Source organism: Kineococcus aurantiacus (genome assembly GCF_013409345.1).
GTDB classification, from domain to species: Bacteria; Actinomycetota; Actinomycetes; order Actinomycetales; family Kineococcaceae; genus Kineococcus; species Kineococcus aurantiacus.
The window spans coordinates 1-115,343 of the sequence record NZ_JACCBB010000002.1 but is presented as its reverse complement, the minus strand read 5'-3'; the positions used below and the strand labels follow the sequence as shown (position 1 = coordinate 115,343).

At 69.1% G+C, this 115,343-nt stretch carries 81 protein-coding genes and 13 pseudogenes; 57 read left to right on the top strand and 37 right to left on the bottom strand.

Going from position 1 to position 115,343, the window contains the following annotated elements:
• Positions 1 to 17 precede the first annotated feature (17 nt).
• Positions 18 to 818 (top strand): TetR/AcrR family transcriptional regulator, encoded by an 801-nt coding sequence (locus tag BJ968_RS23485; protein WP_179757357.1) that lies wholly within the window; start codon positions 18 to 20, stop codon positions 816 to 818.
• Positions 819 to 922: 104 nt separating this feature from the next.
• On the opposite strand, the gene BJ968_RS23480 is transcribed toward BJ968_RS23485, so the two are convergent.
• Both BJ968_RS23480 and BJ968_RS23475 read right to left on the bottom strand, forming a co-directional pair.
• Complete coding sequence (locus BJ968_RS23480; protein WP_218886601.1) at positions 923 to 2,425, bottom strand: APC family permease; 1,503 nt, start codon at positions 2,423 to 2,425, stop codon at positions 923 to 925.
• An 869-nt stretch (positions 2,426 to 3,294) separates the two neighbouring features.
• Entirely contained in the window at positions 3,295 to 4,014 is a 720-nt protein-coding gene (locus BJ968_RS23475) for a TetR/AcrR family transcriptional regulator (RefSeq protein WP_179757355.1), read from the bottom strand.
• 400 nt (positions 4,015 to 4,414) lie between these two features.
• Between BJ968_RS23475 and BJ968_RS23470 the strand changes: the two genes are divergently transcribed.
• Genes BJ968_RS23470 through BJ968_RS27220 form a run of 3 tightly spaced genes read left to right on the top strand, consistent with a single transcriptional unit; the run spans position 4,415 to position 5,653 of the window.
• Entirely contained in the window at positions 4,415 to 4,819 is a 405-nt protein-coding gene (locus tag BJ968_RS23470; RefSeq protein ID WP_179757353.1) for an FAD-binding protein, read from the top strand.
• A gap of 11 nt (positions 4,820 to 4,830) precedes the next feature.
• Positions 4,831 to 5,211, top strand: a complete 381-nt coding sequence (locus BJ968_RS23465; RefSeq protein ID WP_179757352.1) for a hypothetical protein — start codon at positions 4,831 to 4,833, stop codon at positions 5,209 to 5,211.
• 40 nt (positions 5,212 to 5,251) lie between these two features.
• The gene (locus BJ968_RS27220; protein ID WP_425491601.1) at positions 5,252 to 5,653 is read left to right on the top strand and encodes a D-arabinono-1,4-lactone oxidase; all 402 of its coding nucleotides are present in this window, start codon (positions 5,252 to 5,254) and stop codon (positions 5,651 to 5,653) included.
• 786 nt (positions 5,654 to 6,439) lie between these two features.
• On the opposite strand, the gene BJ968_RS23455 is transcribed toward BJ968_RS27220, so the two are convergent.
• Complete coding sequence (locus BJ968_RS23455; RefSeq protein WP_179757348.1) at positions 6,440 to 6,823, bottom strand: MFS transporter; 384 nt, start codon at positions 6,821 to 6,823, stop codon at positions 6,440 to 6,442.
• 1,825 nt (positions 6,824 to 8,648) lie between these two features.
• Here BJ968_RS23455 and BJ968_RS23450 point away from each other — a divergent pair.
• The 8 genes and pseudogenes from BJ968_RS23450 (at position 8,649) to BJ968_RS23415 (ending at position 14,947) form a co-directional block, all read left to right on the top strand.
• Entirely contained in the window at positions 8,649 to 9,794 is a 1,146-nt protein-coding gene (locus BJ968_RS23450; RefSeq protein ID WP_179757346.1) for a flavin monoamine oxidase family protein, read from the top strand.
• 20 nt (positions 9,795 to 9,814) lie between these two features.
• Complete coding sequence (locus tag BJ968_RS26125) at positions 9,815 to 10,033, top strand: FAD-dependent oxidoreductase (RefSeq protein WP_179757344.1); 219 nt, start codon at positions 9,815 to 9,817, stop codon at positions 10,031 to 10,033.
• Between the two features lie 249 nt (positions 10,034 to 10,282).
• The gene (locus BJ968_RS23440) at positions 10,283 to 10,459 is read left to right on the top strand and encodes a RidA family protein (RefSeq protein WP_179757342.1); all 177 of its coding nucleotides are present in this window, start codon (positions 10,283 to 10,285) and stop codon (positions 10,457 to 10,459) included.
• Positions 10,460 to 10,860: 401 nt separating this feature from the next.
• A pseudogene (locus tag BJ968_RS23435) lies at positions 10,861 to 11,159 on the top strand (transposase); the annotation flags it as partial.
• A gap of 64 nt (positions 11,160 to 11,223) precedes the next feature.
• Positions 11,224 to 12,067 (top strand): annotated as a pseudogene (locus BJ968_RS23430) (IS5 family transposase).
• A gap of 381 nt (positions 12,068 to 12,448) precedes the next feature.
• Positions 12,449 to 13,663, top strand: coding sequence for an FAD-binding protein (locus tag BJ968_RS23425; protein ID WP_179757338.1), 1,215 nt, complete (start codon positions 12,449 to 12,451; stop codon positions 13,661 to 13,663).
• Entirely contained in the window at positions 13,579 to 14,055 is a 477-nt protein-coding gene (locus tag BJ968_RS26120; RefSeq protein ID WP_281373424.1) for an RraA family protein, read from the top strand. Before BJ968_RS23425 ends, BJ968_RS26120 begins: the two co-directional genes overlap by 85 nt.
• A 415-nt stretch (positions 14,056 to 14,470) precedes the next feature.
• Positions 14,471 to 14,947 (top strand): LysR substrate-binding domain-containing protein, encoded by a 477-nt coding sequence (locus BJ968_RS23415; protein WP_179757334.1) that lies wholly within the window; start codon positions 14,471 to 14,473, stop codon positions 14,945 to 14,947.
• 520 nt (positions 14,948 to 15,467) lie between these two features.
• Here BJ968_RS23415 and BJ968_RS23410 read toward each other — a convergent pair.
• From BJ968_RS23410 to BJ968_RS23400, 3 genes are all read right to left on the bottom strand, one after another.
• The gene (locus BJ968_RS23410; RefSeq protein WP_179757331.1) at positions 15,468 to 15,689 is read right to left on the bottom strand and encodes a hypothetical protein; all 222 of its coding nucleotides are present in this window, start codon (positions 15,687 to 15,689) and stop codon (positions 15,468 to 15,470) included.
• Between the two features lie 213 nt (positions 15,690 to 15,902).
• A complete protein-coding gene (locus BJ968_RS23405) occupies positions 15,903 to 17,681 on the bottom strand; it encodes a flavin-containing monooxygenase (protein ID WP_179757330.1) in 1,779 nt (592 codons plus the stop codon).
• 293 nt (positions 17,682 to 17,974) lie between these two features.
• A complete protein-coding gene (locus BJ968_RS23400; protein ID WP_179757328.1) occupies positions 17,975 to 18,724 on the bottom strand; it encodes a glucose 1-dehydrogenase in 750 nt (249 codons plus the stop codon).
• Positions 18,725 to 18,735: 11 nt separating this feature from the next.
• Here BJ968_RS23400 and BJ968_RS25365 point away from each other — a divergent pair, with 11 nt between their 5' ends.
• The 5 genes from BJ968_RS25365 to BJ968_RS23375 all read left to right on the top strand — a co-directional run bounded on the left by BJ968_RS25365 (position 18,736) and on the right by BJ968_RS23375 (position 25,104).
• Complete coding sequence (locus BJ968_RS25365) at positions 18,736 to 19,425, top strand: SDR family NAD(P)-dependent oxidoreductase (protein WP_281373423.1); 690 nt, start codon at positions 18,736 to 18,738, stop codon at positions 19,423 to 19,425.
• Positions 19,426 to 19,483: 58 nt separating this feature from the next.
• Complete coding sequence (locus BJ968_RS26115; RefSeq protein ID WP_425491599.1) at positions 19,484 to 19,678, top strand: SDR family oxidoreductase; 195 nt, start codon at positions 19,484 to 19,486, stop codon at positions 19,676 to 19,678.
• Between the two features lie 278 nt (positions 19,679 to 19,956).
• Complete coding sequence (locus BJ968_RS23385; protein ID WP_179757323.1) at positions 19,957 to 21,501, top strand: aldehyde dehydrogenase family protein; 1,545 nt, start codon at positions 19,957 to 19,959, stop codon at positions 21,499 to 21,501.
• A gap of 31 nt (positions 21,502 to 21,532) precedes the next feature.
• Complete coding sequence (locus tag BJ968_RS23380) at positions 21,533 to 23,377, top strand: sigma-54-dependent Fis family transcriptional regulator (protein WP_179757321.1); 1,845 nt, start codon at positions 21,533 to 21,535, stop codon at positions 23,375 to 23,377.
• A gap of 290 nt (positions 23,378 to 23,667) precedes the next feature.
• Complete coding sequence (locus BJ968_RS23375; RefSeq protein ID WP_179757319.1) at positions 23,668 to 25,104, top strand: amino acid permease; 1,437 nt, start codon at positions 23,668 to 23,670, stop codon at positions 25,102 to 25,104.
• A gap of 236 nt (positions 25,105 to 25,340) precedes the next feature.
• On the opposite strand, the gene mftF is transcribed toward BJ968_RS23375, so the two are convergent.
• From mftF to mftA, 6 genes are read right to left on the bottom strand one after another with little or no spacing between them, the layout of a single operon-like run.
• Positions 25,341 to 26,762, bottom strand: coding sequence for a mycofactocin biosynthesis glycosyltransferase MftF (gene mftF, locus BJ968_RS23370; RefSeq protein WP_179757317.1), 1,422 nt, complete (start codon positions 26,760 to 26,762; stop codon positions 25,341 to 25,343).
• Positions 26,759 to 27,451: a mycofactocin biosynthesis peptidyl-dipeptidase MftE gene (gene mftE / locus BJ968_RS23365; protein WP_343078294.1), complete on the bottom strand. Its 693-nt coding sequence runs from the start codon at positions 27,449 to 27,451 to the stop codon at positions 26,759 to 26,761. The genes mftF and mftE overlap by 4 nt, the downstream gene beginning before the upstream one ends.
• An 18-nt stretch (positions 27,452 to 27,469) precedes the next feature.
• Positions 27,470 to 28,720, bottom strand: coding sequence for a pre-mycofactocin synthase MftD (gene mftD / locus BJ968_RS23360; RefSeq protein ID WP_179757433.1), 1,251 nt, complete (start codon positions 28,718 to 28,720; stop codon positions 27,470 to 27,472).
• Positions 28,717 to 30,000 carry a mycofactocin radical SAM maturase gene (mftC, locus tag BJ968_RS23355; protein ID WP_179757314.1) on the bottom strand — a complete coding sequence of 428 codons (1,284 nt, stop codon included), beginning with the start codon at positions 29,998 to 30,000 and terminating at the stop codon, positions 28,717 to 28,719. Before mftC ends, mftD begins: the two co-directional genes overlap by 4 nt.
• Positions 29,997 to 30,281, bottom strand: a complete 285-nt coding sequence (mftB, locus tag BJ968_RS23350; protein ID WP_179757312.1) for a mycofactocin biosynthesis chaperone MftB — start codon at positions 30,279 to 30,281, stop codon at positions 29,997 to 29,999. The genes mftC and mftB overlap by 4 nt, the downstream gene beginning before the upstream one ends.
• Before the next feature lie 56 nt (positions 30,282 to 30,337).
• The gene (gene mftA, locus BJ968_RS27130) at positions 30,338 to 30,463 is read right to left on the bottom strand and encodes a mycofactocin precursor MftA (RefSeq protein WP_179757431.1); all 126 of its coding nucleotides are present in this window, start codon (positions 30,461 to 30,463) and stop codon (positions 30,338 to 30,340) included.
• Between the two features lie 122 nt (positions 30,464 to 30,585).
• Here mftA and mftR point away from each other — a divergent pair, with 122 nt between their 5' ends.
• The 9 genes and pseudogenes from mftR (at position 30,586) to BJ968_RS27215 (ending at position 41,221) form a co-directional block, all read left to right on the top strand.
• Positions 30,586 to 31,224: a mycofactocin system transcriptional regulator gene (gene mftR / locus BJ968_RS23340; protein ID WP_179757310.1), complete on the top strand. Its 639-nt coding sequence runs from the start codon at positions 30,586 to 30,588 to the stop codon at positions 31,222 to 31,224.
• Positions 31,225 to 31,233: 9 nt separating this feature from the next.
• Positions 31,234 to 31,818, top strand: coding sequence for an O-methyltransferase (locus BJ968_RS23335; protein WP_179757308.1), 585 nt, complete (start codon positions 31,234 to 31,236; stop codon positions 31,816 to 31,818).
• Positions 31,748 to 33,409 (top strand): GMC family oxidoreductase N-terminal domain-containing protein, encoded by a 1,662-nt coding sequence (locus BJ968_RS23330; protein ID WP_179757307.1) that lies wholly within the window; start codon positions 31,748 to 31,750, stop codon positions 33,407 to 33,409. The genes BJ968_RS23335 and BJ968_RS23330 overlap by 71 nt, the downstream gene beginning before the upstream one ends.
• 436 nt (positions 33,410 to 33,845) lie before the next feature.
• On the top strand, positions 33,846 to 35,036 hold the full coding sequence (locus tag BJ968_RS23325; protein WP_179757305.1) for an NDMA-dependent alcohol dehydrogenase: 1,191 nt from the start codon (positions 33,846 to 33,848) through the stop codon (positions 35,034 to 35,036).
• 91 nt (positions 35,037 to 35,127) lie between these two features.
• Positions 35,128 to 36,138, top strand: coding sequence for an ABC transporter permease (locus BJ968_RS23320; protein WP_179757303.1), 1,011 nt, complete (start codon positions 35,128 to 35,130; stop codon positions 36,136 to 36,138).
• Between the two features lie 47 nt (positions 36,139 to 36,185).
• Positions 36,186 to 37,418 (top strand): substrate-binding domain-containing protein, encoded by a 1,233-nt coding sequence (locus tag BJ968_RS23315; protein WP_179757301.1) that lies wholly within the window; start codon positions 36,186 to 36,188, stop codon positions 37,416 to 37,418.
• A gap of 86 nt (positions 37,419 to 37,504) precedes the next feature.
• Positions 37,505 to 40,108: an ATP-binding cassette domain-containing protein gene (locus BJ968_RS23310; RefSeq protein WP_179757299.1), complete on the top strand. Its 2,604-nt coding sequence runs from the start codon at positions 37,505 to 37,507 to the stop codon at positions 40,106 to 40,108.
• A gap of 294 nt (positions 40,109 to 40,402) precedes the next feature.
• Positions 40,403 to 40,519: pseudogene (locus tag BJ968_RS27125) on the top strand (dehydrogenase); the annotation flags it as partial.
• A 22-nt stretch (positions 40,520 to 40,541) separates the two neighbouring features.
• A pseudogene (locus BJ968_RS27215) lies at positions 40,542 to 41,221 on the top strand (Rossmann-fold NAD(P)-binding domain-containing protein).
• A gap of 1,154 nt (positions 41,222 to 42,375) precedes the next feature.
• On the opposite strand, the gene BJ968_RS23290 reads toward BJ968_RS27215, so the two are convergent.
• From BJ968_RS23290 to BJ968_RS23870, 3 genes are all read right to left on the bottom strand, one after another.
• Entirely contained in the window at positions 42,376 to 43,881 is a 1,506-nt protein-coding gene (locus tag BJ968_RS23290) for an APC family permease (protein WP_179757294.1), read from the bottom strand.
• A 633-nt stretch (positions 43,882 to 44,514) separates the two neighbouring features.
• Entirely contained in the window at positions 44,515 to 44,820 is a 306-nt protein-coding gene (locus BJ968_RS23875) for a hypothetical protein (RefSeq protein ID WP_218886597.1), read from the bottom strand.
• Between the two features lie 24 nt (positions 44,821 to 44,844).
• On the bottom strand, positions 44,845 to 45,066 hold the full coding sequence (locus tag BJ968_RS23870; RefSeq protein ID WP_246316464.1) for a hypothetical protein: 222 nt from the start codon (positions 45,064 to 45,066) through the stop codon (positions 44,845 to 44,847).
• A gap of 24 nt (positions 45,067 to 45,090) precedes the next feature.
• Between BJ968_RS23870 and BJ968_RS23280 the strand changes: the two genes are divergently transcribed.
• The gene (locus BJ968_RS23280) at positions 45,091 to 45,879 is read left to right on the top strand and encodes a TetR/AcrR family transcriptional regulator (RefSeq protein ID WP_218886595.1); all 789 of its coding nucleotides are present in this window, start codon (positions 45,091 to 45,093) and stop codon (positions 45,877 to 45,879) included.
• 489 nt (positions 45,880 to 46,368) lie between these two features.
• Here the strand turns inward: BJ968_RS23280 and BJ968_RS23865 are convergent, their stop codons facing one another.
• From BJ968_RS23865 to BJ968_RS23250, 6 genes and pseudogenes are all read right to left on the bottom strand, one after another.
• Positions 46,369 to 47,070, bottom strand: coding sequence for an amino acid permease (locus tag BJ968_RS23865; RefSeq protein ID WP_218886594.1), 702 nt, complete (start codon positions 47,068 to 47,070; stop codon positions 46,369 to 46,371).
• 327 nt (positions 47,071 to 47,397) lie between these two features.
• Entirely contained in the window at positions 47,398 to 50,058 is a 2,661-nt protein-coding gene (locus tag BJ968_RS23270) for an MGH1-like glycoside hydrolase domain-containing protein (protein ID WP_179757292.1), read from the bottom strand.
• A 100-nt stretch (positions 50,059 to 50,158) separates the two neighbouring features.
• Positions 50,159 to 51,364, bottom strand: coding sequence for an MFS transporter (locus BJ968_RS27115; protein WP_179757290.1), 1,206 nt, complete (start codon positions 51,362 to 51,364; stop codon positions 50,159 to 50,161).
• A gap of 609 nt (positions 51,365 to 51,973) precedes the next feature.
• A pseudogene (locus BJ968_RS23260) lies at positions 51,974 to 52,590 on the bottom strand (transposase); the annotation flags it as partial.
• Positions 52,591 to 52,679: 89 nt separating this feature from the next.
• Complete coding sequence (locus BJ968_RS23255) at positions 52,680 to 52,928, bottom strand: hypothetical protein (RefSeq protein ID WP_179757288.1); 249 nt, start codon at positions 52,926 to 52,928, stop codon at positions 52,680 to 52,682.
• 737 nt (positions 52,929 to 53,665) lie between these two features.
• Positions 53,666 to 54,724, bottom strand: coding sequence for a LacI family DNA-binding transcriptional regulator (locus tag BJ968_RS23250; protein WP_179757286.1), 1,059 nt, complete (start codon positions 54,722 to 54,724; stop codon positions 53,666 to 53,668).
• Between the two features lie 232 nt (positions 54,725 to 54,956).
• On the opposite strand from BJ968_RS23250, the gene BJ968_RS23245 reads away from it, so the two are divergent.
• The 5 genes from BJ968_RS23245 to BJ968_RS23225 all read left to right on the top strand — a co-directional run bounded on the left by BJ968_RS23245 (position 54,957) and on the right by BJ968_RS23225 (position 62,732).
• A complete protein-coding gene (locus BJ968_RS23245; RefSeq protein ID WP_179757284.1) occupies positions 54,957 to 57,086 on the top strand; it encodes a beta-galactosidase in 2,130 nt (709 codons plus the stop codon).
• Positions 57,087 to 57,331: 245 nt separating this feature from the next.
• Positions 57,332 to 58,681, top strand: a complete 1,350-nt coding sequence (locus tag BJ968_RS23240) for an ABC transporter substrate-binding protein (protein ID WP_179757282.1) — start codon at positions 57,332 to 57,334, stop codon at positions 58,679 to 58,681.
• A 178-nt stretch (positions 58,682 to 58,859) separates the two neighbouring features.
• Positions 58,860 to 59,819, top strand: a complete 960-nt coding sequence (locus BJ968_RS23235) for a carbohydrate ABC transporter permease (protein ID WP_179757280.1) — start codon at positions 58,860 to 58,862, stop codon at positions 59,817 to 59,819.
• Between the two features lie 17 nt (positions 59,820 to 59,836).
• On the top strand, positions 59,837 to 60,763 hold the full coding sequence (locus BJ968_RS23230) for a carbohydrate ABC transporter permease (protein WP_179757278.1): 927 nt from the start codon (positions 59,837 to 59,839) through the stop codon (positions 60,761 to 60,763).
• 139 nt (positions 60,764 to 60,902) lie between these two features.
• The gene (locus BJ968_RS23225) at positions 60,903 to 62,732 is read left to right on the top strand and encodes an RICIN domain-containing protein (RefSeq protein WP_179757276.1); all 1,830 of its coding nucleotides are present in this window, start codon (positions 60,903 to 60,905) and stop codon (positions 62,730 to 62,732) included.
• A 1,207-nt stretch (positions 62,733 to 63,939) separates the two neighbouring features.
• On the opposite strand, the gene BJ968_RS23220 is transcribed toward BJ968_RS23225, so the two are convergent.
• Positions 63,940 to 64,929, bottom strand: coding sequence for a sugar-binding transcriptional regulator (locus BJ968_RS23220; protein WP_179757275.1), 990 nt, complete (start codon positions 64,927 to 64,929; stop codon positions 63,940 to 63,942).
• Positions 64,930 to 65,204: 275 nt separating this feature from the next.
• Here BJ968_RS23220 and BJ968_RS23215 point away from each other — a divergent pair, with 275 nt between their 5' ends.
• From BJ968_RS23215 to BJ968_RS23150, 14 genes are all read left to right on the top strand, one after another.
• Positions 65,205 to 66,137 (top strand): class II fructose-bisphosphate aldolase, encoded by a 933-nt coding sequence (locus tag BJ968_RS23215; RefSeq protein WP_179757273.1) that lies wholly within the window; start codon positions 65,205 to 65,207, stop codon positions 66,135 to 66,137.
• Positions 66,134 to 68,284, top strand: coding sequence for an alpha-ketoacid dehydrogenase subunit alpha/beta (locus tag BJ968_RS23210; RefSeq protein ID WP_179757271.1), 2,151 nt, complete (start codon positions 66,134 to 66,136; stop codon positions 68,282 to 68,284). Before BJ968_RS23215 ends, BJ968_RS23210 begins: the two co-directional genes overlap by 4 nt.
• Positions 68,285 to 68,319: 35 nt before the next feature.
• Positions 68,320 to 68,577: a biotin/lipoyl-containing protein gene (locus BJ968_RS23205; protein ID WP_179757269.1), complete on the top strand. Its 258-nt coding sequence runs from the start codon at positions 68,320 to 68,322 to the stop codon at positions 68,575 to 68,577.
• A gap of 235 nt (positions 68,578 to 68,812) precedes the next feature.
• A complete protein-coding gene (locus BJ968_RS23200) occupies positions 68,813 to 70,378 on the top strand; it encodes an FGGY-family carbohydrate kinase (RefSeq protein WP_179757267.1) in 1,566 nt (521 codons plus the stop codon).
• 47 nt (positions 70,379 to 70,425) lie between these two features.
• Entirely contained in the window at positions 70,426 to 71,793 is a 1,368-nt protein-coding gene (locus BJ968_RS23195; protein ID WP_179757265.1) for a sugar ABC transporter substrate-binding protein, read from the top strand.
• The gene (locus BJ968_RS23190; protein ID WP_179757263.1) at positions 71,793 to 73,301 is read left to right on the top strand and encodes a sugar ABC transporter ATP-binding protein; all 1,509 of its coding nucleotides are present in this window, start codon (positions 71,793 to 71,795) and stop codon (positions 73,299 to 73,301) included. The genes BJ968_RS23195 and BJ968_RS23190 overlap by 1 nt, the downstream gene beginning before the upstream one ends.
• Before the next feature lie 29 nt (positions 73,302 to 73,330).
• Positions 73,331 to 74,344, top strand: a complete 1,014-nt coding sequence (locus BJ968_RS23185) for an ABC transporter permease subunit (RefSeq protein WP_179757261.1) — start codon at positions 73,331 to 73,333, stop codon at positions 74,342 to 74,344.
• A 61-nt stretch (positions 74,345 to 74,405) separates the two neighbouring features.
• Positions 74,406 to 75,833: a dihydrolipoyl dehydrogenase gene (gene lpdA / locus BJ968_RS23180; protein ID WP_179757259.1), complete on the top strand. Its 1,428-nt coding sequence runs from the start codon at positions 74,406 to 74,408 to the stop codon at positions 75,831 to 75,833.
• A gap of 35 nt (positions 75,834 to 75,868) precedes the next feature.
• The gene (lipA, locus tag BJ968_RS23175) at positions 75,869 to 76,885 is read left to right on the top strand and encodes a lipoyl synthase (RefSeq protein WP_179757257.1); all 1,017 of its coding nucleotides are present in this window, start codon (positions 75,869 to 75,871) and stop codon (positions 76,883 to 76,885) included.
• A gap of 48 nt (positions 76,886 to 76,933) precedes the next feature.
• Positions 76,934 to 77,683 carry a 2-oxo acid dehydrogenase subunit E2 gene (locus tag BJ968_RS23170; RefSeq protein WP_179757255.1) on the top strand — a complete coding sequence of 250 codons (750 nt, stop codon included), beginning with the start codon at positions 76,934 to 76,936 and terminating at the stop codon, positions 77,681 to 77,683.
• Between the two features lie 138 nt (positions 77,684 to 77,821).
• Positions 77,822 to 78,568, top strand: coding sequence for an SDR family oxidoreductase (locus tag BJ968_RS23165; protein WP_343078298.1), 747 nt, complete (start codon positions 77,822 to 77,824; stop codon positions 78,566 to 78,568).
• Between the two features lie 1,606 nt (positions 78,569 to 80,174).
• Positions 80,175 to 81,902 (top strand): methyl-accepting chemotaxis protein, encoded by a 1,728-nt coding sequence (locus tag BJ968_RS23160; RefSeq protein ID WP_179757251.1) that lies wholly within the window; start codon positions 80,175 to 80,177, stop codon positions 81,900 to 81,902.
• Between the two features lie 37 nt (positions 81,903 to 81,939).
• The gene (locus BJ968_RS23155) at positions 81,940 to 82,923 is read left to right on the top strand and encodes a substrate-binding domain-containing protein (RefSeq protein WP_179757249.1); all 984 of its coding nucleotides are present in this window, start codon (positions 81,940 to 81,942) and stop codon (positions 82,921 to 82,923) included.
• A 171-nt stretch (positions 82,924 to 83,094) separates the two neighbouring features.
• A complete protein-coding gene (locus BJ968_RS23150) occupies positions 83,095 to 83,520 on the top strand; it encodes an HD-GYP domain-containing protein (RefSeq protein WP_179757247.1) in 426 nt (141 codons plus the stop codon).
• A 1,242-nt stretch (positions 83,521 to 84,762) separates the two neighbouring features.
• On the opposite strand, the gene BJ968_RS23145 is transcribed toward BJ968_RS23150, so the two are convergent.
• The 7 genes from BJ968_RS23145 to BJ968_RS23115 all read right to left on the bottom strand — a co-directional run bounded on the left by BJ968_RS23145 (position 84,763) and on the right by BJ968_RS23115 (position 96,250).
• Positions 84,763 to 86,373, bottom strand: a complete 1,611-nt coding sequence (locus tag BJ968_RS23145; protein ID WP_179757245.1) for a GGDEF domain-containing protein — start codon at positions 86,371 to 86,373, stop codon at positions 84,763 to 84,765.
• Positions 86,373 to 88,655: a COG1361 family protein gene (locus BJ968_RS23140; protein WP_179757243.1), complete on the bottom strand. Its 2,283-nt coding sequence runs from the start codon at positions 88,653 to 88,655 to the stop codon at positions 86,373 to 86,375. The genes BJ968_RS23145 and BJ968_RS23140 overlap by 1 nt, the downstream gene beginning before the upstream one ends.
• 1,223 nt (positions 88,656 to 89,878) lie before the next feature.
• On the bottom strand, positions 89,879 to 91,876 hold the full coding sequence (locus tag BJ968_RS23135; RefSeq protein ID WP_179757241.1) for a glycoside hydrolase family 127 protein: 1,998 nt from the start codon (positions 91,874 to 91,876) through the stop codon (positions 89,879 to 89,881).
• 1 nt (position 91,877) lies between these two features.
• Positions 91,878 to 92,702 carry a carbohydrate ABC transporter permease gene (locus tag BJ968_RS23130; RefSeq protein ID WP_179757239.1) on the bottom strand — a complete coding sequence of 275 codons (825 nt, stop codon included), beginning with the start codon at positions 92,700 to 92,702 and terminating at the stop codon, positions 91,878 to 91,880.
• The gene (locus BJ968_RS23125) at positions 92,702 to 93,673 is read right to left on the bottom strand and encodes a carbohydrate ABC transporter permease (RefSeq protein WP_179757237.1); all 972 of its coding nucleotides are present in this window, start codon (positions 93,671 to 93,673) and stop codon (positions 92,702 to 92,704) included. Before BJ968_RS23125 ends, BJ968_RS23130 begins: the two co-directional genes overlap by 1 nt.
• A gap of 67 nt (positions 93,674 to 93,740) precedes the next feature.
• Positions 93,741 to 94,994 (bottom strand): extracellular solute-binding protein, encoded by a 1,254-nt coding sequence (locus tag BJ968_RS23120; RefSeq protein ID WP_179757235.1) that lies wholly within the window; start codon positions 94,992 to 94,994, stop codon positions 93,741 to 93,743.
• A 245-nt stretch (positions 94,995 to 95,239) separates the two neighbouring features.
• Positions 95,240 to 96,250: a LacI family DNA-binding transcriptional regulator gene (locus BJ968_RS23115; RefSeq protein ID WP_179757233.1), complete on the bottom strand. Its 1,011-nt coding sequence runs from the start codon at positions 96,248 to 96,250 to the stop codon at positions 95,240 to 95,242.
• 346 nt (positions 96,251 to 96,596) lie between these two features.
• Here BJ968_RS23115 and BJ968_RS23110 point away from each other — a divergent pair, with 346 nt between their 5' ends.
• A complete protein-coding gene (locus BJ968_RS23110; RefSeq protein ID WP_218886592.1) occupies positions 96,597 to 98,309 on the top strand; it encodes a carbohydrate-binding protein in 1,713 nt (570 codons plus the stop codon).
• Between the two features lie 160 nt (positions 98,310 to 98,469).
• Here the strand turns inward: BJ968_RS23110 and BJ968_RS27110 are convergent.
• Together BJ968_RS27110 and BJ968_RS26110 are read right to left on the bottom strand one after the other, a co-directional pair.
• Positions 98,470 to 98,672, bottom strand: a pseudogene (locus tag BJ968_RS27110) (IS5/IS1182 family transposase); the annotation flags it as partial.
• A 262-nt stretch (positions 98,673 to 98,934) separates the two neighbouring features.
• The gene (locus BJ968_RS26110; protein ID WP_179754510.1) at positions 98,935 to 100,497 is read right to left on the bottom strand and encodes a GAF domain-containing protein; all 1,563 of its coding nucleotides are present in this window, start codon (positions 100,495 to 100,497) and stop codon (positions 98,935 to 98,937) included.
• A gap of 220 nt (positions 100,498 to 100,717) precedes the next feature.
• Here BJ968_RS26110 and BJ968_RS23100 point away from each other — a divergent pair, with 220 nt between their 5' ends.
• Positions 100,718 to 101,293 (top strand): MarR family transcriptional regulator, encoded by a 576-nt coding sequence (locus BJ968_RS23100; RefSeq protein WP_179754512.1) that lies wholly within the window; start codon positions 100,718 to 100,720, stop codon positions 101,291 to 101,293.
• A 45-nt stretch (positions 101,294 to 101,338) separates the two neighbouring features.
• Here the strand turns inward: BJ968_RS23100 and BJ968_RS23095 are convergent, their stop codons facing one another.
• Positions 101,339 to 102,181, bottom strand: a complete 843-nt coding sequence (locus tag BJ968_RS23095; protein ID WP_179754514.1) for an SDR family NAD(P)-dependent oxidoreductase — start codon at positions 102,179 to 102,181, stop codon at positions 101,339 to 101,341.
• Between the two features lie 151 nt (positions 102,182 to 102,332).
• On the opposite strand from BJ968_RS23095, the gene BJ968_RS23090 reads away from it, so the two are divergent.
• Positions 102,333 to 103,220, top strand: a complete 888-nt coding sequence (locus BJ968_RS23090; RefSeq protein WP_179754516.1) for an MmyB family transcriptional regulator — start codon at positions 102,333 to 102,335, stop codon at positions 103,218 to 103,220.
• 39 nt (positions 103,221 to 103,259) lie between these two features.
• Here the strand turns inward: BJ968_RS23090 and BJ968_RS23085 are convergent, their stop codons facing one another.
• The 4 genes and pseudogenes from BJ968_RS23085 to BJ968_RS23070 all read right to left on the bottom strand — a co-directional run bounded on the left by BJ968_RS23085 (position 103,260) and on the right by BJ968_RS23070 (position 106,777).
• Positions 103,260 to 103,430 (bottom strand): DUF4236 domain-containing protein, encoded by a 171-nt coding sequence (locus BJ968_RS23085; RefSeq protein WP_179754518.1) that lies wholly within the window; start codon positions 103,428 to 103,430, stop codon positions 103,260 to 103,262.
• 141 nt (positions 103,431 to 103,571) lie between these two features.
• Positions 103,572 to 104,465 carry a carbohydrate ABC transporter permease gene (locus BJ968_RS23080; protein ID WP_179754520.1) on the bottom strand — a complete coding sequence of 298 codons (894 nt, stop codon included), beginning with the start codon at positions 104,463 to 104,465 and terminating at the stop codon, positions 103,572 to 103,574.
• Positions 104,466 to 104,469: 4 nt separating this feature from the next.
• Positions 104,470 to 105,351, bottom strand: a pseudogene (locus BJ968_RS27105) (carbohydrate ABC transporter permease).
• Positions 105,352 to 105,412: 61 nt separating this feature from the next.
• Positions 105,413 to 106,777: pseudogene (locus tag BJ968_RS23070) on the bottom strand (extracellular solute-binding protein).
• Positions 106,778 to 107,567: 790 nt separating this feature from the next.
• Here BJ968_RS23070 and BJ968_RS27210 point away from each other — a divergent pair.
• From BJ968_RS27210 to BJ968_RS27100, 3 genes and pseudogenes are all read left to right on the top strand, one after another.
• Positions 107,568 to 107,708: pseudogene (locus tag BJ968_RS27210) on the top strand (ROK family protein); the annotation flags it as partial.
• A 207-nt stretch (positions 107,709 to 107,915) separates the two neighbouring features.
• Entirely contained in the window at positions 107,916 to 108,272 is a 357-nt protein-coding gene (locus tag BJ968_RS25330) for an ROK family protein (RefSeq protein ID WP_343078291.1), read from the top strand.
• An 84-nt stretch (positions 108,273 to 108,356) separates the two neighbouring features.
• Positions 108,357 to 109,824: pseudogene (locus BJ968_RS27100) on the top strand (NCS2 family permease).
• 39 nt (positions 109,825 to 109,863) lie between these two features.
• On the opposite strand, the pseudogene BJ968_RS27205 reads toward BJ968_RS27100, so the two are convergent.
• Positions 109,864 to 110,897: pseudogene (locus tag BJ968_RS27205) on the bottom strand (alcohol dehydrogenase catalytic domain-containing protein).
• A 304-nt stretch (positions 110,898 to 111,201) separates the two neighbouring features.
• Here BJ968_RS27205 and BJ968_RS23050 point away from each other — a divergent pair.
• The 5 genes and pseudogenes from BJ968_RS23050 to BJ968_RS23035 form a co-directional block, all read left to right on the top strand.
• Entirely contained in the window at positions 111,202 to 112,098 is an 897-nt protein-coding gene (locus tag BJ968_RS23050) for an extracellular solute-binding protein (protein WP_218886589.1), read from the top strand.
• Positions 112,095 to 112,532: a hypothetical protein gene (locus BJ968_RS23860; RefSeq protein ID WP_218886588.1), complete on the top strand. Its 438-nt coding sequence runs from the start codon at positions 112,095 to 112,097 to the stop codon at positions 112,530 to 112,532. Before BJ968_RS23050 ends, BJ968_RS23860 begins: the two co-directional genes overlap by 4 nt.
• A gap of 18 nt (positions 112,533 to 112,550) precedes the next feature.
• Positions 112,551 to 113,479 (top strand): annotated as a pseudogene (locus tag BJ968_RS27090) (carbohydrate ABC transporter permease).
• 83 nt (positions 113,480 to 113,562) lie between these two features.
• A pseudogene (locus BJ968_RS23040) lies at positions 113,563 to 114,367 on the top strand (carbohydrate ABC transporter permease).
• Between the two features lie 25 nt (positions 114,368 to 114,392).
• Positions 114,393 to 115,343: family 78 glycoside hydrolase catalytic domain (locus BJ968_RS23035; RefSeq protein ID WP_179757228.1), on the top strand; the 951-nt coding region annotated here is incomplete at its 3' end.

The following is a 115,343-nucleotide window of genomic DNA, read 5'->3' as shown; positions in this document are numbered from 1 at the left end:
GGCGGAGGAGGTCGATGGTGACGCAGGTGCATGCCGAGAACGGGCGGGCCGGTCCCGCCGCTGCTGCCCCGGGCGCAACCTGGGTGCCCGACCCGTCGAGCGCCCCGGCCGTGATCGACCTGAGGGCGTCCCTCCCGGGTGGACCCGGTGCTGGATCCACGCTGAGCACTGCGGTGCAGGAAGCCTGTCAGCGCTGGGACGCGCACACCAGCAGGACCGACTGGACGGACCTGTCGCCGATGAAGCTGGCGATCTTGGAGACGTTCCTAGGACTGGCGGCTCGGCACGGATGGTCCTCGGTGACCATGCGGATGCTCGGGCAGGCGATGTCGGTCAAGGCGCCTAGCCTCTACGCGCACTTCCCCGGAGGCCGACGCGAAGTGGTCATCCAGTCTCTGAGCTGGTCCGCCCACCGCTTCGCCCGAGCGGTCTTGTCCTCCCTGGCCGGCGCCACCACGGCCGATGACGCCTGGGAGACGCTCGTGCGCATCCACCTGCGCCGCCAGCTCGCCCTCCCTGAAAGCGATCTGTGGGACCTCATCGTGGCAACCGACGCGCAGGTGGGTGGGCTGCCCGATGCCGCCCGGGCCACGGCACAGGGGCACGTCGCCTGCTACGAGGACCTGCTCACGGCCGTCGTGGTCCAGCTCGGCGTCCCTGACCCCAGCTCTCTCGTCCGGCTCGTCCTGACGCTGCTGGAAGGCGCGGGGCGTTGGAACGACTGGTCCGGTGCGCCTGAGGACCTGAAGCACTTGGAGGACCGGGCGGTGGCCGTCTGCGGCTGGGTGCTGGCACAGGCGCGTTCGAACGGGCACTGACACCGCTAGGGAGACCACCGCCAGCCGCAGGGCGCCGCTCGATGAGGGGCGGCTCCTCCGGACAGTGTCCAGGAGGGGCTGCCTCCTCAGCTGCCGTGTTCAGCTCACTGGTCGACGAGTTCGGCTTCGATCGGGTCGCTGTCGGCGTGCCGGCCCAGGCGGGCGTACAGGTCCGGACGCTTGACGCGGTAGTACAGCGCCACGGCACAGCCCAGGGCCACGAAGGCCAGCAGTACCAGCAGCATCCACAGGTTCTCGCCCGGAGCCCCGCCCACCAGCAGGTCGAAGCGTGCGATGGCGAAGACGACGACCGCTGCCAGCCCGAGGAAGGCCAGGATCGGAGCCACCAGGACGTTCCAGCGCGACTCGCCGGCCGGACGGCCCCGACGGGCGAAGTAGGCCACGACCGCGAGGCTCACCATCGCCATGAGGATGAGCACCCCGGCCGTGCCGATCCCGCTGCCAGTGCCTTGCAGGAAGCCGGGGTCGCTGGAGGCGAGCGCGAAGGGCGAGACCATGAGCAAGACGATGATCGCGGCGACCAGCGAGGCTCGGTGGGGGGACTTGTGCCGGGTGTGCACCGCGGCCAACGCGTGGGGGAGGGCACGGTCCGCACCGAGGTTGAACAGGTAGCGCGCCGAAACGTTGTGCACCGACAGCACCGAAGCCAGCGCAGAGGTCGTCACCAGCAGGATAGCCACCTGTGAGACGGCCGGTGCGACGTACAGCGACAGCGCGTCGTGGAACATGTCACCGGGCGCGCTGTTCGCGCTGTCCTGAGCGGCCGCCGGTCCATAGGCGATGATCAACGAGTAGGCCGAGACCGCGTAGAGGACCCCGATGAGGGCCACCGAGATGTAGGTCGCGCGCGGGATGGTCCTGTTTGGGGTGCGGACCTCGTCCCGGAACAGTGCTGTCGCCTCGAACCCAATGAAGTTGCCGAAGGCGAAGAGCAGCGCCATGCCCGTCCCGCCGTTGATGAACGCCGACGGGGACAGGGGTGCCGCCGACAGGCCTTCGGCCCCGCCCTTGACGAGCGTAAAGACGTTGAAGATCACCACCACCACGATCTCGAACACCATGACGACGCCAAGGACCTTCGCCGACAGCTCGACGTTGAAGTGCCCGAGCACGGTGACGATCACCCAGGTGACCAGAGCCCACACCCACCAGGGAGCCGATGGACCATGCAGCATGCTCACCATGGACCCCAGTGATGTCCCGGCGAAGGCGTAGATGCCAGCGGTGATGGCCAGGTAGGACACGGTGGCGAGGTAGGCGCTGCCGACGCCGAACACGCGGCCGAAGCCGAGGGAGATGTACGTGTAGAACGCGCCGGGTCGGGGGATGTGACGCGTCATGGTCGTGTAGCCGACCGCGAAGATGAGCAGGACCGCTGTAGCCACGACCCAGGCCAGGGGAGCGGCCTGCCCGACGAAGCCGATGGCGAAGGAGACGTAGCCGGCCACCGTGACGAGCGGAGCTGAGAAGGCCAGGACGCTGAGGACCAAGGAGGTCGTGCCCATGTTGCCGCACAGCCGACTGGACTCGGTGGCTGCGGTACCGCTGGTGATCTCGGTGACTGGCCGGGCTGAGGTGTTGCTCATGCTTCCTCCTTGCGGCGGACGAGCATCGTTGGTCTCGCGCCGCGGTCGTCGTGTGGTGCGTCGGCCCGGCCGCTCCCGGCTCTGGGAGCGGTGCTTCCGGTTGAAACCTAACGCTAGTTAGACTGGAGCGGGACGAGGTTACCGCGTTGTTACGTTGAGGAAAACTCCCAAGCGCGGCCGATGCCCCATCCGCAGGAGTCGTAGGCGGACCCCAGAGAAGCCGCACAGTACGAGCGGTTGCGGATCGCCGTACCGGTATTCGTCGAACAGGACAGGACCGCGTCCGCCGATTGGTGGAAAAGACAGCAGGAGGCACGGCGGGCCGCTGGCCACACCGCCCGCGCCCACCCCACCAGACTCCTCACAGGCATGGCGCGTGGTACCCGACGAGTCGGTCTCCACGACAAGGCGATCGAGAGGCCCGACACGGGCACGAGCAGCATCGCTCCCGCGCTCCACCGTGGACGAATCGGCCGATGGTTCGGCGCGTGCAGAAGGCACCGCAGGCTACGCCCGAAGACCCCTTTGAGGCACACCGGTGTCGGACGCCGCAGCACACAGGGGCGACGGCACCCACGTCGACCGCAGTAGTGGCGACCTCACGACGGTGATCGCGGCGTGGACGCCCACACCCGGCCCGTCGTGACACTGGTCGCGGTCGCTGACAGGCGACGACCGGTGATCTCAGCGGCTTGACGTCTCAGACCTCGGTACGCCGAACGCCGGGCATTCCGCCGACTCGCGACGGACCACGCCGCGGCCAGCGCCGGTGAGCTCAGGTCCTCACGCTGCGAGCGGTGGCAAGGACCGATCCGGTAGTGGCGGTACGCGGGCGCTGATCCAGGCTGACCGGGTGCCGGGAGCGCTGATCAGTGCGCAGAGGTGATGCCGCGCTGTCGCGACACGACGGGACCTGGGACAAGGACGTCCGTGGTGATCGCCTGTTCCAGCAACCCACCGGCCAGCTGCACAGCTCGCTCGGCCAGAGCCGGCAGGTGGCTTTCGTCTCCGTCCCAGCCGTTCCAACGGGTCGCCCCCTCCAGCAGCGTCACGACGATGCCCACGAGTGGGCGCGGATGCCGAACGCCCATCTCACGAGCAGCGGCTTCCAAGATGCTCTCGTGCAGCTCCATGAGCTGGTTCGCCTCCGCCCGACCCTGAGGGGGCAGGGTGCCTGCCATCCGGTCGGTGGCAACCAGCAGGTCCCACAAGTTGCTCTCCGGCAGCTGCAGCTGCCGCACCAGGTGCACGCGAACGATGGCGTCCCAGTGCTCCCGGGGTGTCACAGCGCTCGCGACGCCCTCGAGGAGGGCTGAGCCGAACTCGTGGAAGTTCCAGCGCAGAGAGGCCACGACGATCTCATCACGGCCCTGAGGGAAGTGAGCGTAGATGCTCGGAGCCTGGATCCCGACGGCCCGGCCGAGCATGCGCATGGTGACCGATGACACGCCGTGCTCGGCCGCTAGACGCAGGAACGCCTTGAGGATGTTGCGTCGCGCCGGCGTCTTCCCGGGATCGCCCATCCCGGCCAGGTGTCGGGCGAGCCTGTCGCGCGCCTCCAGCGTCGTCTGCGTTGCCGTGCCAGCCATGGTGCATGGTCTCCGCTGTCGTCACCGGCCGTGCCCCTCGCAGGCCGTCGCTGTCGCGGGCCTTGCCAGACCTGCGACTCGGACATGCTAGGCGCTGATGAGTCGCTGGGCGCCGACAGGCGAGCCTTCCGTCGTGTCACGAGTGCTTTACGCAGGCACCTGCCAGGGGTGGAGCAGCACGCAGGACCGTCGATGGGCGCTTCGAGCTCCGGCGGAGGTCGCGCCCACCCAGCCCTGTGCGCGGGGGTCGACGCCCTGCCGTTGACCGCCAGTCGTCCTGGTCCCGACCTGACCACGGACTGCTCGACGATGGTGCTCGTAGACCAACGTGTCTCAAGGGAGCACAAGTGCGGCTGCGCACCGATTGCTCTACTCGTCGCCGGTGACTGAGGAGCACCGCATGTCGGTGACGACCAAGAGCCCGACCTGGACGAACTGGGCAGGCACGAAGAACTGCCAGCCCGAGGTGATCGTGCACGCTACGTCCGTGGACCAGGTCAGCGAGGTCGTCGCCGACGCGACCCGGAGAGGGGTCACGGTCGGACCGGTCGGCAGTGGGCACTCCTCCGCGCCCCTGGTGCCCGTGAACGACGTCCTGTTGGACGTCTCGGGCCTTAGTGGGATCAGCGCGATCGATGTGGAAGCCCGCCGGGTGACGGTGAGGGCCGGAACCACGATCGCAGCGTTGGGTGAGCCTTTGTGGAACGCCGGCCTGGCGTTGAGCAAGCAGGGGGCGATCGACTCGCCAACCATTGCCGGCGCCATCAGCACCTCCACCCACGGCTCGGGACTGGCTCTTCCGTGATGTCGGGGAGAGTGGTCGGCGCGACCGTCGTCACCGCCTCCGGTGAAGCCGAAGGTATCGACTCCGATGGTCCGCGCCTTGCCGTACTGCGAGCCTCCGTGGGCTTGCTGGGAGTGATCGTCAGCATCGATCTGCGCGTCGAGCCGATCTTCAAGCTCGCCGAGACGTTGGCGTTCTGGCCTTTCGCCGAGGTGTTGGAGCGGCGGGACGAGGAGACTCACGCGCACCGCCACGTCGGTTTCGTCCGCATGCCCGTGTACTACATGTCCGCCGTCGTGCACCCGGCACCCGGCACCCGGCACCCGAGGGCATGGTCGATCCGACCCTGGTTCACACCTACGACGTCGTCGAGGTGGACGCACCTGACAGTGAGCTTTCTGCCGCCCGGGTGAACAGGCCCCACCGCATCTACCCCGACCACTACGAACCAGCATGGGAAGAGGTGGAACCATACGTCCCCTACGACACGTCGCTCGACACCATCGCCGTGAACCGGATACTGCCCGGACGGTTTCCAGATGTCTACCCGGTCGAAGTCCGGACGATCGCATGGACGACGCGTGGCCCTCGCCCACGGCTGGGGTCGCATCCGTCTCGATCAATCTTTGCCGCACCTGGGGCCCCGACAACGGTCCCTCCTTCCGCGCTGTCGAGGGGGCGCTCGACCCTTTCCCCGTCCGTCCGCACTGGGGCAGACAGCCCTACCTGCGGACCCCCGATTTCCATCGCAGCGTGTACCCACCGTGGAATGGTTTCATCCAGCTTCGCCACCAGCTGGTTACCACGGGTACCTTCATAAACACGTCGTTGCGCAGGTTATCGAGTGAGCGCTGACTTCCGGTCCGCTTGAGCACCGAATTCGTTCGCCGCTTCACCTCCGTGCTGGATCGGCCTTGCCCTGGAGCAACAGTGATGGGGTGCGTCCGTCGACGCTCACCGTGCTTCAGCCGCCAGGACTCCACGGTTCAATGTCACCCTCCCCGCGACAGGTGTGCGTCTTCTCGACGCCGGAGCACGATGGAGCCGCAGACCGGCCACTGCATCTGATTGGATGTCTCCTGCTGATCGATCTACGAGGATTCCTCGTTGCTCGGACTGGGACGGGGGAGATGACTCCTCGCGCCAGCATGACGGCTGCTGGAGTCGGCTGCTGTGCGAAGGCCCGATCCAGGCGAACTCCACAAGGCATCAATTTGGCAGGTCGGTCGGCGCCAGGAGAGTGGTACCAGCCCGCGCCGGCGGTTCGATCGATGTGCTCAGGTGGCAGGTACGGTGATCGGTGGCCTTCCGCAGACGGCCCGCACTTCCGACGGAGTGCTGCTCGTCACTGTGGTAAGAACCGTCTTCACCCGAGGTGGCTCCCACCTCGGTGGCCGTCCTCGCCCCAGCGGTACGCGCGGGAGCGCGCCTGGTCGCAGGGGAAGGCGGTCCAGGCATCGCCGGTGGGGGTGTGGTCCTCCTGGACATGCCCACTGCCGGCCGGAGACGTAGGGCCCCCACAGGCGCCAGGGACCGTCGGCCCCGGGGGACTCGGCCATCCGCGCGTGCTCGGCGCTTCGGTGCCTGCGGCGCTCTCGAGACGGGTTAACGTCGAGCTCCTCTGCGTGCGCGGGTGGTAGGTCATGAAGCTTTCGACGACTGAGCAACCGTCGCAGCCGGATCGAGTTGGCGGCGTGGCTGGACGACGTGGGCCAGGAACAAACTGAGGGCCACCGCGATCATCGGGACGAGCACCGCTTGGGCGAGTCCCCCGTGTTTGCCGAGAGCGCCCAGCAGGGGAGGTTCCACCAGGAAGGCGACACAGCCCAGCGCCGATAAAGAGACCCGGGCGGCGGGGTCCGGCCCCGAGTCCCCTGCAGCGGACAGGGTGATCGGGAAGGCCAACGAGGCGCCCAGGCCCCACAGCACGACGGCCGGGATCAACACTCCCACTCCCCGCCCGAACGCGACGAGACCGATGCCTGCTACCGCGCAGGCGGCGCTGCCCCGCAGGACGACGACCACTGCCGTAGTGGGGGATCACCCAGCCGCCGGTGAAGCGCCCAATCGCCATGAACAGGGCGAAGACCGCGAACACGAAGGAGCCCTTGCATGACGACAGGCGGTGCAGGTCCACCATGAGCAGCGGTAGCCAGTCGTTGACCGTCCCTCGGTCCCTGCCATGACGAGGACGAGCAGACCGAGGACCAGGAGTCGGCGGTCGCGCAGCAGCGGCGGCCCGGAGTGTGTTACCGACCCCAAGACGGCGTCCGTCGGCCTCCCTCCACCGACACGAGCCGACCTCGACCGACACCAGCCAGGCGGTCGCGGTGACCACGCCCACCACGACCACCGCGACAAGAGCGAGGTGGGTGAGGACGGCCGGCGCCCGGCGATCGCTCCCATGCCCGAAGTGGATCCGAGGAGGGTTCCTAAGCTGAAGAAGCCATGCAGCGCCGGCAGGACGGACCGACCGAGCCTCGCTTCCAGCAGTGCACCCTCCACGTACAGGGCGACCTCGGTCAGCCCCATCGCGGCACCGAAGAGCAGGAGCGATGCTGCGGTCGCGGTGGTCGCGAGCGCAGCGACGGTACCGATGAGGGGAAGGCTGACAGCCATGACGGCACCGCCCACCAGGACGACGCGGTGGTTGTCGAACCGCCCGATCCAGGCGCTGGACGTCAGCACCCCGAGTGTCGAGCCCATCGAACGTCCGCCCAGCACCAGACCCATCTCACCGGTCGAAGCGCTCAGCAGGTCGCGGATCGCGGGAGTCCGGGCCACCCACGAGGAGATCGACAAGCCCGGGAGCACGACGAGCAAGGACAGTGCCCATCGCTGCCGTCGGTATTCAGGTGGGCACCATCGTCCTCCGGTGCTCGGTTCTAACAGTCGTTAGGCTACACGAGCGGTGACGAGTTCTGTCGATCGAGTGATCAGTCACGTCAAAGGTGGCTGGTCGAGGGTTGCCCGGGTCGTCATCACTGATGTCCGCACGTTTCCGCGGGGTCTTGACCGCACGGTCTTGACCATGGGAGATGGGGACGATCGCTGCTCCTGTTCTGGTCGTCTTGCACTCGGAGCGCGACCGCATGACGTGGCTGGCCGTGATTGTCAGGCCGCTACGGGGAAGAGCTCGTTCTTTGGCGGCTGCGACGGGGTGAGTTAGGTCGCACTGAGGTTTTGCTGCACGTAGCGGACATCGGGATCCTTGGCGCCCTCGGTCGGATCGACGGTCGCCGGGTTCTTGACCGACTTATCGGCTACCACGTACGTACTCGGCTCAAGGTGTCGGATAGCTGCATGTTCCACATGCTGCTGGCGAGCGATCGCATCGCCTCGAGCTTCCGACCTCCATGCGGGGGAATGTGAAGGCGCGGGTCACCGCGGAGGACGACCTGTCCATGAGAACATCGCAGCACCCTGCGCTGCCAGGAACCTTCCGTCAGGCGACGTCGCGGATCTCGACCGTCTTGCCAGGGATCGGATCATGGAGCCGCTGGGACGGTGGCCCAGTGGGTCTGGAGACGATCGTCGAAGCTGCATGCTTGATCGCCACGTGGGTCTCGAGGTTGCTGTTGCCAGGCTCGGTGGAACTGCTCTCATGCCCAGCCTGTGCACGGGTTCACCGCGCTGTGGCTGCTGCAAGGTCGGCTGGCCCTCGCGCCGAAGTGGCGTGCGTCGCGCCCACGAAGCAGGTGGACACGCCGGTGAGGAGTTTTCGGCTTCCTGATGTTCGTTAGCTTGCTGTTACCGCACTGAGACATGTCAGAAACAGACCCTAACTAGCGTTAGTCCAGCGGCGAATGATGCTGCTCCTCGAGCATCGACCGGAAGAGGATGAGACTGCATGAACTCGACTAACCCATCGACCCCCGACGTTCTCGTCGTCGGCGCCGGCCTGTCCGGTCTCGCAGCCGCTTACACGCTGATCCAGCAGGGGCTCCAGGTCACTGTGCTGGAGGCCAAAGACCGCGTCGGTGGCCGGACGCACACCGACCAGACGTTCGAGGGTGGTCCAGTCGACTTCGGCGGGATGTTCATCGGCGCGACGCACCACCGCTCTCGTGCGCTGGGGGAGGCGCTGGGCCTGCACGCAGTGAGCGCCCGGCCTGGCGGTCGCATGCTCTTCCGCGTCGACGGCAGTCTCACGCACGCCCCGGACGGGGGCTACCCGGCGTCGCTGGCCGGATCAGAGGGCTTCGACGCCAAGCTGGCCAAAGCCTACGGGCTGATCGACGACCTCGCCAAGACCGTCGGGCCGGTCGGCCCCTGGGACTCGCCTGAGCACCGGACGCTGGACGCCCAGTCGGCTGGAGCCTGGCTCGCCGCCCGGGTCGAAGACCCCGTCGTCCTGCACATCGTCGTGGTGGACCTGAGCGCCTACTTCGGCGCCGACCCCGCCGAGGTTTCGGCGCTGTTCATGGCCCAGTTCGTCGCCAAGTGCGAAGGAATCCGGGCGCTGCAGGTCTCCGCACAGGACGCGCTGTGGCTGGGGGGAGCCCAGCAGATCTCCGAACGGATCGCGGAGCTCGACGGCATCACGGTCGTCACCGACGCGCAGGCGACCGCCGTCAAGTGGACCGGCACCGAGACGGTCGTGCACGCCACCACGGGGACCTACCGTGCGCCCGCGCTGATCATCGCCGCCCCGCCCGCAGCGGCCAACGCCCTGCGTTTCACGCCGGCGCTGCCCCCGGCACGTCGCCAGCTGCAGTCCCGTGCGCCGATGGGCCGCGAGGTCAAGCTCCAACTGCGCTACGCGGCCCCGTTCTGGCGCGAGCAAGACTTGTCCGGCGAGGTGTTCGATGCCGATCTGGGCTGCCTCGCTTACGATGCGACCCGCCCCGGTGACGAGAACGCCACGATGGTGGGCTTCATCGGCGGATACCTCTACGACACCTGGGCGGTGAAGTCGCACGAGGACCGCCGGGCGGCCTTCGTCAACCTGCTGGTCCAGGCCTTCGGTCCCGAGGCGGCGGCTCCGTTGGCCTAGTCGAGACCGACTGGCCGGTCGTGGACCACACCATGGGCGCCCCCGTCACCTACCTGCCTCCGGGCGTGCTAAGTGCCGTCGGCGAAGCCCTGTCGGCCTCCGTCGGCCCGATCCACTTCGCCGGGACCGAAGCGGCCGCGGCGTGGACCGGATACATGGAAGGTGCCGTCCAGGCCGGTGAAGCCGCCGCCGCGGCAGTCCTCGAGACCTACTCGTCCAGCTCAACCTCCACCCTCTGAACGGGGCACTTCCGATGACCGACAACGCCAGGGAAAACTTCATGTACCTGGCCCCCGCAGGATCCGAGGAGGACTCGCCACCTTTGGACTCGCTCCAGGGCTTCGGGTCGGAGACCTCATCTTCGCGTCTGGCCAGCTGGGGATCGAGGCCGACGGCACCATCCCGGCCGACGGGGCTCGCCAGGCCGAACTCGTGCTGGAAGCGCTCAAGAGCATCCTGGACGAGGCTGGCGCCACCATCGTGACGTCGTGCAGCTCCAGACGTTCCACAAGGGCGGCATGGCCGAGACCGATCCACGGTTCCTGCCGGTCAAGTCCAAGCACTTCACCGCGCCCTACCGCGCACGGGCGGGGTTCAGGGTCGCTAGCCTCGGCGGCGAAGGCGCTCTCATCGAGATTGGCGCCATCGCGCACGTTCGTTCCTGAGATCGCTAGGGCGATGACGTCGTCGCTGCCGCACCGGACCACCGCGTCAATGACGACGCGAGAGGGCGGTGGACCTCAGTGTCCGACGGGACAGTGCGGTCCGTCCTGCATCGCAGGTGAGAGGACACATGTCACAGTGATGCGTCGTACGCGTCCTTCTCTTGCGTAAGGTCGGGTGGAGTTCACAGGGCCGGGCGCGCTTGAACACGATGACGTGGACCCTGGGTCTGCTGCACGATCAGGTGACAGCTGCGTCACGCGGCCGGACTGGCCGACGCGGGCACGATGGCCTCGTACTCGAGGGGGGTCAACCGGTCTGATAGCTGATTCCACCATGACTTGCGGGACGGCTGTGGTCATCACAGCCTTGATGACATGACCGACGAGGTGGTGCCGCAGAGATCGCGGGGCTGGTGCCGGACGGGCTGTGGCGGCGGGTGCAGCCGTTGCTGCCGCAGCGTCCACCGCGCCCTTTCGCCGCCCCGGCCGCCTGCCGCGCAACGACCGCGCCGCGTCAGCCGGCATCGCCCATGTCCGGACCATCGGCTGCACCTGGGGCCAGGTGCCGACTGAGCAGTTCGGCTGCTCCGGCGTGACGTGCTGGCGGCGACTACGGGACTGGACCGAAGCCGACGTCTGGCCGCAGCTGCACCAGGTCCTGCTCGAGGAGCTGCGCGTCGCCGGGAAGCTGGACCTGGAGGCTGCCTTACAGCTCATTCCACTATGAGTTGCGAGCCCGCTGAGGCTGTTACAGCCTCGCCGGTATGACCGATGAGGTGGTGCCGCAGCGAGTCGCGGAGCCGGTGCCCGACGGGCTGTGGCAGCGGGTGCAGCCCTTGCTGCCATCGCGCCCTCCGCGCCGCTTCCACCACCCCGGCCGCCTGCCCCGCGATGACCGCGCCGCGCTGGCCGGGATCGTGCACGTCCTGATCACCGGCTGCACCTGGGGCCAGGTACCGACCGAACAGTTCGGCTGTTCCGGCGTCACGTGCTGGCGGCGACTGCGGGCCTGGACCGAAGCCGGCGTGTGGCCTCAGCGGCACCAGGTCTTGCTCGATGAACTGCGCGCCGCCGGCAAGCTGGACCTGGACACCGCAGTCGTGGACGGCTCGCACGTGCGGGCCCTCAAAGGGGGGCTCGCATCGGCCCCTCACCGGTAGACCGGGCCCGCAACGGCTCCAAGCACCACCTGCTCACCGATGCCGGTGGTGTTCCGCTGGTCGTGACCCTCACCGGCGGCAACCGCCACGACGTGACACCGTTGCTGCCTCTGGTCGACGCCTTCCCCATCGTGCGCGGTACCCGCGGCCGGGCCCGCCTGCGCCCGCGGTACCTGTTCGCCGACCGTGACATCAGCAGGGCTACGACTACGACGTCTACCGCCGCGCCCTGCGCGCACGTGGCATCGTTCCGCGCATCGCCCGCCGCGGCGCCGTCCACGGCTTCGGACTCGGGCGCACCCGCTGGGTCGTGGGGCACAGCTTCGCCTGGCTGCACCAGTTCAAGCGGCTGCGCATCCGCTCCGAAGTCCGCGCTGATCCGCACCTGGGCCTGCTGCAGCTGACCTGTGCACTGATCTGCTACCGCAAACTCACGACGCCTTACTGAAAAGAGTTGGTAGCGGACGGGCGTCTCGCCTACGCGGGTCGTTGAGCGAGGCGAGCGCAGGCCGAATGCAGCAGGTTTGCTCCGGCTGAACGGTTTCATCAGAGGGTGGCGTGAAGGGTCACAGGGTTCTGTGGTTCCGCATCCGCCATCCGGCGAACTCTTGGAGCCTCAGGTCATCGAAACGGCGCCCGAGGCGTGCCATTGAGCAAACGCTTCGTACCCGGTGCTCCTGCGAGCTCAGTCGAGAACGACGCTGCCGACCCGGCAATGGAGTGTCCCAACTTGGCACGGATCACCAAGCGCAGGAGGTGCTGTGGTGAGCGCTGGGACGTACCCGCGGCTGACAGGGCGTGAGCCGTCGACAACGGAAGGCGGTATGAGTTGTCCAGCAGCCCCGCGGTCTGGGAGAACTGGGCCGGCACGGAAAGCTGTCGTCCTGAGGCGGTCCTGCGAGCGCAGTCCGTCGAGCACGTCAGTGAGATCGTCGCTGACGCCACCCGACGAGGTGTGACGGTTCGCCCGGTCGGCAGCGGTCACTCCTTCGCCCCGCTCGTGCCGACCGATGGCATCGTGCTCGACATCTCAGCGCTCAGCGGAATCACGTCCATTGATCCCGCGCTCCATCAAGCGACGATCGGCGCCGGGACGACCATCGCGGCCTTGGGTGAGCCCCTTTGGGACGCTGGGCTGACGCTGCGCAACCAAGGTGCGATCGACGCTCAGACCATCGCGGGAGCGATGAGTACATCCACGCATGGCTCGGGGCTCGCTCTTCCTATGCTGTCGGCTGGGATCGTCGGAGCCGACGTCGTCCTCGCCTCCGGTGAGGTGGAACGGTTCGAGGCGAACGACCCGCGGTTGCCAGCTCTGCGTGCAGCGGTCGGGACTCTCGGCGTGATCGTCAGCCTTGACCTCCAGTTGGAGCCGATCTTCAAGATTGCTGAGCGCCTGGAGTTTTGGCCCTTCGCCGAGGTCCTCGAACGGTGGGAGGAGGAGACGCGAGCTCACCGTCACTTCAGCTTCGTGCGCGGCCCGATGTACGACATGTCCGCGGTCCTGCCGCCGGTGCCCGAGGGGACGGACGATCCGACACTGGTCCGCATCTACGACGCAGTCGACCTCGACGCGGTGGACAGCGACGGTCCCGGTCAGCGCATCAATCGCCCGTACCGCATCTACCCCGACCAGTACGAGCCGGCGTGGGAGGAGATCGAGCCGTACATTCCCTTCGAGCGGTCACGGGAGGCCTTCGCGGTCAGTCTCGAACTGTTGGAGAAGTTCCCCGATGTTTTCCCCCTCGAGGTGCGGACGATCGCGGGCGACGATGCCTGGCTATCCCCGACGCAGGGACAAGAGTCGATCACGGTGAACCTGTGTCGCACGTGGGGCCCGGACAACCGGCCCTTCTTCCACGCCGCGGACGAGGCATTGGCGCCCTTCCCTGCCCGGCCCCACTGGGGCAAGCAGCCTTACCTTCGGGACAGGGAATTCTTCCGCACCCTTTATCCCCGATGGGACGACTTCGTGCGGTTGCGGCGTCGCTTGGACCCGACCGGAACCTTCCTGAACGCACCGCTGCGCCCGCTCTTGGAGTGATTGGGCAGCGGGGTCGCGAAGGCGGCGTGGGTCGAGGCCGGGAGCTCGACCTCTTCGGCGATCGAGGCCCGCGGGGTTCCGGACGCCGGCACGCTGGGCGACCTCCTGGACCTGGCCTGCAGCAGCGCGAGGCCGCGGGCGCCATGACCGACAGGGCCGTGCGCGACTCCGATGTGCTCGCGGGCCCATACATGCCGGCGCACGCCCAGGCCGTCCACGGAGCCACGTTCGGCTACCGGCACGTGCACTACGAGGTGGACCGCCCGGTCAGCTGCGCCGGGGTCCTCGTCGTGCCCGGCGACGTCGTCGTCGGTGACGGCGGCGGCTGCGTCGTGGTTTCGGCCGCCCTGGCCGAGGAGGTCGCCCCGGACGCCCTGGCAGCAGGACGATGAGGAGACGTGGGCGGTGCAGCGCGTGGGCCAGGGGAGGGCACCCTCGGGGTCTTCCCGCTGTCGGCGGCGCGCCGGCCGGAGCACGAGCAGTGGGTCGCCCGGAGGTGGCCCGCCCCGATGGAGGGTCGCCCGTGACCCGGGCGGCGTCGGCGGCGGAGGGCGCCGCCCGCCGGACCGCCGGGATCGAAACCTTCTCCCACCGCAGCCCGCTCCCTCGGCGGCCCGGCGGGGACCCTTAGTGGTGTCCACCGTGGTCGTGGGGTGCGACGCGGGGACGACGACCGTCCCCGTCGACCCTCAAGCGCAAGCACAACGTCTTCGCGCACTGCGCCGCCATCTTGGTCGGGGCCGGGTGGGGTGACGTCGTGCCGATGACGTTCTACGTTCCCGACGTCGCGCTGCGGGCGGTTGGTTCGTGGGCCAGATCGACGTCGGCATCCCCCGGGAGCGTCCCGAGCTGCCGGAGCCGTTGACCAGCACGGTCGTCCGCCGCGAGCATGTGCTCATCGCGTTGCCCCGCCAGCACCCCGCCGCCCGGCTCTCGGTCATCCCCCGCGCGGCTCTGGCGGGTACCCTCTTCGCTGTGCCGTCCTGCGGCGAGGTGCACGACGCCCGAGCGGAGGTTTCGGTCGTCGCGCGGGCGGGAGAGCTGGGCGCCCCGCGGGTGAGGGGCCATGCGGTACTACCTGGCCTCCCTGGCGCTTGTGGGGCCGGGATCGCTGTGGCCCTCGTGCCCGAGTGCGTCTCGGGGCTGTCCATGCCGGGGGTCACGTACGCCCGGCTGCGGGGCCTCCGGCTGCGCAGCGCCCTCCTGGTCGTGCACCGCACCGGGGAGACGGCTCCGGCGGTGCGGCGCGTGCTCGAGGGGGTGGGTCGCGACGTCTTCCAGTGATCCGGGCTCACCTCCCAGCGATGAGCACCAGGGCGACCAGGGCCCAGAAGAACCCCAACACCGGCAGGCGACTCGTCCTCTCACGCAGCACCAGGAGGGCGAGCACTACCGTGGCGGCGGGCTACAGGGAGACGACGACTCCGTTCAGGCTGAGCGGCCCGACCGGGCCGTGTGCAGGAACAGCACGTTGCCGGCCACGCCCGCCATACCTGTGGTGGCGAGCAGAACCCAGGACGACGACGGCGCCCGAGCACGCAGCAGCTTCCCGCCCAGGGCCACGATCACCGCGATCGAGCACACGCGGGCGACCGCGAGGGGGCGACGCCGCTGGAGGCGTCCGCCCGGGAGACGAGGACGAAGAACAGCCCGAAGGACGCGCGGGCGACCAGCGCCCGGCCAGTGGCGCCATCGTGGACCAGCTGGTGCACCGAGGGGAGCCGGCCGTGCTCGGCGCTGACCAGGATGATCGCAACGAGAGCCGCGCCAACACCGAGCCAGCCCGGGAACGTCAGGCCGTCCCTCAGCACCAGCCCACCGACGACGGGACCAGCGCGGACGTCAGGGTCGTCACCGGCGCCACCGTGGACATGGAGTCCTGGGCCAGGCCCCGGTAGAACAGCACCAGTCCCAGCGCGTTCGTCACTCCCACCAGGACCCCCCACATGAGGGCCCCGGTCCCGAAGCGGGCCGACGACATGACCACCAGGACACCCAGCGGCAGCACGCCGATCGCCTGGGACACGGCGACCACGCGGCCGGCGGGGGTGCGACGGGCCGCCAGGCCCCCAGGAAGTCGGCGACGCCGAAGACGAGTGCGCCGCTGGCGGCCAGGGCGACGGACAACACGAGATGTACTCCAATGGTTGACTTGCGGGAGCGGCCTGGGTGGTGCCCGTGAGGCCGCTGCCCGGCCCACGACGTCCCGTCCGTCGTCGACCGGGCTGCGGGTCGCCGCTCAAAGTTCGCCGGCCTCCGCAGCGGCGATCTGCAGGGCGAGCAGCTTGGAGTAGAAGCGCCCGCTGTCGATCCCCAGAGAGATCATGAACCACAGGCCCTCGATGCCGGACCGGCGGAACAGACGGCCGTACTCCCGGTCCGGGCCGACGGCGGCGAACTCCCCGAGCTGGTCGGCGATCTCCTCGCCCAAGACCTCGCGCGCTGCGGTGCCCGGACCGCGGTAGCCCACCGCCATGACCACCAGGTCGGCCGGCACGGTGCTGCCGTCGTCCAGCACCACGCCGTCCCGGTCGAGGCCGGTGACGCTGCCGTGGCGGAGTCCGATGGTGCCGTCGGCGATCAGTTCGGAGGCCCCGGCGTTGTAGTAGTAGCCGGTCGTGTTGTGCCCGAAGATCAGCCCGAGGACCCCCTGGCCGTCGGGACCATCGCTGAGCTCGAAGCCTGCGGCCGCCAGCCGTTCCAAGAGCTCCTTGTCCATCGCCTTCGCCGCGGCGACCTGACCGGGGCCGAAGCGCGGCAGGTCGCCGAACGGGATGGTCGCGTTGACCAGGTCCGCTTCGTCGGCGGTGTAGGTGCCCGCCACGTGGTTGGCGTGCATGACGGCGTGGAAGGACGACGTGTTCATGACGTACGTGGGGGAGCGCTGGATCATCGTGACGTCCACGCCGTGCTCGGCGAGGTCCTGGGACAGGTCGTGACCGCTGACGCCCGCACCCACCACCACGGCGCGCTTGCCGATCCACGGCTGGTGACCGCGGTAGTCCACCGCGTGCATCACGGTGCCCAGGAACTCGTCGGCGCCCGGCAGGTCGGGCATCGCTGGTTCACCGTTCATGCCGGTGGCGAAGACCAGGTGCTTGACGTTCAGGGACCGCCGCGACCCGTCGGGGCGCACGACGTCCAGCAACCAGCGGCCCTGGGCCTGGTCGTGGTGGACGTTGCTGGCGGTCGTGCCGGTCCACACCGGCAGGTCCAGCAGCGTGGCGTAGCACTCCAGGAAGTCCGCCAGCTTGTCCTTGGGGGTGAAGCGCGTCCAGGTGGGGGGGAACGGGATGTAGGGCAGCTGGTCGGAGACGATCGGGGTGTGCAGGGCCAGGGTGCTGTACCGCTTGCGCCAGTTGTCGCCGACCCGCTGGTTGCGTTCGACGATGAGCGACCTGATGCCCAGCGAGCGCAGTCGCGCCGCGAGCATCAGGCCGTTGTGCCCAGCGCCGAGGACGACGACGGTGGGGTCCTCCCGGGTGAACTCGTGGTCGAGCTGCTCGGCCCACCCGACGCGGTCGAGGATGGGGCCGTGGGTCCGGCCGTCGGGGCGCCGCTCTCCGACACGCTCCGGGTGGCTGTCGAGGGAGGACAGCGACAGCGCCAGCGAGGAGGCCGTCCAGGCACCGTCGGGCCCCTCTACCAGCCGGACGTAGCCCTCGCCGGCGCCCCGGCCGGTCGTGAACTTCAGGAAGGCGCCGAGCGTCCGGCGGCCGTTCTCCTGGCCGGGGAACAGCCTGTTGACGGGGCGCGGCGTCAGCGAGTCCACGGCGCTGGTGTCGTCGGTGAGGAAGAAGCCGCTCAGTTCCTCACGGCCCACCGCGTTGCGGAAGTCCCACTCGGTGACTAGCAGGTCGCGCGCCGTCGCGTCGTCCTGGAAGAGGTCGGCGATGGCGCCACCGTCGCGGGAGGACACGGCCTCCTTGAGCGCCTGCAGCCAGTGTGTCAGGACGTCGAGGTCGTCCCAGCGGGGTGCAGAACTCGTAGGGCTAATCTGGGTGGCGGTGTCGGTCATGACGTTCCTCCTGGTCGGGACGGCGGGAACTCCAGGTGCGTCAGCGGGGGGAGGCGGTCGGCACCTTCGCTGGAGCCCGTTCTTGGTTCGGTGCAGAGTGTGCCTGCATCCTGGGGTAGACCGTTCCACTTCGGGACGGTCGCGGCGGGGGTCAAGGTCAGCGCATCAGCGGAGCACCACGACGGTGGGGCAACCCGTCGCGCGCCGGGACGGGGACGACGACCACCCGGTCCGCGGAACCGGGCGGACCCCCTACCGGGCACGCGGTCACGGCCCGCTCACCGCGGCGGGTCTCACTGGGCCGTGTACCCACCGTCGATGAGCAGGTCCGCCCCGGTGACGTAGCTGGCCTCGTCCGAGGCCAGGTAGAGGACCCCGTAGCTCACCTCGAGCGGCTGGGCGGCGCGCTTCATGGGCGTGGCCTCGCTGAACTCGCGGTTGGACTCGGCCCCCTCCTGCTCGGCCATGTGCGTCATGACCAGACCGGGGGAAACGGAGTTCACCCGAACGCCGCGGTCGGCGTACTCCATGGCCGCCGCACGGGTCATCATCTTCACTGCCCCCTTGGAGGCCTGGTAGGAGAAACCACCGGGGTTGCCGACCGTCCCGTTGATGGAACAAGTGTTGACGATGGCACCGCCGCCGGTGCGTTCGATGACCGGCGCGGCGAACTTGATACCGAGGAAGACGCCCTGCTGGTTGATGGCCGTCATCTTCTGCCAGCCCTCCAGCAGCTCGTCGGCGACCGACTTCATGGTGCCAACGATCCCGGCGTTGTTGATCAGGACGTCGATCCGGCCCCAGCGGTGTTCTGCTTCCGCGACGACCGCCGCCCAGCCCTCCTCGGAGGAGACGTTCAGGCTCGTGTAGTGCACGTCGTGGCCGGCGGCCCGCAGCGCCGCGGCGACCTGCTCACCCTGCTCGTCGAGGACGTCAGTGAGCAGGACCTTCGCGCCTTCCTGGGCGAACAGGCGGGCATGTGACTCCCCCTGCCCCCTCGCAGCACCCGTGATGATGGTGACCTTGTCCTGAACGCGGCCCACTGCAGCTCCTGATGTCGACGGGAACGACGCCGGGGCACGGCGCCGATCCCGCGACGGTAGGCGGTCCGGGACTGCGGGTCTGTGTCAGATCCGGACAGTCGGGCGCTTCCACGTCGGGAAGCATCACGCCGGCGACGAGGGGCAGACGACGAGGGTCAGACGAGGACCGGACAGAGCCCGGGCAAGGGCCAGGACGAGGAGTGGGACGTGCGCGCACGACTCGAGGGCAAGGTCGCGATCGTCACGGGAGCGGGGCCGGACAGGGGGCGGCGACCGTCCGCGCACTGCTGCGGAATGTGGCGCAGGTCATGGCGGCAGACATTGACGCCGCAAGCCTGCAGCGGTTGCAGGCCGAGGACGCCCGCGCCGCCACGTTCGTCTGCGACGTCAGCCGGCGATCCCAGGTCGAGGCGCTGGTCGCCGCTGCCGAACAGCAGTTCGGCGGTCTGCACGCCATGCTCAACTGCGCCGGCTATCTGCGCGCGGCGTCGCTGCTGGAGGCCAGCGAGGAAATGCTCGACCGGATCGTCGACATCAACCTCAAGGGCGTCTTCTACGGGTGTCAGGCGGCGGTCCCGGCCTTGCGGCGCAGCGGGGGAGGCGCGATCGTCAACTGGAGCTCGGTGAACTCCGTGGTCGCCGAGCCGAACACCTCGGCCTACTCGGCCACCAAGGGTGCCGTCCTGATGATCACCAAGTAGGTCGCCGTCGAGTACGCCGGGAACAGCATCCGCGCCAACTGCCTGTGCCCGGGGGGGAGTGAAGACCCCGATGGTGTCGGGGTTCTTCGACGAGGCGTTTCTCACCGACGCCGAGGCACAGCGGAAGTATCAGCCGTCGGGCCTGATCGAGGCCGAGGAGGTGGCCGAGGTGGCCGTCTTCCTCGTCTCGGACGAGTCGCGCAAGATGACCGGCTCAGCGGTGATGGTCGACGGCGGGTACACCGCGCTGTGACGGCGGTCTGTACCGGAGCGGCGTTCTCTTCCGGCCCGCCGGGACCGGTCCGGCGCTGACACGGTCGTCGTGAGCACCGGGCACCACCTCGGCTCCCGCCGCTGCGCCACCTGGCCCCCGGCGCCACCCCCCGGGTCCGCCCGCCGCAGCACCACCGACCGCTTGTCCCGGGATGGGACAGTCCGCGGCGGCGTCTGTTCCTAGCGTTGCGCCCAGGCTCCTGGTCGCGCTGGTCGCGCCAGGGCAGCAGGCACCGACGAGCATCAGGAGGACCCCGCATGTCCACGACCATCGAGGCTCACACCCAGGAGGCGTTCGCGGCTGCGGTCGCGCAGCAGCGCGCCGCCGAGCACCCGACCGTCCCCCACGTCGTCGACGGCGAGGAGTTGTTCACCGGGGCTCTCCTGCGCCGGGAGGACCCCAGCCACCCCGGACTGACCGTCAGCGCCTGCCACGACGCGCCGGCCGAGCTGGTCACCCGGGCCATCGCCGCCAGCCGGCGGGCGCAGCGCGAGTGGCGCCGCGTCCCGCTGGCCGAGCGCGTCGAGCGCGTCCGGCGTGCCATCCCCTTCGTCGAGGCCCGCCTCGATGAGTGGGCGGTGCGCGTGGCCCTGGAGACCGGCAAGCCCCACGCGGGTGCCAGGGGCGAGGGCGCGGAGGTCCTGGAGATCCTGCGCTTTTACACGCGGTACGCCGCCGCGCCGAAGTCTTTCGAGGACGTCCGCGAGACCGACCCCTCGGGGGCGGCCAACGACTCGGTGCTCAAGCCCTACGGCGTCTTCGGTGTGATCACCCCCTTCAACTACCCGATCGTGCAGGCGGCCGGTCCCACCGTGGGCGCTCTGCTCGCGGGCAACGGCGTGGTGATCAAGACCTCTCATCACGGGCCCTGGTCCGGCCACGCGGTGCACGAGTTGTGCCAGGCGATGGACCTGCCCACCGGCTTGGTCAACGTCGTCCACGGCGCGGACGAGCCGGGCCGTGCGTTGGCGGCCTCCGACGTGGACGGGATCAGCTTCACCGGCTCGGTCGCGGTGGGGCAGTCCATCGTCCGCGCTTTCGCGGCCAGCGCCTACTACCGCCCGGTCATCGCCGAGATGGGCGGTAAGAACCCCGTCGTGGTCACCGACACCGCTGACCTGGAACTGGCCGCGGACGGCATCGTCTTCTCCGCCTTCGACCTCAGCGGGCAGAAGTGCAGCGCGCTCTCGCGGGTCCTGGTGACCCCCGGCGCCCGTGACCGCCTGGTGGACCTCGTTGAGGACCGGGTCCGCGAGCTGAAGGCGTCCGACCCGATCGACGCCGACGCCTTCAGCGGCCCGGTGATCTCCACCGAGTCCATCACGCGCTACGAGCGCGTCCTAGCGGCGGCGCGCGCCCAGGACTTCCGGATCACCACCGGCACGGTGGCGGACGGCGACGGCTACTTCGTGCCTGCCACGGTGGTCTCCGGGGTCCCCGCCGACCATGACCTGGCCACCGTCGAGCACTTCCTGCCGCTGCTGACCATCAGCGAGGTCGCCACCTTCGAAGAAGGTCTGCGCGTCGCGAACGCCACCGACATGGGCCTGACCGCAGGGGTCTACACCGGCGAGCTGGAGGAGGCCCGCCGGTTCCTGGACGAGATCGAAGCCGGCTGCGTCGACGTGAACGTCCCCGGTCACGCCACCACGGGGTGGTGGCCCGGTCCGCAGACCTTCGGCGGCTGGAAGGGAAGCGGCACCACGGGCAAGCAGACGCTGGGAAAGTGGTACTTCCAGCAGTTCGCGCGTCAGCAGGCTCGCAAGGTCTCCGCTGACCTCGCGGACCTGCTCACGTACTGACGGACCGGGGTCCAGCATGTAGGAGGCGGCGATGACTTCTTCGGTGTCCGAGGGGACGACCAGTGGGGGCGGCGGCATCGTGGTCCCGGGCGCGGGTGAGCTGTCCAACAGCACGGTCCACGCCCTGCGCGAGCGGTTCCTCAGCGACCCGCGAGGCACTGACCTCAGTGGCCTGCGCCCCGTCATCGCCCGGTCCTGGCTGCGCAGCCTGGCCTGCAACGTCAACGCCGCCGGCTCCCTCCTGCAGCTCTTCGCCCCGCACGCCGACGAACAACTGCTGCTGGCCGCCGAACCGGTGCTCAGCGAGCTCGAGCGCTTGTGCTCGGACGCCGGCGGTTCGGTCGTCCTGACCGACGCCGAAGGCACCGTCGCGGTCTTCCGCGGCGACGCCGCCGAGCTGCGGCGCGCCGAGCGGCTCTTCCCGACGGTCGGGGGCCGCATGGGGGAGGACCTGGTCGGCACCAACTCCGACGGAACCGCGCTGGAAGAGGGTGAGGCCGTTCAGGTCTGGGGCCCGGAGCACTTCAACGAGGCGCTGCAGACGAGCTACTGCACGTCCGTCCCGGTCCGCGACCCCGTCCGGCGTTCGATCCGCGGCGTGCTGGGGGTGATGCTGCCCGAGCACGTCGCCCGGTCCGCCAACGCCAAGTCCATGCTGCTTCTGGTCACCGGCGCCGCCGCGGAGATCACCCGCCGCCTCGCCGAGCGGCTCTCGGCCCGTGAGCAGGCACTCATGGCCGAGTACATGCGTGAGGTGCGCAAACGCGGAGCCGACGCCGTGGTGGCGATGGACGACCGCATGACCATCGCCAGCCGGACCGCGCTCAGCGTGTTCGACCAGAGCGACTTCGCCGTGCTGGCGGCCCTGGCCCGAGAGGCCGAGACCACCCAGAACCCCCTTCAACGCAGCGTGACCGTCAGCGCCGGTCGCGAGGTCACCCTGCAGGTCAGGCCGATGAACTTCGGGGACCTGGGGGCCTCGGCGGCGGCTGTGGTACGCGTGCAGTGGCCCAGCGCCGCCGCAACCGTCCCGCTCAGCGCCAAGCGCACGACGCGCTCGACCCCCTTCGAGGACTTCGTGGGCACCACCCGCGGCTTGCGCCGGGCGCTGGACGCCGCGGCGACCGCCGCCAGCAGGCGCATGCCGGCCTACGTGGTCGGGGAGCAGGGAACCGGCAAGCTGCGGCTGGCCGAGGGCGTCGCCAGGCTGCTTGCCGAGCAGGTCGAGGTCGTCGACCTGCGGGCCACTCGACAGCAGCTACCGTCGGTCGACGACCTGGACCGCACGCTCGAGCGGGGCGCAGCGGTCGTGCTGCACCGCGTGGACCGGTGCAGCCCGGAGTACCGCGACGAGCTGGTCGCCCTGCTCAGCTTGCTGGAGCAGCCGCAGATCCTCGTCACTTCCAACGCGGTCACGGACCACGTCCTGCCCATCGTCTCGGCGCTGCGCGGCATCGAGATCACGCTGCCTCCCCTGCGGGAACGCCGCGAGGACATCACGGCGCTCGCCGAGCACTTCCTGCGCGAGCGCGGCACGTCGGTGACCCGCCTGTCGGCCAAGCTGCGTAGCGCGCTGGTCGCCGCCGACTGGCCCGGGAACGTCCACCAGCTGCGGGAGGTGGTCGCCTCGATGTCGCTGGACCGTCCGGGTGAGGAGGCCCGGCTCGCGGACCTGTCCGACGTCCACCTGCGGTCGTTGGCGACATCACCTCTGACGCGGCTGGAGGAGGCGGAGCTGCAGCAGATCAGGCTGGCACTGGCCGAGGCCAACGGCAACCGTCTGCGTGCCGCACGGCTGCTGGGCATCGGACGTTCCACCTTGTACCGCAAGATCGAGTCCTACGAGGGGCGCGGGTTCGACCTGGAGCTGGGGTGAGCGGCACCACGACGTCCCTCGCGCCGCGACCACCGTTCAAGTGGTGAGGTCATCAGCCGTATCGAGACGACCGTTTCCCTGCTCCACTTTGGCACAGTCCAGCCCGTGCGTGAGGCCGGAAGTTGTGGCTCTGAACGGCGCGGCACTCACCACCACCCACCGGGCACCACGTCACACGGCAGAGCAGGCGCGTGCCGTCGCGTCCGCACCACCCGCGGTACTCGGTTCCCGGCTCACGAAGGGAAGTACGATCGATGTCTGCTGAAGAGGTCCGCCAGCCCGATCGTGTGGTGCCCCCAGCCGCGGCGACGGAACTCCCTGACACCACCTACCAGCTGCGCGGTCGGATGGGCACCGGCGGATTGCTGTTCACCGTCCTGGCCTTCACCGCCCCCCTCGGAGTCGTCTACGGCTTCGTCTCCGTCAACATCTCCTTCGGCATCGCCGTGCCGGCGGCCTTCATCCTCGTGGCCGTCCTGGTCGGTCTCTTCGCCCTCGGCTTCACCGCGATGACCCGGGCCGTCCCCCGGCCCGGCGCGTTCTACACCTACATCCGCGAGGGTCTGGGACGTCCCCTAGGACTCGGCGGCTCGTTCCTCGCGCTGGTCACCTACGGGTTCAACATCACTTCGGCGCTGGTCGTCGGCGGCATCGCCGTCAACAACCTCATCGGCGCCTTCACCGACGGTCTCAGTGCACCCTGGTGGCTGTGGAGCTTGGTCCTGCTCGTCGTCGCCGGTGGCCTGAGCTACTTCAACGTCGAGCTGTCCGCGAAGGTGCTCTCAGTGATCCTCGTCATCGAGGTGCTGCTGGTGACGATCTTCGACGTGCGCCTCATCGCCTCCGGCGGCGTCGAGGGCCAGTCCGTCGCGGCCTGGAACCCCGCTCACCTCCTCACCCCCTCCCTCGGGGTGTTGCTGCTGTTCAGCATCGGCGTCTTCAACGGTTTCGAGGCCACCGCGATCTACCGCGACGAGGTGCGCCGGCCAGAGGTCACCATCCCCCGCGCGACCTACCTCGCCATCGGTTTCCTCGGAGTGTTCTACGCGCTGTCGGCCTACGCCCTCATCCTCTCCGCCGGGGCGTCGCGCGCCGTGGAGGTCGCCGGGAAGGATCCCACCGCGATGATGCCCGACGCCCTGCTGACCTACTTCGGCATGTTCGCCAACCAGCTCATCTCCATCCTCCTGGTCACCAGCTTCTTCGCCTCCACGCTGTCCCTGCAGAACATCCTGTCGCGCTACACCCACTCCCTGGCGGTGGACGGGATCTTCCCGCGGGCCATCGCCGCCGTGCACTCCCGTCACGGCTCTCCGCATCGGGCCGCCATGGCCCTGTTCGGTGTCCTGCTCACCGTGCTGATCGTGCTGATCGTTTTCGGCGGGGACGCCAACGTCCTGTACGCCGCGGCCGGGGGCGTCGCGTTCTACGGAATGCTCCTGCTGCTGTTCCTGACCGGCATCGCCGTCATCACCTACTTCCGGCGCAACCGCGACGGCTCCGTGTGGCGCACGCTGATCGCGCCCGTGGTCGCCCTGGTCGGCATCGGCTTCGCCCTGTTGACGGCCACCTTCAACATGGACCTGCTCGTGGTCGGCTCACCACTGCTGCTGTTGGTCCTCCTGCTCATCCCCTACGCCTCCCTGGTGGTCGGGGTCCTCCACGCCCTCGTCCTGCGGCGTCGGCGTCCTGACACCTACGCTCGCATCGGCCGCGCCCTCGAGTGAGGCGTGCACCGAGCGCCCCGGGCGACAGGCACCGGCGTCTACCCACCCCTCCAGGAGAGGGGCACCCGCACCGGCATGGTCGGTCCGGGGTGACACCGTGGCCCCATCCGCTTCCCGGTCCCGAAGTGGGCGGCAGTTCGCTACAGCCCCCGCTCCCCGTCGTGACCTCCCCGGATTCACTACCGTTCTGCTGCCGGCACCCGAGCGCACGCTCGGTCCGGGGGCGTGGCATCGAATCATCCGCGTCGGCGCGGGCGGACCACGGCGAGGCAGGACAGCTGCCGCTCGCGTAGAGCCCCCACCCACAACCCCGCGCCGTAGGCGAGGTCGTCGAGTCGGCGTCCCAGGAGGGTGCGCAGGAGGGGCTCACGGGGATGAGCATGCCGGGCGCTGACGACGTCGACCACGACCGCCGTCGTCACTGCCCGCCGCACGGTGCGGCTGACCAGCGCAAGCGGCCACACGACCGGCCACCAGGCGCGCAGCAGGAGCGACGACGCCTGGTGAACGCCCCCCAGCGCGGCACCCGCGGACAGAGTGAGGGCCAGTCGGTGGCGGCCCTCGCTGCGGGGCAGGCGCCGGGCGCTCCGCACGGCCGTTAGGGCGATCGCACCGAGGACGACCGGGACCCCCCAGCGCCGGCGGAGCAGGACGGCGACCGCGACGGCGGCGGTCGGGCCGGTCAGCACCGCGGGCGCGATGAGCGGTCCGTGACGCCGGCCCAGATCGGCCCCCCCGCTGCCGTAGGAGAACTTCGTCGCGAACCACTCCCGGAAGGTGTCCCGGCTGTCGTGCCGGACGACGTACCGGGGGACGTAGCGCACGACGCCCCCGGCCGCAGCCAGCCTCCAGACCAGGTCCACGTCCTCCCCGACGCGCAACTCGGGGGCGAACCCCGGAGCCAGGGACGCCGTCCGTGCCACGAGGCACGCGCTCGGCAGGTAGGAGAGGCGGGCACCGGGCCGGACTCGGCCCGCGGCCGGGCCCATGTCCAGGGATGAGGCGATCTCGTCGTACCGGTGGAACCACCGCACGCGGCCGGCCCGGGGCGCAGGCACGACGCGGGGACCGACGAGGTCCAGCGCGGGGTCGGCGAACTCGCGACCCAGTCGCCGCAGCACCTCCGCAGGTGCGCGGACGTCGGAGTCCACGAACGCCACGAGCGGTGTGCGGACCTGCCGCAGCCCGGCGTTGCGGGCTGCGGCCGGTCCGTGGTTCTCCGGCAGGGCGATGAGTCCAGCCCCGTGGCGGTGGACGACGGCTGCCACGGCGGCGGGATCGTGTGACCCGTCGTCCACGACGACGACGCGCAGCGGTGCCAGCGCCGACAGGCACCGGTCGAGGGGAGTGGTCCGGTCGCGCACGGGCACGACCACCGTCAGGTCGCGTGCCGTCGCCGTCGTCGCCGGGCCGTCGTCGAAGCGGGGGTCAGCCAGGTCGAGGGCGAGGAGCCTGTCGGCGACCGCCGCCGACGTGTCGTCCTGCACGGGGACCGCCCAGCCCCGCAGGACCTGCGCAGCGGCGTCGCTGAGCTGGACGGCGGTCAGGGGGGACCCCCCGGCGAGCACCCGACCACCGTCGAGGGCCTTGACGTCGCGGGTGAGGACGACACGGGACCCGTGCGGCAGCCCGCCCCGGGCCGTCCCCGCACCCGTCACGGCGGACCCAGTCGCCGGACGCCGTTGGCGACGGTGGCGACCATGTCCACCACCAGCGCCTCCCCGGCGTCCGCGTCGGCCCCGGAAGGGTCGCCCAGGACGCCGTTCGCGGTGACGGCCCGCAGGCCTTGCTCCCGCAAGGCGGGCAGCAGCATGTGGAGGGGGGCGCAGTTGCCCGGGCGGGCGCGCTCGGACCGGACGTCCTGCGGCCGCAGCCGGAGCATGACGGAGGTTTCGGCCCACCCGGCGTGCGGGTCGGCGTCGGCCGACGCGCAGGGGAACCAGGCGACGGTCTGACCCTCGGCGCGCAGGACCTCCACTGCGCCGGTGACCGCGTCGAGGTTTCCCCCGTGCCCGTTGACGAAGACGACCGCGGCCGCCCAGGTCCGTAGGGAGCGCCCGAGTTCGACGAGTACGGACGTCAGGACGGGGGTCCCGATGGACATGGTCCCCGGGAACGCCTGGTGCTCGCCGCTGGAACCGTACGGGATGGCGGGTGCGACAACCACGTGGGCGGTCGACAGGGCTCGCGCGGCTCGGTCGGCGACCTCGGCTGCCACGGCGGTGTCGGTGTCGAGTGGCAAGTGAGGACCGTGCTGCTCGAAGGAGCCGACCGGGACGAGGACGGTCGCCCAGGCGGGGACGGACTCCCAGGTGTGGGACTTCAACGCCGATCGGTCCGCCGTCACCGCGCGCTCACCGCCCCATCACCGCGTCATGGGTGTCGCGAGCCCGCTGGTGTGCAGCGGGGGAACCCCCAGGGCCCGGTGGAAACCCTCCGGGACGAGGAGGTCGTCCTCGCTCAGGTCGGCCACGGACATCACGCCCAGGCCCATCAAGGCTGAGTCGATGCCGCTGCGCAGGATGTCCAGGACGTTCTCGACTCCGGTCTGCCCGTTCGCGGCTAGGCCCCACAGGTAGGCCCGCCCGATCATCACCGCCCGTGCGCCCAGGGCGACGGCCTTGACGACATCGGACCCACGGCGCACCCCGCCGTCGAGGACGATCTCCACCTGGTTCCCCACCGCGGTCGCGACGGGTTTGAGCACCCGCAGCGCGGCGGGGGTGCCGTCGAGGTTGTTCCCGCCGTGGTTGGACACGGAGATGGCCTGCACGCCCGCGTCGACGGCGCGCAGGGCGTCGTCGACGCGGCAGACGCCCTTCAGCATGAACGGCGCGCCGCCGCTCAGCTCGGACCACGTGTCGCGCATCCACCGCACGTCCTCCCACGAGGCGGGGGCCGTCTGCATCCACTCGTAGTAGGCGCCGAAGAACGTCGGCGCGGACCGTCCCGGCGCGGTGAGGTTCGGCGCGGTGAGGTCGGGGATCACACCCCTGCGCCCGAAGCTCCACAACCACCGCGGTCTGACGACGACGTGGGGGGCGAGCCGGACCGCCGCCTTGAGGTCCAGCCGCTCAGGGATCTCCGGGCTGCCCCAGTCCCGACCGGAGGAGAACGACCAGTCCAGGGTGGCGATGAGCCCCTTGCTGCCGGCGTCGTGGGCCCGCTGCATCCGCTGCACCATGACGTCGCGCTCGCCCGTCCAGTACATCTGGAAGAACGTCGGAGCGCCGGTGGCGGTGACCTCCTCCACTGACTTGCTCGCGAAGTTGCTCAGGCCCATCACGGTGCCGCGCGCGGCGGCGGCGCGGGCGACGGCCACCTCACCGTCGGGGTGCACGGCTTGGACGCCGGTGGGGCTGATGACGACCGGCAGGGACAGTGGCTGGCCCATCAGGACCGTGCTGAGGTCTCGGGTGCGCGACTGTCCCGCCACGTGGGGAGCGAAGCCGACATCGGCGAACGCCGCCTGGTTGTCCGCGATCGTCTGTCCTCGTTCGGAACCGGCGACCAGCGCGGAGTACACCGGCGCAGGGAGCCGCTTCTGCGCGCGCCGTTGGGCGACGGCGACCGATTCGAACCAGGGGTTCCGCTTCCAGGGGTTCTCGATCCTCAACACGGGCGACCGCCTGGACTGAACCCGGCCAGGGGGTTCTGCGCGCAGGCGCTGACGGGACGCCCGGCGGCCGGGATCAGCAGGTTCGCGGCCGCGGGCCTGGTCCCCAGCGTGAGCATCACCGGCTGGTTGCGGATTGGGGTGCGCCGGGAGTGGTCTTGACCGGTGCTCGGCCGCTGGATGTCGCCGTGCCGGGAAAGTTCCTCACGGGCCTGCTCACCGAAACCCCGCACGCACTCCGGGTCCGGGCCGTCCAGAGGAAGCCCGGTGAAGAACTTCGCCGCCATGCAGCCGCCGCGGCAGCTGTCGAAGAAGGTGCAGCGCGAGCAGGCACCACTGGTCTGCGGGGACCGCAGATCGGCGAACAGTGGCGAGTCGCGCCACACCGTGGCGAAGCCACCGTCGTCCAGGACGTTGCCGGCCAGGAACTCGTCGTGGATGGCGAAGGGGCAGGCGTAGACGTCGCCGACGGGGTCGATGAGGCAGACGACACGACCGGCACCGCAGAGGTTGAGCCCGGGCAGGCTTTCACCGAAGGCCGCCAGGTGGAAGAACGAGTCACCGGTCAGGACCCTCTCGCCGTGTTGCAGGAGCCAGTCGTACAGCTCGCGCTGCTGGTGGGGGAGCAGGTGGAGTTCGTCCCAGACGTCGGCGCCGCGCCCGGACGGCCGGAGCCGGGTGAGTCGCAGCGTCGCCCCGTACTCGTCGGCGATGGCCTGGAACTCGTCGAGTTGCCCGATGTTCTGCCGGGTGCAGACGACGCTGATCTTGGCGTCTTGGAAACCGGCATCCCGCAGGTTCGTCAGGGCCTGGAGCGCCGTGTCGTAGGAACCCGGCCCGCGGACGTAGTCGTTGACTTCGGCCGTCGCGCCGTCGAGCGAGATCTGGACGTCGACGTAGTCGGTGCCGGCGAGGTACTGGGCGCGCTCGGGGGTCAGGCGGACTCCGTTGGTGGAGAACTTCACTCCCACGTCGTGCGCGACGGCGTACTCCAGCAGGTGCCAGAAGTCGGGGCGGATGGTGGGTTCGCCGCCACCGATGTTCACGTAGAACACCTGCATGCGCTGGAGTTCGTCGATCACCGCCTCGGCCTGTGCGGTCGTGAGTTCGCGCGGATCACGCCGCCCGGAGGACGACAGGCAGTGGGCGCACGACAGGTTGCAGGCGTAGGTGAGTTCCCACGTCAGGCAGATCGGGGCGTTCAACCCAAGTTCGAACTGCCGCACGAGGGACGCACTCGAGGGCTGGGTCTTTGCGGGTGCTGCTGCGAGGACGGTCACGGCTCGGATCCTCCGTCCTTGGCTCGCGGGCAGATGGTCCCATTGCGAGCCAACTGGTTCAGGGCGGTCATGTACTGCTGTCGCTGGTCCGGCCGGATGCCGGCGGCGTCGAACGCTGCCGCGACGGAATCGCGATCGGCGAGTTCCCGGACCACCGACAGCAGTTCGGGACGCTTGAGGAACGAGAGCCGGCGCGAGGTGAAGTCGTAGACCAGTGCGCCGAAAGGCTCCGGCCGGAGGGCGACCGACGGGGACAGTCGCCACGCCTGCTGGAGAGCCACGGCACCTGGGGCGGTGGGGAAGACGCCGTCGGGGTGCACCGGGGTGCCTCCGTCGTTCAGTAGACGCCGCACATGCCGTCGATGGAGACCTCCTCGACGAGGACCTCGGACAGGAGCACCTCCTGCGACGAGAATGATGGATCGGACGCGTCGACGGGCGTGGGGGAGGGTGCGGGATCGATCACGATGAGCCTCCAGTCGAGGTCGTTCTCGGAAGTGGCACGACTGTAATGGCAGTGACTGCAGAAAGCTAGAGGTTGCAACGGACTGGTTGGATGTCGCTGCCGTGTAGTTCAATGCAGGCGTGTCGCCGACGCACCGACGCGCCCGAACGGCCACGACGGGCCGTCCCGAGGCCACCACCCACGCGGCGATCGAGGCTGCGGCCTTCGCCCTGTTCGACGAGCGCGGCTTCGAGGAGACGACCATGACCGCCATCGCCGCGGCGGTGGGCGTCGCCCCGCGGACCCTCTTTCGGTACTACCCCTCCAAGAACGACATCCCCTGGGGACAGTTCGAGGAGACGCTGGCCGCGTTCCGGGCGGTCCTGGCCGCCACCCCTGCCACGACCTCCCTGGTGGACGGGATTCACGCGGCCGTGCTGAGCTACAACGCGTTCCCCGACGAGACGATGGCCTCGCACCGTCGGCGCATGGGACTCATCCTGGGCACCCCGGCGCTGCAGGCCCACTCGGTGCTGAAGTACCGCGCGTGGCGGGAGGTCATCAGCCAGCACGTGGCCCGGTGCTGCGGCGGGCGGCCCGCCGACCTCTTCCCGCAGACCGTCGGTCACGTCTCCCTCGCATTGGCGCTCACCGCCTACGAGGCCTGGTTGTCCGATGAGCGGGCCTCGCTGGCCGACCTGATCGACGAAGCCCTGCGCGGGCTGCGCGTCTACGTGTCGGCCGACCGTGGCGCGCGGGACGTGCGCCTCCGCCCCTAGGGTCGCGGCATGGTCGACAACTACTTCTCCCGCCTGCAGATCCCCGACGAACACCGGTCGGTGGCGACCAACCACGAGCAAGGTTCCTACCTGTACGAGCTGGCGCGCCTGACTGCGGCCGCGAAGACGCTCGAGGTCGGGCTCGGTTTCGGCAGTTCGGCGGTCTACATCATGGCGGCGACGCGCTTGCCGCACGTAGTCGTCGACCCGTGGGCGCGCAGCTACCGGTACGCCGGGTTGCAGAACATCGCGGCCGAGGGGTTCGCCGGTCTCGTGGACCACCGCGAGCGGGCGTCGCAGATCGAACTCGCCGAGCTCGTGCGCCAGCAGTGCACGTTTGACCTGATCTACGTGGACGGCGGTCACAAGTTCGACGAGACCCTCGTGGACGTCTACTTCTGTGCCCAGCTGTTGGCCGTGGGGGGGCACATGGTGATTGACGACCTCTGGATGCCGGGGGTGCGACGGGTTCGGGACTTCATCCTGGCCAACCGGGAGGACCTCACGCAGATGCCCTGCCCGGTTGAGGACTTCCTGCACCTGCGGCGCACCGGTTACGACACTCGCGAGTGGAACCACTTCGTCCCCTTCTGAGCAGGCCCCTTCTAAACCGACCACGGGAGAAATGATGCGCAGTGCCGACGTGGTGGTGGTCGGGGGCGGAACCGCGGGGTGCGTGGTCGCCGTCCGGCTCAGCTCGGACCCGTCGATGTCCGTGACGCTGCTCGAGGAAGGGGCGGCGGCATACGGCACGGACCGCGTGCACGCCGACGTCCTGGACGCCGGACGGGTCCGTGCGGTCTCGCCGGGACACGTGGCCAGCACGACCCGTGCGACCCACCTGGCGCCTGGTCGGCCGTGGGGGATCGTCCGCGGTTCCGGGCTCGGTGGATCGTCGTCGGTGAACGGCGCCTACTTCGTCCGCGCCCGAGTGGAGGACTTCGATCGGTGGTCGGCCGCGGGCGGGCCGGCCTGGAGACATGAGAACGTCCTCCCCCTCTTGCGGGCCCTCGAGGACGACCTCGACTTCCCGGACTCCGACCAGCACGGGAACGGCGGTCCGATCCCTGTCCGGCGCCCGGCCTTGGAGCACCCGGCGGTACAGGCCCTCGCCGCCGCCTCGTCGTCCCTGGGCATCGCCGAGGAGCTGGACAAGAACGATGCCCGGTCCACCGCCGGCTTTGGTGCGGTGCCGCGGAACGCGGTCAGCGGGATCCGGCTCAGCACGGCCATGACGTACCTGGCCCCTGCGATGGGGCGGCCGAACCTGACGGTCCGGGGTGGCGTCACCGTCTTGGGGGTTCGCGTCCAAAGGGGAACCGTCCGCGGGGTCGACCTGCTGGTTGGCGGGAAGCGGAAGTTCCTGGCCGCCGGTCACGTCGTGCTCAGCGCCGGTGCGGTGGACACCGCGGTCCTCCTGCAGCGCTCGGGGATCGGGGCTGCCCGCCACCTGGAACGGGTGGGCATCGAGGTCCAGGCCGACCTGCCGGGGGTCGGTGTCCTGGCCAACCACCCGCAGGTGGTGGTCGACTGGTTGCCGCGCGGCCCCCTGCCGGTTCCTGCCGACCACTGGTTCGCCGCGGCGGTGAACCTGGACGGTTTCGTGGAGGACGTCAGCGTCGAGGTCCTCCAGTCGCTGCTGCCGATGCATGTCTTGACCTCGAACTCCGCACCGCGCGCGGCAGATCCCCTACCGCTGCTCGTGTCCACCCAGGGACAGGGCAGGACAGGCTCGGTTGCCGTCTGCGGCGGGGATCCGGGCGGTCCGGCGATCGTGCACCACGGCTACCTGGCCGACCCCGTCGAACGGCGCGCGCTGCGAGAGGGGGTGCGTCTGGCCTGTCAGCTCGTCGCGTTCCCGGCGTGGTCTGGGCGCGGCGGGCCGGGGGCCGGGGTGGTCGGACTCCCGCTGTCCGTGCTGGTGGACGACCGGGCGCTCGACCGGTGGGTCCGCGAGCGCCTCGGGACGGCGATGCACCCCACGTCCACCGCGGCCATGGGGCCGGCCGGATCCCGGGGCTCGGTCGTGAACGGCTGGGGTGCGGTCCACGGGATCAGCGGGTTGACGGTCGCCGACACCTCGATCCTGCCGACGGCCCCCCGGCGCGGGCCGGCAGCGACCGCCGTGCTGATCGGAGAACTGGTGGCGCGGGGGTTGGCCGGACGTCTCAGTTCTCCCAATTGAGCCGTCATGTCTTGTGATTTTCCCCAAAGAGGCCGCACCCGGTAAGCATCGGAAGATGTCGGTGGCGGCACCGATCGCTCGGAGAAGATAACCGATCTGGAGCTACACCGTTGCGGTGCAACAGCTTCGGCGTCCAACGCTGTGGCGCCGATGGTTTCGGAAGAACCCCTTGTCGGCAACGATCCTCTGCACTACGGTTCATTCACCGGCTTTCGCTGCGTGGCTTCTCCGACGGGGAGAGGCGTCACCGCGAAGCGGCCCCGGGGTCCTGTAGGACCGCCCACGCCGGGAACCCCGAGCTCTAAGCCGCGCGTCCGGCCCGTGCCCACTGGCGCGCATCACCGGTACCCCGGCGCCCCGGCGTCTCGGCGTCTCGGCGGCGGAGCTGACCCAGAACACGCCTTCCACTCGCGACCTCTCGAGGAGCTGAAGCTCGATGAAGACGACAGGAGCCATCTGTTGGGAACCTGGCAAGGGCAAGGGGTGGAGCGTCGAGGAGATCGAGATCGACGAACCCCGGCATGACGAGGTCCTCGTCAAGCTCGCCGCCTCGGGTCTTTGCCACTCCGACGACCACATCGACGCCGGCCACTACCCGGACGACCTCAAACCTGTCGTCGGGGGGCACGAGGGCGCGGGCATCGTCCTCAAGGTGGGGTCGAGCGTCTCCACGCTCGTGCCGGGTGACCACGTGGTCCTGACCTTCGTCCCCTCCTGCGGGCGGTGCGAGTCGTGCGTGTCAGGACGATCCCGCCTCTGCGACCTCGGCGCGATCACCTTCGACGGCGTCGAGATCTCCGACGGCACGCAACGGATCCACGCCCGCGGACAGGGTCTGGGCACGATGTGCCTCCTGGGCACCTTCAGCCCCTACGTCGTCGTGCACGAAGCGTCGGCCGTGAAGATCCGGGATGACGTCCCGCTCGACAAGGCGGCCCTGGTGGGGTGCGGGGTGACCACTGGCTGGCACTCGGCCGTGACGGCGGGACAGGTGGGCGCGGGGGAGACGGTCGTCGTCGTCGGGCTCGGCGGCGTCGGGATGAACTCAGTCCAAGGGGCACGGATGGCCGGGGCCCGCCGGGTCGTCGCGGTGGACCTGGTGCCCTGGAAGGTCGAGCTCGCGCGGCGGTTCGGGGCCACGCACACCGCCACCAGCATCCAGGAGGCCGAGACGGTCGTCCGCGACCTGACGTGGGGGAAGATGGCGGAGAAGGTGATCTTGACCGTCGGGGTCCTGCACGGGGACCTGCTCGAACCGGCGATGAAGCTGCTGGGCAAGGGCGGTTCGCTCATCGAGACCGCGGTGGCCGACATCCACCAGACCGAGGTCACGCTGGACCTGTTTTCTCTGAACGTCTACGAGAAGAAGATCATCGGGACGCTCTACGGGTCGGCCAACGCGCGGACCGCCATCCCGCAGTTGCTCGACTACTACATGAGCGGTGAGCTCAAGCTCGACGAGCTCGTCACCAGGACCTACAGCCTGGAGCAGATCAACGAGGCATATCAAGACATGCGGGACGGCAAGCTGATCCGCGGGGTCGTCGTGTACGACCTGGACGCTCCCGACCCCGAGGGCACATGGACGGCGCAGGACCAGGTCCCCCAACTCGCCAGCCGCACCTGAGCTCTCACGGCTGCACCGTCCGACACCCAGCCCACCAGGCTCCTCCCCGCCGTGCGTCCTCGCCGGGGAGGGAACCGGAACAGGAGAGCCGATGCGAGGAGGCCTTCGCCTCACCCCCGTCCGCGGTCTGCTGCTCGCGACCGTCGTGCTCGCCGGGATCGCCCTGTGGGTGTCGTCCGGCAACCTGCTCAAGGGGTCGACTCTGTCGACCCTCACTCCGCTCCTAGCCGTCGCGGTCCTGCTGGCGGCCGGTCAGGGGCTGGTCATCGGCACCGGGGGAATCGACCTGAGCACCCCGTACGTCATGACCCTCGTGGGGACGACGATGGTGTACGTCGGCGCGAACGACGGCTCCAAGGTTCCCCAGGCCGTCCTCGTCTCCCTCGCGGCCTGCGCCCTGATCGGCCTGGCCAACGGTGTCCTCGTCGAGGCGTTCGGCCTCAACCCGCTGGTCGCCACCCTCTCGGTCGGACTGATCGTGGCCGGCCTGACCCGGCTGTACCGCGGACCCGTCGATCGCCACACCAGCGTTCCTGACCTGCTGCAGTCCGGAGCCCGCCTGAACGCTGCGGGGTTCAGCGCCCTGCTCCTCGTCGCGGTGGTCATGGTGGCCGTCCTGACGTTCGTCACGTTCCGCACGGTCGCGGGACGTCGTCTCGTGGCCAGCTCCGCCGCTCCCCGCACCGCGTACCTCATCGGCATCCGAGCCCGGACGTTCCGCGTCGCGGCTTACACCGCCGCCGCGGTGCTCTACGGGATCGGGGCCGTCTCGCTGTCTGGGCTGCTCGGCTCCCCGGACCTCACCTTCGGCAACTCCTTCCAGTTGCCGCCGATCGTCGCGGTGGTGCTGGCTGGGGCCGCCCTCACCGGTGGCCGGGTGAACTTCCCGGCCATCGCCCTCGGCGCCGTCTTCGTCACGCTCCTGGACTACGTGCTGCGAGTGGCCGGTTACTCGACCGGTGTGTCGCTCTTCGCGCAGGGGTGTGTGCTGGCCGGTGGTCTTTCGGCGATCCACCTCTTCCGGCGCCGTTCCGCGGTGCGCTCCGCCGGCGTTCGTGCCGGTTCGACCGCCCCCCGTGGACCGGGGACCCCCCAGACATGAGAAGGAATGGGCACATGGTCAGATCAGCTCGTCCGTGGAGTTCCTGCGTGGCCGTGGTGGCAGGGCTGCTCACCGCCACCCTGGCACTGAGCGCGTGCGGCGGTGGAGCGGACACGTCGTCGGAGAACTCGACCGCCGCGACCGCCGACAAGCCGCTGCGCAGCGACGACGCGGCCGCGATCCAGGCGCTGTTCACGCAGGCGACCCTGGCCGACGTGAATATCGGCACCGTCGACAAGAGCATCCAGGACGCGTTCGCGGTGGCCGCCGCGCAGCTCCCGGCGGACAAGCAGAAGCTCGCCTTGGAGTGCTGGGAGAAGAACACCTGCACCGTGCCCGGTGGAGGCGACGTGATCGTCGGGATCGCCGACGGGTTCGCCGGGAACACCTGGCGGCAGTATTCCAAGATGGAGGCGATCCTGCAGGCGCTCGCCTACCCCAACATCGGCAAGATCATGTATGTCGACGCCAAGTCGAACCTCGCGACAATGCAGTCCAACGTCCGGAGCCTGGTGGCGCAAGGCGCGAAGGTGATCGTGTCCTACAACGACTTCGGCGACGCGATGAAGCCGACCTACGCCGCGGCACAGCGTTCCGGCGCGAAGGTCGCCCTTTACACCACCCCGGTGGGCAGTGCGACGAAGCAGGACGTGGCGGCCCAGGTGCTGCCCGACAACTGCCAGCTCGGCAAGGATCAGGCCGACGCCACGGCGGCAGCGATCGGCGGCAGCGGTCAGGTCGCCTACTTCAACGGTACCCCGGGTAACCCGGCTGGGGTGATCTGGAACAAGTGCGCGACCGACCAGTTCAAGGCCAAGTACCCGGGCATCACTGTCGCCCGGTCCCTGGACACGAACTGGACGCCGGACGGGTACTACAAGGCCGCCTCCGCGGTCATCGCCAGCGGCGCCCCGGTGAAGGCGATCCTCACGGACTACGCTGAACCGATGGTGCAGGTGTTCAAGGCTTACCAGCAGGCCGGGGTGAAGCCGCCGGCGTTCATCACCTCGACGTGCAACAACGGCCTGAACAAGGCGTGGTCGCAGGCGCAGGGCACGCCGGAGGCGTTCGACCTGTACTACACGAACGGCACGAACTGGACGGCGCGCGTGGCCCTCACCGCGGCGATGGAGGACCTCGCCGGGGCCGAGCTCCCCGAGAAGATCGTCTTCCCTCAGCCGTTCGTCAAGGCCAGCGCCACCAGCTGGGTGCAGGACCGCGGCGAGGACTACGTCGAGAGCACGTTGATTCCGGCCGACCTGCTGAACCAGATGAACTGACGTGACCGGGCCGGCCGGCGCGCCGGCCGCCCCACCGTCGCCCCTTCGTCGACCGTGAGCCTGGCCGAAGACCTCGTAGGAGCAGCATGAGCGCGAACCGCACCACCGAACCGTCGGAGACGACCGTGTCACGCCAGGACGGTCCCGCGCTGCGGGTGACCGGTCTGCGCAAGGAGTACGGGCCGGTCGTCGCCCTCGCCGACGCCCGCCTCGCCCTCACCGGCGGTGAGATCCACGCCCTGGTGGGTGAGAACGGCTCGGGGAAGTCCACCCTGGTGAACCTCGTGTCGGGGACCGTCGCCCCCACCGCCGGATCGGTCGAGATCGCCGGGCAGGTGCTGCTGCGCAATACGCCCGCCGCGGCGGCGCGGCTCGGGGTGATGACGGTCTTCCAGGACGGGTCCATGCTCCCCGAACTCACGGTGGGGCAGAACCTGTACATCGGGACCCGGGCGGACCAGCGACCGCGCTACCACCAGGTGGACGCCTGGGCGCAGGAACTGCTGGAGACGAGCGGAATCACCGGGGTGTCGAGCCGCACCGCGACCCGGGAAATCCCGCCCGGCGACCGCCAGCTGATCGAGATCGCCCGCGCCGTGCACGCCCGGCCGCCGCTGCTGATCCTGGACGAGGCGACTTCGGCCCTGGACGCCTCGGGCGTCGACCGCGTCATGGACATGATCGTCCGCAGCGCGGCGGCGGGTTCTGCGGTCCTGTTCGTGACCCACCGGCTGGGTGAGGTGTTCCGGGTCGCCCACAACATCTCCGTCCTGCGGGACGGGGAGTGGCAGAGCACGGTCCCGGCGTCGTCGTTGAGCACCGGCGACCTGGTCGACCTCATGGCGGGGACCTCGGTGGGGCTGGACTTCCCCGTCCGCCCGGGGGTGCCCGCCGACGCCCCTGTCGTCCTCACCGGTCGTGGGCTCTCGCAGGGCAACCTCAAGGACGTCTCCCTCGACGTCCGGGCCGGGGAGGTCCTCGGACTGGCCGGTGCCGACGGCAACGGGCAGGGGCTGCTGCTGCGGGCGCTGGGGGCCAACGCCGGGGCGGGAGGCGTGCTGACCGTCGGGGACACCGAGCTGCGCTCACCGGTGGCCGCCAAGGCCAAGGGGGTCGTGTACCTGTCCGGGGACCGCAAGAGGGAGTCACTGTTCCCTACGCTGAGCGTACTGGAGAACCTCACCGCCGGGGTGCTGGGCCGGCTCCGGGAGAACGGTCTGGTGCATCCCCGACGGGAGCGCGAGCACGCGCGGGAGCAGATCCAAGCCTTCGGCATCCGGGTGGGGAGCCCGGCGCAGCCGGTGAGCTTCCTCTCCGGCGGCAACCAGCAGAAGGTGGCGATCAGCCGGGCCCTGTCCGACGCGCCCCGGGTCCTGCTGGTGGATGAGCCCACGCAGGGGGTGGACGTACGTTCCCGGATGGACATCTACCGGACGCTGCGCGCGGCGGCCGACGCCGGTTCGGCCGTCGTCGTGGTCTCCTCCGACGCCGCCGAGCTGGCTGGCATCTGCGACCGGATCGCCGTCATGTCCCGTGGCCGGATCATCACCGAGCTCGACGGCCCGACGGCGACGGAGGACTCGATCGTCTCCGCCTTCGCGGTCGAGAGCGAGGTGGTCGACCCCGCCTCGTCGGCAGCGGTATCGGCCGCGACCAGCGGAGGAAGCGTGCGCCGGGTGCTCCGCGCCCACGAGGACCTATTCCGGCTGGGGGTGCTCGCGGTCGTGCTCGTCGCCCTGTTCAGCTACGCCCAGGGGGTCAACCCGTCGTTCAGCTCCGCGGCCAGCATCTACAACATCGGCCTGCTGGCGCTGCCCCTCACGGTGGCCGCGGTGGCTCAGTTCTGGGTCCTCCTGGTCGGCGGCATCGATATCGCCGTCGGCGCCACCATGGGCTTGAGCCTCGTCGCGCTGTCCTTCACCGCCACCTCCGGCGGAGGTGCCATGCTCGCGGTCGTCGCGGTCGTCACAGTCGTGGTGTGCGGCCTCCTGGTCGGTGCCCTCAACGCCCTGCTCGTCGAAGGCGCCAAGATCGTCGCCGTAGTCGCGACGATCGCGACCATGGGCATCGCCGGCGGTCTGGCCCTCGTGCTGCGCCCGACCGCGGCCGGGCTGCTGAGCCCCGACCTGCTCACGTGGCTCACCCACCAGACCGGGGCGTTGCCGACCCTCACACTCGTCCTCGTCCCGCTGCTCCTGGTGGGGGACTGGTGCATCTGGCGCAGCGGCCCCGGGGTCCGGCTGCGGGCCGCGGGGCTGCAACCGAACTACGCCCTACGACTGGGCATCCCCGTCCGCCGGCTGCGCGTGGCCTCCTACCTGGCCTGCGGCGTCACCGCGGGCCTCGCAGGGCTGGTCCTGGCCGGCTCCGTCGGCACCGGTGAGGCCACGGCCGGCAACGACTTCACGCTGCTGTCGATGGCGGCCCCGGTACTGGGCGGCGCGAGCCTGCTCGGCGGGCGGGGATGCCTCTTTGGGTGCCTCCTGGGCGGGCTCCTGCTGGCGCTGTCCAACACGATCGTACCGATGCTCGGCATCTCTGACGCGTGGAGCTTCATGATCGTCGGGATCCTCACGGTGGTCGCGCTGCTGGCCTACTCGCGCGGTGGGGAGAACACCTCCGGGGTGCGCTCGCTGGTGATCCGGGTGCTCCGGCGGCCGGGCCCTGCAGGCGTCCCGTCGGGGGCGTGACCGGCATCGACCAGCGAACGTGTCCCCAGCGCGCCCCACCCACCTGTGCTCAGCGCCGACCGGCTCGCGGAAACAGGCGAGAAACACTGCCGAAACAGTGTTGTGCGACTCACGGCCACCAACGCCGAGTGGGCGCTGGAGCAGTTGTGAGCGCTCAACACCCGGTGCAGAGCGAACAGCGGTGATCGGTGCAGTCGTGATGCGCAGGAACGGTGGTACCCCCACTTTCGCGGTCGAAAGAGTTCTCGACCCGGTGCCGGAGCCCGATGACCTGCTCGTGGAGTCCGAACTCGCGGGATCTACGGATCAGACCTCGAGCTCTTCGCGGGGCACGTCGAGAAGGGAACGGGTTCTTGGTACCCGGTCGTCCCCGGCCACGAGTGGGTGGGCCGGGTCGTGGGGCGCGGCTGAGCCGTGTCCAAGATCGAGGTGGGTGAGCGCGTCATCGATCACGGCCCCCTGCCGGGGGACTTCTGGCTCGGGTTCACCTCGGACGGAGTGTTGGCCGAGCGCTTCACGATGCCCGCCGCCGCGTGCCTGGTGGTTGTCGAAGACGTCGACGCGGAACGAGCTGCGCTCATCGAACCGACCGCCTGCGTCGTCCAGGGCATCCGCCGGGCGGGCGGGGGTGGACGCAGGCCACGACGACCGCGGTCTGGACGTCGACGCTGTTGGTCGGCACCTGGACGTCACCGGGAGCGTTGTGGGCGCACCTGGCAGTGACGAGCTGAAACCGGATACGCTGCTGGAGCTCGGCGTCGACCTTCTGGCGCCCGCCGCCCTCGAAACGGCGATTCACTTCGGGAATGCGCACCGCGTCCAGGCCCGGGAGGTGGTCGAAGGTGCGAACGGGCCAACGTCCACAGCCGCCGACGAGATCCTGAACGATCGGGGGCGCTCGTGGTTCCAGACATCCTGGCGAACGCCGGCGGGGTGATCGTGTCGTACTTCGAGTGGGCGCAGTCGAACCAGACGTGCTGGTGGAACGCTGAGGCGGGCGAGTCTCGGCTGGAGACCCGGATGCTCTCCGCGTGGCACCGGGTCCTCCACTTCCCTCCGTGCACGACCCCACCCTCCGTGAGGCGGCGACGACCCTGGCCGTCGGGCGGGTAGCCGAGGCGCACCGGCTTCAGGGGTTCCACCCCTGACGTGCTCGACCGCACCTGATGAGGTGCTCGGTCTCCCCCATGGACCGGGTGTCCTCGCCGGGTACGGGTCAGGATGTGCGCAGAGGTGCTTCGTCCTCCTGAGGTGTCGCGCTGTCCTCAGGAGCGTCCCGCCGCTGGCGCCGCTCGGCCTCGGCCCATCGCAGACCCGTCTGGCAACGTGTGGTCCACGTGATCGATGTCACCACGTCCATGGTACCCATCCCCTCGTCGCTGAAGTCCGTGCCCGTTCCGCGCCGCGTGCGCGGGACCCGGGCGCTCGTCCTGACGTGAGCTGGAGGACCAGAGTAACCTAACGAGCGTTAGAAAGGCTAGAGGTTGCTCGCAGGGATCCACCCCGTCTCGAACGCACCGGGGGTGCAGTGGCGGGCAGCGTGGGACCTCCGACCGACCAGAGGTCGATGGCGTGACTCGGTACCGACATCCAGAGGTCCAGGCCGCGCTGGATCGAGCACACCGCGCAGGCTGACTGGCCCGGGCTGTCTGCGACAGAGCAGGTGATCTTGGAGACCTTCCTCCAACCGGCCGGCCGGCAGGGCCTGGGATCGGTCTCGATGCGGAAGCTGGGGTCTGTTCTGTCCGCGCAGGAGCCGAGCCTGTACGCGCACTTCCCGGGTAGTCGCACCGACCTCGTCACCCAATCGCTCGCCTGGCACGCGCACCGTTTCGCCCAGGACCTGCTCCCTGAGTTGAACTCCGTTGAGTCTGCGGAGGGGAGGTGGGACGGGGTGGTCCGGACCCACTTCCGACGCCAGCTCGCACTTCCGGGGAGCGACCTGTAGGACCTCATCATCCAGACCCACGAGCAGCTGGGGGTCCTGCCCCTGCAGCGCGCGCATACGCCCAGCGACACACCGCTTGCTACGAGGGGCTCTTTGCGGCGGTGGACGCAGCAGTGGGTATGTGACGTCCGGGTGAGCTGGCGAAGCTGGTGATGATCCTCCTGGGCGGAGCAGGCCGTTGGAACGACTGGTCCGAAGCGCCTGAGGGCCTGACCCGGCTCGAGGACCGTGCTGTGACGCTGTGCCGGTGGTTGCGGGGGACAGCACAACGGGGAGAGGGACCCCTGCTCCCATTCCCCGAGCGCTCGTGATGGTGCGGTCACTCCTTGACGAGGGGGGCTTCTTCCTCGGCGGTGGTGCCGTCCTGACGACCCAGGCGGGCGTACCACTCCGGCCGGGCGGAGCGGTAGTAGAGGGCGACCCCGCAGCCGGCGGCGACGAAGGCCAGCAGGACGCCGAGCATCCAGAAGTACTCACCGGGGGCCCCACCCACGAGCAGGTCAAACCGGACGACGGCGAAGATGACGACCGCCGCGAGCCCGACGAAGGACAGGATCGGGGCGATGGACACGTTCCAGCGGGACTCACCAGCAGGGCGTCCGGTCCGGGCGAACCACTTGACGACAGCCAGACTCACCAGAGCCATGAGGATGAGGACACCAGCGGTACCGACGCCACTGCCCGTGCCTTGGAGGAAACCGGGGTTGTCAGAGAACACCGCGAACGGGGCGACCATTACCAGAGTGATGATCGCGGTGGCCAGCGAGGCACGGTACGGGGACTTGTGGCGCGGATGCACCGCCGCCAAGGTGTGCGGTAGGGCGTGGTCGGCACCCAGGTTGAACAGGTACCGGGCCGAGACGTTGTGCACCGAGAGCACCGAAGCCAGGGCGGACGTCGTGACGAGCAGGACAGCGACCTGGGAGACCGCAGGAGCCACGAAGGTGGACAGGGCGTCGTGGAACATGTCGCCGGGGGCGCTGGTCGATGTGCCCTGGGCCTTGTCCGGACCGTAGGCGAGGATCAGCGAGTAGGCCGACACCGCGTAGAAGAGTCCGATGAGCAGCACGGAGATGTAGGTCGCGCGCGGGATGGTCCGGTCGGGATCCTTGACCTCGTCCCGGAAGAGCGCCGTAGCCTCGAAGCCGATGAAGTTGCCGAAGGCGAAGAGCAGAGCCATGCCGGTGCCGCCGTTGATGAACGCTGACGGGTCGATGGGGGCTGCAGACAGTCCTTCGGCCCCTCCCTTGGCCAGGGTGAACACGTTGAAGACGCCCACCACGATGATCTCGAGGACCATCACGATGCCGAGGACCTTCGCCGACAGCTCCACGTTGAAGTGGCCCAGCCCGGTGACGATCACCCAAACGACTAGGGCCCAGACCCACCACGGGGCGGACGGTCCGTGCAGGATGCCGACCAGGGCGCCCAGGGACGTGCCGGCGAACGCGTAGATGCCGGCGGTGATGGCCAGGTAGGAGATGGTGGCGAGATAGGCGCTGCCGACTCCGAAGACCCGACCGAACCCGAGCGAGATGTAGGTGTAGAACGCGCCTGGGCGGGGGATGTGCCTCGTCATCGTCGTGTATCCGACGGCGAAGATCAGCAGGACGACCGTCGCGACCAGCCACGCGATCGGTGCGGCCTTGCCGACGAACCCGATGGCGAAGGAGATGTAACCGGCGACGGTGACTAGGGGAGCGGAGAAGGCCAGCACGCTGAGAACCAACGAGGTCGTCCCCATGTTCCCCGATAGCCGCGAGCCGTCCTGGGGCGGCGTCCGGTGGTGTACGGCACTGCCGGGTTCAGCTGAGGTGTTGCTCATGGTTCCTCCTAGCGGCGGGTGAACGTCATCGATCACGCGTCGCGGTCGTCGGTGGGCTGCGTCGATCACCGGTCGCCACCCGCATCGGTGGGCAGCGCTTCCGGCCGAACCTAACGCTAGTTAGACTGAAGCGGCAGGAGGTTACTGATTTGTTACGCGTGTGAAAACTCCGCCAAGGAGGAGACTGGTCTCCTCGCGTGAGGGTGTAGGTGAGTATGCGTTGCGAGACAACGGTTGAGGTTGGAAGCGCTCGTTGACCCCGCCTTTTCCGGACTCTGTGCCGTCCAGCAGGGTTAGTCGATCGAGACAAACGGGGAGGTGTCTTTTGGTGAAGGCGACAGGCGATGGTGACGCCGTGAATGGCGAGGGCGGCCGCTCGGTACGGACAGCACTTCCCGCCGCCGAAGGCACCGGGGGCGCCCGCCGCTGGCCTCCTGCCCAACGTCCACGTCACGGTCGAGCCGCGATCGGTGAGCGCCAGGCTGCCGGGGCTGCCTGCAGTGTCGGAGCGTGTAGGGCCCGAGCACCCAGGTGGGCGCCGTCGTGCTCGTGGCCTCACCCGACCGTGCACGAGCAGGTCGACGGGCGTCGCCGGCCGCCAGGTCGACGTCCTGTCCCGGTCGAACCGCGGTGTCAGGCGGAAGGCACCGGTGGGCGACGAGCGATCGCCACGGGCAGGAGGGCGTCATCGGCTACGGCTTCCTCCAGCAGGAGACCGGCGAGGTGCACGGCACGGTTGGCGAGGCCTGGCAGTTGCTCATCGTCCCCCGTCCACCCGTTCCACCGGGTGGCACCTTCGAGGAGGGTCACCACGATGCTCACCGGCGGCTGCGCTGAGCGCACGCCCATCTCGAGCGCGGCCGCGACGAGGATTCTCTCGTGCAGCTCCATCAGCTGGTCGGCCTCCGCCCGCCCCTGCGGTGGCAGGGTGCCGGCCATGCGGTCGGTCGCGACCAGGAGGTCTCACAGGCTGCTCTCCGGGAGCTGGAGCTGCCGGCCAAGGTGGACACGGACGATGGCGTCCCAGTGCTCGCGCGGGGTCACCGCGTCGGTGACCGCTTCGAGCAGAGCCGTACCGAACTCATGGAAGCTCCAGCGCAGCGACTCGACGACGATCTCGTCCCGACCCTGCGGGAAGTGGGCACAGATGCTAGGAGCCTGCACGTTGACCGCACGTCCGAGCATGCGCATCATGACTGAGGAGACACCGTGCTCAGCAGCCAGGCGCAAGAAGGCCCGCAAGATCCGTCACCGCGACTCCGTCTGCCGGGTCGCATCCACCTGGGCGAGGTGCTGCGCCAGTCGATCACGCGCCTCAAACGTCGTCGAAGCCTTCGTGGAGCACGATGCTCGACGGCGGTCGGCGCAGGCTCGTCGAGCCGCCCGCTTTTGGACCGGTGTCCGGTGACGGCGTCACCTGACCCGACTGCAGAGACGATGACGGCACAGGGACACCGGAAGGAAACCATCGCGGACCGCCAGCGCCGGGTCTTGGACGACGTCCTGCAGCAGATCGGACGGTCGGGCGCAGAGGGGGTGACCCACCGCTCGATCACACGGTCAACAGGGATTCCTCTGGGCTCGCTGACCTACTACTTCAACAGTCGCGACGCGATGCTGCTGGCTGCGTTCGAGCGGTGGGGTGTCCTTGCCGTACGCCGCCTGGAAGAGGCCCTGTCGAGCCGGGCGGGGCAGGAGCTGGCGACGGTGCTGGGCGACTACGTCGAGCAGGAGCTGCGGGTCGTCCCCCCAGCCGTCGTCGTGCGGGCTGAGCTGTTCGCCGCCGCCCTGCGTGACGAACGGTTTCGCCGGGTGGCGGAATCCTTCACCTTCGGTGTGCTCGCAGCATTGCGGACCCGGCTGGGGGCGGAGGAGGCCCTACTGTGCCGTTCCGTCCTCGACGGGGTGCTGCTGCACCGGAGCGTGGACGTCGAAGCGGTGCGTGAAGTGGTCCGTGCCGTCGTGGGGGACCTGGAGCGCAGCGATACGCCCCGGTGACCTTGACGTCACGGAATGTGACCAGGCGCCACCGGTGAAGAGTCGTCCTGAGTAGTTCGTGATCGCCAGGTAGGTCACGACGGCCAGGCCGAGCGCGGACAGCAGCGGCGCCACGAGCGTCCCTGCGACCGACTCCGACGGGTCCGGGTGGCGGGGAGTAGGCAAGTGCGGCCATACTGGTAGCAAGAAGCAACAGCAGGACCACCAAGGTACCTACACCGCTGGCTCGGGCGCACAACAGGGCTGGGGACGTCCCCAGCAGCGCGAGGACCACGATCAGGGCGGCCCACAGCCCGCCGACCTGCGCCGCTGAGACGCGCGGTGGTCCATGCCACGGGTGGACCCGACTTGGGGACCGGGGCAGGACACGGTCCCGAGGGAGTAGAGGTAGCGTCCAGACACGTTCTGGACGGGGAGCATGGACGCCAGGATCGGCGTCATGAGCAGACGCATGACGACATCCACGACGGTTTTCCCGACGAGGTGCGGTCAACGCCGTGTTGAAGAGACCGGACGCGTCCCGCGTCGCTGCACCCCGGACCTCGCCCGCACCGGAGAAGGCAACGAGGCCCACGCCGCGACGGCGGAGGAGAGGCCGATCCCTCCAACGGCGACGGCCGTCGCCCGAGGGGTCGTACGTCGGGGATCTTCGACCTCCTCCCGGTAGATCACCGTAGCCTCGAAACCGAAGAAGCTGCCTATCACGAACAGCAGGGCGAGTCCGATGTTCGCGTCGCTGACCCACGGCAGGGTCAGGTCGCCTCCTCTGCGACCGGCGCCGTACCCCGTGACGAGCGACACGACGCCGAAGACGACCACCACGACGACCTCAAACACCATCACCGCGCTCAGCACCTTGGTAGACACGTCGATGCGCCGGTACGGCAGCGCCGTCACGCCGGCGACGATGGCCAGCGCGATCCAGTACCGGGGGATCGAAGGACCACTCAGGCCGACGACGTAGCCCTGGCGCGTGACTGCGAACAAGGCCGGGGCGGAGAAGCCGATCGCCGTGTAGCCGAAAGTGGCCAGGAACGCATCGCCCAGGCCGGCGGGCTCGCCCAGGCTGGCGCAGACGAAGGAGTAGAAACCCCCGGGTTCTCTACCTTCCGTCCCATCGTGATGAAGCCACCGAGATGAGGATGCAGAACAACGTCTGCAGGAGGTGGATCGCAGGACCGGTGTTGCCACTGTACGTCAAGAGCACGGAGATGAAGCCTGCGGCCGTCGACAGGGGCGCCGAGAAGGCGAGCACGCCCATAACCAGCTCTCCAACACCCAGTTCACCACGCAAGCGGTGAGCACCACCGTCGACCGGTGTCCTCGACCCGGCCGCTCGGCCAGTCCGGGTGTCTGCTGACTCGGCTGCCATGCGTGCCTCCTGCTGTCCGACCCCGGCGCTGGTCGTCCGAGGAGCAGGATCGATCGAGACCTTCGACCCCGTGGCAGGGATCCGCCCGGGAGGCTAGGCACGAACGGTGTACGCCAACCGTCCTGGTCCGGGAAGGTTGCTGGGGATCAAGGACGACGACGGGCCAGGAAGTGGACGACGTAGGACGTCCACCCCTGGTGGCTCGTGCCCAGGCCTTCGCCGGTGTCGCCGTCGAAGTACTCGTTGAACGTGATGTGGTCGCGCCACAGCGGGTCGTCGGTGGCCTCGATCCGCTGCCCGTCGGCGGGGCGGCGGCCGTCGACGGGCCTGAACAACGAGACCAGATCGTCCTCCAGGTGCCGCGCAGCTTGAAGGAGGTCGATCCGTTCCCCGGAGCCGGGCGGGTACTCGACGGTCACGTCGTCGCCGAAGAAGCGCCCCAGTGTCCGCAGCCGGTCGGTGAGGATGATGTTCACCGGGAACCACACAGGGCCGCGCCAGTTGGAGTTCCCCCCGAACATCGGCCCGGTGGACTCACCGGGTTCGTAGGCGATCGACCACTCCTGTCCCTCGATCCGAGTGCTGATCGCGGCGCTCGCCGCCGCCGACAACGAGCGGATGCCGTGCCTGGACAGGAACTGGTTTGGATCGAACATGCGGTCGAGGACCCGCTGCAGCCGGGGCTTGTCGACCAGGGAGAGGATCGACTTTTCACCGTCCTCGTCGACCTTGGTCAGCAGCGGCAGGGTCAGGTCGGGGCGGCGCTTCTGCAGCCAGCGCAGCCGGGCCGTGAGGTCGGGGGTCTCCTCGGCGATCCAGGACGGCACGTCGGTGGCGCCGAGGATGGGCAGGAGGCCGACCATGGACGGCACGCGCATGGGTTCGGCGGTGCCGTCGGGGTGCAGCAGGACGTCGTAGAAGAAGCCGTCCTCCTCGTCCCACAGGCTGGTGTCGGTGGCGCCGAAGCTGGTCAGGGCCTGGGCGATGGACAGGAAGTGCTCGAGGAACTTCGTCGCGGCGTCCTCCCAGGCGGGGTCGTGCCGCGACAGCTCCAGGGCGATCTTGAACATCTGCTGGCAGTAGAAGGCCATCCAGCTGGTGGCGTCGGACTGCTCGAGCCGGTACCCGGGCGGCAGCTCGGCGGAGCGGTCGAACAGGCCGATGTTGTCCATGCCCAGGAAGCCGCCCTCGAAGAGGTTGGACCCGCTGGCGTCCTTGCGGTTGACCCACCAGGAGAAGTTCAGCAGCAGCTTGGTGAAGACGCGGACGAGGAAGCCCTGGTCCCGGTAGCCGTCGAGGCGGTAGACGTGCCAGGCGGCCCAGGCGTGGACGGGAGGGTTGACGTCGCCGAAGGCCCACTCGTAGGCGGGCAGCTGCCCGTTGGGGTGCATGGACCACTCGCGGCACATGAGGACGAGCTGTTCCTTGGCGAAGTCGGGGTCGACGTGGGCCAGGGGGATGGCGTGGAAGGCGAGGTCCCAGGCGGCGAACCAGGGGTACTCCCACTCGTCGGGCATGGAGATGACGTCGGCCAGGGACAGGTGCGTCCAGGCGACGTTGCGGGCGCCGCGGGCCTTGCGCGACTCGGGGGCCGGTTCGGTCTCGGGGTCGCCGCCGAGCCACTGGCGGACGTCGTAGCGGTAGAGCTGCTTGGTCCACAGCAGCCCCGCGTAGGCGCGCCGGGCGATGTGCCGGTCGGAGTCGGACAGGGCGGGGTGGATGACGTGGTCGTAGAACTCGTCGGCCTCGGCCTGCCGGTCGCGCAGGACGGCGTCGTACCCGGGCCCGAAAGTTCCTGTGGTTGGCACCTGGGAGGAGAGTCGTAGACGCACGGTCACGGTCTGACCGGGCAGCACCTCGTCGAAGGCGTACCAGAAGGCTGCCTTCGTCCCGCGCTGCGCCGGGTTGATGGCCCCTCGGTCTCCTCCCACGATGCGGCGGTCGACCCCGTCCTTGGTGTACTTCGTCGGGTTGCTGGCCGCGCCGAACAGTTCGACGAAGTTGGTCTCGTTCTCACAGAACAAGACGTCTGGATGTCCCTCGGCGCTCACGTGGTAATTGCCCAGAAAATCGTGCCGGCAGTCGACGGTGACGTGGTTGGGCTCTCCGATCTCCTGTCGTTCTGCTCGTGCAAGAGTGCCGCGGCGGCGGTCCCAGCCCCAGGCCCAGGTGTTGCGGAACCAGACCTGCGGGACGAGGTCCAGGGGGGCGGGGTCGGGTCCGTGGTTGGTCGCCGAGACGACCATGCACAGGTCGTCGGGCCCGGCCTTGGCGTAGGTGACCTCGACGTCGAAGAAGCGGTTCTCGTCGAGGACCCCGGTGTCCCCGAGCTCGTACTCGCGCTCGTCGCGCCCGCGGCGGGCGTTCTCCTCGCGCAGCTGCGCGTAGGGGAACTCGGCCTGCGGGTAGCGGTAGAGCCACTTCATCCAGGAGTGGCTGGGGGTGCCGTCCACGGCCCACCAGTACTCCTTGGCGTCCTCGCCGTGGTTGCCCTCGCCGTTGGTGAGGCCGAAGAGGCGCTCCTTGAGGAAGGGGTCCTTGCGGTTCCACAGGGCGACGCCGAGGTTGAGGAAGCCGAAGCGGTCGCAGACGGCCCCCAGGCCGTCCTCGCCCCAGCGGTAGGCCCGGGAGCGCGCCTGGTCGAAGGGGAAGGCGGTCCAGGCGTCACCGGTGGGGGTGTAGTCCTCCCGGACGGTGCCCCACTGCCGGCCGGAGACGTAGGGCCCCCACAGCCGCCAGGGACCGTCGGCCCCGGGGGACTCGGCCATCCGCGCGTGCTCGGCGCTGCGGTGCTGCGGCTCGTTCATTGGATCGTCCGAAGAGTGCGGTGTGACTGCCATGGTGAGACTCCAGGTGATGAGAGAGCGTCAGGTGTCAGTGGGATCCAGCCTGATGCACGCGCACGCGTTAACCATTGAGGGGCGCCGGTGGGCTCCCGTGTTCTGAGATGTCTTGCGGTCGCCGGGACCGCACCGCAGGAGCGAGGAAGAAGGCGGTGATGACTGCGCCCAGGGGGACCAGCATCGCCTTGGCCAGGCCGAAGTGCTCGTCGAGCACGCCCAACAGAGGAGGACCGACGAGGAAGGCCATACAACCGACCGTTGGGACCAGGGCCACCGGTGCAGCGGAGTCCTGGCCAGAGCTCCCCGCGGCTGAGATGACGATCGGAAAGGCAAGGGAGGCGCCGGCGCCCCACAGCACGACTGCCGCTAGTAGCGCAACCTGGCCGTGGCCGAACGACACGAGGACGATGCCGCTGGCGGCGGCCACCGCGCTGATCCGCAGTACGGGTGCGCGCCCGAACCGGGAAAAGAGAGCGCTACCGGAGAAGCGTCCTACCGTCGTGGTAACGGCGAAGATGGTGACAGCGCGCGAACCATCCACCGGGCGAAGTCCAAGTAGATCCACCACGAGCAGGGGCAGCCAGTCGTTCGCGGTGCCTTCGGCTGAGGCCAGCGCCAGCAGTCCGATGAGCAGCAATCGGCCGCGCTTCAGTGCTGGTGCACGTTCTTCCGCAACGTCCCCACCGACTGCCGATGGCCGGCGCCCACCATCGATCGAGACAACGCGAACGGTTGAGACCAGCACAGCCATGATCATTGTGCCGACGATCACGAGCTCAACCTGCTCCGGGACGTCGACAGCGGCCACAGTCAATCCCAGACCCGAGCTGGCCACGGTTCCCACGCTGTGGCAGCCGTGTAGGAAGGGTAGCAAGGGACACGCTCGAGTGGACTCGACCAGAGCCCCCTCGACGTTGACGGCGATCTCCGCCGCGTCCATCCCGAGCGCGAAGAGCACTGGAGCTGCTGCCGTCTGACCTGGTCCGACCATCGTGCCCAGCCCGACCATGGGCAGGCTGGCGGCCCTCGTGGCGATCCCAGCCAGTACCACCCGTCGGGCCCCGAAGCGGGTGATGAACGGACTGGATGACATGACACCGACCATCGAGCCCATCGACAAGCCGCCGCCCACGAGACCCACCTCGCCGGTGGAGGCTGCCAGCAGGTCACGGATGTTCGAAGTCCGGGCGACCCAGGACGACAACGCACGTCCGGGCAGCGCGAACAGAGCAGCTAAGCACCTCCAAGGTCGTCGGTAGAGGGCTTGCACGTCGCGTCCTCCGGCGTCCTAGGCCTTGGGCGGCGCTGCTGCTAATGCGAGCAGTGTCACTAACGATCGTTAGGTTACATGGTGTGTTCAAGATGACACTAGGAGGAGTAGGCGACTTGAGGGGAGTGACGATCTCGAAACCCTATGCTCCTAACGATTGTTAGGGTACTGTGGGCACTGGTCGATGACGACTGTGGTGCACACGGCGCTCCTCAACGACTCTGGTTCCATCGGGAGGCGGACGTACATGCTTGACGAATGGACAGGTGCTGCGCGAAAGGATTCGGCGCCGCAAGCGGGTCACTTCGGGTGGAGACGTCGATGAACTTCTTCGAGGCGCTGATGTACACCACTCGGGTACGGATGGGACTGGCTTGGGTGGAGCGCGACGGCGACCGGCAACGGCTGGCAGAGCAGGCACGGGGGGACGGGGCGACCCCTGAAGCCGCCTCCGCTCCTCAGGGCGCCGCTCCCCGCGGTGAACAAGCTCGCTGAGCTGACACGGCTCACGGCAAGGGCCAGTCGGGTCCGCCGCGTTTCTGAACGCGCACTTCGGCGATACGCCGAGGACCGTGAGGTCCATGACGAGAGATCCTCCAACAGCGGGCCTCACGACGAGGTCGGGAGTTCCCGGTAGCAGATCGACGCGCAGGCCAGTTGCAGTAAGCCCAGACGTAGATCGGCTCGAGCCCCGTAGCGGGTGCGTAGCCGTTTGAGCTGGTGCAGCCAGGCGAAGCCGCGCTCGACGACCCAGCGGATGCGGCCCAGTCCCGAGCTGTGGAGGACGCCGCGTCGGGCGATGCACGGGGTGATCCCGCGTGCGCGTAGCGCACGACGGTAGATGTCGTGATCGTCACCGCGGTCAGCGGACAGGTACCGCAGGCGCGGCCGGCCGCGGACACCGCGCACGATCGGGGAAGTGCCGACCAGAGGCAGGAACTGGGTGACGTCATGACGGTCGGTGCCGGTGAGGGTCACGACCAGCAGGACGCCGTTCGGGTCGGTGGGAAGGTGGTACTCAGATCCGTTGCGGGTACGGTCCACCGGTGGAGAGCGGGTGTGGTCCTCCTGAGGGCCCGTACGTGCGAGCCGTCCACGACTGCGGCGTCCAGGTCCAGCGTGCCGGCGGCGCACAGCGCGGCCATCGTGCGGTAGTCATCCGAGGTGGTGGAACCGGCGCGGTGGGCGTGGGGGCAGCGGTGGCTGCACTCGCTGCCACAGCCCATCGGGCACCAGCTGCGCGACTCGCTGCAGCATGGCCTCGTCGGTCATGCCGACCAGGCTGCGACAGCCTCAACAAGCTCACGACTCACAGTCAAGTGAGCTGCAAGGCTTCCTGCAGGTACCGGTAGGCGGTCTTCACGTTGACGCTGTCGTCGTGGGCCAGGTCGGCAACCGTGACGCGTTGACCCATGAAGCGCAGCAGCAGGAGCGCCTGCGTGAAGCAGCCCAGTGCCCGGCGGCTTCGGCGTGTGCTGATGCGGGTCCGGTGGGCGAACAGCAGACCGGCCGACGGCCTGGACCAGGACGCTGGGACGTCGAGGCTGGTACGAGAGGTGAGCACACAGGGTTCAGGTAGGTGCGGCGGATGGGGCTTGATCGCCTCGATTGTCTCGTCCAGGCCCTGTGCACCCCGGCGCCTTCGGTTCCCGGCCCGGAAGGTGCTGTCACGCGGTTGCTGACAACATCCAACAGGCGCTGACAACCGTGCGTGTTGCGTCGGGGTGGCCTCGCCTCTAGGCCCGGTAGCTCCTCGCGGCGACTCGGCAGCCGTGTTCGCTGCGCGCGGCGCAGAGCGACTCGACTGCCAAGTCCCGTCACGTCATCGGATCGACGAAGGCCACGATCAGCACTGACGTGGGTCGAGCGCCCGCGGCCAGGCCGGGGCCGATCGCAGGCCTTCACCGGTCGCTCATGGACGCCTTCTCTCCGCCTTCAGCGCCTTGACCTCCCCACTATCGGTGCAGCTGAGTCAGGGTCTTCAAAAACTCCTCTGGCCGAGATGATGGCCTCAGGAGAGTACTTGGAACACTGGGTCAACCTCGAGAAGCGCCTAGCGCGAACTGTTCGCCATGAAACGTCGACAACTGGACGGCCAGCTCCGCCACGTGCATCGTTGCGCACCTCCGTATCTAGCTTCATTCGAGCAGTGCCGCCTCAGCCGTCCGCCGGCCTGGCCAGTCCGTGCAGGCCACCGAGCCTTGTAGACCGTCTTGTCCATGATTACCGACGCGTGATTGCAAACCGCCCGACGACGGACTCCGACGACGAGGGGGTGATCACAGAGAAACGTCCAGTCCTTCACTCGCGGGCGGCACCCGTCGACTCGCGCACGATGAGCTGGGAGTGCTGCGAGGTCAGAATGGGTTCCTTCGCCCCCCGCATCACGGCCATCAGGCGCCGAACTGCGTCGTGCCCTTGCCTGCCGAAGTCGATGCGCAGTGTCGTCAGCGGCGGGCAGATGTACGCTGCCTCCGGGATGTCGTCCACGCCAGTCACGCTGATGTCATGAGGCACACGGAGACCGCGTTGGGTCACTGCCAGGATCGCCCCCAGAGCCATTTGATCGTTGGCGGCAACGATGGCGGTCACCGCTTCGGTGTCGAGAAGGCGTGTGGTGAGGCGGTGCGCGGAGGCGGCCGACCAGTCACCCTCCAGTATCAGCGCCTCGGGCAGGTCCGCTGCCCTCAGCGCCGCTTGCAGGCCCCGGACGCGGTTGCGCGAGGCTGACCATCCAGCGGGGCCACTAATGTGGGCGATCCGGCGGTGACCTAGGGCATCGAGATGGCTCACGAGGGCAGGAAAACCGGCAGTCGACAGCTGAGTCGGCTTTTGTGCAAGTCCATCGTCAGCTTCGTCGGCGGTCACGGCGGGAACGTCGAAGTGCGCATGACGCAGCGCGTGTGACATCTCGTCAGTCGCCGTCAGGACGAGCACCCCGTCGCACTCGCTGGCCTGCACACTCTCGAGGGCTGACTCCACCGCGGTGGTACTGGCGAGATCTAGACTGAGGATATCGAGAACGTAACCCAGGTCACGCGCGGCCACACTGGCCCCTTGCACGATCTTCCTGGGCCCGAACTGATCGATCTGGTGCGTCAAAGCCACTAGCCGCTGCGACCGACCCGTCCGCAAGGTCCGGGCCGAGCGGTTGGGACGGTAGTCGAGGAAGGCTAGAGCCTGCTCGACGCGTTCACGGGTCTGTGGGCGGATGCCTGCATAGCCGCTGAGGTAGCGGCTGACTGTCTGGTGCGACACTCCCGCTGCCTTGGCGACGTCGTAGATGGTCGCCGCCTTGGTCGGGATCTCCAGGTCAGTCGACTCAGCGCCATGCGCGGGTCCTGGGGACGTCGGTGACATCGGAGCTCCTGATGCGACGGGATAAGGAGCAGAGATGCTACAGCCGACGGTGAATAACGGTGCTATGGCCCGCAAGACCGGTGCGAACGTGCCCGTTGGACGGGCGAGCCGAGGGCCCACCCCCGAGGGGAGAACCAAAAGTCTCGATCGAGTAACGCTCCTTGTTATCGACAACATGGGCGTCTACAGTCGAAACGTCTCGTGAGCCCAACGATGAAGTGAGCCCGCTTCCATGACTGACTCCAGCAACGCCGGCGCCCCCTTCGCCGGCCTGCACCTAGGGGTGGCGTACTACCCCGAGTACCACCGCACCCCGCGTACCGACCGGGACCTGTCCCTGATGTCGGACGCCGGCATCACGGTCATCCGTGTCGGTGAGTCGGTGTGGTCCACTTGGGAGCCGCGCGACGGTGACTTTCACCTCGAATGGCTCACTCCCGTCCTGGACGCCGCTCACGCCCGCGGCATCCGCGTCATCCTAGGCACCCCGACCTACGCCGTGCCCCCCTGGCTGCAAGTTTCACACCCTGAGCTCGCCGGTGAGCGCCGGACAGGCCAGCGCATCCCCTGGGGAGCGCGCCAGGAAGTCGACTACACGCACCCGGCTTTCCAGTTCTACGCCGAGCGGGTCATCCGGCAGATCCTCGACCGGCATGCGACTCACCCTGCAGTCATCGGCTTCCAGGTCGACAACGAGCCCGGGCTGGAGCTGTTTCACAACCACGCCGTGTTCACACGGTTCGTGCGCTGGCTCAAGGCCCGGTACACCGACGTAGCCACCCTCAACGAGGCTTGGGGCTTGACCTACTGGTCACACCGTATCGATGACTGGGCCGAACTGTGGCGCCCCGACGGCAACACCTTCCCGCAGTACGACCTGGCCTGGCGAACCTTCCAGGCCGAGCAGACGCGTGACTTCATCCGCTGGCAGGTGCAGATCGTCGACGACTACCGCCGCCCCGAGCAGTTCGTGACCACCTGCCTGCAGTACCCGCGCCGAGGCCTCGACGAGCGGACAGTCACTGAGCCGCTGGATGTCGCCGCCGGAAACCCGTACTACGGAGTGCAGGACCACTTGGAGATCGGGGCCACCAAGAAGCAGCCGAACTACTGGACGACGACTGGAGTCCCGGGCCTGATCCGACAGGCCGATCGAATCTGGGCTTCGCGGCAAGCCCGCTACCTCGTGACCGAGACCAACGCCCAGTCGATCGGTACCATCGATGAGACGTTGCCGCCGTACCCGGGTCAGCTGCGGCAGATCGCCTGGACGTTCGTCTCCCGCGGCGCCGCGATGATCGAGTACTGGCACTGGCACTCCTTGCCCTACGGGGCCGAGACCTACTGGGGCGGTGTCCTGCCGCACAGTCTCGAACCCGGCCGCATCTACACCGAGATCTCCCAGATCGGTGCCGACTTCGCCGCGGCCGGGGTCACACTGGACGGTTACCGGCCGCAGGCCGACGTGACCCTGCTGTGGTCGACCCCGAGCCGGTTCGCGCTGCAGTTCCAGCCGCCGTTCCAGACCGACGGTCAAGCCGATGAGGAGTCTTACGAGCACCTCATCGACGCTTTCCACCGCGGGGTCGTCGACTCCGGCCGCCAGGCCCGAATCCTCCACGTGGAGCAAGCGGAACGCCTCGTCCTCGACAGCGGAGTCGAAGCTCTCGTTCGGGACCACCCCATCCTGGTCGCCGCTGGTACGCACTGCCTCAGTGATGCACAGCTTGCGATTCTCAGGCAGTACGCCCGAGCAGGTGGTCATCTCATCCTCACCCCGCGTAGCGCCTACGCCGACGAGGAAGCTCGAGCCCGGGTCGCAACCGCCCCCGCCGGACTCGACGGCGCGGCCGGTGCCCGGTACGAGGAGTTCTCTGTCATCGATGCGGAGGTGCCCGTGAGGTCCAGTCACCCGGCGCTATCCTTGACCGAAGACGCCAGCGCCCGCTGGTGGATCGACGGACTGATCACCACCGGTGCTCAGGAACTGGCCCGGTACCAGCATCCCCGGTTTGGTGATTTTCCTGCCATCACCACGCATGAATTCGGAGCCGGCCGGGTCACCACTGTCGGTTGCGTTCCATCCCCTGCGCTGGCAGCGGCCCTGATCGAATGGGCGGCGCCGCCCCCCTTGGCCAGCGCTCTGATCACCACCAGTGCGCCGGCCATCACCATCACCTCCGGGGAACTGCCCACCGGTGCGGTGGTGGTCACCGTCAGCAACTGGGGCTGGGGAAGCGCTGAAGTCCGCCTGGAACGCGCTGCTCGAGATCTGCTCGACACAACCAAGCACCACGATGGTGAGCAGGTCAAACTCGACGGCTGGGGAGTCCGCGTCTTCGTGTTCCAGCCTGGCTCGTGAGCCGCGGTCTTCCCTGACCCGATGACCGGCTGCCGTTCCACCGCGGCACCGACGCTCTTCGCTCCACCCACCCCACGACCTCCTCCCCTGCCCGCGCAAGGCAGCGGCAGGAAGACTCAAGATCACATGCCCAGGCCGAACGGGACCGTCCGGTACCGAACCGCCTAGTGGTGTGACCAGGCCTGCCTCCGCTGGCTCGCGGTTGAGACAGGTAGACCCCAAGATCCCACCTCGATGGAGAGATGATGAACCTCACCCGCCGATCGGCTGCTCAGCTGCTTGCCGGCAGCGCTGTCACCGGTCTCGCGCTCGCCGCGTGCTCCGACGGCAGCAACAACGAGACCGCCGCGCCGGTTTCCAGCGCCGATGCCGAAAAGGCGTTGAACACAGAGACGCAGCTCACGTACTGGACATGGGTGCCTGACATCGACAAGGAAGTGGCACTCTTCCAGGAGAAGTACCCCAAGATCAAGGTCAAGGTCGAGAACGTGGGGCAAGGGCTGGCGCACTACCAGAAAGTGCGCACCGCGTTGAAGTCGAAGGAGGGCGCGCCCGACGTCGTGCAGATCGAGTACCAGTACATCCCCTCGTTCACCGTCACGGACTCCCTGTTGGACCTCGCCCCACTGGGCGCCACGGACCTTGCTGGTGACTACGTCGGCTGGGTGTGGGAGCAGGTCAGCCATGACGACGCGGTTTGGGCGATTCCCCAGGACACCGGTCCCATGGGCAACCTCTACCGCAGTGACATCCTCGAGCGCGCCGGCATCACCACTCCACCGGAGACCTGGGACGACTACGCCACGGCCGCAGCGACCGTGCGGTCCGCGACCGGCTCGTACATCAGCAACTTCCCGACCAACGACCCTGCGCAGATTGTCGGCCTTCTCTGGCAGGCTGGCGTCAAGCCCTTCGGCTACGACGGCGGCCAGGGCGTCACCATCGCGGTCAACAGTCCGGACGCCAAGAAGGTGCTGGCTTACTGGCAAGACCTCATCCAACGCGATCTGGTCTCTGTCGATGCCGACTTCAACGACGCCTTTTACCAGGGTCTGAACTCGGGGAAGTACGCGGGTTGGCTGACCGCGGCATGGGCCCCGGTCTTTCTGCAGGGAACGGTCGAGAAGACGAAGGGCTTGTGGCGCGCCGCACCACTGCCGCAGTGGTCGGCTGGACAGAACGCTTCGGGCAACTGGGGAGGGTCCTCGAACGCCGTGCTGGCGACGACGGGGAACCGCATCGCGGCCTACGAACTGGCTAAGTGGATCAACAACGACGACGCCTCCACGCTCATGCTGGCCCAGGAGCAGTCCCTGTTCCCCGCGTCGACCGCAGTGCTCGAGGACACGACGTTCACGGGACAGGCCGTCGACTTCTTCGGGGGTCAGCAAGTCAACAAGCTGTTCTCTGACATCTCGAACACCGTTGACACCGACTTCCAGTGGCTTCCGTTCACCGACTACGCGTACTCGCAGTTCAACGACATCGTCGGCAAGGCGATCGGCGCCAAGGGCGACCTGAGCGTTGCACTTGATTCTTGGCAGGCGGCCCTCGAGAAGTACGCCAAGGACCAGGGCTTCAGCCTGAATGGCTGAGCTGGGGGCGACTCCGGGGAAGGCTCGCTCGTTCAAGCAGCGGACGGGCGTCCTTCTCCGGGAGGTCGTCACTCCTGTCTAGGGACGACGAAAACGGCAATCTACTGCTGCGTCGTCAGGAAGCTCCTGACGGACGACCAACTCCACCCCGAACGCCATCCCGAGCGATGAGGAAACCATGAGCACGTCCAGCGCCAGGATCCGCACAGGCGCGGCACACCCCACTCCTCGTGCGCCAGTGCGGCGCAGGAGGCTCTCAGCGGCTGAACGGCGCCGCGCCACGGCTGCCTACCTCTTCCTTGCCCCCTTCTTCATCGTGTTCCTCGTGATGCTGGTCGTACCACTGGGCTACTCCGGGTACCTCAGCCTCTTCGAAACGAAATTGGTCGGCGGGACGGCCTTCACCGGGTTGGAGAACTACCTGACCGCGGTGACCGACCCCACCTTCTTGGCGGGCGTGGGCCGCATGGGCCTCTTCCTCGTCGTCCAGGTGCCCGTCATGTTGGGATTGGCGCTGTTCCTGGCCCTGGCCCTGGACAGCGGGCGAGCGCGCGGCGGCGGCGTTCTCCGCTTGGTCTACTTCGTGCCCTACGCCGTTCCCGGAGTGGTAGCGACGATGATGTGGGGCTACCTCTACGGACGCGACTTCGGTCCCATCGCTCAACTGTTCGACGCGTTCGGCGCCTCCCCCCCAGACTTCCTCGCGCCCGGAACGGTCTTGGGCTCCATGATGAACATCGTCACCTGGGAGTACGTCGGATACAACATGGTCATCATGTACGCTGCCTTGCGGACCGTGCCCGGTGAACTCATGGAAGCAGCCGCCATTGATGGCGCCGGTGCTTTCCGCCAGGCGTGGAGCATCAAGATTCCTGCCATACGACCTGCGATCGTGCTGACCGTCATCTTCTCCATCATCGGCACCTTCCAGCTGTTCAACGAGCCCTCACTGCTGCAGGCTCTGGCGCCCAGCGCGATCTCGAACGGGTTCACACCGAACTTCTATGCGTACAACCTGGCTTTCGTGAACCAGGACGTCAATTACGCAGCAGCCGTCGCCTTCTTGCTCGGTTTGGTCATCGCCGCCATCTCCTACATCGTTCAGCTGCGCGTCAACCGCGCCGGCGCCGCGTCCTGAAGCGAATCGTGAGTATCATGAACACCACGTCCTCCTCTCCTCTGACCTCAGCTGGCACCGGCCCAGCCGATTCCCGGGCCGGCACCAGCAGGGCGGGGCGTCGTTCGAGCAACCGCCTGCTCACGATCTTGCTGTGGATGGTCGCGCTCTATTTTCTTCTGCCCTTGGTGTGGTTGCTGATCGCCAGCACCAAGAACAATGCCGATCTCTTCACGACCTTCGGCTTCTGGTTCGGCCAGGACTTTTCTTTGTGGAGCAACCTGCGGGACGTGTTCACCGCTCGTGACGGCCTCTTCCTGCGATGGTCGTTGAACACCGTCCTGTACGCCGGCGTCAGCGCCGGGGGTGCCACCCTTCTCGCCACGACGGCTGGCTACGCCTTCGCGAAGTACCGCTTCCCCGGCGATCGGATGCTGTTCAGCATCGCCCTCGGCGCAGTGATGATCCCGCTGACCGCATTGGCCCTACCCACTTACCTGCTGTTCAACGCCGCCCACCTGACCAACACCGTGTGGTCCATCATCCTGCCCTCGCTGGTCAGTCCCTTCGGGGTCTACCTCATGCGGGTGTACGCCGCCGATGCGATCCCCGACTCCCTGCTGGAGGCGGCCCGTGTAGATGGGGCAGGGGAGTTGCGCACCTTCCTGCAGGTGTCCGCCCGATTGCTGGCGCCAGGCATGGTGACGGTCTTCCTGTTCTCGCTGGTAGCCACCTGGAACAACTACTTCCTTCCCCTGATCATGCTGAACACCTCCTCGCTGTACCCCTTGACCGTCGGACTGGCTCAGCAGCAGGCAGCCAGCGCTGCGGGGGGCGGCTCCCAAGCCCTCTTCTCCACAGTGATCACGGGATCGACGGTCAGCATCATCCCTCTGGTGATCGCCTTCATCTTCTTGCAGCGCTACTGGCAGAGCGGACTGGCCAGCGGCAGCGTCAAGGAGTGACACCTGTCAACGTCGGGCCGGTCAACGCCGGCATGAGCGGTCCAAGGGCGCGCTAGCGTCCGAGCCGACGGCGACGGACCGCGTCTCGACAGCGTCCATGCACCAGCACGGACGTCTACACCACCTCGAAGGAGAGGCAATGCGAGCACGAAACACCGCCCGAGTGGTCGGAACAGTGGCTGCGGCCGCCGCCTTGATGGCCGGGACCAGCCTGTCGGCGCAGGCGTACGCCCCGACCCCTCAGACCATGTACCAGCTGCCGCAAGGGGCGAGCTGCTTGAAGGGAACCGGAAATTGCCTCGTCTACCCCAAGGCGGCCCAACTGCCCAGCGGTCGCTTGGTCGCCTCGTTCGAGAACTCACAGGTCCCGTCCTCCGGAACGGCCGTGGGACAGACGCTTCCCGTCTACAAGAGTGATGATGACGGCACCAGCTGGCAGTCGCTGGGCAGCATCCAGGCACCGGCGTACATGAGCTCCGACCCGTCGGTCGCCAAGTACACCAGCAACTGGACCAATCCCTACCTCTATGTCCTTCCGCAGGACGTCGGCCGGCTGACCAAGGGCACACTGTTGCTCGCCAGCGTGGTGTCGGGGGAAGACAAGTACTACACCGACCAGAAGGCTGGGAACCCGAGCTGGGTACCGAACAACGACGGTGACCGTCAGGACGTCGCCATCGCCCTGTACTCGAGCACCGACGGTGGTGCCACCTGGAGCTTCCAGAACATCGTGACCACCGGGGGCTGGCAGGGCGGAAGCGCTGGGGCCATCGGTCAGAACATCGCCAAGGCCAACACCTCGGCGCAGGTGGATCCTGTGTGGGAACCCTACCTCTTGGTGTACAACAACCAACTGGTCGCCTACTACTCTGACGAGAACGACTACACTGGCTACAACACCGCGACCGGCGCTGTCACCCTCGACACTGCCAACGGGACGGCTCGGGATTCATACGGCCAGATCCTGGCGCACCGCACCTGGGACGGCACCTCCAACCCGTGGAGCGCAGCTGTCGCGGACGTCGTGGGCAACACCGACGACATGGGGAGCGGCAAGACCCAGATCGGCGGGGGTCGGCCGGGCATGGCCAACGTCGTGCAAACTTCTGACGGCAAGTGGATGCTCACCTACGAGTACTTCGGCGGCGGTGACGGCGTCCATTACAAGGTCGCCAACGACCCGCTGTCCTTCTGGGCGACCGGTGGAGCCGGGGGCAGCAACATCAGCGCGCTGCCGGTCAGCGCGGGAAGCCGCTCCCTCAACGCTGGCGGGAACCCGGTTCTCATCCGACTGGGTGATGGACGTCTCGCCTACAACGCGGGAAGCAGTGGTGACATCTGGGTCAACGGCTCGGGCAGCAGCACGGGCACGTGGACGCAGATGCACACCACCTTCCCGGCCGGGTACAGCCGTAACCTCACCTACGACAGCAAGACCGGACGGGTCGTCATCCTGCACGCGGTGTGGGGGAGCGCTACCGCCGGAGGCGCAATCACCTACGGGGAAACCGACCTGGGCAACTCGGCCGGTACTTACTACCGGATCACCAACAAGGCCACCGGGCAGGTGATCGGTACCGGCGGAAACACCACCGACGCCGACCTCGGCAATGGCAACACCCCCGACGTGCGCCTCGAAGCCGCAGGGAGCGCGCAGAACACGGCTACCGCCCTCTGGCACGTCCAGGCGAAGAGAGACGGCTCCGTGGCCCTGCTCAACAAGGCCAGCGGACGGTCCGCTGCCGTGTGGACGGGCAACGCGACTCGCGGACAGCAGATCGGCTCCTGGGTGGATGACTCCGCAGCCGGGCCGTTCCGAATGGTGACCAAGTCGAACGGGCTCGTCTACTTCCAGTCCGTGCAGAATCCGGGACTGTACCTCACGGGTTCTGCGGCGGGAGCGGGGTTGACTCTGCAGCCGTCGGACAACGGAGCCGGCTACCAGGACTGGACGCTGACCGCGCAGTAGAGCGGTTGTGGCACGGGTTCAACCAGCCCGTGCCACAACGCAACTCGCGCCGCGCACCTCGGGACCAGCTACGACTGGCGGGCCGCGGACCGTAACGGGCTCCAGTGCAACCAGAGACGCATGTCCTCAGGCGCGACGGGTGGCAGGTACAGCGGTGCAACACTCCACTGTCCGCGAGCAGCCGATGTCGAACGCTGCGATCTTGAAGGCGTTCCAGGTCCGTACGCAGCGACATCGGTCCGTCAGAGCATCGCCGTATCGAGCGATGCCGTTCAGGAAGCGGCCCCGAGCGTCGACACGGTTCTTCCTCATTCCTCGGTCGTGGTGAGGACGGTAGATGGCAGGGCCATCCGGGAGGCACCGCCAGTCCTGTGCCGCACGCCTGCTGAGGCGTCCATCAACTACTGGCCTGTCCAGACCCAACGGGGAACCGCTGCGAACTCCACCTGAACAAGAAGGAACGGTAATGGGGGAAACCGGCCGCCGGTGGGTCGGTCGCGTCCTTCGCGTCGACCGGCGCCGCCGGCGCGTCGGGGGATACCGAGGAAGCGAGGTCGTGGCGTTGAGCCAACCAGGCCGCCGGCATGCGGACTCCCTGTCTGCCGCGGTGAGCAGCGCCGACGTCGTCAGGATCGATGAACCGCCCAGAGGCGGACCGCAAGTGTCATGCGCACAGCCCGCGGGGCACGTCCAGCCTCAGCCGATGGGCGAGGTGGCGAGGGGAACGCTCTTCACCCTCCGGTCGAGGGTGGAGGTGTGACCTTCCACGTCGGTTCCGCTCGCGCAGCGAGCATGTGCGCGGCTGCGGCGCGGATCGGCGGGTGATGGGATCGGGTCCGGTGCGTGACGGGACTGCGTGTCCGAGGGTGCACGTTCGCATCATCGACCTTCGACCACCTCTTGGTGAGGGCAGGAGGACGTGTCGGGACGTGGACGCGACGGCGGGGACACGAACGGCCACGTCCTTGCCGTTGACCCGGTTCACCTGACCCTCGACCATCCGGTTGGTGTCTCGGCGCCGCCACGTCGCCGTGAGTATGAGGGCAGGAGGGCATGGACGGCACCGGAAGCTGATGCCGTCCGTGGCCTGCCCGGCTCGGCGTTCCCGGGACCTTGCGCCTCGTGCCACCTGCCTACCAAAGGCCGCTGAGGACCAGCCGGCCCGGCGGATCGGTTCTTCAGGCTCGGCCGTGTGGTCGCGCTCAGATCAGGTGGGTGCGCCGTCACCGACTTCTAGCAGGGCCGTCGCTAGAGCTTGGTCGCAGATGAGAACATCTACCATCTTGCCTCGCATGGCGCTCCGCACAGCCTTGGCCTTCCCAATCCCGCTGGCGGCGACAGCGACGGTGGTCACCCCGCGCACCTCGGTCAGATCCAGGGAGATGAGTCGTCGGTGCAGACCAATGTCAGCCTGACGACCTTCGGCATCGAAGAATCGTCCCGCCAACTGCCCCACGACGTTGGCGCGTTCAGCTTCTTCGATCTCCGCGGTTGTGGCGTGAGCGCGTTCGATGAACAAGGCTGTGGTGCCCTCGGGAAAAGCGCCCACTCCGACCAGGCAGACGTCGGCCGAACGTGCCGCGTCAAGCGAGCGAGCTACCTGCGGTTCGCTCAAGAGCGCCTCAGCGTCGGCAGCGGTGGCGGCGAAGGCGGGAGCGTTGAAGTAGGTGTAGCGGCCTCCCAGCTTCATGGCGAGGTCGCGGACCAGGTTGTGACCCGAGCGGTTCGGTTCGTCGCTCCACTCCCCGCCCAGCTGCACGACATGGGTGTCGATGCGGTGCTCGAAGCGGGCTACGTCGACCACTGTGCGAACGGTGCTGCCCCAGAAGAGTCCAAGGGTCTGTCCGTCCAACAGCTTACTCCCCAGCCAGTCGGCTGCCGAGCGGGCCACGGCCAGCATGCCGGTCTCCTGGGACGGGGCGTCGAAGTACTCGCCGGACGTTGCCGCCACGATGAACTCGTCAACACCGTCCTGGCCGAACCGCGCCCGCAGGCGCTCTTCCAGCAGGAGGTCGCGCTGGATCGGGTGCACGATCTCAAAGCGGATGATGCCCTTCTCCCGTGCGGAGCGCAACAAGCGCGAGACGTTGGAACGGCTGGTGTTCAGACGTCGGGCGACTTCGGCCTGCCCCAGATCTTGGACGTAGTACCAGAACGCCGCTTGAGCAAGACGCTCTGGACTCACCGGCTGGGGCATGTGTTCCTCCTGACGTGCCGCCGAGGTACGTGGTGGGGATCCACGGTGCTTCCGGTCAGCGCTCTGTCCACGATAGCCACCGCCCGCTGGACTCTGCTCGCGCGTTCAACCTGCTGGAGTCACGCCAACGACGGGTGCTGCGCAGCCTTGTAGATGAGTGATGACTATCCGCAACGGGCGTGATGCAGAGGGCGACGGTTGCTAGTGGGTGCGTCAGGCCCTTGACGTGAGCGAGCACACGGGTCAACCTGAGTCAAGCGCACGAATGTGCGGACGTGCACATCGGTGAGGATGAGGCGAACAGCATGGCAGTCATGGGTCTTCCTGAGCTTCTTGCCGACGCGGCCAAGGGCCGCTATGCGGTCGGCTACTTCGAATCCTGGGACATCTACAGCCTCGAAGCGACGATCGCGGCCGCCGAGGCCGAGCGGTCCCCGGTGATCATCGGCATCGGTGGTCTGTCCGCCAACCACGAGTGGCTCTCTAGCGTGGGAGTGGAGTTGTACGGCGCCGCGTGCGCCGCCCTGGCCCGGCGTTCGTCGGTTCCCACCGGTATCCTCTTCAACGAGGCGGAGAACTTCACCGAGGCCGCCGCGGCCCTCGGCGCCGGGTACAACTCGGTCATGATGCACACCCAGGGCTGGTCCTGGGACCGGCTCATCGCCGACACCGCAGCGTTGACCGCGGCGGCCCACGGCTTGGGCATCACCGTGGAAGGCGAGGTCGGCGCCCTGGCCGAGATGAGCATCGACGGTCAGATCGACACCTCAATCGGGGCCATGACCGAGGTTTCCCAGGCCGTCGACTTCGTCAAGGAGACCGGCGTCGACTACCTCGCCGTCGCGGTCGGGAACGTCCACTTCGTGACCTCGGACTACGTGCCGACGATCCGGGTGGACCGCATCCACGAGATCGGTGAGTCCGTGGACGTCCCGTTGGTCCTGCACGGCGGTTCGGGGACGCCGGCGGACCAGATGCAGGCGGCCATCGCCGCGGGCATCACGAAGATCAACGTGGGGACCCGGTTGAAGCACGTCTTCGGGAACGCGCTGCGCGAGGCGGTCGGCCCCGACAGCGGCAACGACCCGAACCTGCTCTTCGGCTCCCGGCTACCCGAGGACGTCAACACCCGCGCCGGGCAGGCCCTGACGACGGAGATCCGCCGCCTCATGCAGGTGTTCGGATCCTCCGGGAAGGCGACCCGATGACGGAGAACTCCCTGGACACCATGCCGGAGATGACCCCCGAGCAGCAGTCCGCGGTCGAGGACCACCTGCAGACCCTGGTAGTCGTCGGCAGCGAGGACCACTCCGCAACCCTGACCCGGGTGGGCAAGGACGCCGCGCTGGCGATGTTGGAGCGGATGGTCGTCATCCGCCAGTTCGAGCAGATAGCCTACCTGCGCTTCCTGCAGGGCGAGATCCCGGGCACGCTGCACCAGTCCCAGGGGCAGGAAGCCGTCGCGGTGGGCGTCTGCACGACCCTGCGCGACAGCGACTGGATCACCTCCACGCACCGCCCGCACGGGCACGCGCTGGCCAAGGGCATGGAACCGTCCGCGGCCATGGCCGAGGTCTACGGCCGCGAACCCGGCTGCCTGGGTGGACGCGGGGGGTCGATGCACCTGGGTGACCCCGCCATCGGGATCCTGCCCTCCATCGCGATCGTCGGCGGGGGCATCACCATCGCCCCGGGGCTGGCGATGGCGCTGCAGCACCGCGGCGGTGACGACGTCGTCGCCTGCTTCTTCGGGGACGGGGCGGTCAACGAGGGCGCGTTCCACGAGGGCGTGAACTACGCCGCGGCGAAGAACCTGCCGGTGGTGTTCGTGTGCGAGAACAACATGTACGGCGCCTCCACGCCCTTTCACGAGACCACCCGCAACGTCGACATCGCCTCCCGGGGCGCCGCGTACGGCATCCCCAGTGAACAGGTCGACGGGATGAACGTCCTGGCGGTGCTCGAGGCCTCCGAACGCGCGGTGGCCCGAGCCCGGGCCGGCGAGGGTCCCACGCTGCTGGAGTTCCTCACCTACCGCTACGTCGGGCACAGCCGGGGCGACTCACGCGGCTACCGCACGAAGGAGGAGGAGAAGTTCTGGAAGGACCGCGACCCGATCGACCAGCTGAAGGACTCGCTGGTCGAGCGTGGCGTGGCCACCCAGGAGGAGACCGCCGCGGCCGTCGCGGCGGGCAAGGAAACCATCAAAGCGGCCTTGAAGTTCGCTCAGGAGGCCCCCAAGGCGGCTGCCCAGAGCGCGCTCGACCCGTTCGCCATCTTCGCCGCCCCGGGGCAGTCGCACGGGATCGCGCCGGTCCTGGCCGACGGCCCCGAGGAGCGCAAGCTCAGCATCGCTGACGCGTTGAAGGAGGGGATCAGCGAAGAGATGCGGGCCGATGCCTCCGTCGTCCTGCTGGGTGAGGACGTCGGCGTCCCCGGCGGCTTCGGGGGAGCCTTCGGCATCTACCTTGGCCTGGCCGAGGAGTTCGGCCGCGACCGGGTCGTCGACACCCCCATCAGCGAGAAGGCCATCATGGGGGTCTCGATCGGGGCAGCCATCGGCGGCATGCGCACCCTGCCGGACCTGCAGTACGCCGATTTCGTCTTCGAGGGCATGGATGAACTCGTCAACGAGGCCGCCAAGCTGCGCTACATGTCCGGGGCCCGGCTCAACATTCCGACCGTCTTGCGCTGTCCAGTCGGGGCCACCCAGCGCGGGGCGCAGCACGCGCAGAGCCCGGAGAGCTTCTTCATGCACGTGCCGGGCCTGAAGGTCTTGTGCATCTCCGACCCGTACACCGCCAAGGGCGGGATCAAGGCAGCGCTGCGCGACCCCGACCCGGTGCTGGTCTTCGAGCACAAGCTGCTCTACGGCTCCAAGAAGCGGCAGGAAGCGGGGTCGATCGACACCCGGGCGTTCGTGCCCGAGGGAGACTACGCCGTCGAGGTCGGCCAGGCCCGGTTGCGCCGGCCGGGCAGCGACGTCACGGTGCTGGCGACCTTCACGCAGCTCTACGCGGCGCTGAGCCTGGCGGAGGAGCTGGCGGAGGAGGGGATCAGCGTCGAGGTCATCGACCCCGTGTGGTTGTCCCCCTTCGACTGGGACTCGCTGCTGGAGAGCGTGACCCGGACCCGGCGGCTGGTCATCGCCCACGAAGCGCACCGCACCGGCGGCTGGGGCGCCGAGGTCGCGGCCCGCGTCAGCGAGGAGCTGCACGGGCACCTCGCCGCCCCGGTCCGCCGAGTGGCCAGCAAGGACGTCCCGATGCCCTTCGCACCGTGGCTGGAATCGGCGGTCCTGCCCAGCCGGGACGACCTGGCCCAGGCCGTCCGCTCGGTCCTCGCCGACCGCTGAACCCGATTCGTCGCACCGAGGAGAGGAACCGCATCATGGCCGAGGCGATCATCATGCCGGAGTTGGGACAGACCGTCAGCGGCGGCACCATCGCCGCCTGGCTGGTCGAGGAGGGCGCGTCGGTCGAGATGGGCGACCCGTTGCTGAGCGTCGAGACCGACAAGACCGAGCTCGAGGTCGAGAGCGTCGCCGAAGGGGTTCTGCTCAAACAGGTGTTCCCCGCCGGCAGCGAGGTCGAATCGGGTACCGTCATCGCCTACGTCGGCGAAGCCGGCGACGACGTCCCTTCCTGAGGAGGAATCGCCGGACGTGAGGGGGGCCCGGTGCCCTCTCGATGGTCCGGCGGGGCGGCCGCCGTCGTCACGTCACGTCCGCGCGTCACGGCGGCCAGCGCACCACCCGGCGGAGCTGCCGGGCCCACAGCCCGACGTCGCCGCCGCCCAGACCGGCCGGCGGCGCCCGGGCAACGCCAGGCACCCGACAGCTGTTCCACCCACGTGCCACCACGCACTCGATGAGGAGAGCCTCATGGCAGCCCCACACCTGCTCGGCATGGACTTCGGCACCGGCGGTGCCAAGGCCTGTGTCATCGACGACCAGGGCAAGGTGCTGAGCTACGCCTTCCGCGAATACGCGATCCAGCACCCCCACCCGGGTTGGTCCGAGCACGACCCGGAGACGTACTGGCGCGTCACCTGCGAACTCACCGAGCAGGTCCTGCGGGAGGCCTCCTGCCTGCCCCAGGACATCGCCGGGGTGGGCGTGTCCAGCGCCGTGCCCTCCATGGTCCTCGTCGACACACACGGCGACCCCGTGGCCCCGGCGCTGAACCTCATGGACCGCCGTGCCACCGCCGAGGTCGACATCATCCGCGATCTCATCGGCGAGCCCACGCTCGACGCGGTCACCGCCAACCGCATCGAGGACCACCCCAGCCTCGTGAATCTGTTCTGGTTCCAGCGCAACCGTCCCGACACCTATCGCCGAGTGCACAAGGCGCTGACGATCGAGGGGTTCATCGTCTCCCGCCTGACCAGGCAGTTCGTGGTGAACCGCAGTTCGGCGGTGTTCTACGGCGTCGCCTACGACATCCGGGGCGGTACCTTCCGCCACGACATCCTCAACAAGCTCGACATCGATCCCCAGTTCCTGCCGGACGTCCACGACCCCACGGACGTCGTCGGGTCCGTCACCGCGGCGGCGGCGGCCGCGACGGGGCTGCACCCGGGGACGGTCGTGGTCGCCGGTCAGGTCGACTGCAATGCCGGCTGGATCGCCGGCGGGGCCGTCGAACCCGGCGACATGCAGCTGAACCTAGGCACCAGCGGGGTGCTGGGAGTCGTGCACCGCAACGTCGACTACCTGTCCTCGCCCGACGGGTTGCGCATGGTCAACATCCCCTACACGACCTCGCCGCAGGACACCTACTCCGCGGTCGCCGTCACCACCACGGGGGGACAGGCCCTGCGCTTCCTGCGCGACACCTTCGCAGCCACCGAGGTCGACGTCGCGCGGCAGTTGCACGTCAGCTCCTACGACGTGATCACCCTCCAGGCCCGGGACATCCCGCCGGGCAGCGAGGGCCTCATCGTGCTGCCCTACCTGATGGGGGAGCGCTCCCCGATCTGGGACACCGCGGCCCGCGGTGTCGTGTTCGGGTTGTCGCTGCACCACGAGCGCGGGCACATCTTCCGGGCTTTCCTGGAGGGGGTCGCCTACGCCCTCTTGGACTCCCTCACCGTCCTGACCCGCAGCGGCCTGAGCATGAACCACCCGCTGATCTTCAACGAGGGCGGGGCCAAGAGCGAGGTCTGGCGGCGCATCATCACCGACGTGTTCGGCGTGCCGACGGCGCTGGTGAAGAACCGGACGGGCGCCCCCCTGGGGAACGCGATCCTGGCCGGGGTGGGCACCGGCGTCTTCCCCGACTTCTCCGTCGCCCGGCGGGGGGCCGTCTACATCGAGCACCTCGAACCCGACCCGCAGACGCACGCCCTCTACGCCGAGTACTTCCAGCTGTACAAGAAGGTCTACTCCCAGCTCTCGGGCAGCTTCCAGGATCTGCAGGCGCTGGTCCGCACCACGACGAACTAGCCCTCCCCGGCCCGCCGTCATCCGCCCACCGATATAGAGGAACTTCAATGACGAGTCTTCGCAAATCCGGTCAGGCCTCCTGCAGCGCGTCCGGTTCCGGCGGGGTGCCGCGCCGCTCCCTCCTGAAGGGGATGGGCCTGGGCGCCCTGAGCCTGCCCGCGGGGGTGGCGCTGGCCAGCTGCAGCGACCCGGCCGGCAGCGGCACCGCCGGAGGCGCACCCGCCGGGGACGCCAAGGTCGTCCTGGCCTCGGTGCCCACCACCACCAACGAGTACTTCACCCTGTGGCAGGCCGGTGGCTCCGAGGCGGCCGAGGCGCTGGGACTCACCTACCGCATGCAGAGCTACAACGGGTCCTCGGCCACCCAGATCGAGCAGCTGCGCTCGGCCAGCACCGCCGGCGTCGGCCAGGTCGTCACGTTCCCCATCAACAACGACGCCGTCCGCCAGATGGGGCAGAGTCTGTCCGGGCAGGACATCAAGCTGGTGACGGCCTTCGCCGCCACGGCGTGGATGGTGCCCGCCGAGACGATCTACGGCAACGATTACGTCACGCTCTTCACCCCCCGCGAGGTGCTGGGGCAGAAGGCGATGAGCGAGGCGGTCTTCGAGGCCATCGGGGGCTCCGGCAACGTCCTGTACCTGCAGGGCGCCCCCACGAACCGAACCAGCCTGCTGCGCGAGAGCGGATTCGACCAGGCCGTCGCCGCCTACCCAGGCATCAAGGTGCTCGACCGGCAGAACGGCAACGAGAACGGCCAGGACACCCGGCCGGTGGTCCAGGCGTGGATGTCGAAGTACGACAACATCGACGCCATCATATCGCACAACTCCTCCTCCGCGCTGGGTGCGGTGTCGGTGCTGGAGGAGGCCGGCAACACGCACATCAAGGTCGGCGGCACCGACGAGATCGCCGTCATGCTCGACAAGCTGATCTCGGGCCCGAATGTGGTGGCCTGCCAATCGATCTTCGGCATCTGGCTGGGCGGTTACGGCGTGGTCCGCAACTACGACGCCATGAACGGCGTGCCTCACGACCCGGTCGAGGAGATGATCTTCCAGGACTCCCTGGTGATCGACACGCCGGATGCTGCGAAGGAGTACAAGCGGATCACCAACCAAGGGTCGACCGGCTTCGACTGGAAGGCGATGTCGCGCCATTTGAACCCAGACGCCTGGGACTCGCAGGTCGCCATCGCGCCCATCGACCCGGTCCCGTTCTTCGAGCAGGATCTGAAGGCCCCCAAACCCGCGGACTACTCCTTCCCCGACGCCCTGCAGAAGTCTTTGGACGCTGGCAAGGTCCAGTCGATCGGGGCCGAGTACCAGCAGCACGTCAGGAAGAACCCCTACGCAGCGGCGATCAAGCTGACGAGCACGGGCAAGACCGTGTTCGGCATCAGCTACGACGCCTGATGCCGTCGGCCGAACCCCCGCTCCTGGAGGTCGAGGGGCTGGGAAAGTCGTTCAACGGGGTGCCCGCCCTCAGTGGTATCTCCTTCAGCCTCCAGGTGGGCCAGGTCCTCGGGTTGGCCGGTCACAACGGGGCGGGCAAGTCGACCCTGCTGAACCTGCTGTCGGGGGTCTTCGCCCCCGACACGGGCCAGATGCGGATCTGCGGCCGTTCCTACGCCCCCCGGGGTTACGGAGACGCCACCGCCACCGGGGTGTTCCGGATCTACCAGGAACTGTCGGTCATCGACAACCTCACCGTCGCCGAGAACATCACCCTCGGGTCGGAGCGGTACGTGCGCCGGGCAGGTTTCCTACTGCCCAGCGTGGCCCGCACGCGGGTGGCGGAGTTCTTGGCGTCCATCGCGCTGACCGACATCGAGCCGCGCCGCCGGGTCGGTGACCTCTCCATGGCCGAGAAGCAGCTCGTGGAGATCGCCAAGGCGTTGTACATGGCGCACCTGAGGGGTTTCGAGACGCCTGTCCTGTTGCTCGACGAGCCCACCAGCGGGCTGACCCAGTCCCAGGTCGACTTCCTGGAAAGCCGGGTCAACGCGATGCGGCACCGGATGGGCGTGATCCTCACGACCCACCGCGGCAGCGAACTGCTCGACTGGAGCGACCGGGTCCTCGTCCTGCGCGAGGGGGTCGACGTGGGCGAACCGGACCCGGCCACGACCACTCCGGAGGAGCTGGCCGAACTCATGGTCGGGGAGGCGCGCGTCAACACGTACACCCGCCTGACTGACCGCCCCGACGGCGAACCCGTCCTGGAGGTCCGCGACCTCGACCTGCCCTCCCTCAGCGAGGCCTTCGACGTCACCGTTCACGCCGGGGAGGTGGTGGCTTTGGTCGGGGAGTCGGAGGAGAAGTCCGACATCGTCCGCTGCATCGCCGGCCTGGACCACGCCGACGGGGGCACGATCTCGGTGGGGCAGCACCGGCTGCGCCACGACGTCCGCGCCCACCTGGCCGCCGGCATCCGCTTCGTCCCGGCCGACCGGGGCGGGGAGGGGCTGGCGCTCATGCACCCGGTCCGGACCAACCTCACCGCCGAGGCCATCGCCGTCGAGGGTCGCGGCGACCTGGCCCGCCGTCCCCGGGCGGAGGTGTCGTTCGCGCAGGAGCTGGTCGAGCGGTATAGCGTCAAGGTGGCCTCCCTGGAGCAGCAGGCCGGGTCCTTGTCGGGCGGTAACCAGCAGAAGCTGCTGGTCGCCCGCGTGCTGTCCGACCACGCCCGTGTCGTGGTCCTCGACAAGCCAACCCGGGGGATCGACGTGCACGCCAAGTCGGAGATCTACCGGCTCGTCGTGGAGGCGTCCGGTCGCGGGACCGCCGTCGTCATCGCCAGCGACGAACCCGAGGAACTGCTGCCAATCTGCGACCGCATGGTCGTGCTGCGCGATGGAGCCGTGCGGGCGGTCTTCGACTGCCGCAACGGCCAGAACCCCAACCTCAGCGAACTGGTGTGAACAGCTCCGAGCCCAGCGAGGGAGACACCGTGAGTACCCCCACCGCCCCCACCGTCCCACCGACGGCCACCCCCTCCACCCGACGCGGCAGGAGCGCCGACGCCCGGCGCAACCGGGACCGCGTGCAGATGGCCCTGCTGGTCGCCGCTCTGGTCATCCTGCCCATCATCTTCACGATCATGAACCCGCAGTACCTGTCCCCCCGCAACATCGACAGCATGCTGCGGCAGACCTCGGTGCTCCTGCTCGTCGTCGCCGCGGGCACGGCCCCGATCCTCATGGGCTGCATCGACCTGTCCGTGGGGGCGCTGCTGTCCGTGACGGCCGTATGCGCCGGGCTCTTCGCGCAGCACTTCGGCCAGTGGTCCGTCGCGCTCGCGCTGCCCCTGGGCCTGCTGCTCGGGGCCCTGAACGGGTTGATCGTCTCTTACCTGAGACTCCCGTCGTTCCTGGTGACGTTGGGTACGTCCTTCGCCCTCGGGGGCGTCGCGCTGCTGCTGTCGGGAGGGTTCCCCGTCACCCTGCCCAGCGGTCCGCTGGACGCCTCCTTCCGCCAGAGCGTGGGCGGCGTCATCCCGCTGCCCCTGATCTACGCGCTGATCCTGTGGGGGCTCGTCATCGTGGTGCTGCGCCGGACGGCGACCGGCCGCTTCATCTACGCCGTCGGGGGCAACGAGCGCTCGGCCAACGTCGTAGGGGTCAACATCCGGCGCGTCAAGAGCATCGGGTTCGCCGTCAGCGGCCTGTGCTGCGCCCTGGCCGGGATCCTCGTCCTCTTCTCCACCACGGCCGCCACCCCGGACATCGGCAACGGCTACCTCCTGCCGTCGATCGCGGCGATCGTCATGGGTGGCACCCCGTTGTCGGGGGGCCAAGGCGGTGCGGCCCGCGGTCTCATCGGGACCCTCATCCTCGTCGAACTCACCAACGGCATGCTCATCATCGGCCTGGCCCCCGCGGCTCAGCAGATCGTCCAGGGTTTCGTCGTCATCCTCGCCGTGCTCTTGACCTTCGACCGGCGCAGCGCGGCGGTCGTGAAGTAGCACCGCCCACCCGTCCGCAGGGTCAGTCAACAGCGTCGCAACCCAGGTAGGAGGACCTCGCATGTCCGAGCAGGAACCGATCCGGGAGCAGCCCGTCGCGGCCGACCCGGCGCAGGACCGGGGGCACGACGTCGTCGTCCTGGGGGGCGGCAGCGCGGGGTACGCCTGCGCCCTGCGCTGCGCCGAACTCGGCCTCAGCGTCGTCCTCGTCGAGGGGGACCGGCTGGGAGGCACCTGCCTGCACTCGGGCTGCATCCCCACCAAGGCGCTGTTGCACGCCGCCGAGGTCGCCGACGCCGTGCGCACCTCCGAGACCTTCGGCGTCGTGAGCGACTTCGGTCACGTCGACGTCGCGAAGCTGCACGCCTACAAGGACGGAGTCGTCCACCGGCTGGCCCGGGGCTTGGAGCACCTCGTGGCGGGCCGGGGGATCGAGGTGGTGCCGGCCGACGGCGTCCTCGTCGACGGACCCAGCGTGGAGGCCGGGGGACGGCGCTACCGCGGTCGGCACGTGGTCGTCGCGACCGGCTCGCAGAGCCGAAGCCTGCCCGGCATCACCGTCGATGGCCGGCGCATCCTGACCAGCGAGCACGCGCTGGCGCTGCCGACCCTGCCGTCCTCGATGATCGTCCTGGGCGGGGGAGCCATCGGGGTGGAGTTCGCCAGCCTCATGCGGTCCTTCGGGACGGCCGTCACTCTCGTCGAGGCGCTGCCCCGTCTGCTCCCCCAGGACGACGCCACCGTGTCCGCCGCGTTGGAGAAGGCGCTGCGGCGGCGGGGGATCAAGGTCAAGACGAGGACGAGCTGCACGGAAGTGGAGCCGACCCAGGACGACGTGCGGGTCGTCTGCTCCGACGGTTCCGAACTGCGCGGGGAGGTTCTCCTGGTGGCGGTGGGACGCGGTCCCCGCACTGCCGGTCTGGGTCTGGAGGAACAGGGCGTGCAGACCGAGCGCGGGTTCATCCGCACGGACGACCGCCTGCGCACGAGCAACCCGCGGATCTACGCCGCCGGCGACGTCGTCGCCGGACTGCAACTGGCCCACCGGGGTTTCCAGCAGGGCATCTTCGTCGCCGAGGACATCGCCGGACTCGAACCGGCCGTGATCGACGAGAGCGGCATCCCGCGGGTCGTCTACTCCGACCCGGAGGTCGTCTCGGTGGGGTGGAGCGAGGAGCGGGCGCGCGAGCACTTCGGGGCCGGGGAGATCGACACCCTCACCTACGAACTGGGCGGGAACGGGCGCAGCCAAGTCCTCAAGACCGCCGGGCTGGTCAAGGCGGTGCGGTTGCGCGAGGGCAGGATCCTTGGCCTGCACATGGTGGGGGCGCGGATCAGCGAACAGGCCGGGGAGGCGCAACTGGTCGTTGACCTCGGCCCCGACGTGCAGCGCCTCGCGCAACTGGTCCACGCCCACCCCACGCAGAACGAGGCGCTCGGGGAGACCTACCTGGCGCTGGCCGGGAAACCACTGCACAGTCACGCCTGAGACCACACCGACCGCGGGACCGGAGGTAGGAACGGATGACGATCGCACCGGAGGGCCGGCGCATGCTGCGCATCGAGGCGCGCAACGCCGAGACGCCGATCGAGCGCAAGCCCGACTGGATCCGCACCAAGGCGCGCACCGGCCCGGAGTACACCGAGCTCAAGGGCCTGGTGAGGTCCGGCGGCCTGCACACGGTGTGCGAGGAGGCCGGCTGCCCCAACATCTACGAGTGCTGGGAGGACCGCGAGGCCACGTTCCTCATCGGCGGTTCCGAGTGCACGCGCCGCTGCGACTTCTGCCAGATCGACACGGGCAAGCCGTCGCCGCTGGACCGCGACGAGCCCCGCCGGGTGGCCGAGAGCATCCGCACGATGGGGCTGCGCTACGCGACCATCACCGGCGTCGCCCGTGACGACCTCGCCGACGGCGGGGCGTGGCTGTACGCCGAGACGATCCGGCAGACGCACGCGCTGAACTCCGACGGCGACTTCCACACCGGCGTCGAGATCCTCGTCCCGGACTTCAACGGCCGGCCCGAGCTGCTGCAGCAGGTCTTCGACGCCGCCCCGGAGGTCTTCGCGCACAACGTCGAGACCGTCCCGCGGATCTTCAAGTCGATCCGGCCGGCGTTCCGGTACGAGCGGTCCCTGGACGTCATCACGCAGGGCCGCGACGCGGGCCTGGTGACGAAGTCGAACCTCATCCTGGGGATGGGCGAGACCGACGAGGAGGTCCTGGCCGCGCTGCAGGACCTGCACGACGCCGGCTGCGACATCATCACGATCACCCAGTACCTGCGCCCCACGTCGCGGCACCACCCGGTGGAGCGGTGGGTCAAGCCCGAGGCCTTCGTCGAGTTCAGCCGGGCGGCCGAGGAGATGGGCTTCGCGGGCGTCATGGCCGGCCCGCTGGTGCGCTCGTCCTACCGCGCGGGCCGGTTGTGGGCCGGGGCGATGAGGAAGCGCGGGGTCGCGATCCCCGAGCAGCTCGCGCACCTGGACAAGGAGTCCCCCGCGGCCCAGGAGGCCTCCAGCCTGCTCGCCCGTCGCTGAGCATCCGCCCCCCCCGCCACCCACCGCCTCGACACGCAGGAGGAACGCATGAGCACGAGCGCTACCGTGGCCGGTCTGACCGGACGCACCGAAAAGCTGTCCCGCATCCGCAAGGTCATCGCCCGCCGCATGGTCCAGTCCCTGCAGACGTCGGCGCAGCTCACAACCGTCGTCGAGGTCGACCTCCACCACGTCGCCGCCCTGCGCGAGGAGGAGAAGCAGCGGTTCGCCGACACCAACGGCACCAAGCTGACCTTCCTGCCCTTCCTGGCCAAGGCCGCGCTGGAGGGCCTGAGCGCCCACCCGGTCGTCAACGCGGCCGTCGACCTGGACGCCGGTGAGGTGACGTACTACGACAGCCGCAACCTCTCCGTGGCCGTCGACACCGACCGCGGCCTCATGGTCCCCGTCATCGCCGACGCGGGGTCCCTGGACGTGACCGGACTGGCCCTGGCCATCGCCGAGGTCGCCGAACGGGCCCGGACCGGCAGACTGGGTCCGGACGACCAGGCCAACGGCACCTTCACGATCACCAACACCGGCAGCCGCGGGGCCCTCTTCGACACCCCCATCATCAACCAGCCGCAGGTGGCGATCCTGGGCACGGGAACCGTAGTCGATCGGCCTGTGGTGGTCGCCGCCGCCGACGGTAGGCGGAACATCGAGATCCGGCCCGTCGCACACCTCTTCCTGTCCTACGACCACCGCATCGTGGACGGGGCCGACGCTGCCCGCTACTTGGGCACCGTGAGGACGATGTTGCAGACACCGCAGTGGAGCCGCAGCGTCCTGGGATGAGCTCTCGGACCGAGCGCACCCGACATCGACTGGCAGCGAAGACGACACGAGGAGGCAGACGTGCAGGACGCGACAGCGGGTACGACAGCGGGTCCGGGCACACCGCACGAGCGCAGGTGGAAGGCCCCCAACTTCCGGCTGGACGGCCGCGTCGGGCTGGTCACCGGCGCCGGCAGCGGGATCGGGCGGGCCATCGCCCTGGCCCTCGGCGCGTCCGGGGCCTCCGTGGGGTGCTTGGACCTGGCCGGCGCGGACTTGGCCGGGTCTGTCGCCGACATCGAGGCGGTCGGTGGCCGGGCGGTCGCCGTCACGGCCGATGCCACCGACCCGGCGGCGGTGGCCGCGGCGATCGGCTCCGTCGAGCAGGATCTGGGGCCCATCTCCCTGGCCGTCAACGCCGCGGGCATCGCCAACGCGGCCCCGGCGGAGAACATGCCGCTGAGCCAGTGGCAGAAGGTCATCGACGTCGACCTGACGGGAGTCTTCGTCTCCTGTCAGGCCGAGGGACAGGCGATGCTCCGCAACGGTGGCGGTGCCATCGTGAACATCGCCTCGATGTCAGCGACGATCGCCAACCGGGGCCTGACGCAGGCGCACTACAACGCAGCCAAGGCAGGCGTCGTCCAGCTCGGGCGCAGCTTGGCGTGGGAGTGGGCCGATCGCGGTGTACGCGTCAATAGCATCAGCCCCGGCTACACCTACACCCCCATGACCCGCCGCCCCGAGCAGGCCGAGGCCATGGAGGGTTATGCCGGGGACACGCCGCTGGGACGCAATGCGCAACCGGAGGACATCGCCGGACCTGCCATCTTCTTGCTCAGTGACGCTGCTGACTACATCACCGGCGTTGACCTCCTCGTCGACGGCGGGTTCACCATCTGGTGACCTCCGTCGACGCCAGCGACGGCTTCCACCACGTCACGCGCTTCTGCATCTCTTTCGTGAGGGGCGTGGACCAGGGAAGCGGTTCATGGCTTCACTCACGACTGGGACAGCACGCCACCTGTGGTAGGCCTGTCTGCCGGTACTCCTGGGCCTGTTCCACGGGTCTCGCACAGTCGATCTTGCGGTGAGTCGCGAGCCTGTTGAGGCTGTCGCTGCCTTGCCGTCGCGACCGATGAGGTGGTGCCGCAGCGGGTCACGGAGCTGGTGACGGACATGCTGCGACAGCTGGTGCAGCCGTCGCTGCCCCAATGCTCACCACGCTGCTTGCGCCGCCCCGCCCGCCTGCCCCGCGACGGCCGCGCGCACTGGCCGGCATCGTGTACTTCCCGATCACCGGCTGCACTGGAAGCCAGGTACCGACCGAGCAGTGCGGCTGCTCGCACCTCTGGCCGTGATCGCCTCAAGTCCTGGTCGACGAACTGCCAGCCGCCGGCACGCAGGACGCGGACACCGCGGCGGTGGACGGCTCGCACGTGCATGCCTTCACAGGGGCATCACACCATCCCTTCACCGGAGACCCGGCCCGCGACGGGTCCAAGCACCACTTCCCACCGTCCCCCGCAGGCAGGCGGTGTCGCCAGCCGGTGGTGTCCTGCTGGTCGTCACCCCACCAGCGGCAGCCGCCACGATCACACACGATGGTGACGCACTCACTGTTCCTGATCCGCGTTCCCCGTCGTGGGTGGTGTGCGCGGTCGTCCTCGTCCGCGCCCGAGTCCCTGTTCACCGACCGTGAGGTCGGCAGGGCGAGGACGCCAACCTCTACCACCGCGCCCTGCGCGGACGCAGGATCGTCTCGCGCACCGCCTACCGCGGTACCGTCCACGGCTCGGGTCCACACGGCACTCGCCGGGTCGTCGAGCGGACCTTCACCTGGCAGCGCCAGTTCGAGCGGCTACGCGCCCCTGATGACGTCTGTGCCCATCTGCACCTCAGCTTGCTGCACCTCAGCTTGCTGCACCTCAGCTCGCAGCAGCTGGCACGGCGCTGCGTTGAGCGCTGCTGAAGACGACCGACTGATGCACTGGTGCCTGAGTGTGACGCTAGATCAAGAGCAGGCAAATGTGGTGCTGCGCATGGTGCCTGGACCTGAGGAATCGGCACTTCCACGCTTGTTCCGCTGGCGTGAGCTCCAGGTGGATCTGCCACCTGGCCCTGTCGGCCGCAGGAGTCGGCGGGCGCAACGTCGTTCGTGCTCGTCACGGCGGTGACGAGGTTGGACCTCGCCGCCCGGCCGCACCGCTGGTGGTTCGGCTTGCGCCGACGTCACGGCGTCGCTGGGTGGGACTGCGTACCCTCTTGCCGACTTCTCACGCGCTGTGCTGCTGCGGCTGGGTGCTCGAGTCTCGGCAAGGTACGTCATCAGCCAGGTGATTGCTCTTGAGGGGTCGCGCCGGTGCCGGGGTCATACGTGTGCAGTCCAGCAACACGAGCACATCGCGACCCAGCGCAGGGTGGAACGTGACTTGACCGAGCACTACCGCGACCCACCCGCGAAGCGCGGTTCCTGTGCGCCCGGGGCCAGGGTCACACCCACATTCGGCCATTGTGCCCGAAACGCTGGACCGAAAATGAGATCGACAACATCGCGGCGTCGGAGAGCTCATCCCACCTGATGGCCCATCCGATAGGGAGATCACCAAGCGAACCGGAGGGCATTGTGATCAAAAATGATCGTTCTACCTCGGCCCAGGGCTCAGGCCCTCGGCGCGGTGACCTGACGCTGCGGGCCAAGTTCGCCGTCCTGGGCGTGGTGGTGCTGCTGTCGCTGGGCTCGCTCGCGGCGACCTCCACCTACGCCGGTGACGTCGTCCGCAGCGAGGCTGCGGCGGCGGCCGCCACGGAACGCGCCATGTCCCTCGTCGTGCAGCTCGACGCCGAGTCGCGATCTCTCCAGCTCCACGCCTACCGGACGGTCCTGCGTCCGGACCCAGTCGCCGAACGCGACAACTTCGACGCGACGCGACAGCAGGCGCAGGACTTGCTGGATCGGCTCAGTCGCATCCCCCTCGAGGGACGGCAGAAAGCGGCGGTGAGCATCGTCGAGAACGCTTACACAGGCTACTTCCACAACGTCGACACATACGTCGAGGGAGCGCTGACCGACCAGGCGGACGCCGCACGCCGCTGGCAGCGTGTGCAGAAGGACTACGCCGCGACCGACGTGGCCGTGTCCGGGGCCCAGACCGTCTTGGCTGAAGCCTCCAACGGTTCTCGAGCCGACCTCGTGGCAGCTTTGGACCGCCTTCGACTGCTGTCGCTCATGGTCGTCGGAGCTGGGTGTCTGTTCATCGGAGTGGTTGGATGGCGAACCTTGCGCTCCATCCTCTTGCCTTTGCGCGCCGTGCAGGTGTCGTTGGAGGCCATGGCTGACGGCGATTTGTCCACCCGAACCCACCAGGGCTGGGGATCCACGACTGAACTAGGTCGCATGGCGACGGCCCTGTCCCGGGCACAGGACGGCTTGCGGACGCTGATCACGACCGTGTCGCAATCCGCTGTCGCAGTCGCTGCGTCCGCAGAGCAGGCGGACCACGCCACTCGGCGCATCGCCCAGCTCGTCACCGCCAACGCTGGACAGGCTCAAGCCACCGCAGCGGCGTCCGACGCCGTCATGGTCGCGGTGCAGACCGCCGCCGCCGGGGGGGAGGAAATGGGACTCAGCATCCGCGAGATCGGGCAGAGCGCATCCCAAGCCGCTGACGTGGCTGCCGCGGCCGTCCAGGCCGCGGCACAGTCCTCCACGAGCATCTCACGGTTGGGAACTTCGTCACGCGAGATCGGTGACGTCGTCAAGCTCATCACCTCCATCGCCGAGCAGACCAACCTCCTCGCCCTGAACGCCACCATCGAAGCGGCCCGCGCCGGGGAGATGGGCAAGGGCTTCGCCGTCGTGGCCGGTGAGGTCAAGGAGCTGGCCCAGCAGACCGCGAAGGCCACCGAGGACATCGCCGCGCGGGTGGACACCATCCAAACCAACACCGTCGATGCGGTCGACGCGATCACCTCGATCACCGAGATCATCGGTCGGATCAACGACCACCAAGCCACAATCGCGTCGGCGGTGGAGGAGCAGTCCGCCACCACCGCCGAGATGAGCCGAAGCGTCTCCGCAGCCGCCACGGCGTCCGGTGAAGTCGCCGAGGGCATAACCGGCCTGGCCACCGCCTCCTCCCAGACCGCTGGAGACGTGGCCGCAGTGCGCAACGCGGTGAGCGACCTGGTGCTCACCAGTGGCGGACTGCGCGAGCAAGTCTCCCGGTTCCGACTCTGACACCGCCCGAACCCTGCCACAACGCTAGGAGATTCCCGTGTCTGTAAACTTGTCCCGCCGTGCTCTGCCGAAGCTCGCTCTGGCTATCAGCGCCTCACTCACCGCCGCCTGCTCCTCGGCGCGCACGCAGGTGGAGGCGACATCCGGGGTGTCCGGCGGCCTGATCAGCATCATCGTCGGCGACGAGAAGAACGCCTTCTGGCAGGCGCAGAGCGAACTGTCCGGTGCAGAAGCGAAACGGCTTGGGTACACCGTGCAGGTGAGCTCCAGCGGGAACGACTTGGACGTCGAATCCGCTCTTGTGGACCAGGCCATCGCTGAAGACCCCGTGGCGCTCATCATCGGTGTCGCTAGCGCCGACGGTTCGGTGCCGGCGTTGGAACGGGTGCGTCACGCGAACATTCCCGCATTCCTGTTGAACACCGGGGTCACTCAGGACGACCTGGCCACCGCCGTGTTGACCTCGGACAACACCCAGGGTGCGATCCTGGGCGCTACGGAATTTGCTCGGCGCATGCGTGGAAGTGGTACTTATGTCGAGTTGCTCGGCCTCCAGGCGGACGCCAATGCCAAGATCCGATCTGACGGGTACGCCAGCGTCTTGTCTAAGGTACCCATGTTGCAGCGGGTGGGGGAAGCAGTCGCAGACTGGGACGTGGACAAGGGCCATGACGCGATGGTTGCCCTCCTGAAGGACCACCCCGACATCAAGGGTGTGCTGGCCGGAAACGATGGGATGGCTCGGGGGGCGGCAAAGGCGTTGGACAAGGCTGGACGGCGAGACGTCATCATCGGTGCCTTCGACGGGTCTCCAGAAGCCGTCGACGACGTGCGCTCCGGTGTCCTGGCTTACACCATCCTGCAGCCGGTGGAGCAGTTCGCCCGCAAAGTGGTTCTAGAGGTCCATGAGTTCCTGCTGACGGGGACGACCGGTGCGGCGACCGTCACCCAGAGCTTCGACTGCGAATTGATCACGGCGGGCAATGCGGCCGACTACGTCTCGCCCTTCGTCCTCCGCTGAGGCCGCCACGTCCAGACACCATGCTCACTGGCTGGACCTGCGGTAACAGACAGCGCTGGAACTAACGGACCGCGAGTCGCCCGGTGGAAACCTGTGAGCTCACCTCGCTCGTGAGTTCGGCCCTCCGACGAGGACGTTGATCGCACCAGCTGGGTCGCCCTACTGCACGACGTGGGCAAGGTCCACGTCACCGTGCGGATCCTCAACGAGGACAGTCGCCCCGCCGAGGAGGACTGGGCCAGCCTGCGGCAGCACCACGAGCGCCTCGAGGGCGGCGGACACCCGTGCGAACTGGCCGGGCAGAACATCTCATTGGCGGCGCGTGTGATCGCCGTTGTCGTCACCTACGATGTCATCACCTCCGCCCGCGCCCACGAGAAGCCGATGCCGGCCGAAGAGGCCCACGCCGATATCACCCGCTGCGCTAGGCACCAGAGCGGCCGTGAGTTGTTGCGCGCGTTCGTCGGCGTCAGCGTCGGCCCCTTGCACCGGATCGCCGGGCCCGTGGCGCTGCTGGCCGCACCACCGGGCGTGGTCGTCGCGCCCTCACAGAAATTGTCTGTCGCCGTGCCGCCAGCGCAGACGGCTGGCGGCTAGGTCACGGCCGCGGTGTCGGCGGCGGCAGTCGGGGTCCGCTCTGGAGCTGGCGCCGTCACCGCCGCCTCAGGTCTCGCGGTCGTGGAGGGCGCGCGCCGGTGGCACCGCCGCGTCCACGGCGACCACCGTAGCCGTCGCCGCGTGCGGCGCCTTCGCCCGTTGCCTCGCGCACCTCGAGTGCCACCGCGGCCTGACCGATCCCTGCCCTGGGCTGCGTGAGCGCCGCATCGGCGACCGCCTGGGCCGAGGCTGGTCACTCGCGCCACTCGCAGCAGCCCGAGCGAGGCACGCCCAGCGCCCGGCGGGTCACCGTCACAGGCAGTCCGCCTGCGGCAAGGTCCAGGACCAGCGGGAGGATCAATCATGGGTCCGGCAGCACGTTTCAGGCGAAGTAGGCTCTGGTCCGCTTCAGCATCCCGATCGTCGCCGCCTGCACCCGCGTCGTGCGGCGTAGCTGAAGCGCGCTCGGTCCCACGCAGCGTTGCAGCAGCGCCTTGCCCGGCTCGGGCGCCGATACGAGCACTGTCGCTGCCCTCGGCCAAACGGACCCAACGGCGCAGGAACGACTCGCTGACAGCAAGGTCAGCGGCGCCCATGGCCAGGAGCTGATCACGCAGCTGCACCAACTCCACGGCGCGCTGCCGGCACTCGGGAGGCTGGGTTCGGGGCATCGCAGGACTCCTCTTCGAGCGCCCCCATCGACTCAGGCTGATGTCCGGAGAAGCGGTTCACGCATCGGTCGGCGGTGCACCTCCGCTGGCCGAGGTTGTCAGCTGCAGCCCGGCCCGGGTCGGCGCTTCACGCCGTGCTTGCGCGCGTGAACCGACCACAGCCTCTGCCAGCGGCCCGAGCCTGGGCGCGGGTGGACCTGCAGCGATGCTCTGGCCGACGAGCTCGTCGGCGGGGCAGAGGGTGTCAAGCCGAGATCTGCTGAGAGTCCTCGTGGTGGACGGCTACCGCGGCGTTGATGAAGTAGGCATCGTTGCCGCTTCGGTGGATGACCGGGTGGCCGCCTCACCGAGGCAGGACTGCTGAGAGGAGGGTTGCTGTCGTTCCTCCGACAGCGGGAGGCATCCCGGTCACCGCGACAAGGATGCCGTCACCGCCGAGGCCACGGAGCATGAGCGTTCTTCCGCCAGCGGGTGGTCATCGACCTCCCGGCGCAGGAGTTTGTTCGCCTACTGCCGCCGCCGAGCCGGTTCCTCTGCTAACGGGTCCTGGCCCCACTCGCCACACAGACCCTCACAAGGCGCTTTCTGCTCTCGCATCCTTCGCGACCACACGATTTCGACCGGCGCCTTTAGCCTCGTACAGGGCCGCATCCGCTTCAGCCAACAGGTCGACAGGAGTCGATGCACTCTCGGAGGCGATAGCTACCCCAATGCTGGCGGTCACACAGACGGGAGAGTCCATGCTCTCCACCGCAGCTCGCAGTCGCTCGGCGAAGCGCAGCGCCTCGACCGCGCTCACAGCGGGCATGATGACGGCGAATTCTTCCCCGCCATAACGTGCCGGGAGGTCGTTGCGTCGGGAAGTCGTGCGCAAACAGTTCGCCAAGGCGATAAGTACCGCGTCTCCAACTTGATGACCGTACGTGTCGTTGACCATTTTGAAATGATCCAGGTCGATCAAAGCTACAGCACAACCAAAGCCGTTGACCAGATTCCCCTGGATCTCCCGCGCCAGAACCGTGTCGAAGGTTCCCCGGTTGGCCAAGCCAGTGAGAGCGTCCGTTTCCGCAGCGCTTCTCGTTTGCAGCAGCAGCGCAGCACGGCTGATGGCCAAGGCTGCATGGGCGGCCGCCTGCTCGGCGGTGGACACCATTCTCCGCTCGATTCCGGGAGTGAACAGTCTTGACAGCACTCCACGGCCAGCATGCTCAAAGACCAGCACGCCCCTTACGCGGCTCTCGCGTGCCAGGGGTATCAGCACCACCTCGCGCGCCTCAGGCATGTGCGCTGATAGCCAGGCGTCAGCGTCCGCCTCCACGTACTCGAGCAGTTGTGTCTTGCCCGAGGCGATAGCCTCCTCGATGATCGAACCGGGCGGCCATGGACATGCATCCGTCGTGCATGCCTGCTCGCTGGTCGTCGAATACCACACCGCCCCCTTGCCCGCCGCTGCTCGACTCGTGGCACCTGGGACACCCTCGATCACCACCAATGCGCGCCGAGCGAGCAGTTCGACGGTGGTTACCTTGGCCAAACCGGTCATGATTTCTGACGTATCCCAGCAGTCTTCCATGGCGACGGCGAATCCGCGCAACACTTGCATGTCGTAACGACGGCGTCGCAACTCGCGTTCGTTGACCGCTGCAAACGCCGCAGTGGTGAACGTGGTCGTCCACATCGCGGCAAGCAGTACGGTGAACTGCGCGCGGGGGAAGGCGCTGCCCAGAAGGGAGCGCCCCAAGGTCCCATCGACATCAGCTACTAGGACGGTGAGCAGCATCAAGCTGTTCCAGGTGGTCGTCTTGATGCCCGACCGGAACGAAGCGAGCAGCGTGATGGCGAGGGTATAAAGTACGAGAACATGGACGAGGGGCCCCTGTACGCCCCCGAGGAGACGAAAGCACCAAGCCAAGAAGGCGCCATCGAGGAGCATCGCGACGGCGATGACCCACAGAGTTGCGGTCCGCCCGAACCGGCGCACCTGCTCGAAGATGAGTACGAGCACCAGGTAGGCACCTACGGCAGCTTGCACATCGATCAGCTCTCCGCTTCGCGCCGAAGGCATCGCTTGCCAAGACAGCATCGGGGCAACCGCCAACAGCAAGCGAAAAGTCAGCAACCACCGCGCCCTTCTCGTCAAAGCGACGAGGTCAGCGACATCTGGTCGGAAGAAGTGCCTCATCAGTCGTTCCTACTCGGGTGGCGGTGGTAGTGGTCGGGCGACGACTTTGGTGCCTGGGAAGACCGACGCTGATCGGGATTCTCAGTCGCCGATTGCCTGGCGCGTTGAGGTCGCCAGAACTGAAGGCGAGGGTCCTCGTGCAACGGCGCCAACGCCAATTTGGGGTCAGCCCGATCCAGTTCTCGTTGAACCGCCAAAAAAAGCACCAAGAGCACCAGGATGATCAGCGGGAACGATCCATCGCGGACAAGCACCACAGTGACCGGCTCAACGCCGGAGGCGATCTGCTTCAAATCCTCGATGATCCGGTCAACCGTCCTAGAAGACGGCTCAGGGCTGTGAGACGTGCGGCGGTCACCGCTGGAGGTGCTGTTCTGATCCGCCAAGCCCACGCCGGCGTGTGTCGCCGCATCGGCTGTCGGGCCTTCTGTTGGAGGAGCCGTCGGGTGAGGCGAGCTTGTCGGGATGGCCAACGAGTCGGGGGACCTGCTGAAGGTTGCGGTCGCAGTGGCCGTCGGAGCCGTGGAGCCGGTACGGGTGGCTACGGAGCCCGCCGATGGCCCTGGTGCGTGCATGGGTGTGGCGGTGGGCGTCGGGTTCGTGGAGCTGGTGGCTTCGGTTCTGGGTGTCGGTTCGGGGGAGCTGGTGGGTGTGGCGGTGGGTGTGGCGGTGGGTGTGGCGGTGGGTGTGGCGGTGGGTGTGGCGGTGGGTGTGGCGGTGGGTGTGGCGGTGGGTGTGGCGGTGGGTGTGGCGGTGGGTGTGGCGGTGGGTGTGGCGGTGGGTGTGGCGGTGGGTGTGGCGGTGGGTGTGGCGGTGGGCGGGGCCGGCGGAACCGGGGCGATCGTGAGGGCGGTGATCGAGGCGGTGGCGTCTGCGGGGGTCGGGTCGTGCACTGCGCTGCTGGCGGTGATGGTGAGCGTTACCGGAGTGCCCGGTTGACGGTCGGCGGGCACATCGCCGGTGAGAGTGACAGCAGTCGAGGTGCCGGGGGCTAGGTCTCCGAGCGCGCAAGTGGCAGTGTCAGCGGTGATGGGGCAAGGGCCCGTGGACCCGGTCACGACGATATGGGACAGCCCCGTAGGTACTTGCATGCTCAGTCTGCTCGAGATGGCCGTCTGTGGTCCACCGGCGGCAACGGTGGCTTCGAAGCGGACCCGGTGTCCGGGGAGGGGAGGGGCGGACGCCAGGCGTGCAACGGCGCTCAGGTCGGCGGCAGGAGCCACTAGGTGAGTTTCCGGGGTGGCTGTCGATGTCGAAGGTGTTCGCGAGAGCGGTTCGGTGAAGGTGGTTTCGGCTTGGGCGGTGAGGGCTGTCATCGCCGCGGAGCGGTCAACGGTTACTCGGTAGGACATCCCGCGGCTTTCGCCGGATTGGATCGACCCACCGGCACCAGCGTCAGCGTCATCCCCTACGTGCACCGCGACAGTGCGGGCGGTGGCGTCATAGCCGCCCGCGTCATCGCCGAGGGTATCGGTCACCGGGGTGGCCGATCCTCCGCTCAGGGCCTCGATCGAGCCGGGCACGAACGTGGTGCCGACAGGTAGCTCGGCGGTGAGCGTGCTGTCCTGTGCGGGATTACCACCACGGTTGGCGGCGGTGACCGTGTACGTGAGCACGTCACCTACGTCGACGGTCGTCCCGCTGGAGGGCCTGGTGGCAAGGGTTGTCTCAATGCAGGCGCCGGTGCCGAAGGAGATGCCGTCCAGGAAGTTGCCTTCGACAGGGTTGCCGCCGTACGAGGAGACGGCCTCGAACGCGAAGCGCGTGGTGGTCTGCCCTGCAGGAACGGTATAGGTGCCTGCATGCGTGACCCAAGCCGTGTTGTCGTCGCTCAACGTGCCTTGAGACACCAAGGATCCGGTCGGGGATCCGATGTTGACCTGCATGACGTCCGTGCCGTTGCGGCCGCGGTGTTGCAGCTGCCACCGCAGAGTTTGTCCAGGGAGGGTGGCCACGTCTTGGTAGAGGGTGGAGGCCTGCTCGGCGTTGAGCTCGGCGTACTGCTCTCCCGAGCCAGCTTCGATGTCCTGGAAGGGGTGGCGCCAGATTTCGATGAGGTGGTCAGTCGCTGTCGTGCTCCAGCCGGGTACTTCGCTGTCAAGCCGTTGCTGCCAATTGTCACTGGGGACGACTGGTTGTTCGAAGCTGCTGTTCGTCAACGCGACGGCTGGCCCGCATGCGGTCGGCGACTGCACCGGTGGCGCCACGGGCGACGCCGAGGCGGCCACCAGAGGCGTGACGGCGACCGTGGCGACCACGAGCACCGTCGTGGTACCGGCCACGAGCGCCCCAGCGAAGCTGGCAGCACCGGGGCGCCACCTCAAACCGAGTGTCTCACTCGCCACTTCGCCGCCTGCCTCTCCGCACCGGACGTACCGACTGACAATCACAACGGTATCGACAGGCCCAGCACCATCCTTGAGCCGAAGTGTCGAGGTTCGAGCTCGACGACGCAGAAGTCGGCGGCGATGTGGGTCACCCCCTCGATGACCACGGCCACCTCGTCAGCCCATGAGTCAGCGCTCCTGATCGACTGGCCCATCAGCCTCAGCGGGAGGATAATGCGGAGGGGCAAAGGTGCGCGGAACGGCTTCTCCGCATCAGGGGCTTGAGCATTCCGCTCGCCAGGAACGAAGGTCCTAGGAGCAGCAACGTCGCATGTCGCCTGATCACCGGGCACGCTGCGCCGGCTGCAGCGCGGTGGTTTATTCAGCATGGCCCCGCTGCCGGACTCTGCCGAGACGGCCGCTCCACATCGCAGCGACGGCTGGATGCGGCCGGTTCAAAGAGCAAACGTCACACCCGCAGCGTCCGTTGCGAACCTGCTTGTGATTTCGACGCGGTTCTGTTCATCGCCGCTGTCGGGGTCGGCGTCCTTGAAGGTCGCTGCGGAAGGATCGCGTTGAGGCCGGTGTTGTGGTTGCTACGGGTGTGGCAGGTGTACCGAGTGTGAGTTGCGGTGCACGCTGTACTGCCTCTGCACTCGCGCGCCCTCGAGGAGTCACAGGGCCGATGGACTGGTGCGGCCCTGGGACGCTGAGCGGTTGCACGATGAGTACGCTCGTCGTCGTGGGCCCCGAACGGGCGACCAGCGCACTGCTACAACTATTCGCCGTCGGTAAGATTACGACGTCGTCGACGTCCACACAGCGCCATGACGTCCATCGGCGGGCGTCATAGCGGTGATCTTGTACGGCGTGAGCAGGGGATCGGCGGGGGGTCAGACGTGCTGCGGCCACCCGCTACCGGATCGTCCCCTGCTCGTGTTGCGTTCGTCCTTGGCTTGAACTCCCTGCCCCGGTTGAGAACGTCCGCATGCGGTGGTGCGAACGAAGCGACCGGGGTGCACAGTGCTCACGCGGCGCCACCGCGGTCTTGACCTTCGTGCACCTGGCCAATCTGACGTGTTCGGTGGAAGTTGGCCCTGTGGGTTGATCCTCACTCTGGCGTGCGGCGGGACCACACTCCTGTCCGCCGCGACCGAGGTCGGGCTGACCGGTCCTCGTCAAAGTGCCGTCGGCAGAAAGACCTTCATGGTTGTCGGGCCACGTTCGGCCCAACCGTGGTACGGATGCAGCCGCACCCGCTCCCGATCCACGGAGGCCGCTGAGTAGCGGAGCGGACGGTACGGCATGCCTTCCGCCTCCGTCGCGCTTCCTGCGCGCCTTTCCAGGGTCACGATCGCCCCTCGGCCGTCGTCTCCGAGAGGCTGGGTAAGGTCGATCGTCATGTCGTCGAGGCACCACCCTGCGGGCAGGTCAACCGATTCCAAGCACAAGACCACAGGCCCCCGCTCAACGGCGACGCAGCCGCGTACAGCATCGATTCGCGGGTCTGGATGCGTCAGGCGAGGCCCAACCGGCAGTTGCAGGACCAGCTGGTCCCCCGCCCGGACGTCGTGTACGTCCACCCAACCGGTGAGGACCTCGCGCGTGGACCCGTCACGGCGAAGTAGCGCCCCCTGCGCCCAATTCGGCACTCGCATACGCAAGGTCACTCCTGCCGCCGGCGCCGCCGAGACGCGGACGTGCACGTCACCGGAGAAGGGGTACTCGGTCTCCACCCGCAGGCAGAGGAGCTGGTCGTCGCTCAGACGCAGCTCGACCTCGGCCGGTGCGTAGTGCAGCAACGTCACCACGTCCTGGTCCTCCGAGTGGGTAACACGTTCCACCGATGCCAAGCCGGTGTGCCAGGAGGCAAGGGTGCGGGCCACGTTCGTAGGGCAGCAGGAGACGTCGAACCAGGGTGCGCGGACCCCGCCCTCGGCGCGGGGGTTCTCCACGTCTCCGCTCACCTCGGTGCCGGCGACGCGCTGTTGCAGGGGGTTGGCGTAGAAGAACGCGCGCCCGTCAGAGCGCGGCGAGGTGGCCAAGACGTTGTACCAGGTGCGCTCGATAAGGTCGACGTAGCGGACCTCGCCCGTGGCCAGGTACAGCCTCCACGAGACCATGCAGGACGCGATGCCGGCGCAGGTCTCGCAGTAGGCGCGGTCGGGGGGCAGCTCCCAGTCCTCGCCGAAACCCTCGTCCTGGTGACGCGACCCCATCCCCCCGGTCAGGTACGTGCGGCGAGCCACCGAGCGGGTCCACTGCCGCTGGACGGCGTCGAGCAGTTCGGCGTCGCCGGTGTCGACGGCGACGTCGACCGCTGCGGCGCTGAGGTACAGCGCACGGACCGCGTGCCCGCGCCAGACGTCGGCCTCCCGCACGGGGACGTCGTCCTGGAAGTAGGCGGCGCTGCGCAGGGGCAGAGGACGCAGCCGTCCGTGGCCGCGACGTTCCAGGAAGGTCGAGGCTTGCTGCGAGTAGCGCGGCTCGCCCAGCGCCCGGCCCAGTTCGGCCAGGCCCACCTCGATCTCAGGGTGCCCGCACAGGCCGTCGCGTGCCGTAGGGCCGAACGTGGTGCACACCTCGTCCGCGGCGCGCCGGGCCACGTCGACCAAGGGGTGCTCGCCAAACACCCGGTGGACGGCGACCGCGGCCTGCAGCAGGTGCCCGGTGCAGTACAGCTCGTGACCGGATTCGAGGTCGCTGTAGCGCGCGGGCCGGCCGGGGTGCCCGAAGGCGGTGTTGAGGTAGCCGTCGGGCTTCTGGGCCCGCGCGATGCGGGCGGTGAGCTCGTCCAAGATCCGCAGCACTGCGGGGTCGGAACGCCGCCCGTGCTCCCAGGCCAGAGCCTCGCACAGCTTGTAGACCTCGGAGTCGGAGAACTCCCAGCCGGGTCGGTCCGCTCCGGTGGTGCCGTCGGCGACGCGGTCGAAGTTGGCCAGCCACCCCAGCCGTTCCACCCACTGCAGCGCGTGCTCCAGGGAGGCGTGGGCGTTGGTCTCCTGCAGCCGTCCCCAGAACCCCCCGGTGAGGCGCACCTCCCCGATGCCCGCGCCGCGTCGGCCCCCGGGTGCCTCGACGGGCCGGGCGGTGGCGCGGTCGGCGGGGAGCGGACGCCGGCCGCAGGCGGAGTCGTGGGGAGCCGGGGCGGTAGTGGACGGGAGCGTGTCGGTCATGTCAATCCTTCACGGCGCCGGCGGTCACGCCGGCGGCGACGTAGCGCTGGGCGACGACCAGGAGGATCGCCGCGGGGATGGAGGCGACGACGGCGGTCGCCATGATCGAGTTCCACTCGGTGGTGTTGTTGCCGATGTAGCGGTAGATGCCCAGGGTGATGGGGATCAGATCCCCGTTGCGGTTCAGCGTCGAGGCGAAGATGAAGTCCGACCACGACCACAGGAACGCGAACAGCGACACCGTGAGGACCGAGTTGCGGCTGACGGGCAGGACGATCGCCGTGAACACCCGTCCCACGCCTGCGCCGTCCACGTGCGCAGCCTGCAGCAGTTCTTTGGGGATGCCGCTCATGAATGCGCTCAGCAGCAGGACCGCGAACGGGACGGCCACCGTGGAGTCGGCCACGACCAGACCCCAGACGCTGTTGAGCAACCCGAGGCGGACGTAGATGGCGTAGAACCCCATGGCCATGACCACCGCGGGGATCATCTGGGCCACCAGCAGCACGAAGTTCACCGTGCCCCGACCCCGCAGGCGCAGGATGGACAGGGCGTAGGCCGCGGGTGCGGCCACGGCCAGCGTGAGCAGGACCGTGCCCAGCCCGATCAGCAGGCTGGTGCCCAGGGCGGGCAGCTGCTGGGACAGGACCGCCCGGTACCCCGTGAAGGTCGGCTCTGAGGGGAACCACCGCGGGGGGTCCAGCCGCAAGTCCTGGGTGCGGGTCAGGGAGACGTTGAGCATCCAGTACAGGGGGAAGAGCATCACCGCGGCCAGGACGATGCCGAGGACGGTGCGCCAGGCGGAGGTGGGGGTGCGGGTGGTCATCAGGCCTCCTCGAGGCGGTGCTGGACGCGGAGGTGGATCAACCCGACGACCAGGGCGATGAGGATGAGCAGCGTGCCCACCGCCGCGGCCGGGGAGAAGTCCGGTTGTCCGGTGCCGAAGGCTTCGCGGTAGGACCACACGGCTAGAGTGGTCGACGCGTTGGCCGGCCCGCCGGTGGTCATCACCCAGATGACGTCGACGACCTTCAGCGTGTAAACGAACCCCAGCAGCAGCGTGATGGCCGAGACCGGCCGCAGGAGCGGAAAGGTGATGCTCCAGAAGGAACGCCAGGGCCCAGCCCCGTCCAGCGAAGCCGCCTCGTAGAGGTCGGCGGGGATGTTCTGCAGGCCCGAGTACAGGATGACGAGGTTGAAGGGGATGCCCAGCCAGATGTTGGCCAAAGTGACCGACCAGATGGCGGCGGTCGGCGAAGTCAGCCAGTTGACCTGGTCGACGCCGAGCGCGGCGAGCAGGGCGTTGACGATGCCGTTGTCGCTGTTGAGCATCCACGCCCAGGTGGAGGCGGACACGATCAGCGGCAGCAGCCACGGCACGAGGAACAGCGCCCGCAGCAGTCCTGAGAGTCGGAAGGTGCCGCGGAAGAACACGGCCAGGGCCAGGCCGGTGGCGTACTGCACGGCCAGGGAACCCAGGACGAAGATGAGCGTGTTGCGCACCGCCGGCCAGAACGTCCCGTCGGTCAGGACGCGGCGGTAGGTGTCGAGACCGACGAACTCCGCGTCCCCGCGCACGAACGCCCGCACGGTGTAGTGGTGGAGGCTGAGGTCGATGTTCCGGTACAGGGGGAGTGCGTAGAAGACGGCCAGGTAGGCCAGCAGCGGCGCGGCGAAGGCCAGCGCCGTCCACTGCCCCGAGTAGCGCGGTGGCCGGGTGGGGGGGAGGGACGACGCGCGGTGCCTCGTCCCTCCCGCGCTCCCCGGGTTCCCGACCTGGGATGCCGTGGTGCTCATGTCGTGGTCCAGCTCCAGGTCGGGGTTGGGGTCGGGGTCGGGTGGGACGGGGAGGGGCAGCGGCCGGTCAGCGGGTGGCGGCTTCGGCGGCGGCCTGAGCCTCGGTCAGGGCCTGCTGCGGGCTCTTCGCGCCCGAGAGCGCGCTCTGCACGGCTGTCCACAGCTGCTCGGAGATGATGGGGTAGTCGGTGCCCAAGTCGTCGCTGGTACGGCCCTTGGCGTCGTTGACCGCCTGGACCCAGGTCTGCAGCTCGGGGTGCTCGCTCAACAGCTGCTGCTGACCGGCGCTGGTCGGGGGGATGTAGTAGGCGAAGGTGTTCGCCGTCTGAACCAGACCCTCCGGCGTGGTCATGCAGTCGATGATCTTGGTGGTGGTGGTGTAGCGGTCGGTGTCGTCCTGCACCGGGGCGGTGATGAACTCCCCCCCGGTGGGCGCCGGAGCACCACCGCCGTCACGGGCGGGCAGCTGGATGTAGCCGGTTTCGAAACCGGCCTCGGCGGCGCTGTTCACCTGCCACGTCCCGTTCTCGGCGAAGGCGAACGACCCGGTGAGGAACTCCTCCCAGGTCGTGTTCTGCGAGTTGCTGATGACCGACTGCTGGGCGTAGCCCTGGTCCAGCCACGACTTCCACAGGGTCAGTGCCTGAACGGCCTCAGGGGAGTCGAGGTGGCGCAGGTCCGCTCCCGCTCCCCAGAACCAGGGCAGGAACTGGAAGGAACCCTCCTCGGTGCCGGTCGCGGCGAAGGTGATGGCTTGCTTCCCGCTGGCCTTGACCATGGCCAGGGCCGCGTCCAGCGTGGCCCAGTCGGTGATGGAGGTCGGGTCCACGCCGGCCGCGTCGAGGATGGCCTTGTTGTAGTAGAGGGCCAGCGTGTTGGCGCCCACGGGCACGCCGTAGGTCTTACCGTCCACGACACCGGCGGCGAGGAGGTTCTCGTCGATGGTGGAGGTGTCCAGCCCCAGGTCGTCGGTGGTGGTGAGCATACCGGTGTCGGCCAGGGTGGAGACGGCCGGGTTGTCGATGAGGATGACGTCGGGGGACGTGCCTTCCTGAGCCGACAGCAGGGCCTGGTTGGTCAGCGCCGTGGTGTCGTAGGCGGTGCGCTCGATGGTGACGCCGGCTTCCTGGCCGCAGGCGTCGACGCGCTTGGCCCAGTCGGAGCCCTCGTCGTGCTGGGGGTAGGGGTCCCACCAGGTGTAGGTCGTCGCCGCGTCGCCGCCGTCGCCGGCGGCGGTACCTGATCCCCCGGAGCAGGCGGTGAGGGTGATGGCGGCGAGGGCGACGAGGGTAGCCCCTCGCAGGGTGCGGGTGCGCTTCACGGCGTTCTCCCTTGAACGGAGGCGTCGACGGGAGCCGACGACGCGGGGCGGTGGGTGGGGGCGGGACCGCGGCCGATCCACGGCCGGCTGCGTGCGTCTGGAAAGCCGGACGCCATCGTGAGGAAAGCTTTCCCCACCGTCGCCGGTTCGTCAAGCGCCGTCCAGGCATCGGCCCGGCCAACGGCCGTCGCGTGTTGCCGGGGCTGACGTGCGTGGGAGCTGCGGAGGGTTCGCGAGGACCTGGGTCAGGGGGCGGAGCCGCGGACCACGAGGGTGGTGTCGTGGTACCGCACGCCCCGGCCGACGCTGGTGCCGTCGATGATGCTGAACAGGTCGCGCACAGCGGAGGCGCCCAGGTCGGCGAGGTTCATGTCCACCGTCGTCAGGGCGGGCTCAGTCTCGGTGGCGAAGGCCAGCCAGTTGTCGAAGCCGGTCACGGCCACATCCTGAGGAACGATTCGTCCGCTGGCCTGCACAGCCTGCACCACGCCAAAGGCAATCTGGTCGGAAGCGCAGACGATGGCGTCGACGTCGGGGTGCTCCTGCAGGAGCTGATCGGCGGCCGTTCGTCCCCAGCGCTGGGACCACGGCCCGCAGCGTGACACACCGCCCACGACCGGACGCCCGAGCTCATCGAGCCGGTCCTGCAGCCCCCGCGCTCGCTCAACCGTCGCACGCACACCGGCTGGACCGCCGACGAAAGCCACCCGTGTCCGGCCGCTGGCCACCAGGTGCTCGACCACTTGCACGATCCCGCCGCGGTCATCGGGCAGGTGCACGACGTCCCGAGTATCACCGGTGTCGCCGTGCAGGTACACCACGGGCACGCTGACGATGCCGGCCAGCGACGGAGTGACGACGTTGTTGTCACCTAGAACCAGGAGTCCGTCGACCTTGCGTGCTTGGAAGACGCGAGCTAGCTCGTTCAGTCGGCGTGCCTCGCCGCGGGCGTCGGCTGCCACGAGGGACAGGTCGATCTGGCTGAGGGCGGACTCCGCGCCCAGTAGAGCGGGCACGGCCCACCGCTGGGAGAGGGTGTCGATGATGATCAGTGCGACGAAGCCGCTGCGCCCGGTGTGCAGGCTTCGCGCCATGGGGTTAGGGCTGTAAGACAGCTCCTTGGCGACTTTCAGGACGCGCGCTCGGACACTGTCCGACACCCGCGGTTTACCGTTGATGGCCTTCGACGCGGTGGTCAGTGAGACCCCGGCAAGACGGGCGACGTCCGTCAGTGTCGGGGCCCGATCGATCGCCATGGCGTCATCATGGCAGGAGATGCTGGCGCGGTAGCGGCTCAGCGGCCTCCCCCGGCCGCGGTCCTGCCGGCCTGACCGCCTTCGCCCGACCGGCCGCCCTGCGCCGTCCGCGCTGTACCTGCTCGCCCATCTGCTCTTGACAGCTCCCCCCGGATGGGGAAAGCTTTCCCCATCCGGGCGGAGCAGCAGGGAGGCGCTCCATCCCCCCGGTACCGGTCTAGGTCGCGAGACGGCTCCATGGGCCATGACCACCTCGACAGGCAATGCGGGCCCGCGTCCGGATGGACGGTGTCCGCGTCGTGCCCCCTTCCGCGTGCATCCACCTCGTGTGGCGAAGGAGCCCTCGTTGAACAAGCGCACTACGTCCCTGACTCTGGCTGGCCTGATGGCCACCACAGTGCTCATTCCCACCACTTCGGCGCAGGCAGCCGGCAACACCCTGGTGGTCGACGCTGCCGGCTCGCTGCGGCCGGTGACTCACGTCGCCGCCGGCACGCTCTACGGCCTGGCTGACGCCAACACCCCCTCGGCCAGCCAACTCGTCCCGCTCAAGTTGAATCAGCTGACGCAACCCCCGCCTGGAGTTCAGCAGCTTGGTAACGGGGCCACGACCCCCGTCGGCGATGCGCTGAAGGTGGCTCCTTCGGTCATCGCCTCTGGCGCGCAGCAGTACATCCGTATGCCTGACATCTACCCGGACTTCCCTTACAAGTGGGTCAGCTGGGACGATTGGCTGGGCAAGGTCGACACGATGGTCAAGGCCCGCTTGAACGCATCGACCACCACGAACGTCAACGGCTGGGAGATTTGGAACGAGCCGGACGGCACTTGGGACACCGCCAAGGCCGGTCCCTTCAACGACGGCTGGACGCGCACACACCGAAAGATTCGCTCCCTGGACACGGTGACACCGATTATCGGTCCAGGCACAACCATCTACAACCGCGATTTCCTCAAGTCCTTCCTGACGCAGGCCAAAGCCGACGGAACCCTGCCCGATGTCATCGTGTGGCATGAGCTGAGCCAGGGCTGGCAAAACATCGATGAGCACGTCGCGGACTACCGTGCCCTGGAGAGGGAGCTCGGCATCACTCCACGGCCGATCTCCATCAACGAGTACGCCTGGCCGGACCAGGTCGACGTACCCAGTGCGGCTCTGCACTACATCGCGCAGTTCGAGCGTACGGGTGTCAATGATGCCGAGCGCGCCTACTGGTACGAGGCTGGCACCGCCAATGGCCTCTTCTACAATGGTCAACCGACTGCGTCTTACCACATGTACAAGTGGTACGGCGACATGGCAGGACGCATGTTGCCTGTGACCGCTTCCGGTGATCTCGATGGCATCGCCTCTCTCGACAGCACTCGCAAGATCGTCAACGTGGTCTTCGGTGGCGACTACGGAAACGATGCCGTGAAGGTCACCGGGTTGTCTGGCTTCGGCACCTCCGTAAGCGTGACCTTGACGGCCAGCGGCATCACGGGCCGTCAAACGGCCACCTCGGCGCCCTCGGCCATTTCTCGCCAGACGGTGACGGTCGGAGTCGACGGATCCATCACCGTTCCGGTGGACAACATGGACGCGCGCGCCGCCTACCAGCTGCTGATCACCCCTGCCGCTGGGGCGACGAGCAGTTGGCAGCAGACCTACGAGGCTGAGAATGCCACCGTGGTGAACGCTCAGCGCCTCGGCGGCGGGTCAGCCTCCAACGGCTACTACGTCGGCCGCATCGACGGAAGCGGCGATGTCCGCAAGGACAGTTTCGTGGACTTCATCGTCAACGTACCCACGGCTGGGAAGTATTCGATGGCCGTCGGCTACGCCAACGGAGGCTCGTCCACGGCCACGCAGGGCCTGGCGTACAACGGGGGTCCTTGGTCGACGATCTCATACCCGGCAACAGGTTCCTGGGGCAGCTTCTCCGCGAGCGCCACCTCCAGCGCGAGTCTCGACCTGAAGGCCGGGTACAACGTCATCCGCCTGGCCAAGGGATCGCCCGGCTTCTCGGGCGGCACTGGTTTCGCCGAGGTGGACAGCATCACCCTGGCCAAGGTCTGACCGCCGACTACACCTTCGCTGACCGGATCGCCGCTGCAGGCGATCCGGTCAGGGGAAGTTCGAACTCAGCGGCCGCGTCCATGAAACCCGCTGGTGCGTAGGGAACGCCAGCTCTCAGTGTTCGGTCGCTGATGGGGTGATGTCCCTGAGGGTTTCGGCGCAGCCTGCTGTGCAGGGCCGGCCGGACGCCGGCCTGGGTGCAGTTCCGCAGCCGCCGCCAGCAGGTAACCCTGAGTCGCCGCGTTGCTCGGTGGGTACCTGGTGCCAGCTACCCACCGGTCATCAGGACGTGCACGATGCCGGCCAGCGCGGCGGAGTCTGGGGCTGTAGTGGCTGCACCCGCTGCCACAGCCCGTCAGGCATCACCTCCGCGACCTGCTTCAGCACCACCTCATCGGTCGTACCGGCAAGGCTGCGATAGCCTCAGCGGGTCCACGAATCCTGGTGAATGAGCCATGAGTGGGTGCGATTTGACGCGATCTTCGGTAGCGGTGCGTGGCGCCTTTGATCAGTCACGTCTCCGGAGGTGGTGCGACGTCTTGCATCAAGACAGTAGTGACACCTCCGTGGTCTTGGCGAGAACGATCCTGCAACTCTCCGGTACCAGAGCGCCGACAGAGGCGGCTCAGCCGACGATGTCGCGCGTGACGGCGAACTGCTCGGTCAGCACGCCGCCGATGATCGACTGCGTCTGGTTGATCTCCTCCACCGCGGCGTGGATCTGCACCAGCGAGGCGGTGACCGCACCCACCCGCGCCTGGATCGTGGCGACCTTGCTGCTCACGCTCGACGTCGCCTGCTCGGTCTGACCCGACAGTTCCTTGACCTCCTCGGCCACGATCGCGAAACCCCGTCCGGCGTCCCCGGCCCGGGCCGCCTCGATGGTGGCGTTCAGGGCCAGCAGCTTGGTCTGGGCCGCGATGGCCTGGATGGCGCGCACGACGTCGTTGATCTCCGCGCTGGCCCGTTCCAGGGCGGCCACCTCGGCGTTGGCCTCCACCGCCAGGGTCTCCCCGTGCGCGGCGACCCCGGTGGCGGCGACCACGTTGCGCTCCACCTCCCCGATGGACGCCAGCAGGTCCCCGCCGGCCCGGGTGAGGCGGTCGGCGGCGGCGAACCGCTCCATCGCCTGGCCGATGAGGAAAGCCGTGTTGCGCAGGGCGCTCTCGCGGCTGGCCGACATGATGAGGGTGCGGGTGGCGAAGAAGTCCATGGTCCCCACCACGCGCCCGGCCACCACCACCGGCAAGCACACCCCCGACTTCACCCCCGCCCGCTGGGCCGCCGGGGCCCGCACGCAGTCGGTCATCTCGCCCAGGTCCTCCACGAACACGAAGTCCTGCTTGGCCCACGTCCGCCCCGACAACCCGACGCCCTTGGCGAAGGACGCGTTCAAGGTCACCTGCCGGAACTCCGCCCCGGCGTCCCCGGACTCCAGCCCGAAGCGCAGCACGTGCTTCGACGCCGGCCCGGACTCGTCCAGGCGCCAGAAGGAGCCGTACTGCCAGTCGAACTCGGCGCGGATCGTGTCCAGCGCCGTGCGCAGCGCCTGCTCCTCGCTGGTCGCCGACGTCAGCGCGTGGATCAGGGTGGAGACCGCCTCGACGTCCTGAGCGGCCTTCTCCTGCCGCACGGCCTCCTCGAGCCGGGCCACCGTCGCCGAGATCAGCCGGGCGACCGTGCGCAGCACCGACAGCCGGCCGGCGGAGGGGGTGATCTGCTCGGTGGTGAAGAAGTCCAGCGTCCCGGCCACCTGCCCGCCCTGCAGCACCGGGAAGCAGATCCCCGAGCGGATCCCGGCCCGCTGCGCCACGGGTGCCCGCACGCAGTCGCTCAGCTCGCTCAGGTCCGCCACGAACACCAGGTCGCGCTGGCGCCAGGCCCGGCCCGACAGCCCGACGCCCTCGGCGAAGGTGGCCGCCAGGGTCACCCGGCGGAACTCCTCGCCGGCCGTCCCGCTCTCCTGCTCGAAGCGCAGGACGCGGGCGGCGCGGTCCAGCCGCCAGAACGAGGCGTAGGCCCAGCCGAAGCGGGTCCGGACGGTCTCCAGCGCGATCCCGACGGCCTCGGCCGGCGTCCGGGCCGTCTCCAGCGCCTGCACGAGGTCGGTCACGGCCTCGACGTCGGCGCGCCCCTCGGCGAGCTCGCGCGCCACGGCGGCGGTTCCAGCGGTCCGTCGACCGAGCATCGTCCATCTCCTGTCACTGGGCGCGGTGACGACCCGGGTCGTCACCGCGCCGGACTCCTTCAGCGCTGAAGTTCTCCAGCACTGGAGTGATCGACTGCCCGGTGGGACGGCTTGACTACTGCATCCGGAGGATCGTGGCCCCCGACCACCTCCCGGGCCCTGCCCGCCCCCTCCGCCGGCCCCCGGTCAAGCACCGGAGGTCCTCGACCGATGAAGGACCGTGCTGACCACCCCGAGCGCCCACCCGACCGACGCAGCCGGTGTCGACCCGGACCAGGGCTCCGCCGAGCTCCACCCGGTTCCCGTGGACCGGCTGCCGGGGGTGCGGGAGGAACTGGACGTGATCGCCCGGTCGCCGTTCTCCGGCTCCGAACTCGGTCACCTGACCCTGCAGGCGGGGCTGGGGGTCCTCGGCATCCTGGACAGCGCCGCCGACCGGGTCGGGCTCCTGGCCAGCGACCTGCGCGCCATGTACCTGCTGCAGGTCCTCGGGGACCAGAGCGCCGGCTCGCTGGCCCGCCACATGCTGGTGCCCCAGTCCTGCGTGACCCTCATCGCCAAGAGGCTCCAGGAGGAGGGGCTGGTCACCCGGGCCAAGGACCCGCACGACGGGCGCAAGGTCATCCTCGGCATCACCGGCGCCGGCCGGTGCCGTCTCGACGAGGCCTCCGTCCTGGTCCGCGCCGAGCTCAGGACGTTCTTCGCCCCCCTGTCACCGGCCAGCGCGGTCGCGCTGGCGGCGCTGCTCGCCGACGTCGTCGAACCCGGTACCTCCGGGGCAGGGCAGGGGCGCTGACCGCAGCGCACCCCGGCACCGCGGCCGCGCACCGCCCGTGCCCCGTCAGGTGGTCGACACGTCGGTGGAACGGGCGACCCCCTCGCCGGCCTCGACCTCCTCGCGGCGGGCGTCCAGCGCGCCGAGCGCGAGGGAGAACGAGTCCGAGCCCAGCAGGTGGCGCAACCGGCCGCCGTTGCCGGACACCCCGAGGTCGACGAGGGCCGCGGCGGCCTTGACCGGGTCACCCAGCTGGGTCCCCGGCATCCGCAGGTGCGCCTGCGTCATCTCGCGCAGGGCGGGGTAGGCGTCGGTGGTCCTCTCGGGCAGCACCAGGGAGTCCGGGGTCAGGAAGTCGGTGCGGAAGTAGCCGGGCTCGACGAGGCTGACCTGGATCCCGAGGTCGGCGACCTCCGCGGCGAGGGACTCGGTGAGCCCCTCGAGGGCGAACTTGCCCGCGCAGTACAGGCCCCAGCCGGGGAAGGACGTCATCCCCAGGATGGAGGAGACGTTGACGACGTGACCTGACCGCTGGGCCCGCAGGATCGGCAGCGCCGCGCGCAGGACGTTCCACACCCCGACGACCTGCACGTCGAGCATGGCGCGGACCTCGGCGTCGGAGGTCTCCTCGACGGCGCCGAGGAAGCCGTAACCGGCGTTGTTGACGACGACGTCGAGGGTGCCGAACCGCTCGCGGGTCCGCTGCACCGCCCGCGTGACGGCGGCTCCGTCGGTCAGGTCGAGTTCCAGCGCCAGCAGCCGGGAGGTGTCGACGTCACCGCCGAGGGCAGCGGTCAACCGCTGCGTCGAGCGGGTGGTGGCCGCGACGTCCTCGCCGCGGTCCAGCAGTCGGGTGACGAGCTCGCGGCCCAGGCCGCGGGAGGTGCCGGTGACGAACCAGGTGGACACGAGGTCTCCTTCGGTCGGAGGAGGTGGGGACAGCACCAGCCTGGGCCGTCAGCAGGGGCCGGGGAGGCCGCTGCCCCGCCCACTCCTGCCTGGGTACGGCGTACCCCCCTTCGACCTGTCCGTGCCCCGTCCGGACCGGCACACTGGTCGGGTGACCTCCCACGGCGAGCACCGCAGGGACCTGGGTGACTTCCTCCGCAGCCGGCGCGCGGCGACGTCCCCGGAGGCGGTGGGGCTGCCGGTGGCGCCGGGGCGCCGGGTCGCCGGGCTGCGCCGGGAGGAGGTCGCCCGGCTCGCCGGGGTGAGCGTGGACTACTACACGCGCCTGGAGCAGGGCCGCCACGCCAGCCCGTCGGGCGCTGTGCTGGACGCGCTGGCCCGCGCGCTGGGCCTGGACCCGGCGGGTCGCGCGCACCTGCACGACCTGGCGGGGCCGTCCACGGCGAGGCACGAACGCCCGGTGGTGCAGCGGGTGCGGCCCGCGGTCCACCAGTTGCTGGACTCCCTGCGTGACCACCCGGCGTTCGTGGTCGGCCGGCGCACCGACGTGCTGGCCTCCAACGCGCTGGCCCGGGCGCTGCTGACCGACTGGGACGCGCTGCCGCCTCGCCGGCGCAACTACGTCCGCTGGCTCCTGCTGGACCCGGGTGCGCGTGCGCTGTTCCCCGACTGGCCGGTGCTGGCGGCCGAGGCGGTCGGCACGTTGCGCCTGGACGCCGGCCGCCACCCCGACGACCCGCTGCTCAACGCCCTCGTCGGGGAGCTGACGATCGGCTGCCCGGAGTTCGCCCGGTGGTGGTCCGACCGCCGCGTGCACGAACGCACCCACGGGACCAAGCGCCTGCACCACCGCGTGGTGGGGGACGTCACGATCCACTTCGAGGCGCTGGTGCTGGCCGGGGAGGACGACCAGACGCTGTTCACGTACTCGGCCGAGCCGGGGAGCGCTTCGGCGGACAACCTGCGGCTGCTGTCGTCGTGGGCCACGGACCCCGGTCCTGCCGGGTCCCGCCGGCCGCGCGATCCGGCGACGCCCTGACGTCTCGGCCGTCGCGGGGTCCCCGGGGCACCGCGGGGCTCACCAGAGCTTGCCGCGCCAGCTCAGCCCCTTCAGCAGGCGGACGCTCACGCGCCCCGTGGAGGACACCGTCGCGCGCCCGATCCGCTTCGTGACGCTCACCCCGGAGCGCCCGGCGTTCACGCGCACGCCCTTGCCGAGGTCCTTGGCCCAGCGGAACGAGAACGGCACCTGCACTCCTGACGTCGGACGGTCACGGGACTCGCCCGCGCAACGCGCGGACCGGCCCGCGGGGTTCCCGCCGCACCGCCGCGTCCCCCTCGGGGCAGCGGGCCCACCCGCACGGCACCACGGTGCCCGGAGGGGAGGGGGTCAGCCCTTCAGGGCGCCGCCGAAGTTGAACGCCCCGCCTAGCCGGCGGGACAGCAGCACGTACAGGACGACGACGGGCAGCGTGTACAGGACCGAGTACGCCGCCAGCTGACCCCACTGGACCGACCCGTACTGCCCGAAGAAGGTGAAGATGCTCACCGAGGCGGGCAGCCGGTCGGGGGACAGCAGCAGGACGAAGGGGATGAAGAAGTTCCCCCACATCCCGATGAACGTGAAGATCGTCACGACGGACAGCCCGGGCCACATGAGGGGCAGGACGATGTGGCGCAGCGTCTGCATGGAGCTGGCCCCGTCGGTCCAGGCCGCCTCCTCCAGCGTCAGCGGCACGCCGTCCATGAAGTTCTTGCACAGGAAGATCGACATGGGCAGCGCGGTCGTCGCCATGAACGCGACCGTCCCGCCGATGGTGTCGACGAGGTTGAGCTGCACGAACAGCCCGTACACCGGGACCATGATCGCCGTGATGGGCAGGCCGGTCGAGAAGAGGATGGTCAGCAGGAACGGCCGCTTGTAGCGCGTCTCGAAGCGGGACAGCGGGTAGGCGGCCAGCGTCGCCACGACGATGGCGATGAACGTCGAGCCCACGCACAGGACCAGGCCGTTCCACATCGGCCGGTACGTGGTCTCCGGGGTCAGGACGGCCCGGAAGTTGTCGAAGCTGAAGCCCGTGCCGGGCCACTCCAGCTTCAGCCCCGCGCGGGCGTCGAAGGCCGCGAAGACGACCCACAGCAGCGGGACGAGGAACATCACGCCGAGCACGGCGGTGACGACGTTCACGACGGCCGTGGCGACCCAGGTGCGGGGTCCCACGGGGCGGTGCGAGGTGACCGCGAGGGGGGTGGCGGTCGGCGTGGTGGAGGTCTCGGTGGTCATCGCGTCAGTCCTCGCGCAGCAGGCGCATGTAGACGATGGAGAAGACGCCGCCGACCGCGAGCAGGACGAGCGCGATGGCGGTGCCGTAGCCGATCTGGCTGAACGAGAAGGCCTGCTCGTACATGTACAGCGGCAGGGTCTGGCTCTTGGTCCCCGGGCCGCCCTTGGTCATGGTGTAGATCAGGCCGAAGACCGACAGGGTCTGCAGGGTGATGAGCATGAGGTTCGTCGTCACGGTCCGCTTGATCATGGGGATCGTGACGTGCCGCAGCCGGGCCCAGCCCGTCGCGCCGTCCATCTCCGCTGCCTCCTCGATCTCGGCCGGGATCTCCGAGAGCGCCGCGTTGTAGACGAGCATCGAGAAGGCCGTCCCGCGCCAGACGTTCGCCAGCGAGACCGCGATGATCGGCAGGGTGTAGAGCCAGTTCTGGCCCAGCCCCAGCACGCCGATGACCTCGTTGAGCGTGCCGTCCTTGGCCAGGGAAGGCGTACCAGAGGTACCCGGCGACGACCCTCGGGGATGACCCAGGCGCCGATGACGGTGATGCCGACGAGGGTGCGGACCACCTTGGCGGCCCGCTTCTGCAGCAGGGCCAGGGCCAGCCCCAGGACGTTCTGCCCGACGACGGCGGACAGGATGGTGAACACCAGCGTCAGGACCACGGAGTTCCCGAACGCCTCGCTGCCGAAGGCGGCCCGGAAGTTGTCCAGGGCCGACGAACTGCGTGTCGCCCGACCCCGCACCGGTCAGCGCCGTGTTCGTGAACGCGGCGTAGACGCACCACAGGATCGGGCCGGCCAGGAACACCAGCAGCAGCACGACCGCCGGGGTCAGCGGCAGCGCCCTGGCGATGTCGACCCGGACCGGGTGCGTCCTGCGCCGCAGCTGGGGGCCGGACGGTGCCCCCGGTCGTGTCAGCGTGGCCACCGGAACTCCTCCCTGCGACTCACAGCGTCGCGGTCTTGTCCTCGCCGACGATGCCCTTGACGGCCTCGTCGTAGGCCTTCGCGGCCTCGTCGGGGCTGGCCTGACCGGTGACGACGGCCTCCATCGCGACCTGGATCTCGTTGGACACCCGCGGGTAGTCGGTGTTCTGCGGGGCGGTACTGGGTCACCGGGACGAGGCTGGAGAAGAACTCCAGCGTCGGGTTGGAGCCGGTGTACGTCGGGTCGGCGGCGACGTCCTTGCGGACGGCGACGGCGGCGGAGTTGATGTTGTAGCGCAGGTTGTTGTCGAAGGACGTCAGGGTCGAGATGACCTTCCAGGCGTCGTCGGCGTTGGAGGCGTTCTTCGTCATGGCCCACGTCCAGCCGCCGGACATCGAGATCTTCCCGTCGCCGGAGCCGTCCTTCGTCGGCATGGGGGCCTGGCCCATGACGTCGTTCCACTGGGGCCAGGGGGCGCCGCCGGTGTCCAGCCAGGTGCTGGAGACCCAGGAACCGTCCAGGTCGATGGCCAGGGTGCCGCCGGGCAGGAACTCCTCCTGCACCCGGGTGCCCACCTGCGCGTCGAGCGCGACCGAGGGGTCCGGGGCGAGCTTCTCGTCGAAGATCGTCTTGATGAACCGCAGGGAGTCGACGAACTCGGGGCTGCCGACGTTCCACTTGTCCTGGCCGGGGTCGTACAGCGTGGAGCCGGTGCCGTAGAACAGCATCTCGAACCCCTGCATGGACGCCGCCTCACCGGCGGCCTTGCCGGCGAACACGTTGATCGGCGTGACGCCCGGCACCTTGCCCTTGATCTCGCGGCAGGCCGCGAGGATGTCGTCCCACGAGGTGGGCGCCCAGTCCGCGGCCAGGCCCGCCTTGGTGAGCAGGTCCTTGTTGAACCACAGGGCGCGGGTGTCGGTGCCGTCGGGGACCCCGTACGTCTTGCCGTCGGCGGCCTTGGCGGCGCCCTTGGCGACGTCCTGGAACTGGTCCCACTCGTCCCACTGGCCCAGCCAGCTGTCCAGGGGCTGCAGGTACCCGGCGGTGATGTCGGAGTTTGATGAGGAACGTGTCCTCGTACACCACGTCCGGGGAGGTGCGCGGCGAGCGCATCATGAGCTGGAGCTTGGTGTAGTAGTCGTTTCTCGGAGGCGACGATCGGGACGAGCTCCACGGTCTTGGCCGGAGTTCGCCTTCTCGTAGGCGCTCTTGACCGTGGTGAGGTAGTCCTTCATCACGGTGCCGAGCCCCACTGCTGGTAGGCGACCTTGATCGCCCCGGACGAGTCATCGCCGCCCTGGGACCCGCCGCCGCAGGCTGCGGTTCCGAGCACGGTTCCGGCACCCAGGCCGGCATAGGTCAGGAAGCTACGACGACGCACAACCCACTCCCTCGTGGCGGTGTCCGATCTCTGGCCGGCCGGCCGGGCGGTCCGGGATCGTCCGGCCGGCCGTTGCGAGGAGACTAAATCCAGTGGATTGACGGTGTCAACGGATGGGCCGCATCATTCTGGGAACGATCCCAAAGTCGCTCCCCGAGCGGGGCGGCGAGCGCGAGAGGCGCGGGTGCGACGAGGCACGAACCTGCCCTTGGTGGGCGACTACAACCAGGCCGTCGTCCTCGACGGCGTCCGCCGCCACCCCGGCACGTCCCGGACCGACCTGGCCGCGGCCACCGGCCTGACCCTGCAGGACGGTGTCCAACATCGTCCGGCGGCTCATCGAGCGCGGCCTCGTCCAGGAGGGGGAGCCGCTGCTGCGCCCGGGCGCCCGCGCCGGCGGCAAGCCGCGGACCGCCCTGGCGGTCCGGCCCGGCGCGGCGCTGGCCGTCGGCCTGCAGTTCGAGCGCGAGCACGTCGGACGCGGTCCTGCTCGACCTGACCGGGGACGTGCTGGCCGTCGACCGCGAACCGCTGCCGGACCCCCCGGACGCGACCGGCGGGGCGACCGGCGGGGCGGCCGAGGCCGCGGTGGCCCGCGCGACGGCCGTGGTGCGGCGGCTGGTCCGCACCCGCGGGTCCGCCGACGCCGTGCTCGGCGTCGGGTGGCCGTCCCCGGGCCGCTCGACTTCGCCGGGCCCGTGCGCAAGCTCGGCGATCAACCTGCCCGAGGCTGGCGCGGGGTCGCCGTCGCCGACATGCTCACGGCCTCGACCGGGCTGGGCCGGTCCTGGTGGAGAACGACGCGACCGCCGCCGCCGTCGGCGACCTGTGGCGCTCGCGGCGGGTCGGGCGCAGCTTCCTCTACGTCCACGTCGGCGCCGGGATCGGTGGCGGGGTGGTCGTGCGCGACGAGGTTCCTGCGGGGGGAGTCGGGCAACGCGGGGGAGATCGGGCACGTCGTCGTCGAACCCCGCCGGGCCGCCCTGCTCCTGCGGTGCCGTCGGGTGCCTGGAGGCCGTGGCCGCCCCCGCGGCGGTCGTGCGCCGCTACGCCGAACGGGTCGGGCGCGAGGCCGCCCGCGCCGCGGGCCTGCGGCTGGCCGAGCGCAGGCGTCCTGGACGACCACGACCGCCTCGGCGTGCGCGCCGCCGCGGGGGACGAGGTCGCCGCCGCGGAGCTGCGGACCGCGGCGCTGGCCGTCGCCCGCGTCGTGCTGGGCGTGGTCAACGTCGTCGACGTCAGCGAGGTCGTGCTCGGCGGTGCGGGCCTGCGCCACGCGGGGGAACGGGTCCGCGACGCCGTGCGGGCGGGGCTGGGCCTGGCCATGACCCGCGAGGTGCACCCCGTCGAGGTCCGCTTCAGCGACGCCGGCGAGCAGGCCGGTGCGCTGGGGGCGGCCAGCGCCGTCCTGCACGAGGCGCTGTCCTCGACGTGGGTGGGTGTGCACGTGCCCGCGCGCGAGATCGTGATCTCCCCGGTGGCACCCGTGCACTGAGCCGGGCCCCGGCGTTCTGGCAGGATGCCGCTCGGCTCCGAGGGCGTGGCCGCACACGACGTTCGACCGATCACCGAGGTTCCGATGGCCGTCACCGCCCCCCCGTCCGCGATCGACCGCTGGTTCGAGGTCAGCGCCCGCGGGTCCACCGTGGGCCGGGAGGTCCGCGGCGGCCTCGCGACCTTCTTCACGATGGCCTACATCGTGGTGCTCAACCCGCTGATCATCGGCACGCACGCCGACGCCACCGGGAAGTACCTCGGCGGTGGGGACAGCCCGAACCTGGCCGCGGTCGCCGCCGGCACCGCCCTGGTGGCCGGGGTCGTGACGCTGCTCATGGGGTTCGTCGCCAACTACCCCCTCGCCCTGGCGACCGGGCTGGGCCTGAACGCCTTCCTCGCCTTCGGGGTGGCCAGCCTGCCGGACATGACGTGGGCCGACGCCATGGGGCTGGTCGTCATCGAGGGGCTCGTCATCCTCGTGCTCGTCCTCACCGGGCTGCGCGAGGCCGTCTTCCGGGCCGTGCCGGCACCGCTGAAGACGGCCATCAGCGTGGGCATCGGCCTGTTCATCACCATCGTCGGGCTCGTCGACGCCGGGTTCGTCCGGGCCGGCAGCGGCACGCCCCTCGAACTGGGCATCGGCGGCTTCCTCGCCGGCTGGCCCACGCTCGTCTTCGTCGTCGGCCTCGTGCTGATGATCGTCCTCATGGCCCGCGGCGTGCGCGGCGCCATCCTCGGCGGGATCGTCGCGGCGACCGTCCTCGCGGTGGTCGTCGAGGCCGTGGCCCACCTCGGGCCGCGCACCGGGGCCGACGGGTCGGTCGTCAACCCCCGCGCCTGGGGCCTGAACGTCCCCGCGCTGCCGGACTCGTGGGTCTCCGCCCCCGACTTCGCCACGCTGGGGCACTTCTCCCTGCTGGGCTCGTTCGAGGCCGTCGGCTGGGTCACGGTCGTCCTGCTGGTCTTCACCCTGCTGCTGGCCGACTTCTTCGACACCATGGGCACGGTCGTCGCGATCGGCGCCGAGGGCGACCTGCTCGACGCGGAGGGCAACCCCCCGCGCATGCGCCGGATCCTCGTCGTCGACTCCATCGCCGCCGCCGCCGGGGGCGCCGGCGGCGTCTCGAGCAACACGAGCTTCATCGAGTCCGCCACGGGTGTGGGCGAGGGGGCCCGCACCGGGCTGGCCAGCGTCGTGACGGGCGTCGCGTTCCTGCTCACGACGTTTCCTGCCCCCCGTCGTGGCGATCGTGCCCTACGAGGCGGCGACCCCCGCCCTGGTCGTCGTCGGGTTCCTCATGATGACCCAGGTCAAGGGCATCGACTGGACCGACCTGGAGATCGCCGTCCCGGCGTTCCTGACGATCGTGCTCATGCCGTTCACGTACTCCATCAGCGCCGGCATCGGGGCGGGGTTCGTCGCGTTCGTCGTGGTCAAGCTCGCCCGCGGCAAGGCCCGCGCGGTCCACCCCGTGATGTGGGTGGTGGCGGCCCTGTTCGTCGTCTACTTCGCCATCGACCCGATCAAGCAGCTGCTCGGGGTCTCCTGACCCGGGCGCCGGGGGAGCACCCGGGGCACCCGCGGCGGCTCAGGCGTCGGGCCAGACGATGCCGACCTTGCCGTGGGTGCCGCTGTCGGCGATCCGGTACGCCTCGCCGGCCTCGGCGAGGGGCCGGGTGTCGGTCACGACGACCTGCGGGTGCAGGCCCGTGCGGTCCAGCAGCTCCAGCAGCTCGGCCATGTGCACCGTCGAGGTGACCCACGACCCGTGGATCGTCAGCTGCTGGTGGATGACGTGCTCGCTGACGTCGACCGACAGGTGACCGCCCTCGCCGACGAGGGCCACCCGCCCCCAGCGCCGGGTGTGCTGCAGGGCGAACAGCTGCCCCGCACCGGACCCGCTGCAGTCCACGGCCGTCTCGGCCCCCGCCGGGCAGCACCGCCTCGAACGCCTCGCGGGTGGGTTCGGCGGCCCCGCTCACCGCGCCCAGGCGCAGGGCCAGGTCCCGGCGCTCGGCCGAGGGGTCCACCCCGACGACGGTGCGGACGCCCAGCGCCTGGGCCAGCAGCCCAGCGGCCAGGCCGACCGGGCCCAGCCCGACGACGAGCAGGCGGTCGGCGCCGTTGACGTCCAGGCGGCGCAGCGCCTCGTAGGCGGTGCCGAACCCGCACGCCACGCACGCGCCGTCGAGGTAGGTGAGGCTGTCGGGCAGGACGAGCAGGTCGCGCTCCTCGGCGAGCAGGTAGTCGGCGTGGCCGCCGTCGCGCTGCCAGCCGTAGGCCGCGCGCCGCGGCGACGTGCAGCTGATCTGGTACCCGCGGCGGCAGTCGTCGCACTGCCCGCAGCCGGAGATGTGGTAGACGACGACGCGGTCGCCGGGGCGCACGCGGTCCACGCCCGTCCCGACGCCCACGACCCGGCCCGCCGGTTCGTGACCGCCCACGACGCCCTGGTAGGCCTCGGGCCCCTCGCCCAGGTGCTCGCGGTAGATGGCCCGCAGGTCGCTGCCGCAGATCGTCGAGGCCCGCACCGCGAGGAGGACCTGCCCGTGCCCGGGCGCGGGGACGGGGGACCTCCTGCAGGTCCACCACCCGCCCACCGGGCAGGAAGGCCGCGTTCATCGTGGGCGGGATCGTCATCGTGGACCTCCGGTCGTGGGCCCCCGACGGTGGGGGCACGGGTGCAGCGGACGTTAGCGCTGCCCCGGGGGCCCGGGCGCCCCGCCCGGAGGCATGCCGTGCCGCCCACAGGGGCGGTACACGCTTTCCCGGAGGGCGCGGGACGCCCCGGCGCGGGAAGTGGGCGCTGAACGCTTGACGAGCGGTGCGGACGTCCCCAAACTCGGGGCTTACCGCTTTGAATCGTGTCAGGCGGTGCAAGAACCGGCGCAGCCGCCGGTCCGTGGTCTCGAAGAGGAGACGAACCGTGACACGCAAGAACCCCCGACCCGCCCGCTCGGCCCTCGCCCTCGCGGTCGCCCTGACGCTGACCCCCCTCACGGCCTGCAGCGCCGGGAGCCTCGGCTCGTCCTCGGAGTCCTCCGACGGCGGGACGACCATCACGTGGCTCACCGGCTCCGACGAGACGGCCCAGACGACCGCCAGGACCATCGTCGCGGCGTTCGAGAAGGCCAACCCCGACATCACCGTCGAGCTCGACGGCCGCCCGGCCGGGGCCGAGGGGGACAACCTCGTCAAGACCCGGTTGCAGACCGGCAGCATGCCGGACGTCTTCGACTACAACTCCGGCTCGCTGTTCCAGCAGATCGCCCCCGAGAAGAACCTCACCGACCTCACCGGGGACGCCGCCGTCGCCGCCGTCGACGAGGCGTTCAGCCCGCAGGTCTCGGTCGGCGACGACGTCTACGGCGTTCCCTACGGCACCGCCTTCGGCGGCGGCGTCATGTACAACAAGAAGGTCTACGAGGAGCTGGGCCTGGAGGTCCCGACGACGTGGGCGGAGTTCCTCGCCAACGCCGACGCGATCAAGGCCGCCGGCAAGACCGCCGTCATCCAGACCTACGGCGAGACGTGGACCGCGCAGCTGCCCATCCTCGGCGACTTCCACAACGTGGCCGCCGCGGACCCGGACTGGGCGCAGGAGTACACGGCCAACCGGAGGAAGTACGCCACCGACCCCGTGGCCCTCGCCGGGTTCCAGCACCTGCAGGAGATCCCACGACCGCGGCTACGCGAACGCCGACTTCGCCTCGGCCAAGGTCCCCGACGGCATGCGCCTGCTCGCCGCCGGCGACGGCGTCATGTACCCGATCCTGTCGGGGAACATCACGACGCTGGCGGCGGCCCGCCCCCGACAAGGTGAACGACGTCGGGTTCTTCGCCCTGCCGGGCACCGACGCGGCGTCCAACGGCCTGACGGCGTGGTTCCCCAACGCGGTCTACATCCCCAACACGACCGAGGACGCCCAGCTGACGGCGGCCAAGAAGCTGCTCGCCTTCATCGCCAGCCCCGCCGGCTGCGAGGCCCAGAGCCAGGCCAGCCCGCCCACCGGTCCGTACCTGGTCGAGGGCTGCACCCTGCCGGCCGACGTCCCGCAGGTCACCAAGGACGTCCAGGCCTACTTCGACGCCGACAAGCAGTCGCCCGCCCTGGAGTTCTGTCCCGGTCAAGGCCCGAACCTCGAGCAGCTGTGCGTCGAGGTCGGCTCGGGCATCACTCCGCCGCCGACGCGGCGAAGCTCTACGACCAGGACGTCGAGAAGCAGGCCCAGCAAGCTCGGCCTCGAGGGCTGGTGAGCTGAGGTGTCGGCGACGATCAGCACCCCACCACCCGCCACGCGCACCGGTGCGGGCGGGCGCGCGCGAGGGGACGGGCGGCAGCGTCGCCGGCGCAGCCCCTACCCCCACTGGTTCTACCTGCCCGCCGCGGTCGTCTACGCGGTCCTCTTCCTGGTCCCCACCCTGCCTGTCGTTCTACTTCAGCCTCACGCGCTGGACGATCTTCGACAGCGAGTTCATCGGGCTGGGCAACTTCGCCCAGTTCTTCTCCGAACACGGCCCTGACGAAGGGCTTCGTCAACACCTTCGTCTACGCCGTCGTCACCTCCGGGGCCAAGGTCGTCCTGGGGATGGCCCTGGGCCTGCTGCTGACCTCCCGGATCGTCGGCCGGGGGTACCTGCGGTCGGTGGTGTTCTTCCCCGTCCTGGTCTCCACGGTCGGGGTCGGGATCACCTTCAGGTGCTCATGAACCCCGAGAAGGGGCGTCATCAACCACGCTCTCGCGGTCTTCGGGATCGACCAGGTCGGCTGGCTCACCAACCCCTCCCTCGCCCTCTTCTCGGTGGCCCTGGTCGACGTCTGGAAGGGCGTCGGCCTGGCCACCGTCATCTACATGGCCGGGATCGTCTCGATCCCGAACGAGTACCGCGAAGCGGCCAAGGTCGACGGGGCCGGTGCGTGGAGCACGTCCGCAACATCGTCCTGCCGCTGTCCTGGCCCGCGACGTCGACCGTCGTGACGCTCTCGCTCATCGGGGGCCTGCGGTCGTTCGACCTCATCTGGGCCATGACCCGGGGCGGGCCCGGCTTCACCTCCGACGTCATCGCCTCGGTGATCTACAAGCAGTACCAGGCCGGGTTCTACGGCCTGTCGACGGCCGGCAACGTCATCCTCTTCCTCGCCGTCCACCGCCATCGTCGTCCCGCTGACGCGGTACCTGTCCCGCAAGGAGGTGGAGATGTGAGCACCCTCGCCGACGCCCCCGTCAAGAGGCCCCTCGCCCCCGCGCGGAACACCCGCACGGCCTCCGCGCTCACCCGGTGGGGACTGGGGGGCCTGGCGATCGTGGCCAGCGTCGTCGTGTTCCTCGTGCCGTTCGCGTTCATCGTCACCACCGCCGTCATGGACGCCCAGCAGGCCGGGGAGTTCGCCCTGGCCTGGCCGCGGAACCTGCAGTTCGTGGAGAACTTCACCACCGTCCTGCAGGCGCGGGACTACCTGCTGGTCATCGCCTTCATCAACTCCACCATCCTCACCGTGGTGTCGGTTGACGGCACTGGTCGTGCTCGGGGCGATGGTCGCCTTCGTGCTGCAGCGCCGCCGGTCCCGCCTCACCGGGCTGGTGAACTTCCTCGTGCTGGCCGGGCTCATCATGCCCCCGGCCGTCGTCCCGACGATCTGGGTCCTGCAGCGGCTGGGCCTGTTCGGGGGGATGCCCGGGCTCATCCTCGTCGAGATCGCCTACGGCCTCTCGTTCACGGTCCTGCTGTTCCGCGCCTTCCTGGGCACCGTCCCGCGGGAACTGGACGAGGCGGCCGTCCTCGACGGCGCCGGCCCGTTCCGGCTGTTCTTCCGGGTGATCCTGCCGCTGCTGCGGCCGGTCACGGTGACGATCATCGTGGTGCAGTCGGTGACCATCTTCAACGACTTCACCAACCCGCTGTACTTCGCCCCCGGCGACCAGAACGCGACGGTGCAGCTGACGCTGTTCAACTTCCAGAGCCAGAACCTCACGTCCTACAACCTGCTGTTCATGGACATCCTGCTCATCACGATCCCGCCGCTGGTCATGTACCTGTTCTTCAACCGTCAGATCGTCGCCGGCATGACGTCCGGCGCCGTCAAGGGCTAGACCGCTCCCAGGAGGAGACCACCCGATGTCCCCACGCTGGCAGGCCGCGATGATCGCGGCCGACGACGTGACCCAGGCCCCACTGCTGCGCACCGCGTTCACCCTCGACCCCGGCCACTGGGAGGTGACGTCGGCCGTCCTGCACCTGTCCGCCCTCGGTGTCGTCGAACCCCACCTCGACGGCGAACCCGTCGGGGAGGACGTCCTCACCCCCGGCTGGAGCTCCTACGAGTGGCGGCTGCGGTACGTCAGCCACGACGTGACCGCGCGGCTGGCGGCGGGGGACACGGCGGGGGACACGGCGGGGGGCACGGGGGAGGACCACGTGCTCGGCCTGGCCCTCGGCAACGGCTGGGCCGTGGGCCGGCTGGCCTGGAGCGGCCACCGCGGCCTGTACGCGCCCGAGCCCAGCGCCATCGCCCAGCTCGAGGTCACCTTCGCCGACGGCCACCGGCAGACCGTCGCCACGGGCCCGGACTGGCAGGCGCGCGCCTCGGCCGTCACGGCCGACGAGATCTACGACGGCCAGGACGTCGACGCCCGGCTCCTCGTCCCCCGCTGGGCCGCGGTGGACGGGCCCGCCGACGGGTGGTCCGGCGTGCACGTCGTCGACTTCGACACCGCCCGGCTCACCGAGCACCTCGGGCCGCCCGTGCGGCGGCAGGAGGTCGTCCGCCCCGTCGCGGTCACGACCTCCCCGAGCGGGAAGACGCTCGTCGACTTCGGGCAGAACCTCGTCGGCTGGCTGCGGTTCACCGTGGCCGGCGGAGCAGGCTCGACCATCACGGTCCGGCACGCCGAGGTCCTCGAGCACGGCGAGCTCGGCACCCGTCCGCTGCGCACCGCGAAGGCCACCGACCGCTTCACGCTCTCGGGCGGCACCGACACCTTCGAGCCGACGTTCACGTTCCACGGGTTCCGGTACGCCGAGGTCACCGGCTGGCCCGGCGAGCTCACCGTCGACGACCTCGAAGCA

What these genes read in the sequence shown, in the direction of transcription:
- BJ968_RS23480 (WP_218886601.1), bottom strand. Translation starts at nt 2,425, where the DNA reads ATGAGCAACACCTCAGCCCGGCCAGTCACCGAGATCACCAGCGGTACC.
- lipA (WP_179757257.1), top strand. Translation starts at nt 75,869, where the DNA reads ATGACGATCGCACCGGAGGGCCGGCGCATGCTGCGCATCGAGGCGCGC.
- BJ968_RS23080 (WP_179754520.1), bottom strand. Translation starts at nt 104,465, where the DNA reads ATGACCACCGAGACCTCCACCACGCCGACCGCCACCCCCCTCGCGGTC.
- BJ968_RS23870 (WP_246316464.1), bottom strand. Translation starts at nt 45,066, where the DNA reads ATGCTCGGACGTGCGGTCAACGTGCAGGCTCCTAGCATCTGTGCCCAC.
- BJ968_RS23240 (WP_179757282.1), top strand. Translation starts at nt 57,332, where the DNA reads ATGAACCTCACCCGCCGATCGGCTGCTCAGCTGCTTGCCGGCAGCGCT.
- BJ968_RS27220 (WP_425491601.1), top strand. Translation starts at nt 5,252, where the DNA reads ATGGGAAGAGGTGGAACCATACGTCCCCTACGACACGTCGCTCGACAC.
- BJ968_RS25365 (WP_281373423.1), top strand. Translation starts at nt 18,736, where the DNA reads ATGTCGACGGGAACGACGCCGGGGCACGGCGCCGATCCCGCGACGGTA.
- BJ968_RS23145 (WP_179757245.1), bottom strand. Translation starts at nt 86,373, where the DNA reads ATGAGGCACTTCTTCCGACCAGATGTCGCTGACCTCGTCGCTTTGACG.
- BJ968_RS23210 (WP_179757271.1), top strand. Translation starts at nt 66,134, where the DNA reads ATGACGGAGAACTCCCTGGACACCATGCCGGAGATGACCCCCGAGCAG.
- BJ968_RS23290 (WP_179757294.1), bottom strand. Translation starts at nt 43,881, where the DNA reads ATGAGCAACACCTCAGCTGAACCCGGCAGTGCCGTACACCACCGGACG.
- BJ968_RS26120 (WP_281373424.1), top strand. Translation starts at nt 13,579, where the DNA reads ATGGGACGACTTCGTGCGGTTGCGGCGTCGCTTGGACCCGACCGGAAC.
- BJ968_RS23385 (WP_179757323.1), top strand. Translation starts at nt 19,957, where the DNA reads ATGTCCACGACCATCGAGGCTCACACCCAGGAGGCGTTCGCGGCTGCG.
- BJ968_RS23320 (WP_179757303.1), top strand. Translation starts at nt 35,128, where the DNA reads ATGCGAGGAGGCCTTCGCCTCACCCCCGTCCGCGGTCTGCTGCTCGCG.
- BJ968_RS23450 (WP_179757346.1), top strand. Translation starts at nt 8,649, where the DNA reads ATGAACTCGACTAACCCATCGACCCCCGACGTTCTCGTCGTCGGCGCC.
- BJ968_RS23220 (WP_179757275.1), bottom strand. Translation starts at nt 64,929, where the DNA reads ATGCCCCAGCCGGTGAGTCCAGAGCGTCTTGCTCAAGCGGCGTTCTGG.
- BJ968_RS23405 (WP_179757330.1), bottom strand. Translation starts at nt 17,681, where the DNA reads ATGACCGACACCGCCACCCAGATTAGCCCTACGAGTTCTGCACCCCGC.
- BJ968_RS23875 (WP_218886597.1), bottom strand. Translation starts at nt 44,820, where the DNA reads ATGGCCGGCACCCTGCCACCGCAGGGGCGGGCGGAGGCCGACCAGCTG.
- BJ968_RS26110 (WP_179754510.1), bottom strand. Translation starts at nt 100,497, where the DNA reads ATGCTCGGTCGACGGACCGCTGGAACCGCCGCCGTGGCGCGCGAGCTC.
- BJ968_RS23245 (WP_179757284.1), top strand. Translation starts at nt 54,957, where the DNA reads ATGACTGACTCCAGCAACGCCGGCGCCCCCTTCGCCGGCCTGCACCTA.
- BJ968_RS23195 (WP_179757265.1), top strand. Translation starts at nt 70,426, where the DNA reads ATGACGAGTCTTCGCAAATCCGGTCAGGCCTCCTGCAGCGCGTCCGGT.
- BJ968_RS23325 (WP_179757305.1), top strand. Translation starts at nt 33,846, where the DNA reads ATGAAGACGACAGGAGCCATCTGTTGGGAACCTGGCAAGGGCAAGGGG.
- BJ968_RS23200 (WP_179757267.1), top strand. Translation starts at nt 68,813, where the DNA reads ATGGCAGCCCCACACCTGCTCGGCATGGACTTCGGCACCGGCGGTGCC.
- BJ968_RS23205 (WP_179757269.1), top strand. Translation starts at nt 68,320, where the DNA reads ATGGCCGAGGCGATCATCATGCCGGAGTTGGGACAGACCGTCAGCGGC.
- BJ968_RS23135 (WP_179757241.1), bottom strand. Translation starts at nt 91,876, where the DNA reads ATGACCGACACGCTCCCGTCCACTACCGCCCCGGCTCCCCACGACTCC.
- BJ968_RS23225 (WP_179757276.1), top strand. Translation starts at nt 60,903, where the DNA reads ATGCGAGCACGAAACACCGCCCGAGTGGTCGGAACAGTGGCTGCGGCC.
- BJ968_RS23335 (WP_179757308.1), top strand. Translation starts at nt 31,234, where the DNA reads ATGGTCGACAACTACTTCTCCCGCCTGCAGATCCCCGACGAACACCGG.
- BJ968_RS23250 (WP_179757286.1), bottom strand. Translation starts at nt 54,724, where the DNA reads ATGTCACCGACGTCCCCAGGACCCGCGCATGGCGCTGAGTCGACTGAC.
- BJ968_RS23230 (WP_179757278.1), top strand. Translation starts at nt 59,837, where the DNA reads ATGAACACCACGTCCTCCTCTCCTCTGACCTCAGCTGGCACCGGCCCA.
- BJ968_RS23310 (WP_179757299.1), top strand. Translation starts at nt 37,505, where the DNA reads ATGAGCGCGAACCGCACCACCGAACCGTCGGAGACGACCGTGTCACGC.
- BJ968_RS23130 (WP_179757239.1), bottom strand. Translation starts at nt 92,702, where the DNA reads ATGACCACCCGCACCCCCACCTCCGCCTGGCGCACCGTCCTCGGCATC.
- BJ968_RS23470 (WP_179757353.1), top strand. Translation starts at nt 4,415, where the DNA reads ATGTCGGTGACGACCAAGAGCCCGACCTGGACGAACTGGGCAGGCACG.
- BJ968_RS23125 (WP_179757237.1), bottom strand. Translation starts at nt 93,673, where the DNA reads ATGAGCACCACGGCATCCCAGGTCGGGAACCCGGGGAGCGCGGGAGGG.
- BJ968_RS23115 (WP_179757233.1), bottom strand. Translation starts at nt 96,250, where the DNA reads ATGGCGATCGATCGGGCCCCGACACTGACGGACGTCGCCCGTCTTGCC.
- BJ968_RS23270 (WP_179757292.1), bottom strand. Translation starts at nt 50,058, where the DNA reads ATGAACGAGCCGCAGCACCGCAGCGCCGAGCACGCGCGGATGGCCGAG.
- BJ968_RS23170 (WP_179757255.1), top strand. Translation starts at nt 76,934, where the DNA reads ATGAGCACGAGCGCTACCGTGGCCGGTCTGACCGGACGCACCGAAAAG.
- BJ968_RS23380 (WP_179757321.1), top strand. Translation starts at nt 21,533, where the DNA reads ATGACTTCTTCGGTGTCCGAGGGGACGACCAGTGGGGGCGGCGGCATC.
- BJ968_RS23235 (WP_179757280.1), top strand. Translation starts at nt 58,860, where the DNA reads ATGAGCACGTCCAGCGCCAGGATCCGCACAGGCGCGGCACACCCCACT.
- BJ968_RS23190 (WP_179757263.1), top strand. Translation starts at nt 71,793, where the DNA reads ATGCCGTCGGCCGAACCCCCGCTCCTGGAGGTCGAGGGGCTGGGAAAG.
- lpdA (WP_179757259.1), top strand. Translation starts at nt 74,406, where the DNA reads ATGTCCGAGCAGGAACCGATCCGGGAGCAGCCCGTCGCGGCCGACCCG.
- BJ968_RS23475 (WP_179757355.1), bottom strand. Translation starts at nt 4,014, where the DNA reads ATGGCTGGCACGGCAACGCAGACGACGCTGGAGGCGCGCGACAGGCTC.